This is a genomic window from Streptomyces sp. NPDC048297, assembly GCF_043201585.1.
Taxonomy (GTDB): domain Bacteria; phylum Actinomycetota; class Actinomycetes; order Streptomycetales; family Streptomycetaceae; genus Streptomyces.
In genome coordinates, this window is the sequence record NZ_JBICZA010000005.1 from 166,377 (window position 1) to 277,225 (window position 110,849).

The window sequence follows — 110,849 nt, forward strand, 5'->3', positions numbered from 1 at the left end:
GTGATTTCTCCCGTGCCGCCCGTATGCCGTCGGCAGTGGCGGCCCGCTTGCGCACGGTGCCTTCGAGCGCCCAGCTGCACGCAGCCACCGGTGCCTCGGCGGCAGTCGGCCCGCACAGGTGACAGCCCGTACGGATGACGGGACCGCGCGGATGGTGGGACGTGCGAATGGCGGGACGCCGCTTCTGGGACGAGGCTGTGACGTCGTGGTGACGCGTGGGGTGAGCCGAGGGGACAGACTGGCAGGCAGGACGCTCAGGAGCGATCCGTGCCGCCCGGGGAGTGAGGGAAATCCGATGTCTCGACTCAGCTTCGAGAAGAAGCGGCCGCAGCAGCCCGTGGCGGCGCACCCGGCGGCCGTATCCGTCCGGGTGCTCGGCGCGGACCGCGCGTCGGTGGGCGGGACGGCGGTAGCGGCGGCACCGGGCGAGGAGATCCAGCAGGCGGTCCTGAACCATCTCCAGCGCCTGGCCATCAGCCTCGGCGCCCCGATACGCGCCACGATCCACGACGACCGCGCCGGATGCGTCGTCCCTCTTGAGGTCTCACCGGACGGCTCCAGCCGGGTGGCGGGGAAACCGGAGCGGCTGGCTCCGCAGGAGGGGGAGAGGCGGGCGAGCGTGCCCCACCAGGCATTCACCGCCGACATCGACGTTCCCCCCGCCTCCCTCACCCCCACTCCCGCCCGGGGTTTCGACGCCGTGGCGGAGGAAGTGCTCGCGGAGGGGCCGCCCACCGGGACCGCGCAGGGGGCCGAGTTCCTGGCCGAGCCGACGACGCGGATCAACGAGGCGGTCAGGGCGGGCCGTATCGAGGTGGCGGCGCAACTCGTCGGCCGTACCGTCGCCGAGGCCACCGCCGTGCTCGGCGCCGAGCACGCCGGGGTGCTGCGCCTGCGCGAACTGGACGCCTACATCGCCTACTTGGCGGGCGACCCGGTCCGCGCCTGCCGCCTCTCCCTGAACCTCGCCCGCATGCGCCGGCACGCACGGGACGCGGAGGCGGCCTACGGCAACGTGCAGAGCGCGGCGACCGCCTGGCGTGCCGTGCGCGATCCGGAGGAGGGGCTGCGGCTGGGCCGGGACCTGATCGCCCTGTGGACCGACCTCAGCGCCGAGCCCGGCCCGGCCGCCGACGACCCGCACCCCCTGGAGTCCGCCCGCGCCCGCATGATCCGCCTGACGGACCGGGCGGCCAAGGCGGCGACAGCGGCCCAGCCGTAACGAGCCGAACGACCACCCGGCGGCTACCCGGCGCGGCTGCTCGGCCGAACGGCTACTGCACGCAGAACTCATTGCCCTCGGGGTCTCCCAACACTCCGTTCTAGCGGTTCTGGAGTGTGGCCATGGTGGCATCGGTGCTGGTCAAGGGCGAGACGAGCGGGAACGCGCTGGTCCCTACAGCGGACATGACGACTACCCGCAACCCCCTAGCCGGGACGGTGTTCCAGACCGAGACCCTTCGGGGTGTGCGGTGCGTCCGGCTCTCCGTACTCACTGATGAGACCACCAGCCCCGAGCGGCAGCGCGACGCAGACGACGCGATAGCCGCAGAACTCAACATCAACTTTGGCGAGGGTGACGGGCTCCGCGAAGCCGTGGACCTTGACGTGTCCGCGAGCAAGATTGCCCCGTTCGACCGTCCCGCGCTCGGCGGGTGGCTCTCCCGTCCGGACGAGTACGACGCGCTTGTCTGGTGGCGCTTTGACCGTGCCATCCGATCCATGAGCGACATGCACGACCTAGCCAAGTGGGCTAAGGCGCACCGGAAGATGTTGGTTTTCGCCGAGGGCATCGGCGGGGGCAAGCTCGTCTTTGACTTCCGCAACCCCATGGACCCCACGTCCGAACTCATGATGATGATGCTTGCCTTTGCCGCTCAGGTGGAGTCGCAGAGCATCACGGACCGGGTTACCGGAGCCATGGCAGCCATGCGCCGGATGCCGCTTCGGTGGCGTGGTGGTGGCCGTCCCTCGTACGGGTACATGCCCGCCCCCATGCCGAAAGAGCACGGCGGTATTGGCTGGACGCTCGTCCCGGACCCGGATGCCGTGACGGTCATTGAGCGCATCGTTCGTGAGCTGTTGGAAGGCAAGACCGTTTCGGCTATCGCAGCGGGACTCAATGCGGACGGGAAGCCGAGCCCGCGCGATCACTGGGCAGTGAAGATGCAGCGCGAAAAGGGCGGCAAGACCGGCGGGGCAAAGGGCTCACATGTGGTGCGTGCTGTCTTCAAGTGGACCCCCGCCGTTATTACGCGGATGCTCCGGAACGAAACGCTCATCGGCTGGAAGATGCACCGGGGCAAGCCCGTCCGTGACGCCGAGGGCAACCCGATCATGCAGACGGAACAGCCGATCATGACCCGTGAAGAGTTCGACCGGATCGGCGCGGTTCTCGACTCCCGCAGCATCGACAACCGGGAACGGTCGGACACGGACGCACTGCTGTTGCGTGTGATCCACTGCGACTCTTGCGGGGGCCGCATGTACCTGTCCAAGCCGACCCGCAAGGGTGCGAGCGTCAATGACTTCTACAAGTGCAACAGTCATGCGCGCGGGGACCTGTGCACGCTGCCCGCGAACGTCAAGGCTGAGTGGGTGGACGAGTACGTGACCGCCGAGTTCCTGCGGCTGGTCGGCTCCGGCTTCGGTCCGTGCTCGGCGTGCTCGCCGCGCGGTGCTCGCCCGGGTGTTCTCGGGGGCCGCTCGTCTCCGGGCTCTGGTCGGTGCCCGTGGTGGTGCCCGCTGTGCCCGGTGCGGCTCGCTCGTCCTCGCGGACGTGGTGGACGTGGACCACATGCAGCCGCTCGCACTCGGGGGCGAGGACACGGACGGCAACGTGCAACCGCTGTGTCACGTCTGCCACTTAGTCAAGACGGCTGAAGACTTTCCGTTCTATCCCACCCCCTACTGATGTGCACCAGCCCCGCACCAACAACCAAGAACGTCACCCCGAGCCACGCAACCGGGTTGTTCGGGACGTGGTGCACGCTCACGTCAACTCCATCGGGGTGGAGTTCAAAAGCGTTGTTTCGTGAGCGAGCGTTGCCGCTGCCACTCGTGTTCCTAGTCATGGGTGCAGGACACCGGGTCTCGGGCGGTAGGTCAAATTCCGCAGATACCAGGACACTCTTTCGGCTGGAACGGAGGGGATTGCCCGTTCCCTCGCCTACTGCCATGCCCTCGCTGGTGTTGACCGCTCGCGGTCTTGCCCCCGGTTGTCTCCGGGCAGTCACCGCGCTGTGAGCCACGCTGCGAGCCCGCTTCCCACGGCCGTGGTGAGTCCTGCCACCAGCCATCCGGGGATGCTTTGAATCGTCAAGTGGAGTCCGCCGCAACGAAGTTCGAACGCGGGCGCGGTGGTTGCTGTCTTGGTCATGTGTGCATTTCACCCGCGTCACCGAGGCTGCGGAAGTACCCGCCGCTGTGAAACCTGTGAAACCTCAGTCGAGTTCGTGATAACCCGTGAAACCACGTACGGAGGTACCCCCATGCCCCGTAAGCCCCGTCCCCCTTGCTCTGTTCCCGGCTGCCCCGAACTCACCACGGGCGGACGCTGCCCGACACATGCAAGGGAAGCCGAGCAACAGCGAGGGACGACCACGGCCAAGGGATACGGCGTCCGATGGGAGCGCATCCGTAAGCGCTACCTGTACGCGCATCCGTGGTGCGTGCTCTGCTCTGTCGTTGCGACGGTCGCCGACCACTTTCCCGAGTCGCGCCGTTCGCTGGTCGCTCGGGGCGTGTCCGATCCGGACGCGTGGTCTCGTCTGCGTCCGCTGTGTTCGACATGCCACAGCCGCGAAACCGCGAAGCACCAGCCGGGCGGTTGGGCAGCCGAACGCGTCAAGCCTCGCCGCTCATGAGCTGGTGACCAGGGGGTGACCCCCTCCCTGAGCCGCAAAAGAACGGCAGGGAGGCAAAAAACTCGTATGGCTCATTAAGGCGTTTTCGCGGAGGTGACCGCGAGCTGACCTAACGGAAGCACCCGCCCCCGCGCGCGTCATTCGCTAATGAATGATGCGCGCGGGGTCTTTTTTGTCCCTCGGTTAGACCGTAACCGATGGCGGGGTGACGAGGCGTGCGCGCTCGTGGAGGCTCCGGGCAGCCTGATTCTTGAGATAGGGTCGAATCCGGGCCTGCATTGTGGACATGGCCTTATCGCACTGTCCCGATTGAACGTCGGGGTAAATTTCCACGACCTTGCCCCATGTGGCACACGCGCTTTCGAGGTGGCCAATTTCTAGCTGACGCTCGGCAAGCATGGACAGGTAACGAATTCGGTTCCTCTTGAACGAGCTATGCCGCAGCTTATCGGATTCCTCTAGGTCTTTGACTGATCCCTTAATGTCACCCAGTTCGTACCGCACCTGCCCGGCATGGTATGTCAGCGAAGACGGGTTGTACGAGCCGAACGTCTTGGTTTGAGATTCGGCCTTTTCCATTGCTACTTCGGCCTCTCGCAGATACATAAGCGCCTTTGTTCGCTCGCCAAGCTGCGCGGAGGCGTGCGCTTGCTGTCCGGCCAGAAAGGCGCGCATTCGCGGACCAGCCTGTGGAGAGGCAGACGCGGCTGCGTCAGCAAGGCGCATCGCAGTTCTCCCGTGACGTAGATCAACTGCCTGAACGCTCATTCCCCGCAGGGTTGTGCAATACGTAAGATGGTCTTCCGATGCGCCTGCTAGCTCTAGCGCTTTGAGGTAATACTGTTGCGCCAGGCCGTGAACCCCCTCGTCCACAGCCATATATCCAGTGAGATAGCAGAGATCCGAAGCCGCTGACATCATCGCCTTACGGACTTCCTCTGTCGCATCGGCTCGAAGGTACGGGGCGACCGTATTCACGAGGAAAGCCGCCGCCATCGGGCGAGCGTGCCGACCTCCGAATTGATCGTCCAAGTCAGACACACGCTCTGTCATGGCGATGACCATGTTTACATCGGCCATTCCTATGCGTTGCGTCTTTCCCGACTGAACCGCTTCCATGCGTCCCACAACATCCGGCCACCCAGGGACGGTAATTGCCGCGGAGTGCAGTCCCGCACTCAGGACGCTTCGGCGTGAGGGGTCCATGTCTTGCCTCCCGAGGTCTACCAGCCCTTCAACGGTAGTCGGGTGACTGTTGGACTCTTCCGGGGGTGCTGGAAATCCTGCGTCGGCGTGTGTGATGGGGCGGAGCAGTCTCCGGGCGAGCGCTTCCAGAATCAGAGGTCGCACAGCCTCTTTCGGCAGGTGGCCACTCAACCACTGGTGCACTGAGGGCTGTTGGTACTTGAGAGGGGTTCCGCGTTCGGTCCCGATGCGGTTGACCTCTTGAGCGAACTGCCGCAGGGTCCACCCGCTCTCGCGGTACAGCCGCTCAAGTCCGGCGTTCGGCTGTCGTGTCGTCACTGGTCCCCAACTCCCGTGCTCTGACTGCTTAACGCTCTTAACTCCTGCCCTCTTCCCAACGGTACCGCTGTGCGTGGTCGGACGGTTGCCTAGTGCGAGCACGGCCACCGCAAGGGACGACACCGCAAGGAGGGCCCGGACATGGAGAAGCACGCACGAACGGCCACGGGGAACCCCGAGCGGTCCAATGCGGGAATACCGGTTCGGGCCTACTGGTGCGAAGTAGTCGCGGAAGGAGAGGTGTACGGGACGCGCGAGACAGTCCCGTACATCCTTGGCACCTTCCAGACGATCTCGCCGAAACTCGCGCTGCGGTGGTTACAGGGCGAGGCCGCGCGCATCGCGGACCGGCTCGACCCGGACCCGGAACGCTCCGCGTGGGTGCAGCCGTGGATGGGCGTGGACACCGTGCCCGTGCCCGACTGCCCCACAGAGTTTCGGTTCTGGAGTCTCGACCCCGAGGAGCACCAGACCGCGCGGGACCAGCTCAAGGAAGGTGCCCCGTTCTCCACAGTCATCCCTGACAAGGGGTGCCGCTTCACCTTGACCGTGTGGCCCGTGGTCGTGCCCTCGCCCGAGTCGAGCCCGACACTGCCCGCCGATGACGGACAGTCCACATGCCCCCGCCCTGGTCACACGAGCCACAGGAAGCCCCGCCGCAAGGCGGGTGGGCTCATCCCCTTTCTGTGACCAGGGCGGGCCGCTCGGCACCGTATGACCAACACGGCGGAGCCGCGCACCCCGAACCTCAACCGCGCACCATGACCGAAGGAGAACAGTCGTGAACACCCTTCCCCATGCCGAGCCCACCGCAGAGCGCGCCCGGGAGATCCTGACGGCCATCGAGGCCGATCCGGAGTTCGCCGCGTTCAGGGCCGCGAGCCTGCGCTATGACGAGGACTGGACCTGCTTCACCGGTGGTCCGGTCATCAGCGAGTACGACCAGGCCGCCGACGCGGCCCCGCTGTTCATCGAGGGACTGCGCGCGCTCTGCCTCAAGGCCGCCGTGTTCGAGGCGACCGGCGACGAGCGCGCGGCGGAAATCCCCGTCGCCGTGCCCGTGGACGAGATGACCCACGCGAGGGAATGCCTGTTCAAACCAACGGAATGATCCTCACGAACGAGTACGGCCCTGCCGTGCGCGCAAAGCTGTCCTCTGGGCTCCTGGTCGTGGTGGACAACAACATTGCTACGAACCTGGGCGGGGGCACAAATGAAGATGAGATCTATGTAGTCCCGCAACGTGAATGCCACCTGTGGGAGGATCCTGCCGCCCCGATGTTCATCCGCGCGGAGCAGCCTGCCGCCGCTTCACTCGGTGTGCTCCTGGTCGCGTACGCCTATTTCGCGTACACCTTCCAGCGCTACGCGTCCGGCGCCATGGCGAAGGTGTCGGGCACGGGTCTGGTCACGCCAACGTTCTGATCACAGAGGACGAGTAGGGCGTACGGCGGGACGCTCACACGAGAGCGGCCTTGCCCCATACCCTGACAGTGTCGAGCTGTTCAGAGAGGGGCAAGGCCGTGCCGTCTGAAGAACCTACCCCGGACCCGTATGCCGATCCGCTGGTCTTCGGCCAGCGCCTACAGATGCTGCGAACCCGCAAGGGCATGACACGCGACCAGTTGGGCGGGTTGCTCGGCAAGTCCGGATCCTGGGTCAAGGGCGTCGAGACCGGACGTCTGAAGACGCCCAAGCTGGAGACGATCCTGCACATTGCCGAGTTGCTGCGTGTCCGTGACCTGTCGGATCTCACCGGCAACCAGTCCGTGCATGTCGACCTGTTCAGCGGCCCCGGTCACCCTCGCCTCGCTGCGGTCAAAGCCGCTGTGGATGCCTTCCCGCTTACGACGCAGCACGAGGCGCCCCCGGCTGCGCACCTTCAAGCGAGGCTTGCCCGAGCCTGGAAGGCCCGGCACGAGGCACCCAACCACCGCGAGGTGATCGGCGCGTTGCTGCCGGACCTGATCCGGGATGCTCAACTCGCCGTGCGGCAGGCCGAGTCCGCCCCGGATCGCAGGGCGGCTCAGGCTGTGCTCGCCGAGGTCTATTCGCTGTCTCAGTTCTTCGTGGCCTATCAGCCGGACGCCGCCCTGTTGTGGCGTGTCGCCGAGCGGGGTCTGATCGCTGCCCAGGAGTCCGAGGATCCGCACGCTATCGGGGTGGCCGCGTGGCTGGCCGCGCAGGCACACCGCGACGCGGGGCCCGCGCACTTCGACGCTGCCGACGCGATCAATCTGGAGACCCTGGCGTATCTCGAACCGCTCCTGCCCGATGCCTCAGACAATGTCCTCGCCATCACCGGTGCCCTCACCTTCGAGGCTGGATACACCGCTGCCCGGAGGGCAGAGACCGGCACGGCATGGCGGTACTGGGACCAGGCGCGCGCCATGGCTCAGCGGCTCCCTGACGACTACTACCACCCCGTGACGTCGTTCTCCCGCGCCATCATGGGCGCACACGCGGTCACCGTGGCCGTGGAACTACGGCAGGGCGGCGAGTCGGTCCGGCAGGCCGCCGCCGCAGACGCCGTCACGATCAAGTCAAGGCCTCGACGAGCCCGCCACCGCATCGAAGAGGCCCGTGGCTACCAACTCGATGGGCAACCTGACGTCGCCCTCGCCACGCTGGAGAAGGCACACGAGGCGGCACCGGAAACGATCAAGTACAACGGATACGCGAAGCGCATCGTCCTGGAAGAGGCCGAGTCCAAAGATCCGGCCCGTCGCCGCCGCGCATCCGAACTCGCGGTAAAGATCGGTCTGTTGGCTGCATGACGGCAGGGGCACAATCTGTGCCCCTGTCTCCTTCTCGCCGCTCCTACGGTCGAAGACCACGAAGACCCCGGCGACCGCTCACGACGGTCCCGGGGCGTGGCCGATCTGATAGGAGCAGACCGACATGCGATTCGTACCACACCCGCTCGTATGGGTGATGAGAGTTCTGTTAGGGCGACGTACCCCCGGCAAGCACAGCAGTGCCTACACACCTCCCGCCGCACCCCCGGCGCCCCGCAGGCGTCCTACGGCCGACGTCTGGGGTGCGCGGCTGGTCGTTGCCCGCAGGCGCCGCGCGGAGCGGCACGCAGGGACCCCGTATCCGCCTCAGCCGCAGGCACGCGCCGAGTGGTTCCCCCCGCCGCGCGACTGGGAGGCGGAGGAGGCATGGGAGCCCACGGGGCCTCTTGTCCGGCCCTACGTCGGCGCGCACGGCGGAGCGCCCCGGAGCAGCCGGGCAGGCGCCCATGCGGACCCCTGGGGGCGCGTCCAGTGATGACGATCGAGGTCTACCGGATCAATCCGGAAACCGGCGCCCGTACGCAGGTGCGCGGCAAACACACTGTGGAGCCGTCGGAGGCGCCGGACTTTTCCAGCCGGTACCCGATGTGCGAATGCCCGCGCTGCACCGCGCCCGGCAGCCGTAGCCGGATGCACGCCCTTGTGACCGAAGCAAACCGACGCAGTAGGGGGGAAGTGTGATGCGCGCGTTGATCAAAGCGGCTGAATGGACGCTGGGCGCCGAAACCGGCGAGGGCGCCCCGTCGGGCATCTACTCGGCCGAGTGCATCACCTGCGGGGCACAGGCACAGCCAACTGACAATGAGCGCTTGCCAGTTGAGGTCTGGGCGCTGAAGCACACGGGCCTGAATCCGACGCACCGTCAGTTCAAGGCGACGGCGGAAACCTTCTGGCGAGTCACCCCCGCCGACGGCAACCCGTACGCCGAGCAGGACAACGCCCAGGGCGCCATACAGGGCGCCTAGCACCACCACCCGAAGGCTGCCGCTCCGGGGCGCTGCGAGGCGCAAGGGCAGCACTGCCAGACCCCCGCCCCGCCTCCCCCGACGGGACGGGCAACGGCCCCCGGCTATGCGGCAAGGCGCACAGTCGGGGGCTGCGCCATGGTTACGTCTTCGCTACGAATCCCCTCCGGCACCCGCTGGAACAGCAGCCGCCGCCCGAGGCCGGTGCCGGTGTCCGGGTCGTACGGATCCTCGGGATGCCGTACGGCGATCAGGTCACGGAAGGCGGGACGGCCGTGGTGTTCGACGGTGGCCTCCGCCGACAGCGCCCCCACGGACAACAGCCGCTCGACGAGCGCACCGTTGTCCTCGGCCGTGTAGCGCAGCGCGGCGGCCCAGAAATCGGCCTGCGCATGCGGGTCGACGGCGTCGACGACGAGCTTCCAGTGCAGAGGGGCCGGCGCCTCGGCGGGCGTGTGTGTCGTCATGCGGTCAACGTACCGAGGCCGCCCGCATCCCGGGGCTGCGGGCGTGGCCTCGCGGGTTCAGGCGTCCACGGTGGCCGAATCCGTCGCCTCCGTGCGGGGAGCGGGCAGCGGGCCCCTCGTTCCGCGGGCCCGCCTCGCCGACTGCATCGCGCTCCAGGTCAGCAGGATCAGGGCCAGCCACACCAGGGCGAAGCCCGCCCAGCGCTCGGGGGGCATGGCCTCGTGGAAGTAGAGGATGCCGAGGACGAACTGGAAGACCGGGGCCAGGTACTGGAGCAGGCCCAGGGTGGACAGCGGGACCCGGATCGCGGCGGCGCCGAAGCAGACCAGGGGCAGGGCGGTGACGATGCCGGTCGAGGCGAGCAGGGCCGCGTGCCCCGGACCCTCGCTCGTGAAGGTGGCCCCGCCGTGCGCGGAGAGCCAGAGAAGGTAGCCGAGGGCGGGCAGGAACTGGATCGCGGTCTCGGCGGCCAGCGACTCGACGCCGCCGAGGGCGACCTTCTTCTTCACCAGGCCGTACGTGGCGAAGGAGAGGGCGAGGCACAAGGAGATCCACGGCGGGCGGCCGAAGCCGACGGTCAGGACGACGACGGAGGCGACACCGACGCCGACGGCGACCCACTGCAGGCGCCGCAGCCGTTCCTTGAGGATCAGCACGCCCATCGCGATGGTCACCAGCGGGTTGATGAAGTACCCGAGGGACGCCTCGACGACGTGGCCGGCGTTCACGGCCCAGATGTAGACGCCCCAGTTCACGGTGATGACACCGGCGGCGAGCGCGACGAGCCCGAGGCGCTTGGGCTGGCGCAGCAGCTCCCCGGCCCAGGCCCAGCGCCGTACGAAGAGCAGGGCGACGGCGACGAAGGCGAGGGACCAGACCATCCGGTGGGCCAGGACCTCGGCCGCGCCCGCGGGCTTCAGCAGCGGCCAGAACAGGGGGACCAGCCCCCACATGCCGTACGCGGCGAAGCCGTTCAGCAGGCCTATCCGGTGTTCTCCCTTGGACATCCCGGCCATGGGCCCCTCCTTTTCGCTACCAGGCACGCGGGTAAGAAGGTAGCGCCGAGCACCCCGGTCTGTCATGTCCGTACCGCTATACGGTCATGACAGTCCGGAAAGGCGTGCTGAGCAGGCGGTTCGGCCATTGAGTAACAGCCCGTGCGCTCAGCATGCTCAGCCCGTGCGCTCGGTCCGTGCGCTCAGTACGCCCAGTCCCTGCCCTCAGCCCTTGAGCGCTGCCGCCACGGCTTCGCGCAGCGGGGTGGTCGGGCGGCCCGCCAGGCGGGAGAGGTCGCCGGTGGAGACGACCAGCTCGCCCTTCTCGATCGAGGCGTCCACCCCGACGAGGATCTCGGCGAACGGCGCGGGCACCCCGGCGCCGGTGAGGATGCCCCGCATGACCTCGCCGGTGACGGCGTTCAGGGCGATCTCCCGGCCGGTCTGCCGGCTCAGCTCGGCCGCGTACTCGGCGAAGCTCCACGCCTCGTCGCCGCCCAGCTCGTACGTCGTGTTCTCGTGGCCCTCGCCGGTGAGCACGGCGACCGCGGCGGCGGCGTAGTCGCCGCGGGCGGCGGAGGAGATCCGGCCCTCGCCCGCGGCGGTGACGACCGCGTCGTGCTCCAGCACGGGAGCCAGGTTCTCGGTGTAGTTCTCGTGGTACCAGCCGTTGCGCAGCAGGCTGTAGGGCAGACCGGAGGCGAGCAGCGCCTCCTCGGTGCCCCGGTGGTCGTCCGCGAGCGCGGCCCTCAGGCTGCCCGGGGCGCTGGTGTACGCCAGCAGTGCCACGCCGGCCGCCTTCGCGGCGTCGATGACGACCCGGTGCTGGTGCGCGCGGCCCTTGTCGAACTCGTTGCCGGAGATCAGCAGGACCTTGTCGCCGGCGGAGAAGAGGCCGTCGAAGGTCCCGGGCGCGTTGTAGTCGGCGACGGCGAGCCTCACCCCGCGGGCGGCGAAGTCCGCGGCCTTCGCCTGGTCGCGCACGACGGCGGTGATCCGCTCCGCCGGAACCTTCTCCAGCAGCTGCTCCACGACGTGGCGGCCGAGATGTCCCGTGGCTCCGGTGACGACGATGCTCATGATGCGCGTTCTCCTTGTGAGGTCCGATGCCGCCAACCCTAGGAGGAGCGCTTACTGAGCGAAAGTACCCACTTTGAAGTAAGGTACTGGCGTGACGGTAAGCAAGTCGGTGGTGTCCTTCGAGGCCGAGGCCGAGGCCATGTGCCCGTACCGGCTCGTGCTGGAGCATGTGACCAGCCGCTGGGGTGTCCTCGTGCTGATCGAGCTGCTCGACCGCGGTCACCGCTTCAGCGAGTTGCGGCGCGCCGTCGGCGCGAGCGGCGGCCGGCCGGTCAGCGAGAAGATGCTCGCCCAGACCCTGCAGACCCTGGAACGCGACGGACTGGTCCACCGCGATGCCAAGCCGGTCATCCCGCCCCGCGTCGACTACTCCCTGACCGGTCTCGGCCGTGAGGCGGCGGAGCAGGTGCGGGCGCTGGCCAGGTGGACGCACGAGCGCATGGACGACGTGGAGCAGGCCCGCCGGGCATACGACGAGGCCCGGGAAATCCAGTCCCGGGCCTCGTGATCGTCGGACGCTACCGGCTCGCGGACCTCAGCCGATGACCGTCCAGGTGTCCCCGCCCGCCAGCAGCGTGGCCAGGTCGCCCTTGCCGTGCTGTTCGACGGCGGTGTCGAGCTGCTCGGTCATCGCCGTGTCGTAGACGGGCCGCTCGACCGAGCGGAAGACCCCGATCGGCGTCTGGTGCAGGGTGTCGGGGTCCGCCAGCCGCGACAGGGCGAACGCGGTGGTGGGGGAGGCGGCGTGCGCGTCGTGGACGAGGACGTCCGCCTCGTTCTCCGGCGTCACGGTCACCACCCTCAGATCACCGCTCTGCCGGTCGCGCACGACACCGCGCGCCCCGTCGGCGCCGAGGCGGATCTGCTGCCCGTGCTCCAGCCGGATCAGCGCGTCCTCGGCCCGCTGCTTGTCCTTGAGGGCGTCGAAGGCGCCGTCGTTGAAGATGTTGCAGTTCTGGTAGATCTCGATCAGCGCCGTGCCCGGGTGGTCGGCCGCCGCGCGCAGCACCTCGGTGAGGTGCTTGCGGTCGGAGTCGATGGTGCGGGCGACGAAGGAGGCCTCCGCGCCGAGCGCCAGCGACACCGGGTTGAACGGCGCGTCCAGCGAGCCCATCGGCGTCGACTTGGTGATCTTGCCGACCTCGGAGGTGGGGGAGTACTGCCCCTTCGTCAGGCCGTAGATCCGGTTGTTGAACAGCAGGATCTTGAGGTTGACGTTGCGGCGCAGGGCGTGGATGAGGTGGTTGCCGCCGATGGACAGCGCGTCGCCGTCACCGGTGACCACCCATACGCTCAGGTCCCGCCGGGAGGACGCCAGGCCGGTCGCGATGGCGGGCGCGCGGCCGTGGATGGAGTGCATCCCGTAGGTGTTCATGTAGTACGGGAAGCGGGAGGAGCAGCCGATGCCGGAGACGAAGACGATGTTCTCCTTCGCCAGGCCCAGCTCCGGCATGAACCCCTGGACGGCGGCCAGGATCGCGTAGTCACCGCAGCCGGGGCACCAGCGCACCTCCTGGTCGGACTTGAAGTCCTTCATCGACTGCTTGGCCTCGGCCTTGGGAACCAGCTGCAGCAGCCCGTTGGTGGCGTCAGTCATCGATGGCCTCCTTGAGCGCGGCGGCGAGCTGTTCCGCCTTGAACGGCATGCCGTTGACCTGGTTGTAGGAGCGGGCGTCGACCAGGTACTTCGCCCGGACCAGGGTGGCGAGCTGCCCGAGGTTCATCTCGGGCACGATCACCTTGTCGTAGCCCCCGAGGACCTCGCCGAGGTTGGCGGGGAAGGGGTTGAGGTGGCGCAGATGGGCCTGGGCGATGGACTCGCCGGCCTTGCGCAGCCGTCGTACCGCCGCCGTGATCGGGCCGTACGTCGAGCCCCAGCCCAGGACCAGGGTGTGCGCCGCGTCCGGGTCGTCGACCGTGAGGTCGGGGACGGCGATGCCGTCGATCTTGGCCTGGCGGGTGCGGACCATGAAGTCGTGGTTGGCCGGGTCGTACGAGATGTTGCCCGTGCCGTCCTGCTTCTCGATGCCGCCGATGCGGTGCTCCAGACCGGGCGTGCCCGGGACCGCCCACGGCCGGGCCAGCGTCTGCGGGTCCCGCTTGTACGGCCAGAAGACCTCGGTGCCGTCCTCCAGCGTGTGGTTGGGACCCTGGGCGAACTGGACGCGCAGGTCGGGCAGCTCGTCCAGGTCGGGGATCCGCCACGGCTCGGAGCCGTTGGCCAGATAGCCGTCGGAGAGCAGGAACACCGGCGTGCGGTACGTCAGCGCGATCCGGGCCGCCTCCAGAGCGGCGTCGAAGCAGTCCGCCGGGGTCTTCGGCGCGATCACCGGGACCGGCGCCTCGCCGTTGCGGCCGTACATCGCCTGCAGCAGGTCCGCCTGCTCGGTCTTGGTCGGCAGGCCCGTCGAGGGGCCGCCGCGCTGGATGTCGATCACCAGCAGGGGCAGCTCCAGGGAGACGGCGAGCCCGATGGTCTCCGACTTGAGCGCCACACCCGGACCGGACGTCGTCGTCACCGCGAGGGAGCCGCCGAACGCCGCGCCCAGCGCCGCGCCGATGCCCGCGATCTCGTCCTCGGCCTGGAACGTCCGCACACCGAAGTTCTTGTGCTTGCTCAGCTCGTGCAGGATGTCCGAGGCCGGGGTGATCGGGTACGAGCCGAGGAACAGCGGCAGGTCCGCCTGCCGGGACGCGCTGACCAGGCCGTAGGCCAGGGCCAGGTTGCCGGAGATGTTGCGGTAGAGCCCCGGCGGGAACGCCTTCGAGGCGGGGGCGACCTCGTAGGAGACCGCGAAGTCCTCGGTCGTCTCGCCGAAGTTCCAGCCCGCCCGGAACGCGGCGATGTTGGCCGCCGCGATGTCCGGCTTCTTGGCGAACTTGCCGGCCAGGAACTTCTCGGTGCCCTCGGTCGGCCGGTGGTACATCCAGCTCAGCAGACCCAGCGCGAACATGTTCTTGCTGCGCTCGGCCTCCTTGCGGGAGAGCGAGAACTCCTTCAGCGCCTCGACGGTGAGCGTGGTCAGCGGCACCGGATGGAGGTTGTAGCCGTCCAGCGAGCCGTCCTCCAGCGGGGACTGCCCGTATCCCACCTTCTGCAGGGCGCGCTTGCTGAACTCGTCCGTGTTGACGATGATCTCGGCGCCGCGCGGCAGATCACCGATGTTGGCCTTCAGAGCGGCCGGGTTCATCGCGACCAGCACGTTCGGCGCGTCGCCCGGGGTGAGGATGTCGTGGTCGGCGAAGTGGAGCTGGAACGAGGAGACACCCGGCAGGGTGCCGGCGGGAGCCCGGATCTCGGCAGGGAAGTTCGGCAGCGTGGAAAGGTCGTTGCCGAAGGTCGCGGTTTCCGAGGTGAACCGGTCACCGGTGAGCTGCATGCCGTCGCCCGAGTCCCCCGCGAACCGGATGATCACCCGGTCCAGGCGCCGCACGTCCTTCGCTCCGCCCGGTTTGCGCTGCTCTCCCACGACGGTTCCGTCGGTCTGCTCCGCTGGGCTGCTGACCTGGCTGGTCACTGAACTGGACCTCCTTCGAGGCGGCTGTTCCGGCATGGCCGTCCCACGGACCATCCCAACATCAACCCTACGTCGCCGGGGTCGGCTTCCCGGGGCCATCCGCGTGATGGACGGGATTGTGAGACGTTTCGCGTGACGGCCTTTCGCGCTGACTATTCATGCCGACTGCTCATGCTGACCACTCATGATTTCCCCGCCCCCCGGAGCATTGCTCGAAGACGCTCCCCGCGTGTCCCGATGACGGTGTTGCGGGTCCTTCCGGACACAGTGTCGGGCCGTCACGAGTTCAGGTAGGTCAGAACGGCCAGAACACGCCGGTGGTCCCCGTCGCTCTGGGCCAGGCCGAGCTTCAGGAAGATGTTGCTGACGTGCTTCTCCACAGCCCCGTCACTGACCACCAGCTGCCGCGCGACGGCCGAGTTCGTCCGCCCCTCCGCCATCAGCCCCAGCACCTCGCGCTCGCGCGGGGTGAGCCCCGCCAGCACGTCCTGCTTGCGGCTGCGGCCGAGCAGCTGGGCGACCACCTCCGGGTCCAGCGCCGTACCGCCCCGGGCCACCCGCACCACCGCGTCCACGAACTCGCGCACCTCGGCGACCCGGTCCTTGAGCAGATATCCCACACCCCGGCTGGAACCGGCCAGCAGTTCGGTGGCGTAGCGCTCCTCCACGTACTGTGACAGGACCAGCACCCCGAGCCCCGGGTGCGCCTTGCGCAGCCGTACGGCGGCCCGTACGCCCTCGTCGGTGTGCGTCGGCGGCATCCGCACGTCCGCCACCACCACGTCGGGCAGCTCCTCCTTGGCGTGCAGGTCGGCGATGGTCCTGACCAGCGCCTCCGCGTCCCCGACGCCGGCCACGACGTCGTGCCCGCGGTCGGTCAGCAGCCGGGTCAGGCCCTCCCTGAGCAGCACCGAGTCCTCGGCGATGACCACCCGCACCCTGTCCTCCACGTCCGCCACGATGTCCTGGCCCCCCGCTGCCCGATCCTCCGGCGGTGTCCGCCCGTACGGAGGTCCAGCATTCCAGCATTCCCGCCGGGGCGCCGCCGCGACGTGGGAACCGTGCTCGGCCGTGACGGGGGAACCGTGCTCAGCCGCGATGTGGGAACGCTGCTCGGCTGCGACGGGGGAACCGTGCTCAGCCGCGCCACGGCAGTTCCGCGCTGACGCGGGTGGGGCCGCCCGCCGGGGAGTCCACCAGCAGGACGCCGTCCACCGCGTCCAGTCGACCGGACAGGCCCGCGAGACCCGAGCCGAGGGAGGTGTCCGCGCCGCCCACGCCGTCGTCCGTGACCTGGAGCATCAGCCGGTCCTCGGCGCGCCACACGTCCACCGAGGCGGACCGGGCCCGGCTGTGCTTGCTGATGTTCTGCAGCAGCTCGGAGACGGTGAAGTAGGCGATGCCCTCGATCGCCGGGGCCGGCCGGGAGGCCAGGTCGACCTCCACCCTCACCGGGACCGTGCAGCGGGAGGCGACCGAGGACAGGGCCGCGTCCAGGCCGCGGTCGGTGAGGACGGCCGGGTGGATGCCGCGGGCCAGGTCGCGCAGCTCCTGCAGCGCGGTCTTCACCTCGCCGTGCGCCTCCTCCACCATCCGCGCGGCCACCCCCGGGTCCTCGCGCAGCTTCTCCTTGGCCAGCCCCAGGTCCATCGCCAGGCCGACCAGCCGGGCCTGCGCCCCGTCGTGCAGGTCGCGCTCGATGCGGCGCAGGTCGGCGGCAGCCGTGTCCACCACCACCCCGCGGTCCGACTCCAGCTCCACCACGCGCGCCGACAGCGGCGACGGCCCGAGCAGCCCGCGCACCAGCAACCCGTCCACGGTCGTCAGCGCCCGGACGATCCACGGCGTGGCCAGTGTGAAGAGGAGTCCGACCAGCGCGGTCACGGTGATCTCGAAGGGGTTGTCCAGGTAGACGCTGTGATGCCCGTCGCCGTACAGCTGGATACCGCCCTGCCCGGCGTACATCGGGAACACCCAGAACCACAGCGGGTACGTCAGCAGCGTCCAGCCGGTCGTCCAGAAGGTCACGGCCACGCAGAACGAGAACACCGCCCAGGGGAACTGCAGCAGCGCGTACAGCAGGTGCCGCCAGGACGAGCCGCTCTTGAGCACCGCGCCCATCCACGCGAACACCCCGGACCGGGTCGGCCGCAGCGGTTCCGGGTCGGCCACCTCCAGGTGCAGCAGGCCGCGCGCGCGGGCCCGCTCCAGCGCGCCGAAGCCCCGGCAGCCGGCCAGCCCCGCCGCGAGCACCGGGATGCCGACGAAGGTGACCAGCATGCCCGCGCCGAGCGACACCGTCGTCACCGTCCAGGTGAACAGCACGATCGAGATCGGCAGGCTCAGCAGGACGTAGCCGAGCTCGCGCCAGGCGCGTGCCTCCAGCGGCGCCCGCAGCGCGGCGGGCATCCGGTGACGCCGCTCGTACCGGCGCCCCGGCTCGTACCCGTACCCGCGTCCGTACCCGCGTTCGTACCCGTGTCCGTGCTCGTACTCCGTGGACTCCATGGCCATCGGTGTCGTCCCGTTCCCCTCGTCATGGCGGCGGTGGCGCCGTACCTCAAGAGTCGTGCGTCGCAGGTCCACGGGCCATGGAGGCCGTCGGCGTCTTCGCAGGGGGGTTATCCCCACCCCACCCCGATCCCGGCCATGGCGGGGCTATTCCGTACGGTCCGTGTCGTCCGTACGATCCCGCCACGGCAGTTCCGCCGTGACGACCGTCGGGCCGCCGGCCGGGGAGTCGACCACGAAGAGGCCGTCGACCGCGCCGAGGCGCTCGGCGAGCCCCCGCATCCCGCTTCCGCCCTCCAGGCTCGCGCCGCCGTGGCCGTCGTCGCGGACCTGGACGAGCAGCCGGTTCTCCGCGCGCCACACATCGACCGCGGCGGACCGGGCGCCGCTGTGCTTGCTGACGTTCTGCAGCAACTCGGAGACGGTGAAGTAGGCGATGCCCTCGATCGCCGCGGCCGGCCGGGACGGCAGGTCCGCGGTCACCTTCACCGGGACCGTGCAGCGGGAGGCGACCGAGGACAGGGCCGCGTCCAGGCCGCGGTCGGTGAGGACGGCCGGGTGGATGCCGCGGGCCAGGTCGCGCAGCTCCTGCAGCGCCAGCTTCACCTCGCCGTGCGCCTCCTCCACCATCGCGGCCACGTGCTCGTCGGCCTGCCCCTCCAGCAGCTTCTCCTTCGCCAGGCCCAGCCCCATCGCCAGATTGACCAGCCGGGCCTGCGCCCCGTCGTGCAGATCGCGCTCGATCCGGCGCAGATCGGCGGCAGCCGTGTCCACCACGACCCCGCGATCGGACTCCAGTTCGGCGATACGGCGCTCCAGCTCGTCCGACGGTGACAGCAGACCCCGCACCATCGCCCGGTCCACGTTCGACAGGCCCCGCGCGATGAACGGCAGCACCGGCCACAGCACGAACAGCGACGGCAGCACCAGACTGAAGGTGAGGACGCCCCAGGGCAGCCGGACGACGTCGTACAGCAGCGTCCGCCAGGCCACCGGGTCCTTCAGCGCCAGCCACATCCGCTGCAGCGGCCCGCCGCTCCTGGCGAGCGGCAGCCGTGTCGGCTCGTCCACGCGCACCCCGAGCAGCGCCCGCGCCCGGATCCGCTCCAGCTTGCCCAGCTGCCGGGCACCCAGCAGACACAGGGCGAGCAGCGGCAGCCCGATCACCGTGAGGGTGAGGACGCCGCTGACGAACACGACGGCGAACACGTAGGTGAAGCCGAGCACGGCCAGCGGCAGGTTCAGCAGGAGATGCGCGATCTCCTTCCAGGTGGACGCGTCGAAGGCGAACCGCGCCGGAGGCAGCTGCTCGAAGCCGTCGGCATGGCTGCCGGAGCCGTCGGCACGGCGGCCGGCGGGGTCGGTCCGGTGATCGAAGCCGTCGGTACGGTGACCGAAGCCGTCGGTCCGGTGATCGAAGCCGTCGGTACGGCCTCCGGTGGCATCGGTACGGCTGCCGGTGGCGTCGGTACGGCCTCCGGTGGTGTCGGGCCGGCTGTCGCCGGAGGTGGGAGCGGTCATACCGGTCAGCCTGCCGTGCCCGGCACCCGTCGCGCCATGCGGTCCGCCGCCTTCCGCACCTGGGGAAAACCCCACCCTGCCCACGCTCCCCGCGTCTCACCCCGTGACGGCCTGCTTACCGCCCCTTTAACAGGGCCTAGACTCCCGTGCGTACAGATCCTCGAATCACGTCCACCTCACGTGATTCACCATGGTGACGAGGTCGGAGCGAGGTCGGAGAGCGAGGAACGGACGGTGCGGGAGACGCCTGGGAACCCGACGGTCGCCGCGGCGGACGTCGCGGCCGGCTATTTCGGGTCCTACTCGGTCGTGGGGCTGCTCGCCGTCATCGGCGTGCTGTTCGTCGCGGTCGCCTTCGGCGCGGGGCGCCTGCTGCGGCCCGTCGTGCCCACCCCCGAGAAACTCCTGACCTACGAGTGCGGCGTCGACCCCGTCGGCGAGGGCTGGGCCCACACCCAGGTCCGCTACTACGTCTACGCCTTCCTGTACGTGATCTTCGCGGTCGACTCCGTCTTCCTCTTCCCCTGGGCGACGGTCTACGCCGCCCCCGGCTACGGCGCGACGACCCTGGTGGAGATGTTCCTCTTCCTGGGCTTCCTCGCCGTGGGCCTGCTGTACGCCTACAAGAAGGGCGTCCTGACATGGACGTGAACCCGTCTGTCTCGGAGCCCGTGAGCGCGGCACCTGTGGTCCCGGAGCCCGTGCCGCTTCCCGAGCCGAAGAGGCTCGGCACGCTCGCCCGGCTCGCCCCGGAGCCGATGAAGGTCGTCCTGAACTGGGGCCGCCGCTACTCGCTCTGGGTCTTCAACTTCGGCCTCGCCTGCTGCGCGATCGAGTTCATCGCCGCGTCGATGGCCCGGCACGACTTCATCCGCCTCGGTGTGATCCCCTTCGCGCCGGGCCCCCGGCAGGCCGACCTGATGATCGTCTCCGGCACGGTCACGGACAAGATGGCCCCCGCCGTGAAGCGCCTGTACGAGCAGATGCCCGAGCCCAAGTACGTCATCTCCTTCGGCGCCTGCTCCAACTGCGGCGGCCCCTACTGGGACTCGTACTCCGTCACCAAGGGCGTGGACCAGATCATCCCGGTCGACGTGTACGTCCCCGGCTGCCCGCCGCGCCCCGAGGCACTGCTCCAGGGCATCCTCAAGCTCCAGGAGAAGATCGCCGACGAGTCCCTGGGCGAGCGCTACGGCCACGGGACGGCCGCCCGGCCGTCGGCCGCCGCTCTGACGAGCGGCCTGGTGAAGCCCCCGGCCGCTCCCGGTTCCGACTCCGGTTCCACTCCCGGTTCCGCCTCCGCGGAGGGAGACGCGCGATGACCACGGTCGGCTGGCTGCCCGCCCCCGCCGAGGAACTCTTCGGCCCGGACGCCACGGCCGAGGAGTCGTACGACGTCCTGACCGTGGACGTCCCGCCGTCCTCCTGGCTCACCGCCCTGGAGACGGCCCGTACGACCCTGTCCTGCACCTACTTCGACTGGCTGAGCGCGGTCGACGAGCCGGGCACGGGCTTCCGCGTCTGCGCCCACGTCGTCGCCCTGCACCCGGTCCGCCGCCTGCTGCTGCGTACGACGGTCCCGCACGAGGCGCCGGTGCTGCCGTCCGCCGTCGGCGTCTACGCCGGCGCGGGCTGGCACGAGCGCGAGACCCACGAGATGTTCGGCGTCGGCTTCGAGGGCCACCCGGGCCTCGACCACCTCCTCCTCCCGGAGACCTTCGAGGGCCACCCCCTGCGCAAGGACTTCGTCCTCGCCGCGCGCGTGGCCAAGGCGTGGCCCGGCGCCAAGGAGCCCGGCGAATCCGACCACGGCGGCCCGAAGCGCCGCCAGATGCTGCCGCCCGGCGTCCCCGACCCGAACGAGTGGGGGCCCCTCAAGGGCCAGCTGCCCCCCGCCCCGGCCCGCCCGGCCAGAGGCGCGGGCCGCGCCGCCGGCGAACGCCCCGCGCGGGCGGCGGGAGCGGCGGGAGCGGCGGGGGAGCGTCCGGTACGCCGTGCGCGCACGGCGGCGGAGGGCTCGGCGAGCCAGGGTTCGGCGAGCCAGGGCTCGGCGAGTCAGGGTTCGGTCGGCCAGACGGGTACGCCCATGGAGCCGACGCCGACACCGACACCGGCGCCCGCCCCCACGCGCCGTGCCCGCGGCGCCTCGGGCGGCTCGGCCTCGCAGCGTGCCGAGGCCGCGGAACCGACGCCGGCCGAACCGGAGGGCGCCGCCCGCCCCGACACGCGACCGCGCGGCTCGGACGCCCCCTGGCACCACGCGCGCCCGGCGTTCGACCAACCGGAGGCACCTCCAGAGGCATCTCCGGAGGCATCTGACGCAGGGGGTCCGGAACCGGAATCTCCGCGTCCCACGGAGCCCGCGACCGATGCCGCGGCACCGGCCCCCGAGGCCCCCGACACCCCCGACGACCCCACAGGAGGCCGGCAGTGAACGGCGTGTTGGACGTCGCCCTGCGACTCCTGCTCGTGTTCGTCGTGTTCCTCACCTTCCCGCTGATCGTCGGTCAGACCGAGCACAAGGTGATGGCCCACATGCAGGGCCGCCTGGGGCCGATGTACGCGGGCGGGTTCCACGGCTGGGCCCAGCTCATCGCCGACGGCGTGAAGTTCGCGCAGAAGGAGGACGTGGTCCCGGCGGGCGCCGACCGCCGCATCTTCCAGCTCGCCCCCGCCGTGGCCCTGCTGCCCTACCTGCTCGTGCTGCTGGCGATCCCGATCGGTCCGAGCGAGGGGGCGGTCGGCCAGGTCCTGGACGCGGGCGTCTTCTTCGTCCTCGCCGTGATGGGCGTCGGCGTGCTCGGCTCGCTGATGGCCGGCTGGGCGAGCGCGAACAAGTTCTCCCTGCTCGGCGGCCTGCGCACGGCCGCCCAGCTGCTCGCCTACGAACTCCCGATGCTGCTCGCCGCGGCCTCCGTCGCCATGGCGGCCGGCACGGTCTCCCTGCCCGGCATCCTGCACGCCTTCCACTGGTGGTGGGTGCCCTGGCAGATCGCCGGCGCGCTCGTGTTCTTCGTGGCCGGCCTCGCCGAGCTGCAGCGCCCGCCCTTCGACATGCCGGTCGCCGACTCGGAGATCATCTTCGGCGCGTACACCGAGTACACGGGCCTGCGCTTCGCGCTGTTCCTGCTCGCCGAGTACGCCGGCATCGTCGTCCTGTGCGGCCTGACCACCGTCCTCTTCCTGGGCGGCTGGCACGGCCCCTGGGGCACGGACGGCCTGGGCTGGCTGTGGACCCTGCTGAAGACCGCGATCCTCGCCTTCGTCGTCATCTGGCTCCGCGTCACCTACCCCCGCCTGCGCGAGGACCAGCTCCAGAAGCTCTCCTGGACCCTCCTCGTCCCCCTTTCCCTCGCCCAGATCGCCCTCACCGGCATCGTGAAGGTGGTGATCTCCTGATGGCCGCGTCGCTCCCGCCCACCCGGCCCCGCATCCCCGGCAGCGGTCTCGCCAAGGGCCTCGCCGTCACCCTGCGCACGATGACGAGGAAGCACGGCACCGAGCAGTACCCCGACGTCCAGCCCGACCTGCCGCCCCGGACCCGGGGCGTCATCGGCCTGTTCGAGGAGAACTGCACGGTCTGCATGCTCTGCGCCCGCGAGTGCCCGGACTGGTGCATCTACATCGACTCCCACAAGGAGACCGTCCCGGCCGCCACCCCCGGTGGCCGCGAGCGCAGCCGCAACGTCCTCGACCGGTTCGCCATCGACTTCTCCCTGTGCATGTACTGCGGTATCTGCATCGAGGTCTGTCCCTTCGACGCGCTGTTCTGGTCCCCGGAGTTCGAGTACGCCGAGACCGACATCCACGACCTCACCCACGAGCGCGACAAGCTGCGCGAGTGGATGTGGACCGTCCCCGCCCCGCCCGCCCTGGACCCCGGCTCGGAGGAACCCAAGGAGATCGCGGCCGCCCGCAAATCCGCCGAGAAGCAGGCCGCCGCCCAGGCCGAGGCACGGGCACAGGAAACGCAGGCAGCACAGGAACAGAACGCACCGGACCAGGAGGGGGAGTCGTGAACCTTGCCCCGACCCTGACCCCCACCCTGACCCCAACCCTGACCTCGAACCCGACCCTGAGCCTCGCCGCCGCACAGCACGGCTTCCTCTCCCCGACCGGCGTCGAGATCGCCTTCCTGCTCGTCGGCCTGGTCACCTTCGGCGCCGCGCTCGTCACCGTCACCACCCGGCAGCTGGTGCACGCCGCCCTGTGGTTGGTGGTCACGCTCGGCGGCCTGGCTGTCGAGTACCTGCTGCTCACCGCCGAGTTCATCGCCTGGGTGCAGGTCCTCATCTACGTCGGCTCCGTCGTCGTCCTCCTCCTGTTCGGTCTGATGCTCACCCGGGCGCCGATCGGCCGCTCCCCGGACGCCGACTCCGGCAACCGCCCGGTCGCCCTCGTCGTCGCGCTCGCCGCCTCCGGCTGCCTGGTCTGGGTGGTCGTCGACGCGTTCCGCACCACCTGGATCGACCTGAGCGGTCCCCCCGCCGGCACGACGAAGGTCACCGGCGCGAGCCTCTTCCAGAACTGGGTGCTGCCCTTCGAGGCCCTCTCCGTCCTCCTCCTCGCGGCCCTGGTCGGCGCCATCGTCCTGTCCCGCAAGGCGAAGGCCGACACGGAACCCCCCGGCACCCCGGCCCCCGCGACCACCCCCGGCGAGAAGGAAGGCGCCCGCTGATGCACCTCGCCTACCCCGCCGTCCTCTCCGCCCTCCTCTTCTGCACCGGCCTGTACGGCGTCCTCGCCCGCCGCAACGCGATCCTGGTCCTGATGTCGGTCGAGCTGATGCTCAACGCCGTCAACCTCAACCTGGTCGCCTTCGACGTCTGGCTCAGCCGCGCCGCCCGGGACACCCTGCACTCCGGCCAGGCGCTGACCCTCTTCACGATCGCCATCGCCGCCGCCGAGATCGGCATCGGCCTCGCGATCGTCCTCGCCGTGTACCGCAACCGCGGCACCTCCGACATCGACAAGCTCCGCGACACCGCCGAGGGCCACGGCGACGACACCGGCGGCCCCGACACCGGCGGCCCCGGCACCCTCGCGGCCGAGAAGGCTGAGGCCACCGCGTGACCACGACCCACCTCGCCGTCCTCGTCCCCCTCCTGCCCTTCCTGGGCGCCGTGGCCGGCCTGCTCCTGGGCCGCACCGCCCCCGGACTCGTCCGCCCGCTCGCCGTGCTGCCCGCCCTGGCCGCGCTGGTGCTGGCCGCGCTCGTCGCCGTCCGCCAGGGCGGCGGCCCGGCCGTCGACGCCCACACCCTGCTGACACCCACCGGCTCGGTGCCCATCGAGCTGGCCCTGCACATCGACGGCTTCGCCGCGCTCGTCGCCGTCCTGGTCGCCCTCGTCGCGACCTGCGTGCAGATCTACTCCACGGGCTACCTCCGCGACGACCCGCGCTACCCCTCCTACGCGGCCCTCGTCTCCCTGTTCACCTCCGCGATGCTCCTGGTCGTCTACTCGGGCGACCTGATCGTGCTGCTGGTCGGCTGGGAAGTCATGGGCATCTGCTCCTACTTCCTCGTCGGCCACTACTGGGAGACCCCGGAGGCGCGCGCCGCCTCCCTCAAGGCCTTCCTGGTCACCAAGCTCGGTGACGTGCCGTTCCTCATCGGCCTGTTCGCCCTGGGCACCGACGCCGGATCGTTCCGCGTCACCCGCGTCCTGGACGCCGTCGCGAGCGGCGGACTCCACCACCCGACCCTGGTCGCCCTGTTGCTGCTCGCGGGCGTGGCCGGCAAGTCGGCGCAGTTCCCGCTGCACACGTGGCTCCCCGACGCGATGGCGGGCCCGACGCCCGTCTCCGCGCTGATCCACGCCGCGACGATGGTCGCCGCCGGTGTCTACTTCGTCGCCCGTCTCCTCCCGGTCTTCGAGGCCTCCCGGGCCGCGATGGTGGTCCTCGCCGTCATGGCCGCCGTCACGATGGCCGGCTCCGCCCTCGCCGCGCTCGCCCAGGACGACATCAAGCGCGTCCTCGCCTACTCGACGATCGGCCAGCTCGGCTACATGACCGGCGCCCTCGCCGTCGGCGACCGCGGTGCCGCCGTCTTCCACCTCCTGTCCCACGGCGCCTTCAAGGCGCTGCTGTTCCTCGCGGCCGGCGTGATCATCCACGCCGCCGGCACCAACTCGCTGGCCGCCATGTCCCGCATGAGCCACCTGCGCGACCGTGTCCCGGACGCCTTCTGGACGATGACCGTGGCGCTGCTCGCGCTCGCCGCGATCCCGCCGTTCAGCGGGTTCTTCTCCAAGGAGTCCGTCCTCGGCGCCGCCGAGCACGTCGCCACCGGCCACACCGACCACGCACCCGGCGCAGCCGGCTGGATCGTCCTCGTCGCCGGCCTGGTCACCGCCCTGCTCACCGCCGCGTACGCCACCCGGCTGTGGCTGCTGGCCTTCCACGGCCGGGGCGCCGAAGCCCCGGACCACGGCCGGCAGCCGGCGCAGATGACCGTGGTGCTGTGGGTGCTCGCCGTGCCGTCCCTGGCGTTCGGTGGGCTGGCCTTCCGCCTGCTGCCCGGCTGGTTCGACGGCCGCGACCTGGCGCCGACGCCGCTCACCTCCATCCTCGGTACGGGCCTCGCCGTGGTCGGCGGGCTCCTTCTGTACGGCGCCTGGCAGCGCACCCGCGCCCTCGCCGCCCGTGTCCCGGCAGGGCCCGCGCCCTCCTTCGCGTGGGAGCACCTGAAGGGCGAGGCCGCCGCGCACCCGGAGGGCGACGCGAGCCTGGTCGAGGCGCACGCCCTCGCCGACCACGAGCCGGCCTACCGCGACCTCGCCCACGCGCCCGACCCCGGCCGGCTGCTGCTCGGCCCGCTGTACCGGCACGCGGCCGACGGCTTCCACCTGGACGCCGTGTACGGGGCGCTGTTCGTCCGCCCGGTCCAGGCCGCGGCGAGCCTCGTCCGGTTCCTCGACAGCGCCGTCGTCGACACCTACGTCGGCGTGGCGGCAGCACTGCCCCGGCTGCTGGGGTCCGCCGTACGACGCGCCCAGACCGGCAACGTCCAGACCTATGTGAGCGCGCTGCTCGCCGGCACCGTCGTCCTGACGGTCGCCGTCCTCCTCGTCGCCACGGGAGCGTGAGCAGGCGTGATCGATATCAACGAGTCCGTGATGCGGGTTCTTCTGGCATTCATCGTCGTCGGCCCGCTCCTCGGGGCCGCCGCCGCTCTCCTCCCGGCCCCGCCCGGACTGAAGGGGAAGTCGCCCGAGCAGGCCGTGCTGCGGCACGGCGTGACCGTGACCGGCGTGATCCTGCTCGCCGCGATCGTCCTCGCGCTCGGCTTCGACCACGGCCATCCGTCGAAGATGCAGGCCCAGACCGACATCAGCTGGATCCCCGCACTCGACGTGCGGATCCACCTCGGCATCGACGGCATCTCGCTCCCCCTTCTGGTCCTGACCGCGCTGCTGACCTTCCTGTGCGCGCTCTACTCGTACTTCAAGACACCCCCGGGCGGCTCCCCGAAGGCCTTCGTCGCCCTGCTGCTCCTGCTCGAGTGCGGCACCCTCGCGACCTTCGCCGTCCTCGACCTGCTGCTCTTCTTCCTCGCCTTCGAGACCGTGCTCATCCCGATGTACTTCCTCATCGCCCGCTGGGGCGGCGAGGGCCGGACCCGCGCCGCGTGGAAGTTCATCCTGTTCACGCTGCTCGGCTCCGTCGTCATGCTGCTCGGCCTGCTCCTGATCGGGATCAAGTCGGGCACATTCGACATGGTGGCACTCGCCACTGACAACGGCCGGTCGCTGACCACAACCGTGCAGGTCATCGCCGTTCTGGCGATCGGGCTCGGGCTCGCGGTCAAGACGCCGATGTGGCCGCTGCACAGCTGGCTGCCCGACGCCCACACCGCCGCGCCGACCGTCGGCTCGGTCCTGCTGGCCGGTGTCCTGCTCAAGATGGGCACGTACGGGTTCGTGCGCATCCTGCTGCCGGTGGCGCCGGACGGGTTCCGGGTCTTCGCGCCGTACCTCGCCGCGCTCGCCGTCGTCGGGATCATCTACGGGTCCCTGGCCTGCCTGGCCCTCGCCAAGCAGGGTGCCAAGGGCGACCTCAAGCGGCTGATCGCCTACTCCTCCGTCGGCCACATGGGCTTCGTCCTGCTCGGCATCGCCACCATGACCCCGACCGGCGTGAACGGCGCCCTGTTCGCCAACATCGCCCACGGCCTCATCACCGGCCTGCTGTTCTTCCTGGTCGGCGCGCTCAAGGACCGCACGGGCACCACCGACCTCGACGCCCTGGCCGAGGGGAGCGGCGCGGCGCTGTACGGCAAGGCCCCGCGCTTCGGCGGCCTGCTCGCCTTCGGCGCCGTCGCCTCGCTCGGACTGCCGGGCCTGGCCGGGTTCTGGGGCGAGATGCTCGCGCTGTTCGGCGCGTTCAAGCCCGCCGACGGCCTCAGCCGCCCGGCGTTCCTCACGTTCATGGCGATCGGCGCGTTCGGCACCCTGCTGACCGCCGCGTACATGCTGATCGTGGTCCGCCGCGTCTGCATGGGCGCCGTACCGCAGGACACGCCGGAACTCGCCGACGTCCACGGGTACGAGTTCGCGGCCTGGACCCCGCTCGTCGTCCTCACCGTCGTCGCCGGACTGTGGCCGCGGGCCCTGCTCGGCCTGACCGACCCGGCCGTGCACCAGCTCCTCGCAGGAGGCACCCGATGAGCGCCCTGGCCCAGCCCATGGCCGAGTCCCTGGCTCATTCCGTGGCCCAGTCCGTGGCGCGGCCCATGGCCGAGTCCCTGGCCCCGTCCCTGGCGGAGCCGCTGGCCCAGCCCGTGGCCCAGACCCTGGTCCAGTCCGTCGACTGGCTCGCGATCGCGCCGCCCACCATCGCCGCCCTCGCCGCCCTCGTGGTGCTCGTCGCCGACCTGTTCCTGCCCGAGGCGCGCAAGTCCGTCCTCGGCTGGATCTCCGTCACGGGCCTGGTCCTCGCCACGCTGATGCTGCTGCCGCTGCGGAACGGCGACCGCAGCACCTTCTGCGTGAGCGGTGACGCGCGCGCGTGCAGCTACACCGCCGACCACTTCACCCTCGTCATCCAGTTCCTCCTCCTCGGCGGCGCCCTGCTGGCGGGCCTGCTGTCGGTGACGAACCTCAAGGACGACGAGCCGCGCGTCCCGCCGGGCGAGTTCTGGTTCCTGCTGCTGTCCTCTGCGGCCGGCGCCGCCCTGCTGCCCGCCTCCCGCGACCTGGCCACCCTGATCGTCGCCCTGGAGGTCGCCTCCCTGCCCGCCTTCGCCCTCGTCGGCATCCGGCACGGCGACAAGCGCTCCTCCGAGGCGGCCCTGAAGTTCTTCCTGTCCTCGGTCACCGCCACCGCGGTCAGCCTGATGGGCGTCAGCTTCGTCTACGCCTCCACCGGCACGCTCTACCTCACCCAGGTCGCCCAGCGCATCCAGCACGTCGACGGCCAGCTGCACACCCTCGCCCAGACCGGCGTCGTCCTCACCCTCGTCGGCTTCGCCTTCAAGACGGCCGCCGTCCCGTTCCACTTCTGGGTCCCCGACACCTACGTGGGCGCGCCGCTGCCCGTCGCCGCCTTCCTGTCGGTGGGCGGCAAGGCGGTCGGCTTCTCCGGCCTGATCCTCGTCACCGTCGTCGCCTTCCCGTCGTACGCCGACGTCTGGGGGCCCGCGCTCGCCGTCCTGGCCGCCCTCACCATGACCGTCGGCAACGTCGGCGCCCTGCGCCAGCAGGCCACGCGCGCGTACAGCGCGGTACGGCTGCTCGCCTGGTCCTCCGTCGGCCAGGCCGGCTACCTCCTGGTGCCGATCGCCGCCGCCGGCTACACCAAGGACGCCCACAAGGCGATCGGCTCCACCGTCGCGTACGCCCTCATGTACGCCGTCGTGAACCTCGGCGCCTTCGCGGTCGCCGCCGTCGTGGGCCGTACGAAGTCCCTGAACCGCGTGAGCGACTACCGGGGCCTGTACGCCACCAACCCGGCCACCGCCCTCCTCATGGCCTTCTTCCTGCTGTGCCTGGCCGGGCTCCCGCCGGGCGTCATCGGCCTGTTCGCCAAGGTCACGGTGTTCTCGGCGGCCGTCGAAGCGGGCCTGGGCTGGCTCGCCGTCGTCATGGCCGTCAACGTCGTCATCGCCCTCTTCTACTACCTGAAGTGGACGGCCCTGCTGTTCCGCGCCCCCGAGGGCGAGCCCGCCCGGCACCTGGTCCCGGCCCCCCTCACCGCCGCGCTCGCCCTCACCGGCATCCTCGGCGTGGCCCTCTCCGGGGCACCCCAGCTGGTCCTGCGCTTCGCGGCCACCAGCCTGTTCTGAGCACCCCGCGCGCGGAAGGCCGCACGACCACGTCACCGCACGTCACCGCACGTCACCCGTACGGCCGACCCGTGCCGCCGTACGCGCCGGGGAACTCGTGGCCGTCGTCTGGCGTTGACGAGAGCGGGAAGGTCCACTGGACCAAAGGGCCAAAAGGGTTCCCCTGCCGCACGACTTGGAGGGCGTACCGTGCACCGCCGGCACAACGGGCTCAGGACCGCCGTACTCCTCGGGGGACTGTCCGCACTCATCATCGTCATCGGCAGCTTCTTCGGCCGTACCGGACTGATCGTCGCCGTCCTGGTGGCGCTCGGCACGAACGCGTACGCGTACTGGAACAGCGACAAGCTGGCACTGCGCGCGATGCGCGCCCGCCCGGTGAGCGAGTTCGAGGCGCCGGCGCTGTACCGGATGGTCCGCGAGCTGTCCACGCAGGCCCGCCAGCCGATGCCCCGCCTGTACATCTCCCCGACGGAGGCCCCCAACGCCTTCGCCACGGGCCGCAACCCGCGCAACGCCGCCGTGTGCTGCACGGAGGGCATCCTGCGCCTGCTGGACGAGCGCGAACTGCGCGGTGTCATCGGCCACGAGCTGAGCCACGTCTACAACCGCGACATCCTCATCTCGTCGGTCGCCGGCGCCCTCGCCTCGGTGATCATGTTCCTGGTGAACTTCGCCTGGCTGATCCCGGTCGGCCGCTCGGACGACGACGACGGCCCCGGCCTGCTCGGCGCGCTGCTGATCATGATCCTCGGCCCGATCGCCGCCTCGCTCATCCAGCTGGCCATCAGCCGCTCCAGAGAGTACGAGGCCGACGCCTCGGGCGCCCAGCTCACCGGCGACCCGCTCGCCCTCGCGAGCGCCCTGCGCAAGCTGGAGCTGGGCACCCAGCAGCTGCCGCTGCCCCCCGAGCCCCGGATCGAGACCGCGAGCCACATGATGATCGCGAACCCGTTTCGCCCCGGCCAGGGCTTCACGAAGCTGTTCTCCACGCACCCGCCGATGGCCGAGCGCATCGCCCGCCTGGAGCAGATGGCGGGCCGCGGCCGTGGCCGCTGAGGGCCCGCGGCCCTGACGGGGCCGGTGTCGTGTCCGGTGCGGGCTCAGCGCCCGCCGAACGCCTGGTCCGTCGGTACGATCTCACGCCCCAGCGGCATGAGCGAGATCGGGATGAGCTTGAGGTTCGCCCAGCCGAACGGGATGCCGATGATCGACAGGAACAGCGGGATGCTCGTGAGCAGGTGCCCCAGGGCGAGCCACCAGCCCGCGAAGACCACCCAGATCACATTGCCCACGAAGGACGGCGCCCCGGCGTCGGGACGCTCCACCGTGGTGCGCCCGAACGGCCACAGCACGAAGCCCGCGATCCGCAGCGACGCGATGCCGAAGGGGATCGTGATGATCAGGACGAAGCAGATCAGCGCGGCGATCAGATAGCCGATCGCCATCCAGAAGCCGCAGAGGACCAGCCAGAGGATGTTCAGCAGCAGGTGGAACAGCTTCATGATCGGTACCTCTCCCCGTGTCTGCCCTGTCGTCCGCCCGGCGCCTCAGGTGTCAGCCGGTCACACGTTTCAAGTGTCAGCCGCTCACGCGCCTCAAGTGTCAGCCGCTCACGCGTTTCAAGTATCAGCCGGTCACGCGTTCACGCGGAACCGCGCGGAGCCGGTGGTGCGAACCGCCGCCGTACACCGTAGGCGACCACCCCCACGGCCAGCACCGCCGCCCCCGTGACGACCGAGGCCGTCGGCAGGGCGAACGCCAGCGTGGCGCAGCCCAGCATGCCCAGCGCGGGCAGCACCCGGGCCGAGGGCGCCGGGCCGAGCGTCCAGGCGCAGGCGTTGGCCACGGCGTAGTAGGCCAGTACGCCGAAGGAGGAGAAGCCGATCGCGCCGCGCACGTCCACCGTCGCGGCCAGCACAGCGACCACCGCGCCCACGGCGATCTCAGCCCGGTGCGGTACCTGGAACCGCGGGTGCACGGCCGCCAGCGCCCCCGGCAGATGGCGGTCGCGGGCCATGGCGAGCGTCGTCCGGGACACCCCGAGGATCAGCGCGAGCAGCGAGCCCAGCGCGGCCACCGCCGCCCCCACCCGCACCACGGGCACAAGACCCGGCACCCCGGCCGCCCGCACCGCGTCGGCCAGCGGCGCCGCCGCGTGCCCCAGCCGGTCCGCGCCGAGGACGGCGAGCACCGCGACGGCCACGCACGCGTACACCACCAGCGCGATCCCCAGGGCCAGCGGGACCGCACGCGGAATCGTCCGCGCCGGATTCCGTACCTCCTCGCCGAGCGTCGCGATCCGCGCGTACCCGGCGAACGCGAAGAACAGCAGGCCGGCCGCCTGGAGCACTCCGCCCGCACCCGCACCCGCACCGGCCCCCTGCCCGAGGCCGAGCCGCCCGGTGTCGGCCCGCCCGGAGGCGAGGCACACGACCACCACGCACGCGAGGACGGCCAGCACCACGGCCACGATGACCCGCGTCAGCCACGCCGACTTCTGGATCCCGCCGTAGTTCACGGCGGTCAGGGCCACCACCGCCGTGACCGCCACGGCGTGCGCCTGCCCCGGCCACACGTACGCCCCCACGGTGAGCGCCATGGCCGCGCAGGAGGCCGTCTTGCCGACCACGAACGCCCAGCCGGCGAGATACCCCCAGAACGGGCCGAGCCGCTCCCGCCCGTACACGTACGTCCCGCCCGACGCGGGATACAGGGCCGCCAGACGGGCCGAGGACATGGCGTTGCAGTAGGCCACCACCGCCGCGACCGCGAGCCCGAGCAGCAGCCCCGTCCCGGCCGCCCGCGCGGCCGGGCCCAGCGCGGCGAAGACACCCGCTCCGACCATCGATCCGAGACCGACGACCACGGCGTCCCGGACGCCGAGGGAGCGCCGCAGCGCGGTTCCGGAAGGTGTCATGCGCCGCACCCTACTGAGCCCCCGCAACCGCGGGTGAACCCCCGGCGTCTCCACCCCCGACAAGGAACGACCACACGCGCGACGGACCGCCGGCTCTCACCGAATCTTCAAGAGCCGGACAGTGCGAACTCAGCGCGGGAGGGCAGGTACACGGCATGAGCATCATCGGTTGGATCATCCTGGGCCTGCTGGCCGGAGCCATCGCCAAGGTCCTGCTGCCCGGCCGCGACCCGGGCGGCTTCATCGGTACGACCCTGATCGGCGTCGCGGGCGCGTTCATCGGCGGCTGGATCTCGGCCCGCTGGTTGGACCACCCGATCTCCAAGCAGTTCTTCGACGGCGCGACGTGGGCGGCGGCCATCGGAGGCTCGCTGGTCCTGCTGATCATCTACCGCGTCCTGTTCGGCAACTCGCGCAACTGAGCCGCGGGTTCGCACCCTGAACCGGGGGTTCGCGCCACCGAACCGTACTCACCGAAGCCGAAAGGGCGGGCACCGCCGGGTGCCCGCCCTTCGTGCCGCCATGCGCCGGCGGTACGTGCGCGTCCGTGTGAGGCCGTGCGCGTCCGCGTGTGGGCCGTGCGCGTCCTACCGGTAGTTCACGAACTGCAGCGCGAAGTCGAAGTCCTGGCCCTTCAGCAGCGCGATCACTTCCTGGAGGTCGTCGCGGCTCTTCGAGGTGACCCGCAGCTCCTCGCCCTGGACCTGCGCCTTCACGCCCTTCGGGCCCTCGTCGCGGATGATCTTCGCCACCTTCTTCGCGTTCTCCTGGGAGATGCCCTCCTGGATCGACGCGAACAGCTTGTACTCCTTGCCGGACAGCTGGGGCTCACCGGCGTCCAGGGCCTTCAGCGAGATGCCTCGCTTGATCAGCTTGGACTGGAAGACGTCGAGGACCGCGGTCACCCGGTCCTCGGAGTTCGCCTCCATGAGGATCTTGTCACCGGACCACGAGATCGAGGCACCCACGCCCTTGAAGTCGTAGCGCTGCGAGATCTCCTTGGCGGCCTGGTTGAGGGCGTTGTCGACCTCCTGCCGCTCGACCTTCGAGACGATGTCGAAACTGGAGTCGGCCATGTCCTGTGGCTCCTTGCATCCGGGTGCGTATCCGCCCCAGCCTAGCCACACCACGACCCGGCGGGTGGAGATCAATCGGGTGGCGGAGCACCCTCTGGCATCGGGTATTGTTTACGTCGTTGCCAGAGAGCACCGCCGAAAAGCGGCCTCGAACAGCAGCAACCCCGGCGGTGTGCCCGAGCGGCCAAAGGGAGCAGACTGTAAATCTGCCGGCTTCGCCTTCCCAGGTTCGAATCCTGGCGCCGCCACACGGGAACGAAGGGCCCGTGACCTGCTGACTCAGCGGGTCACGGGCCCTTCGTCATGCTCGCCGGTGATCTGCCGGCTGTCTCACTCCGTCTCGCGTTCGAACGCCTCGTCTCGGACTGTGTGGACGGCGCGTGGACGGCACACTCGGCACCTCGCCCGCGCCGACCCGGCCGAGGTGTCCTGGACCGGGCCACGGCGGTTGCCGCGCATACCGGGCTCGGTCGGGCAGGGCGCCGTCCGATGGGTGACGTGGTCCCGGCGGCGGATGTGCCGAGAGCGCCAGAAGTCCTCCTCAGCCCCCACCCCCTGCGCTATGAAGGACAAGACGACGTCAGTCCAGTACTGAGCGGGGGATTATGTCGACTCCTTCAACCGGCACATCGGGGAGCAGTGCCGGGGGTGCTTCTCCGCCTACGCCTGCTCCCTCGGCTACGGGCGCGACCGCCCACCCCCAGTGGAAAGTCACGACCGTGAAAATGGTCAGCTGGTTCGCGTTCGGTGTCTTGTTCTCTGTTATGCCAATAGCGTCCAGCTTCTTCATCGGTGAAACTCGGGGAAGCCATCGAGGCTTGACCCAGCTCATCGGTCATGGCGAGTTGCTGATCATTGCGACAGGGCTCTCCGCTGCGGCGGCAGGTCAGGCGTTCACGATGAAGAACACCCGGTTCGGTGTGCTTCCTCGCCTGCTGGGGTGCGGCAACGTCCTGATCGCCCTCTTCACGACGGGAGTCTTCGCTGATATCTCTGCGGCCTTAGCCGATAAAGACAAGATCAACGAATCCTTCGTGACCACGTATTCGCTCTGGTTCTTCACGGCCACCCTTGTCACAAGCTTTAGTAGCGCCCTACTGGCAGAGTTGGAGCAGTGATGGGGGTAATCGTCGCAGAAGTCGGAAGCATTCTTGCCAGCGCTATTGCCGGTTCTTCGTTGGTTGCTGCGATCGCGGCATGGCTGAAAACGCGCAAAAAGGCTTCCGATGTACAGATCACGGTGAAAAGGGGCGGAAAGACCGTGGTGGTGAAGGGCGACATGAGTGGCGAAGAACTGCAGCGGATCCTCGACAAGCTCGCCGAGGACCCGGACACGCCGTCACATGACCATCGGTGACGGTTCCGAGGAATTGTCCGGGTCGGGCGCCGGGCCTTCGGCCCCCAGTCCCCCCACCTGCTTCATACGGCCTTCACGCCCGGCATGATGGCCCCCAACCACGACTCTCATGGGGGGACCATGAAGGCCCGCACCGTCGCGACCGCACTGCTCGCGGTCGCCGCCCTCTCGCTCACGGCGTGCTCCGGCTCCGGCGCGGCCGACGACTCGGCCAAGCCGAAGACGGTGCCCAGCAAGACGTCGGCCGCGCTCACCGCTCTCACCGCCAAGCAGGCCGCCGCCCTGCTCGCCGAAGCCATCGACGTCACCACCCTGGGAAACCCGACCGACAACACCACCTCTTGCTCCGAAAAGGCCGCCGGCAGAGAGCCCAGCCCGAGCGACTGCCTGCAGCTCATCACCACCGACACGGTGTCGATTTACGAGTACGCGTCACCCCGGATCGCCGCCCACCGAGTGGAGTTCATGGCCACCGATGACTGGCGACAGGTCGGCCGGTTCGCCCTCGCCTGGAATGCCCGGGACCAGAAGCTCACCGACGACAGCCGCCGCACCGACCTGGTGGATGCCCTCCAGCTGGTGACCACTATTGAGCCGTGAAGTGACCTGTATGCGTCCCGGGCCGCGTGATCCGGCCTGGGTTTCCGCCGGGCGCCGGAAATAGAGACTCACCGCATTGTCCCGTTTCCGTGGACGGGCCTCGGGACGGGCCTCGATCAGGGGTGGAATTACAGGTCGGTGCCGCTGTACGACCGAGAGGGCCCGCGACCGGTGAAGTGGCCGGTGAAGTGGCTGGCGAAGATGGAGACGCCGGCTGCGGACCCTCTCGTCAGGGGGCTTCGCTCACGTGCTCAGGAGCAGAGGTTCACGTGGCGGACGGCCAGGACGTGGCCCGCCGCGTCGATGAGGCGGCTGCGGGCGAGTTTGCCGCTGGACACCGCGTTGGTGACGGCCGTGGCGATCGCGGAGGTCTGGGAGCTGACGTTGCTGCCCAGGTCGAACATGACCATGTCGGCACCGGAGCGCAGGGCCTGCACGGCGGCGGAGGGGACGCTGAAACCGGCGGCGGAGATGGCCTTGGCGCTGAGCGAGTCGGTGAGCACCAGCCCCTTGAAACCGAGCTTGCCGCGCAGCTCGGTGGTGATGGCCGTGGGGGACAGGCTCGCCGGGTTGGTGCCCAGGCCGGGCACGATGTTGTTGGAGACCATGATGGCCGGGGCACCGGCCTTGATGGCCGCGGTGAACGGCGGGATGCCCACCTTCTGCACGGTGGACCAGGGCAGCGTCTTGGCGGGCCCGAAGTCGGAGTTGTAGGTGGAGCCGCCGATGCCCGGGAAGTGCTTGACGACGGGTATCACGCCACCGGCGCGCAGCCCGTTCATGTACGCCACACCTGCCTTGGAGACCACCGCGGTGTCGCCGCTGAAGGACCGCCATCCGTCGGGGTTGGTCTTGCTGGGCGCAACGTTCCTGCCGTCGACGTCGACCACCGGCGCGAGGTCCATGTTCACCTGGGCGGCCGACATCTTCTTGGCGACCTTCGTGACGTTCTGCTGGATCTGCGCCGTCGTCCAGTGCTTGCCCATGTAGGCGGGCCAGGGCAGGTCGCCGACGAGGTTCGCCATCCGCTGGATGCCGCCGCCCTCCTCGTCCGTCATCACCAGCAGGCCCCGGTTGCCGGGCACATGGGACTTCAGGGTCTTGAGCCGGGCGCCCAGGTCGGACGGCGCCTTGCTGCCGAACAGCAGCACGCCGCCCGCACCGGCGGTCACCTCGGACGTGGCGTCCGCCACCGAGGTCTCCGACACCGGGACGGCGATGGTCAGCATGGCCAGCCGGCGGTTCGACCACCCGGCCAGCTTCGAGCTGTTCGTGCACGCGGCCACCGCGGTGCCCGTGTTCGCCGTCGTGGGCGTGCTCGCCGTGTTCGCCGCACTGGCTGTGCTCGCCGGACTGGCCGTGGTCGCCGCACTGGCCGTGGTGGTGAGGTCCGGTGCGAGGGACGAGGCGGAGGCGGAGCGGGACGGTGCTGCGGACGGGGTGAGGGACACGCCGGTGTCATCGGAGTGCGGGGCCGCGTCCGGGGCGCCCGTGCCGCAGCCCGCGAGGAACATCGCCGCCATGGCGGCGGCGCTCACTCTGCGTACGGTCGCGGTCCGGCCGGGGAGCCGGGGTACTGCTGTCGCGGTTCTGTGGTCACGGTACGACGGAAGACTCATCGCCCGGCCTCCTTCCGGAAGACGCGACGGCTGCCGTCGCGCTGAGGGCCGTAGGAACATGGTGGCTTTACGACGCGTGAGATGCGCACCGGCCCGCTTTTGTTCGCGGACCCACGGCCGGAGTACCCAGGGTCTCGTGGGCGACCGCCCGGGAGTTGCCGACGAGTGCACTTCCACCTGCCTCACAGCGCCCGTGCACGCGGGGACGGGCCCGGGACGGGCGTGGGAGGGGACCGGGGTGGGCGTGGCGCGGGCCTGGGACGGTGGGGTGGGGCGGCGACGTGGGGCGGCGACGCGTTGTCAGTGGGCCGGGGCACACTGACGGCATGGGCTCCCGTCGTAGAACCTGTCCGGTCTGCCGCCGCGAAATCGCCGTCGTCGCGGGGCGCTTCGCACGGCACGACCCGCCGGGGGCGCGGGACGCCGGAGATCTCGTGTCGTGCTCCGGCTCGCGACGGCACGCGCAACTGGGCGCGGTCCAGCCCTCGTTGGACGGGTACACCGTGCCCGGCTTCCCCGGCCAGCTGCCGCTCTTCTGAACCGCCGGCTCCCGGCGGCGCCGTCCCGTCAATTTCCGGCCACCGACTTCACCGCCACCGACACCGGCGTCGAACCGCCGATCAGTTCCAGCGTCAGTCCGGCCGTCGACGCACTCTCCACCAGCTCCGCCAGTACGGCCGCCACGTCGTCCCGCGGGATCGAGCCGCGCCCGGTGTGCGCCTCCAGGCGGACCGCGCCGGTGCCGGCGGAGTCCGTCAGCGCACCGGGGCGCAGGATCGTCCAGTCGAGTCCGTCCTGCCGGGCCACGTACGCGTCGGCGTGGCCCTTGGCGCGCAGGTAGACGTCGAAGACGTCGTCGCCCGGGTGCGCGGGATCCGCGCCCATCGAGGAGACGACGACGAAACGGCGTACGCCCGCGCGTACGGCCGCCTCCGCGAACAGCACCGCCGCGGCCTTGTCCACCGTGTCCTTGCGGGCCGTTCCACTGCCGGGACCCGCGCCCGCCGCGAACACCGCCGCGTCCGCGCCCCGCAGATGCGCCGCGACCTCTTCCACGGACGCGGACTCCAGGTCCAGCAGGACCGGTTCGGCGCCGGCCTCACGCAGTTCGTCGCCCTGCTCGCCGTTGCGGATGATCCCCGCCACCTCGTCCCCGCGCGCGGCGAGCAGCCGCTCCAGCCGCAGCGCGATCTGACCATGCCCCCCAGCTATGACAATGCGCATGTCTTTGACCGTACGCCCGACGAGGCCGGCCTGCCGTGCGGTCCGGAGGGGGGTGCTCCGCTGGGCGGCTGGTGTGCCGTCTGCGGGTGCGTCGTGGCTGGTCACGCAGTTCCCCGCGCCCCTTTGGGGTGCTGTCCTGCCCTGCCTGTCTGTATGGCCCGGAGTGGAGTGTTCCGGTGGAGGGCTGGTGTGTCGTCTGCGGGTGCGTCGTGGCTGGTCGCGCAGTTCCCCGCGCCCCTATGGGGCGCTGCCCCGCCCGACGCCCGAGCTCGAACGCGTTACGACAGTTCCCCCCGCCCCTGCCGCGGCAGCCCCAGCTCTGCTGCCGCTGCCGAGTTGCAGTACTCGCGGACCGCGCTCGTACGGGCGACCACGCGGCCACGGTGCACCACCAGGCGGCTGTAGGCGAGGGAGAGGGCGCCCGGGAGATGGTCGCCGCGCACGGCGAGGAGTTCGGCCGGGAAACCGGCCTCCACGCGTACCTCGGGCAGTCCCAGGGCGGCGCGGGCCGAGGTGCTCACCGCGTCGTAGGCGTCCTGCGGGCGCAGACCGTGGACGGAGGCGAGGAGATAGGCCGCCTCAAGGGGGTCGCCGCGCCCGACGGGGTTGGCGATGTCCCGGAGGGCACCACTGCCCGCGGCCACCCGCACCCCCGCCGCGCGCAGCAGCCGTACCGGGGCCGTGCCCCGGCGGTCGACGGCGCCGCAGCCGCCCTGGGGCAGGCACACCACCGTCACGCCGGCCGCCGCGAGCTGGTCGGCGAGCCGGGCGGCGGCCTCGGCGGGCAGGCGTGCGAGCCCGGCGCACGGGCCGATCGTCACGCCGGGGCGCAGGCCCCCGGCCATGGCCGCGAGCCGGGACAACCGGGCCGGATCCGCGGCGTCCGTGTGCAGGTCCACCGGGCAGCCGTGCTCGGAGGCCACCTCCAGGACCGCCTCCACATAGCCCGTGGGATCGGGGTCCAGGTCGGGGCAGCCGCCCACCACGGAGGCGCCCATCTTCAGCGCGTCCCGCAGCATCGCGAGCCCGTCCGCGCCGGCCGCCCCGGTCAGCAGCCGGGGCATCGCCACCGTGGTCAGCTCCGCCAGCCCCCGCAGCGAGCGCCGTGCCTGGAGGACCGCGCCCAGCGCGCCGAGCCCCTGGACGTCGCCCACGCGTACGTGCGCGCGTACCGCCGTCGCCCCGTGCCCGAGCTGGAGCAGGGCCGCCTCCGTCGCCCGGCGCTGGACGTCCTCGGGGGTGTACGAGACCGGTCCGGGCTGTTCGGCGGAGAGCGCGGTGTCGCCGTGGGCGTGCGGCTCGGCCGGGGCGGGCAGGAGCAGATAGCCGCTGAGGTCCACGCGCGCGGCGCCCGCGCCGGTGCATGCGCCTGCGCCTGTGACCGTGCCTGGGCCTGGGCCTGGGCCTGTGCTTGCGCCTGTGCGGGCCGGGCCCGGCGCCAGGCTGCCGGCCGTGCCCACCGCCTCGATGCGCCCACCGCCGAGCCGTACGTCCACCGTCCGGCCGTCGGTGAGCCGCGCCCCGCACAACAGCAGTCCGGCCGGGTCGGGCTGGCCCGAGGACCCGCAGGACCCCGACGAGTTCGACGACCCCGACGAGTTCGACGGCGGGTGCGGCTGCGGCTGCGGCTGGCTGTCGGGCATCGGACTCCAGGGGTAGGGGCCGGGGCCGGGGGCTCGGGTGGGCCGCGTGAGGGCCTTGAGGCCGCGGCGGCTCGGGAACGCGGCGGACTCAAGATCACGCAGAGTGAGTCGAGCCTATGGTCGCGGGACGCCCGTGACGCGGAGGAGCGCAATAGTCGTACCGGCGTGGTCCGCCCAGGCCGTTACGGGTGTACGGGTGTCTCCTCCTCGCCCGGCGCGCGCCGCACGCGCGTGTGGCAGGGGGCCGTGCGGCCGTGCGCGCACGCGCTCGTGCCGAGGTGTCCCAGGGGGCCCAGGAGGCTCCGGGGAGGCCCGTGATGAGGGCCGGGATGGGCGGCCGGATACGGATTTGGGTGAACGGCGGCGGACCGTGTAATGTCTTCATCGCTCGCCCCAATAGCTCAGTCGGCAGAGCGTCTCCATGGTAAGGAGAAGGTCAACGGTTCGATTCCGTTTTGGGGCTCTGGTGTGAGAGACCCTCGTCGCAAGGCGGGGTTCGATCTCATCAAAGCGGTGTAGCTCAGTCGGTAGAGCAAGCGGCTCATAATCGCTGTGTCACCGGTTCAAGTCCGGTCACCGCTACTGACAGTAGCCGATTGTGGGGTCGGTCCTTCGATCGGCTACTCTTTCTTGCGTTGAAACCATCCGTTCGTCCTAGGAGCACTCACGTGGCTGCCACCGACGTCCGCCCGAAGATCACGCTGGCCTGCGTGGAGTGCAAGGAGCGGAACTACATCACCAAGAAGAACCGGCGTAACAACCCGGACCGTCTTGAGATGAAGAAGCACTGCCCGCGTTGCAACGCGCACACCGCGCACCGCGAAACGCGATAAATCAGGCTCGTACATGAGGCCGCCCCCGTAACTTGGGGGGCGGCCTCATGTCGTTTCACGAGCGGTTGAGACCACGAGCGGCTGAGACAGCAGGGACGCCGCCGAGACCAGTGAGACCAGGAGGTGCCGGGCCATGGCGCTCGACCAGTCCTTCGTGGGGCGGACCTACCCGCCCACCGCGCCCTACGAGGTGGGCCGGGAGAAGATCCGCGAATTCGCCGAGGCGGTCGGGGACACCAACCCCGCGTACACGGACCCGGAGGCCGCCAAGGCGTTCGGTCACCCCGATGTGATCGCTCCGCCGACCTTCGTGTTCTCCATCACCTTCCGCGCCGCCGGACAGGTCGTCGAGGACCCCCAGCTCGGCCTGGACTACAGCCGCGTCGTGCACGGCGACCAGAAGTTCGCCTACCGCCGCCCCGTGCGCGCCGGCGACCGGCTGACCGTCACCTCCACCATCGAGGCGATCAAGTCCATGGCGGGCAACGACATCCTGGACATCCGGGGTGAGGTGCACGACGAGGCGGGCGAGCACGTGGTGACCGCCTGGACCAAGCTGGTGGCCCGTGCGGCCGAGAGGGCGTGAGGTACCGATGACGGCGAAGATCGCGTACGACGACATCGAGGTCGGCACCGAACTGCCGGCCCAGACCTTCTCCGTGGACCGCGCCACCCTGGTGCAGTACGCGGGCGCCTCCGGGGACTTCAACCCCATCCACTGGAACGAGAGGTTCGCCAAGGAGGTGGGCCTGCCGGACGTCATCGCGCACGGCATGTTCACCATGGCCGAGGCGATCCGCGTGGTCACCGACTGGACCGGCGACCCGGGCGCGGTCGTGGAGTACGGCGTCCGCTTCACCAAGCCGGTCGTCGTGCCGAACGACGACAAGGGCGCCGAGATCGAGGTCAGCGCCAAGGTCGCGGCCAAGCTCGACGACAACACGGTGCGTGTTGACCTGACGGCGACGAGCGGGGGCCAGAAGGTGCTGGGCATGTCCAGGGCGGTCGTGCGGCTGGCCTGACGGCTCCGGTCCGGTGCGCGGATGCGCGGATGCGCGGATGCGCTGATGCGCTGATGTGGTCCGATGCGCTGATGTAAGGGGCGGCTCCCATTGCGGGGCGTCCCTTACTCGTATCGGTGCGCACGATCTCGGTGCACAACCGCAGTGCACGACCTCCTGACCCACTTAGTGATTGAGCACTAACTTCTGGGCATGGTCAGGATGAGCGCCGAGGAACGGCGCGAGAGCGTCATTCGCGCCGCGATCGCCGAGTTCGCGCAGAGGGGCTGCTACGGCACCTCCACCGAGGCGATCGCCAAGCGGGTGGGGGTCTCGCAGCCGTACCTCTTCCGGCTCTTCCCGGGCAAGAAGGCGATCTTCGCCGCCGCCTCGCTGCGCTGCATCGAGGACACCTGCCGCGTGTTCGCGGAGGCGTCCGAGGGGCTCACGGGGGAGGAGGCGCTGCACGCCATGGGCCGGGCGTACGTGCGGCTGATCCAGGAGCACCCGGAAGGGCTCCAGATGCAGATGCAGACGTACATCGCGGTCGCGGCTGCCGAGGCGGAGGGCGACCGCGCGTTCGGCGAGGCGGTGCGGGCCGGCTGGATGCGGCTGTGGGAGACCGTGCATCTGCCCCTGGGGGCGGACGTGAACGAGACCACCGTCTTCATGGCCTACGGAATGCTCATCAACACCCTGACCGCCATGGGGTTTCCGCCCGGACATCGGGTCTGGCAGGGGCTGTACCCGTCCGCGCAGCCCGACGGGTCACAGGAAAAGGCGCAGGAAATCGCGCAGGAGAAGTCGCAGGGATAGCCGCGGAAGAAGTAGCGCGGCGGTCAGGGGGCTCCGGCTCGGCTCTTTTCTGGCCGTGAAAGTTAGTCATCGATAACTAATCGTCGATCGTGTACAACGCACCGGGGGAGCGATGTCAGCCATGCCACAGAGGATCGCGGCACCGAGCACCACGCCGACACGCGCGGGCGCCGTCTGGGCGCTCGTCATCAGCAGCGTCGCCGGATTCATGGCGGCCCTCGACAACCTCGTCGTCACCACCGCGCTGCCCTCCATCCGTAAGGACCTCGGTGGCGCGCTGGACGACCTGGAGTGGACCGTGAGCGCCTACACGCTCACCTTCGCCGTCCTGCTGATGACCGGCGCCGCGCTCGGTGACCGGTTCGGACGGCGTCGGCTCTTCCTCGCCGGGCTCACCGTCTTCACCGGTGCCTCCGCGGCGGCGGCCATGGCGCCCGGCATCGACTCCCTCATCGCCGCCCGCGCGGTCCAGGGCGCCGGGGCGGCCGTCATGATGCCGCTGACACTCACCCTGCTGACAGCGGCCGTACCCGCCGCCAGGCGTGGGCTGGCGTACGGCATCTGGGGCGCCGTCAACGGTCTCGCGGTCGCCTCCGGGCCGCTCATCGGCGGCAGCCTCACGGAGCACGTCTCCTGGCACTGGATCTTCTGGCTGAACGTTCCGCTCGGCGTCGCCCTGCTGCCCCTGGCCCGCCTCCGCCTCGCGGAGTCCCACGGAACCGGTGCCCCGCTCGACGCCCCCGGCACCCTGCTCGCCAGCGGCGGACTGTTCGGGATCGTGTACGGCCTGGTCCGCGGGCCCGCCGACGGCTGGACCAGCCTCCTCGTCCTGACGGGGCTGTTCGTGGGCGGTGCGCTGCTGAGCGGCTTCGTCCTCTACAGCTCCCGGGCCGAGAACCCCATGCTCCCCATGCGGCTGTTCCGCGCCCGCGCCTTCGCCGGGATCAATGTCGCGAGCCTGCTGATGTTCCTCGGGATGTTCGGCTCGATCTTCCTGCTCAGCCAGTACCTGCAGGGGGTGCTCGGCTACTCGCCCACCGAGGCGGGCCTGCGGATGCTGCCGTGGACCGGGATGCCGATCCTCGTCGCCCCGGTCGCCGGGATCCTCTCCGACCGCATCGGCGGCCGGCCGGTCGTCGCCGCCGGCCTGTTCCTCCAGGCCGCCGGGCTCGGCTACCTGGCCTCCGCGGTCAGCACCGACGTCTCCTACAGCACCCAGCTGCCCGGCCTGATCATCAGCGGCGTCGGGATGGCGCTGTACTTCGCCCCCGCCGCCTACCTGGTGATGTCCAGCGTCCGCCCGCAGGAACAGGGCATCGCCTCCGGCGCCAACAACGCGCTGCGGGAGGTGGGCGGCGCGCTCGGCATCGCCGTCATGTCGTCGATCTTCTCCGCGCAGGGCGGCTACGAGAGCGCGCAGACCTTCGTGGACGGCCTGCGGCCCGCCCTGGTCACCGGCTCCGTGGCGATCGCCCTGGCGGCAGCCGCGGCCCTGGCGATCCCGGCCCGGCGGAGGGAGCGGAAGGACGGGGCCGCGGCCGAGCAGGCGCCTGCATTGGCCGTCGAGACCCTCTCCCGCTGACGCGGATGGGGCCCAGCCCGCACGGCGCGCTGGGCCGCACGGCGCGGCATCGCTCGCACGGCTCAGCCCAGTCCGCGCGGCGAGGCCCGGGCCGCCTGGCGCGGCATCGCTCGCACGGCTCAGCCCAGTCCGCGCGGCGAGGCCCGGGCCGCGTGGCGCGGCATCGCTCGCACGGCTCAGCCCAGTCCGCGCGGCGAGGCCCGGGCCGCGTGGCGCGGCAGCGGGCGGCACGGACAGCCGAGTCCGCATGGCGAAGCCCGGCCCGCCCGGAACAGCACGACTCCGCACTGCACCGCGGAGTCCGCATGGCGAAGCCCAGCCCACATGGCTAAGCCCAAGTCCGTACAACGCGGCAGTGGGCCGCAGCGCACAGCGACAGTCCGCGCGGCGAAGCCCAGCCCACACGGCGAAGCCGAGTCCGCATGGCGTCGCGGCAGCAGGCCGCACGGCACAGCCCGCACGGCTAAACCCAGCCAGCGCAGCACAGCGCCACTCCGCACCGCACGGCGCAGCACCACTCCGCACCGCACAGCCCCACTCCTCCACGGCAACGTACGCACGCAGCAGAAGGAGAGACGCTCATGCCCACTCTGCCCTGGAGCGCACCGGCCACTCCGCCGGCCGGTGCCGAGGTCCATGTCTTCGCCTCGCGGTTCGAGACCCGCACCCTCGCGGGAGCCTTCCGGTTCTTCCTGCGCACGCCGGCCGTGTGGCGGCAGGTCGGCCGGGCGCCCGGCGCCTACGGGGCGACGCTGAAGGCGCAGCCCCTGCGGCGGACGTTCTGGACCCTGTCCGCCTGGGAGTCACCGGACGCGCTGCGCGCCTTCGCCCGCTCCGGCGCCCACAGGCCGGGCGCCCGCGGCCTCGCTCCCGAGATGCGGGACGCCAAGTTCGTGAGCTGGCAGGTGTCGGGCGACGACCTGCCGGTGAGCTGGCCGGAGGCCTTCCGGCGGCTGAGCTGAGCCGGCGGGCCGCGATCACGGGCACGCACGCGTAGGGCGTGGGGCCCCGGTTCCGGCCGATCGGGCCCCACGCGCGCGTGGCGCGGGACGGGGCCCGGTGCCACGGGGCTGTCGGTGCCGTCTCGTAGTCTTGGGCGCGTGCAGGTACTCCACGACGCCCCCCTCGCCCCGTTGACCACCTTCCGGCTGGGCGGTCCCGCGGCCCGGCTGGTCACCGCGACCACCGATGCCGAGGTGATCGACGCCGTCCGCGCGGCGGACGACAGCGGGACCCCGCTGCTGGTCATCGGCGGCGGTTCCAACCTGGTCATCGGCGACAAGGGCTTCGACGGCACCGCCCTGCGCATCGCCACCCGTGGCGTCGAGCTGCGCGGCACCACGCTGGAGCTGGCGGCCGGCGAGGTGTGGACGGACGCCGTCGCCCGCACCGTCGAGGCCGGTCTGGCCGGCATCGAGTGCCTGGCCGGAATCCCGGGCTCCGCGGGCGCCACCCCGATCCAGAACGTGGGCGCCTACGGCCAGGAGGTCTCCTCGACGATCACCGAGGTGATCGCGTACGACCGCCGGGCCGGCGAGACCGTCACGCTGACGAACGAGGAGTGTGCCTTCTCGTACCGGCACAGCCGCTTCAAGGCCGACCCGGAGCGGTACGTCGTCCTGCGCGTCCGCTTCGAGCTGGAGGACGCGGACGGGCTGTCGGCGCCGATCCGGTACGCCGAGACGGCCCGCGTGCTCGGCGTGCAGACCGGTGAGCGGGTGCCGCTGGCCGAGGCCCGCGAGACCGTGCTGAAGCTGAGGGCCGGGAAGGGCATGGTCCTCGACCCGGAGGACCACGACAGCTGGTCCGCCGGCTCCTTCTTCACCAACCCGATCCTCACCGACGAGCAGTTCGCCGCGTTCCACGCGCGCGTGGGCGAGCGTCTCGGTGAGGGCGTCGAGCCGCCCGCCTACCCGGCGGGGGAGGGGCGCACCAAGACCTCCGCGGCCTGGCTGATCGACAAGGCGGGCTTCACCAAGGGGTACGGCACCGGCCCCGCCCGCATCTCCACCAAGCACACCCTCGCCCTCACCAACCGGGGCGACGCCACCACCGAGGACCTGCTGACCCTGGCCCGCGAGGTCGTCACCGGAGTCCACGAGGCCTTCGGCATCACCCTGATCAACGAGCCGGTGACAATCGGCGTCAGCCTGTAGCCACGGGCCTACCGGCCCCGGGTCACCGGATCCCGATCCCGGTCTCCCGGCCCCAGGCCGCGGCGCGACCCGTCGCCCCCGGCCCACCGGATCCTGGCCGCAACCGCAACCGCAACCGCAACCGCAACCGCAACCGCAACCGCAACCGCAACCGCAACCGCAGCCTCTGGCCTCGGGGCCACTGGCTCGGCCGCAGCCCACCGGATCCGGTCCCGGACCCAGGTCGCGGCCCGTCGCTCGCGGTTCCCGGCCCCCGCCTGTCGGCCTACCGGCCCCGGCCTCGGGCCACCGGATCCGATCCTGGCCTCCCGGCACCGGGCCGCGCCCCGCCGACCTCGGCCCCCCGTCGTGCCGTCCGCTGGCCCCAGCCCACCGGATCCCAGCCCCAGCCCCAGCCCCTGGCCTCGGGGCCACTGGCTCGGCCCCCGCCCACCGGATCCGGTCCCGGACCCAGGTCGCGGCCCCATCAGCCCCCGATCCCCGCCCCCACTCAATACGCCCTCAATACGCCCTCAATACGCCCTCAATACGCCACCCCCACCCCCCTCCTCACCGCCCCCTCGTCCGTGATCAGCGACAGCATCGCGTGGGCGACGTCCGCGCGGGCGATGAAGCGGCCGGAGGGCGGGAAGCCGTCGATCACCGTGCGGTAGTGGCCGGTGAGTGGCTTGTTCTGGAGTCGCGGGGGGCGTACGGACGTCCAGTCCGTGCCGCTGCCTGCCAGCTCGGCCTCCATCTCGCGCAGGTCGGCGTAGACGTCCTTGAGCAGTGCAGAGACCAGGCCGCGCATGCCGCGGTCCAGGAGGCCGTCGTGCTCGGGGGCGGGGCCGACCGGTCCGGCGCTGACCACCAGCAGCCGTCGTATCCCCTCCGCCTCCATCGCGCCCAGCACCGTACGGGTGAGCCGGGTGGCCACCCCGGCGTCCTTGCGGCTGCGCGCGCCCAGGGCGGACAGGACCGCGTCACGGCCGGTGACGGCGGCGCGCAGCTCCTGCGGGTCGGTGAGGCCGGAGCGGACGACGTCCAGGCGGTCACCGGTGGCGGTGACGGTGAACCTCGCGGGATCGCGCACGACGGCCGTGACCTCGTGGCCGGCGGCCAGGCCCTGGCGGACCAGCTCCTGGCCGATCCCTCCGGTGGCGCCGAAAACGGTGAGCTTCATGGTGTGGGTCTCCCGGTGTGGACAGGCTCGCGTGACAGGTGACAGGTGACAGGTGACAGGTGACAGGTGACAAGCCACCTGTGACAGGTGGGTGAGCGTTCACTCACCCGCACGTCTTCTAGAGTGGGTAAGCACTCACCCACTCGTCAAGCCCATAAGGACCCGCATGGAGACGAAGCCGGCCCGCGTCCGCATCCTCGACGCCGCGCACGAGCTGATGCTCACCGTCGGCCTCGCCCGCACCACCACCAAGGAGATCGCCCGCGCGGCCGGCTGCTCCGAGGCGGCCCTCTACAAGAACTTCGACAGCAAGGAGGACCTGTTCGTCCGCGTCCTCGCCGAGCGCCTGCCCCGCCTCACCCCCCTGCTGAGCAGCCTCGCCGCGGAGCCCGGCAAGGGCACCCTGGAGGCGAACCTCACCGAGATCGCCCGCCAGGCCGCCCTCTTCTACGAGCAGAGCTTCCCGATCGCCGCGTCCCTCTACGCCGAACAGCAGCTCAAACGGCGCCACGACGACGCCCTGCGCAAGATCGGCTCCGGACCGCACAAGCCGATCGAGGGCCTGGACGCCTACCTGCGCGCCGAACAGGCCGTCGGCCGGGTCCGCGCCGACGCCGACACCTACGCGGCCGCCTCGCTCCTCCTCGGCGCCTGCTCCCAGCGCGCGTTCGCCTACGACGCGACCGCCGACGGCGAGCGGCCACCCGTGGACGCCTTCGCCGCCCGCCTCGCCCGCGCCCTGCTGGCCGGGATCACCTCGCACAATTGCGTTGCGCGGGAGGACGGCCGGCCTCGATCCTGAACGGATGAGGCATCGCCGATGCGGCTGAGGCTGCGCGAGTTCAGGCCCTGTACCGGGCCGTACGCATACCGGGTCGTCCAGCCCCGGCCCCCGCTGCGCCACACCTCACTGAGCGCCCCCGACCCCATCGGCCTGCTCCTCGGCAACCACGACGGGCTGAACCGGCTCGCGGGCCTGTTCTCCTTCGCGGCCTGCTCGCGGCACACGGTCGTCCACGTCCCGCTGCGCGACGGCGTCCCGTCCGACGAGTGCTGGGGCGAGCCCGTCGACCTCGTCATCGTCCATCACAGCCTCGGCCTGCGCCCCGCCCAGTGGCCCGCGCTGCGCCGCCGGCTCGGTCCTGGCACCCCGCTGACCGTGCGCACCGACGAGGCACGCACCGCGCGGGACGCCGCGTCCTGGCGCGCACGGCGGGAACGGGCGGACTTCCGGGACGAGCTGCGGCACGCCACGCAACGCCCGCACGTTCTTCCTGTTCGGCAGCCGGGACGTGTTCGCCGAGACCGCCACCTGGTTCGCCCACGCGGCCGGCTGGGGCCCGCGCCACAAGCGCGTCGCCCAGGGCGCCTCCGCGCTGATGGCGGAGCTGCCCGCGCTGGTCCAGCCGCCCGGCGGCGGGCACCCCCTGGACGTCCTGGTCTGCTTCAAGCCCTATCCGCCCTACGCCCACTTCAGGCCGCCGGGCGCACCAGCCAGTCGTCGACGCCGGCCAGCAGCCGCCCCTTGACCTCCTCCGGCGCCGCCGAGGCCCGCACCGACTGGCGGGCCAGTTCCGCGAGTTCGGCGTCCGTGAAGGCGTGGTGGTGGCGCGCGATGTCGTACTGGGCGGCCAGGCGGGAGCCGAAGAGCAGCGGGTCGTCGGCGCCGAGGGCCATCGGGACGCCCGTCTCGAAGAAGGTGCGCAGGGGGACGTCCTCCGGTTTCTCGTAGACGCCCAGCGCCACGTTCGAGGCCGGGCAGACCTCGCAGGTCACACCCCGGTCGGCCAGCCGCTTCAGCAGCCGCGGGTCCTCCGCCGCCCGCACCCCGTGGCCGATCCGCGAGGCGTGCAGGTCGTCCAGGCAGTCGCGGACCGACGCCGGGCCGGTCAGCTCGCCGCCGTGCGGGGCCGACAGCAGGCCGCCCTCCCGGGCGATGTGGAAGGCCCGGTCGAAGTCGCGGGCCATGCCCCGCCGCTCGTCGTTGGACAGCCCGAAACCCACCACGCCCCGGTCCGCGAACCGCACCGCCAGCCGGGCCAGCGTGCGCGCGTCCAGGGGGTGCTTCATCCGGTTCGCGGCCACCAGCACCCGCATCCCGAGCCCGGTCTCCCGGGACGCCGTCTCCACCGCGTCCAGGATGATCTCCAGCGCAGGGATCAGACCGCCCAGCCGGGGCGCGTACGACGTCGGGTCCACCTGGATCTCCAGCCAGCCCGAGCCGTCCTTCAGATCCTCCTCGGCGGCCTCCCGGACAAGACGCTGGATGTCCTCCGGCTGCCGCAGGCACGAGCGCGCCGCGTCGTACAGCCGCTGGAAGCGGAACCAACCCCGTTCGTCGGTGGCCCGGAGCTTCGGCGGTTCCCCGCTGGTCAGCGCCTCCGTCAGCGCGTCGGGCAGGTGCACGCCGTATTTGTCGGCCAGCTCCAGGACGGTCGCCGGCCGCATCGAACCGGTGAAGTGCAGGTGCAGATGGGCCTTCGGCAGTTCAGAGACATCACGTACACGCTCCATTGGAGGATCCTGCCGCACGTATGTGTCGTCCCGGTAGCCGATTCCCCGTTCGTGGTCTTGTTCGCGGTCTTGTTCGCACCCAGAGGCACAGTCCTGCCTGTTCGTACGTAGAGGCACACAGAGACGGGCCGCCTCCCCGAAGGGAGACGGCCCGCACGCGCGCGTACCGCGAAGGACGTCAGTCCCGGGCCTCCGCCAGCAGCTTCTGGATCCGGCTCACGCCCTCGACGAGGTCCTCGTCACCGAGCGCGTACGACAGCCGCAGGTAGCCCGGCGTGCCGAAGGCCTCGCCCGGGACGACCGCGACCTCGGACTCCTCAAGGATCAGCGCGGCCAGCTCCACGGAGTCCTTCGGACGCCTCCCGCGGATCTCCTTGCCGAGCAGACCCTTGACCGACGGGTAGACGTAGAAGGCGCCCTCGGGCTCCGGGCAGACCACACCGTCGATCTCGTTGAGCATCCGCACGATCGTGCGCCGGCGCCGGTCGAAGGCCTCGCGCATCTTCGCGACCGCTTCCAGGTCGCCGGAGACGGCGGCCAGCGCGGCCACCTGGGCCACGTTGGAGACGTTCGAGGTGGCGTGCGACTGCAGGTTCGTCGCGGCCTTGACCACGTCCTTGGGGCCGATGACCCAGCCCACGCGCCAGCCGGTCATGGCGTACGTCTTCGCCACACCGTTGACCACGATGCACTTGTCGCGCAGCTCGGGCACGACGGCGGGCAGTGAGGTGAAGGTCGCGTCGCCGTAGACGAGGTGCTCGTAGATCTCGTCGGTGAGCACCCACAGGCCGTGCTCGACGGCCCAGCGGCCGATCGCCTCGGTCTCCTCGGGGCCGTAGACCGCGCCGGTGGGGTTGGACGGAGAGACGAAGAGCACGACCTTCGTCCGCTCCGTGCGCGCCGCCTCCAGCTGCTCGACGGAGACGCGGTAGCCGGTCGTCTCGTCGGCGACGACCTCCACCGGGACACCGCCGGCCAGGCGGATCGACTCCGGGTAGGTCGTCCAGTACGGCGCCGGGACGATGACCTCGTCGCCCGGGTCGAGGATCGCGGCGAACGCCTCGTAGATGGCCTGCTTGCCGCCGTTGGTGACCAGGACCTGGGAGGCGTCGACCTCGTAGCCGGAGTCGCGCAGCGTCTTCGCGGCGATCGCGGCCTTCAGTTCGGGCAGGCCGCCGGCCGGCGTGTAGCGGTGGTACTTCGGGTTCTTGCACGCCTCGATGGCGGCGGCGACGATGTAGTCCGGGGTCGGGAAGTCGGGCTCACCGGCGCCGAAGCCGATTACCGGACGCCCGGCGGCCTTGAGGGCCTTGGCCTTGGCGTCCACGGCGAGGGTGGCGGACTCGGAGATCGCGCCGACTCGGGCGGAGACCCGGCGCTCGGTGGGAGGGGTTGCAGCGCTCATGGCCCCATCGTTCCAGACCGGAAATGTCCCCGGCACACGGGTTTCACGGACTGAACATCAACGGGGCGAGGCGTGAACAGGGATACGAATCCGGCCCCCGGCCAGGACGATCTTCGGCTTCGCCGCTTTGGCCGGGCACTTTCTGTTCGACGCCGGGCCGTGGACCACGTACACTCTCACCTCGTTGGCCTCCAGCAGCCGCGGTACGGACGGTGTACACCGAGCACCCACCCGGATGCGGTACGTTGGGGGACGGACAAAGGGTCGTAGCTCAATTGGTAGAGCACCGGTCTCCAAAACCGGCGGTTGGGGGTTCAAGTCCCTCCGGCCCTGCTACACACACCGCCAGGATGTGTGCGCATGTACGTACTGCAATGCACCGCCGTGCGGCTCAGGAACCGGGCGCGGCACGGCCATGAACCCGGGATCAGGTGAGGACGCATGACGGACGCCGTGGGCTCCATCGACACGCCTGACGCCCAGGACGAGGTGCCCGAGTTCAAGAAGAAGGCCCGCAAGGGCGGTAAGCGCGCCAAGAAGGGCCCGCTGAAGCGCCTCGCGATCTTCTATCGCCAGATCGTCGCGGAACTCCGCAAGGTCGTCTGGCCGACGCGTAACCAGCTGACGTCGTACACCACCGTGGTGATCTTCTTCGTCGCCATCATGATCGCGCTGGTGACCGTGATTGACTATGGGCTCAACCACGCCGCCAAGTACGTCTTCGGCTGAGCCAAGAGCGAAGGGCGCCGTGGTACCGGCGCCCGTTTTCGCATGTTCCACCCCTATGTATCCAGGAAGAAGCAGCCATCGTGTCTGACCCGAACCTGAACGACGACGCCACCGAGCCTCGCGCCGCTGCCGCCGAGACGGTGGACGACGAGCTCGACATCGTCGAGGGCGCGGACGAGCAGGACGAGTTCGAGGCTGCCGAGGCCGAGGCGGAGGAGCCGGCCGAGGAGGCCGCGCCGCACGCCGACGGCGAGGACGTCGAGGACGAGGACGAGGACGTCGAGACCGACGAGGTCGAGTCCGAGGACGCCGAGTCCGAGGACAGCGACGACGAGGACGAGGACGGCGAGGAAGCCGCCGCCGAGGTCGTCGAGGTCGTCGAGGAAGAGCCTGCCGAGCCCGTCGACCCGGTCCAGGCCCTGCGCGAGGAACTGCGCACGCTGCCCGGCGAGTGGTACGTCATCCACACCTACGCCGGCTACGAGAACCGCGTGAAGACCAACCTGGAGCAGCGCGCCGTCTCGCTGAACGTCGAGGACTACATCTTCCAGGCCGAGGTGCCGCAGGAAGAGGTCGTCCAGATCAAGAACGGCGACCGCAAGACGATCAAGCAGAACAAGCTGCCGGGTTACGTCCTGGTCCGCATGGACCTGACGAACGAGTCCTGGGGCGTCGTCCGCAACACCCCGGGCGTCACCGGCTTCGTCGGCAACGCCTACGACCCGTACCCGCTGACCCTGGACGAGATCGTCAAGATGCTCGCCCCGGAGGCCGAGGAGAAGGCCGCCCGCGAGGCCGCCGAGGCCGAGGGCAGGCCCGCCCCGCAGCGCAAGGTCGAGGTCCAGGTGCTGGACTTCGAGGTCGGCGACTCGGTCACCGTCACGGACGGTCCGTTCGCCACGCTCCAGGCGACCATCAACGAGATCAACCCCGACTCGAAGAAGGTCAAGGGCCTGGTCGAGATCTTCGGCCGCGAGACGCCGGTCGAGCTCTCCTTCGACCAGATCCAGAAGAACTAGTTCTTTCTGGACGCACTGCCTCCGACGCAGGTCAGGCCGGCTGTCACAGCCCGCCTGACCTGCTCGGTTTTTGGCCGCGCATCTATACCCGTTATCGTTGTGCGGTATGCCTGCGTCCGGGTGGTCCCCGGAAGCGGGCATGGACCCGAATGGAAAGGACCCGGAGAGCTATGCCTCCCAAGAAGAAGAAGGTCACGGGGCTTATCAAGCTCCAGATCAACGCCGGTGCGGCGAACCCGGCCCCGCCGGTCGGTCCCGCGCTCGGTCAGCACGGCGTCAACATCATGGAGTTCTGCAAGGCCTACAACGCCGCGACCGAGTCGCAGCGTGGCTGGGTCATCCCGGTGGAGATCACGGTCTACGAGGACCGTTCCTTCACCTTCGTGACCAAGACTCCGCCGGCCGCCAAGATGATCCTCAAGGCCGCTGGTGTCGAGAAGGGCTCGGGCGAGCCGCACAAGACCAAGGTCGCCAAGATCACCGACGCTCAGGTCCGTGAGATCGCCACGACCAAGATGCCCGACCTCAACGCCAACGACCTGGACGCCGCCGCGAAGATCATCGCCGGCACCGCCCGTTCCATGGGCATCACGGTCGAGGGCTGATCCCCACCTTCGTCAGAACCATGCAGCTGCCGGACAGGCAGCCGCTCGTGGCAGGGCCTGCTCGGCCCGTACACCACGACTCCTCACCGAACACACAGGAGCAGTTGTGAGCAAGCGCAGCAAGGCTCTCCGCGCTGCGGACGCCAAGGTCGACCGGGAGAAGCTGTACGCCCCGCTCGAGGCCGTCCGTCTCGCCAAGGAGACCTCCACGTCCAAGTTCGACGGCACCGTCGAGGTCGCCTTCCGTCTGGGTGTCGACCCGCGCAAGGCCGACCAGATGGTCCGTGGCACCGTGAACCTCCCGCACGGCACCGGTAAGACCGCCCGGGTCCTGGTCTTCGCGACCGGTGACCGTGCCGAGGCCGCGCGTGCCGCGGGCGCCGACATCGTCGGCGCCGACGAACTGATCGACGAGGTGGCGAAGGGCCGTCTGGACTTCGACGCCGTCGTCGCCACCCCGGACCTCATGGGCAAGGTCGGCCGCCTCGGCCGCGTCCTCGGCCCGCGTGGTCTGATGCCGAACCCGAAGACCGGCACCGTGACCCCGGACACCGCCAAGGCCGTGACCGAGATCAAGGGCGGCAAGATCGAGTTCCGCGTCGACAAGCACTCGAACCTGCACTTCATCATCGGCAAGACGTCGTTCGACGACACGCAGCTGGTGGAGAACTACGGCGCGGCCCTGGAGGAGATCCTCCGTCTGAAGCCGTCCGCCGCCAAGGGGCGCTACATCAAGAAGGCCGCCATCAGCACCACGATGGGCCCCGGCATTCCGCTCGACTCCAACCGCACCCGCAACCTCCTCGTCGAGGAGGACCCGGCCGCCGTCTGAGCCCCGCTCACCCGGTAGCCGCGTCAGGGACGCGAAGCGAAAAGGGCGGCCCCCGCAACCTTCGAGGTGCGGGGGCCGCCCTTTCTTCGTGGGGCCTCGCGGGCACATTCATGGGGCCTCGCAGACACAGGAGACGCACAGGGGCGGGGACGACACGAACGGCACGACCGTTCGCCGGCTGGCCCTCTCGGTGGCCGTGGCGACCGCGCCGCCGGCCGGCGTGGCAGCGTGCGGCACGGCCTCCAGCACGGGCTCCGGCAACCTCACCGCCTCCCAGCACTTTCGGCTCGGCATATTCGGCTCAGCACTTTCGGCTCAGCACCTTCGGATCCCAGGGGCCGGGGCCGTCGGGAGCCCGATTTGCTCGACGGTGCCCCGGTCCCGTACGCTTCCCCAGAAGCCAAAGACCGCTGGTCGTTGCCACACGTTCCCACGAGGGTGTGGTGGCCGAAGGATCCGCTGAAAAGTGGGCGACCCGCGCAGGTGTCAGTGGAAGAACTCCCGGAGTGGGCGCGCGAGCGTCTACGGCCGGTCGAGTCCGCCCCGAGCGCCTGCGCCGGGGCGTTTGTTTTGCCCAGTCCTCCTTCGGGTCCGCGCGGTCCGAATCACCCGGAAGGAGGCCGAGGCTCTATGGCGAGGCCCGACAAGGCTGCCGCGGTTGCGGAGCTGACGGACAAGTTCCGCAGCTCCAACGCCGCTGTGCTGACCGAGTACCGCGGTCTCACCGTGGCGCAGCTCAAGACGCTGCGCCGGTCGCTCGGTGAGAACGCGCACTACGCCGTGGTGAAGAACACGCTGACCAAGATCGCGGCCAAGGAGGCCGGGATCACGCTGGAGGACCAGCTCTTCGCTGGCCCGACGGCCGTTGCCTTCGTCACCGGTGACCCGGTGGAGTCGGCGAAGGGTCTTCGTGACTTCGCCAAGGACAACCCGAATCTCATCATCAAGGGCGGTGTCCTTGACGGCAAGGCGCTGTCCGCCGATGAGATCAAGAAGCTTGCGGACCTCGAGTCCCGCGAGGTTCTGCTCTCCAAGCTGGCGGGTGCCTTCAAGGGCAAGCAGTCCCAGGCTGCTCAGCTCTTCCAGGCGCTTCCCTCGAAGCTCGTCCGCACCGTGGACGCTCTTCGTGCCAAGCGGGACGAGCAGGGCGGTGCCGAGTAATTCGGCTCGCTTTCTGACCTTGGCCGCCTAGGCGGCACGGGTCGCAGCGGGCCGACGTACGCCCGCCTCACCCAGTACATCCGGCACCTGCCGAATTAGTGGAAGGATCGCCCATCATGGCGAAGCTCAGCCAGGAAGACCTGCTCGCGCAGTTCGAGGAGATGACCCTCATCGAGCTCTCCGAGTTCGTGAAGGCGTTCGAGGAGAAGTTCGACGTCACCGCCGCCGCCGCGGTCGCCGTCGCCGCCCCCGGCGCCCCGGGTGCCCCGGTCGAGGCCGCTGAGGAGAAGGACGAGTTCGACGTCATCCTCACCGGCGCCGGCGACAAGAAGATCCAGGTCATCAAGGTCGTGCGTGAGCTGACCTCCCTGGGTCTGAAGGAGGCCAAGGACCTCGTCGACGGCGCTCCGAAGCCCGTCCTCGAGAAGGTCGCCAAGGACGCCGCGGAGAAGGCCGCCGAGTCCCTCAAGGGCGCCGGCGCCTCCGTCGAGGTCAAGTAAGACCTTCCGGGGTTCCTCGAACCTCACTGCGCGCTGAACGCGGCCCTGTAGGGCTGTAACGCGAACGCACCGAAGAGCGATCATCCATCCGGGTGGTCGCTCTTCGGCGTGTTCGGAGGGCCGTCCACGGTTGCCTTGCACTCGTGATGGCGAGGGGTATGGTGATCTTCGTAGTGTCTCAGGACGGCCCTGTTCCGGCAGGGAGGCCTTGACGAACCGCACGCAGCGCGCAATTCTCAGGACGCGTCGCTACAAGGATCCGAATCCGAGGCATGGATCGGCGACGAAGAGGGCAGTATCAACGTGCGTTGAGGGCAGCGTGCCGAGGACGTGACGAGGGCGTTGGGCAAAACGAGGGTCTCGCAAAACCCGCACTGGACATCAGTGTGCCAAGTGGCTACACTGTCCCTTTGCGCTGCCTGTTAGCTGTCCCCTGCCCGTCACCAGGGGTCTGCCCTCACTCGAGCACCGATGGTCGAAGCCCCTCTGGCCTGGGGTTTCTGTCTCCGTGTATGGGAGAGGGACCGGCACGCGCGTAGTGAGTCCGAGCCCTCGGAAGGACCCCCTCTTGGCCGCCTCGCGCAACGCCTCGACCGCGAATACGAACAACGGCGCCAGCACCGCCCCGCTGCGCATCTCCTTTGCAAAGATCAAGGAGCCTCTCGAGGTTCCGAACCTGCTCGCGCTGCAGACCGAGAGCTTCGACTGGCTGCTCGGCAACATCGCCTGGCAGAGTCGGGTCGAGGAGGCTCTTGAGAACGGTCAGGACGTCCCCACCAAGTCCGGTCTGGAGGAGATCTTCGAGGAGATCTCCCCGATCGAGGACTTCTCCGGGTCGATGTCCCTGACGTTCCGGGACCACCGCTTCGAGCCGCCGAAGAACTCCATCGACGAGTGCAAGGAGCGCGACTTCACGTACGCCGCCCCGCTCTTCGTCACCGCCGAGTTCACCAACAACGAGACCGGTGAGATCAAGTCCCAGACGGTCTTCATGGGCGACTTCCCGCTCATGACGAACAAGGGCACCTTCGTCATCAACGGCACCGAGCGTGTCGTTGTGTCTCAGCTGGTCCGTTCCCCCGGTGTCTACTTCGACTCCTCCATCGACAAGACGTCCGACAAGGACATCTTCTCCGCCAAGATCATCCCGTCCCGGGGTGCCTGGCTGGAGATGGAGATCGACAAGCGCGACATGGTCGGTGTCCGCATCGACCGCAAGCGCAAGCAGTCGGTCACCGTGCTGCTCAAGGCGCTCGGCTGGACCACCGAGCAGATCCTCGAGGAGTTCGGCGAGTACGAGTCGATGCGCGCCACCCTGGAGAAGGACCACACCCAGGGCCAGGACGACGCGCTGCTCGACATCTACCGCAAGCTGCGTCCGGGCGAGCCCCCCACGCGTGAGGCCGCGCAGACGCTGCTCGAGAACCTCTACTTCAACCCGAAGCGCTACGACCTGGCCAAGGTCGGCCGCTACAAGGTCAACAAGAAGCTGGGTGCGGACGCTCCGCTCGACGCGGGCATCCTGACCGTCGAGGACGTCATCTCGACGATCAAGTACCTGGTCAAGCTGCACGCCGGCGAGACCGAGACCACCGGTGACAGCGGTGGCACGATCGTCGTCGAGACCGACGACATCGACCACTTCGGCAACCGCCGTCTGCGCAGCGTCGGCGAGCTCATCCAGAACCAGGTCCGTACGGGTCTCGCCCGTATGGAGCGTGTCGTGCGCGAGCGCATGACCACCCAGGACGTCGAGGCGATCACGCCGCAGACCCTGATCAACATCCGGCCGGTCGTCGCCTCCATCAAGGAGTTCTTCGGCACCAGCCAGCTGTCCCAGTTCATGGACCAGAACAACCCGCTGTCGGGTCTCACCCACAAGCGCCGTCTGTCGGCTCTTGGCCCGGGTGGTCTCTCCCGTGAGCGGGCCGGCTTCGAGGTCCGTGACGTGCACCCCTCGCACTACGGCCGCATGTGCCCGATCGAGACGCCGGAAGGCCCGAACATCGGTCTGATCGGCTCGCTCGCCTCCTACGGCCGGGTCAACGCGTTCGGTTTCGTCGAGACCCCGTACCGCAAGGTCGTCGACGGCCAGGTCACCGACGAGGTGGACTACCTGACCGCCGACGAGGAGGACCGCTTCGTCATCGCGCAGGCCAACGCCGGCCTCACCGACGACCTGCGCTTCGCCGAGAACCGCGTCCTGGTCCGCCGCCGTGGCGGCGAGGTCGACTACGTCGCCGGTGACGACGTGGACTACATGGACGTCTCGCCGCGCCAGATGGTGTCGGTCGCGACCGCCATGATCCCGTTCCTCGAGCACGACGACGCCAACCGTGCCCTCATGGGCGCGAACATGATGCGCCAGGCCGTGCCGCTCATCAAGTCCGAGGCCCCGCTCGTCGGCACCGGCATGGAGTACCGCTCCGCCGTCGACGCCGGCGACGTCGTCAAGGCCGAGAAGGCGGGTGTGGTCCAGGAGGTCTCCGCGGACTACGTCACCACCGCCAACGACGACGGCACGTACATCACGTACCGCCTGCACAAGTTCTCGCGCTCCAACCAGGGCACCTCGGTCAACCAGAAGGTCATCGTCAACGAGGGCGACCGGATCATCGAGGGCCAGGTCCTCGCCGACGGTCCGGCCACCGAGAACGGTGAGATGGCCCTCGGCAAGAACCTGCTCGTGGCGTTCATGCCGTGGGAGGGTCACAACTACGAGGACGCGATCATCCTGTCGCAGCGCCTCGTGCAGGACGACGTCCTCTCCTCGATCCACATCGAGGAGCACGAGGTCGACGCCCGTGACACCAAGCTCGGCCCCGAGGAGATCACCCGGGACATCCCGAACGTCTCCGAGGAGGTCCTCGCGGACCTCGACGAGCGCGGCATCATCCGTATCGGTGCCGAGGTCATCGCCGGTGACATCCTCGTCGGCAAGGTCACCCCGAAGGGTGAGACCGAGCTGACCCCCGAGGAGCGCCTGCTGCGCGCGATCTTCGGTGAGAAGGCCCGTGAGGTCCGTGACACCTCGCTGAAGGTGCCGCACGGCGAGACCGGCAAGGTCATCGGCGTGCGCGTCTTCGACCGTGAGGAGGGCGACGAGCTGCCGCCGGGCGTGAACCAGCTGGTTCGTGTCTACGTGGCGCAGAAGCGCAAGATCACCGACGGTGACAAGCTCGCCGGCCGCCACGGCAACAAGGGCGTCATCTCCAAGATCAACCCGATCGAGGACATGCCGTTCCTGGAGGACGGCACCCCGGTCGACATCATCCTCAACCCCCTGGGTGTCCCGTCCCGAATGAACCCGGGACAGGTCCTGGAGATCCACCTCGGCTGGCTCGCCAGCCGCGGCTGGGACGTCTCCGGCCTCGCGGACGAGTGGGCCCAGCGTCTGCAGGCCATCGGCGCCGACCAGGTCGCCCCCGGCACCAACGTCGCCACCCCGGTGTTCGACGGTGCGCGCGAGGACGAGCTGGCGGGTCTGCTCCAGCACACCATCCCGAACCGCGACGGCGAGCGCATGGTGCTCCCGACCGGTAAGGCGAGGCTGTTCGACGGCCGCTCCGGCGAGCCGTTCCCGGACCCGATCTCCGTCGGGTACATGTACATCCTCAAGCTCCACCACCTGGTCGACGACAAGCTGCACGCCCGGTCGACCGGTCCGTACTCGATGATCACCCAGCAGCCGCTGGGTGGTAAGGCCCAGTTCGGTGGCCAGCGGTTCGGTGAGATGGAGGTGTGGGCCCTTGAGGCCTACGGCGCCGCGTACGCCCTCCAGGAACTGCTGACCATCAAGTCCGACGACGTCACCGGCCGCGTGAAGGTCTACGAGGCCATCGTCAAGGGCGAGAACATCCCCGAGCCCGGCATTCCCGAGTCCTTCAAGGTGCTCATCAAGGAAATGCAGTCCCTGTGCCTCAACGTGGAGGTGCTGTCCTCGGACGGCATGTCCATCGAGATGCGCGACACCGACGAGGACGTCTTCCGCGCGGCGGAGGAGCTCGGCATCGACCTGTCCCGGCGCGAGCCGAGCAGCGTCGAAGAGGTCTGACGGGAGTCCGGTAGGGGCCCAGCGATGGGCCCCTGCCGACCCCTCGACCCCCGTTTCAGACCACAGACTTACAACCCTGAGAGGGATTGACGCATAGTGCTCGACGTCAACTTCTTCGATGAGCTCCGGATCGGTCTGGCCACCGCTGACGACATCCGTCAGTGGAGCCACGGCGAGGTCAAGAAGCCCGAGACCATCAACTACCGCACCCTCAAGCCCGAAAAGGACGGACTCTTCTGCGAGAAGATCTTCGGTCCGACCCGGGACTGGGAGTGCTACTGCGGCAAGTACAAGCGTGTCCGCTTCAAGGGCATCATCTGCGAGCGCTGTGGCGTCGAGGTCACGCGCGCCAAGGTGCGCCGTGAGCGGATGGGCCACATCGAGCTGGCCGCGCCCGTCACACACATCTGGTACTTCAAGGGTGTCCCGAGCCGGCTGGGCTACCTGCTCGACCTGGCTCCCAAGGACCTCGAGAAGGTCATCTACTTCGCGGCGTACATGATCACGTACGTCGACGAGGAGCGCCGTACCCGCGACCTGCCCTCGCTGGAGGCCCATGTCTCCGTCGAGCGCCAGCAGATCGAGAACCGCCGCGACGCGGACCTCGAAGGCCGGGCCAAGAAGCTGGAGACGGACCTCGCCGAGCTGGAGGCCGAGGGCGCCAAGGCCGACGTGCGCCGCAAGGTGCGCGAGGGTGCCGAGCGTGAGATGAAGCAGCTGCGCGACCGCGCGCAGCGCGAGATCGACCGCCTGGACGAGGTGTGGAACCGGTTCAAGAACCTCAAGGTCCAGGACCTCGAGGGCGACGAGCTGCTCTACCGCGAGCTGCGTGACCGCTTCGGCACGTACTTCGACGGCTCGATGGGTGCCGCGGCGCTGCAGAAGCGCCTGGAGTCCTTCGACCTGGAGGAGGAGGCCGAGCGTCTCCGCGAGATCATCCGCACCGGCAAGGGCCAGAAGAAGACCCGTGCCCTCAAGCGGCTGAAGGTCGTCTCCGCGTTCCTGCAGACCTCCAACAGCCCCAAGGGCATGGTCCTGGACTGCGTCCCGGTCATCCCGCCGGACCTGCGTCCGATGGTGCAGCTGGACGGTGGCCGCTTCGCGACCTCCGACCTGAACGACCTGTACCGCCGTGTCATCAACCGCAACAACCGCCTGAAGCGGCTTCTCGACCTCGGCGCGCCCGAGATCATCGTGAACAACGAGAAGCGCATGCTCCAGGAGGCGGTCGACGCCCTCTTCGACAACGGCCGTCGCGGCCGCCCGGTCACGGGCCCCGGCAACCGTCCGCTGAAGTCCCTCAGCGACATGCTGAAGGGCAAGCAGGGTCGATTCCGTCAGAACCTGCTCGGCAAGCGTGTCGACTACTCGGCGCGTTCCGTCATCGTCGTCGGCCCGCAGCTCAAGCTGCACCAGTGCGGTCTGCCCAAGGCGATGGCGCTGGAGCTGTTCAAGCCGTTCGTGATGAAGCGTCTGGTCGACCTGAACCACGCGCAGAACATCAAGAGCGCCAAGCGCATGGTGGAGCGCGGCCGCACGGTCGTGTACGACGTCCTCGAAGAGGTCATCGCCGAGCACCCGGTGCTGCTGAACCGTGCTCCCACCCTGCACCGCCTCGGCATCCAGGCCTTCGAGCCGCAGCTGGTCGAGGGCAAGGCCATCCAGATCCACCCGCTCGTCTGCACCGCGTTCAACGCGGACTTCGACGGTGACCAGATGGCCGTGCACCTGCCGCTGTCCGCGGAGGCGCAGGCCGAGGCCCGCATCCTGATGCTGTCCTCGAACAACATCCTCAAGCCCGCCGACGGCCGTCCGGTGACGATGCCGACCCAGGACATGGTCCTCGGTCTGTTCTTCCTCACCACCGACGGTGAGCTGCGTGACACCAAGGGCGAGGGCCGCGCGTTCGGCTCCACGGCCGAGGCGATCATGGCGTTCGACGCCGGTGAGCTGGCGCTGCAGTCGCCGATCGACATCCGCTTCCCGGTGGGCACCATCCCGCCGCGTGGCTGGACGCCGCCGGCGCGCGAGGAGGGCGAGCCGGAGTGGCAGCAGGGGGACTCGTTCCGCCTGCGCACCACCCTGGGCCGCGCGCTCTTCAACGAGCTGCTGCCCGAGGACTACCCGTTCGTCGACTACTCGGTGGGCAAGAAGCAGCTCGGCGAGATCGTCAACGACCTGGCCGAGCGCTACCCCAAGGTCATCGTGGCGGCGACGCTCGACAACCTGAAGGCGGCCGGCTTCTACTGGGGCACCCGTTCCGGTGTCACCGTGGCCATCTCCGACGTCGTCGTCCCCGAGGCGAAGAAGGCGATCGTCGCGGGCTACGAGGCTCAGGACGAGAAGGTCCAGAAGCAGTACGAGCGCGGTCTGATCACCAAGGAAGAGCGCACGCAGGAGCTCATCGCGATCTGGACCAAGGCGACCAACGAGGTCGCCGAGGCGATGAACGAGAACTTCCCCAAGACGAACCCCATCTTCATGATGGTTGACTCGGGTGCCCGAGGAAACATGATGCAGATGCGGCAGATCGCCGGTATGCGTGGTCTGGTGTCGAACGCGAAGAACGAGACCATCCCGCGTCCGATCAAGGCCTCGTTCCGTGAGGGTCTGTCCGTGCTGGAGTACTTCATCTCCACGCACGGTGCCCGTAAGGGTCTGGCGGACACCGCCCTGCGTACCGCCGACTCGGGTTACCTGACCCGTCGTCTGGTCGACGTCTCCCAGGACGTCATCATCCGCGAGGAGGACTGCGGCACCGAGCGCGGTCTCAAGCTCCACATCGCGGAGGTCGGCGCGGACGGCGTGCTGCGCAAGGCGGAGAACGTCGAGACGTCCGTGTACGCGCGCTGCCTCGCCGAGGACATCGTGGTCGACGGCAAGGTGCTGGCCCCGGCCGGTACCGACCTCGGCGACGTGCTCATCGACGAGTTGGTCAAGCACGGCGTCTCCGAGGTCAAGACCCGCTCGGTCCTGACCTGTGAGTCCGCCGTCGGCACCTGCGCGATGTGCTACGGCCGTTCGCTGGCCACCGGCAAGCTGGTCGACATCGGTGAGGCGGTCGGCATCATCGCCGCCCAGTCCATCGGTGAGCCCGGTACCCAGCTGACGATGCGTACCTTCCACACCGGTGGTGTGGCCGGTGACGACATCACCCAGGGTCTGCCCCGTGTCGTCGAGCTCTTCGAGGCCCGTACCCCGAAGGGCGTCGCCCCGATCTCCGAGGCCTCCGGCCGCGTGCGGATCGAGGAGACCGAGAAGACCAAGAAGCTCGTCGTCACCCCGGACGACGGCAGCGACGAGACGGCGTTCCCGATCTCGAAGCGTGCCAAGGTCCTGGTCCGCGAGGGCGACCACGTCGAGGTGGGCCAGCAGCTCACCGTGGGTGCCACCAACCCGCACGACGTGCTGCGCATCCTGGGTCAGCGTGCCGTCCAGGTCCACCTGGTCGGCGAGGTCCAGAAGGTCTACAACTCGCAGGGTGTGTCGATCCACGACAAGCACATCGAGATCATCATCCGGCAGATGCTGCGCCGTGTGACGATCATCGAGTCGGGCGACGCGGAGCTGCTGCCCGGCGAGCTGGTCGAGCGCTCGAAGTTCGAGACCGAGAACCGTCGTGTGGTCCAGGAGGGCGGTCACCCGGCCTCCGGTCGTCCGCAGCTGATGGGTATCACCAAGGCCTCGCTGGCGACGGAGTCCTGGCTGTCGGCCGCCTCCTTCCAGGAGACGACCCGAGTGCTGACGGACGCGGCGATCAACGCCAAGTCCGACAGCCTCATCGGCCTCAAGGAGAACGTCATCATCGGTAAGCTCATCCCGGCCGGTACGGGTCTGTCCCGCTACCGCAACATCCGGGTCGAGCCGACCGAGGAGGCCAAGGCCGCGATGTACTCGGCCGTCGGCTACGACGACATCGACTACTCGCCGTTCGGCACCGGCTCCGGCCAGGCCGTCCCGCTGGAGGACTACGACTACGGTCCGTACAACCAGTAAGCGAGCCGCTTGAACCGAAGGGCGGTCACCCCGTACAGGGTGACCGCCCTTCGGCGTGCTCGGACCGGCCGGACATCGGACCGGCCGGACCTTGGACCAGCCAGATCTCGGACCGGCCGGACTAGGGGATGCCCAGCTCGAAGATCACGTAGTGCGCGTACCACCCCGACGCCACCGCCGCCGTCGTGAAGAACACCGCGAGGCTCGGCCACTTCAGCCGGCTCAGGGCGGCCGCCGGCGCGAGCAGCAGGGGGAAGGCGGGCAGCAGATAGCGGGAGGTGTTGCCGAACATCTGCTGCGTGCCGAGGACGGTCACGATGCCGGCCAGGGTGTACGCGACCAGCACCAGCGGCGGCTTGCGGCGCAGCATCAGCGCGATCAGGAAGGGCAGCGCGATCACGATCTGGACGCCGAGCAGATCGGGCGTCGCGTAGGCGAAGAGGTAGTCGCCACGCCCGACGGCCACGTTGGCGAGGACGTCGCCCGTGTACGCGCCCCAGTCGAAGTAGTGCGCCCAGCCCTCGCGTTGGAGCGTGAAGTAGCCGGTCGGGTCGCCCATGCCCAGCCCGACCCAGCCTATGTAGGTGAGGAGCCCGAGCGGTGCCGCGATCATCGCGTAGAGCGGCCCGGCGACGCGGTGCTCGCGGCGGCCCGCCGGCCGTAGGAGCGTGACCAGGGCGGCCAGGCCCACCGCGCCGATGAGGGCGGCCGAGGTGGGCCTGTTCAGGCCCGCCAGGAAGCACAGGAGGCCCGCCGCCACCCAGCGGCCCCGCATCACGCTGTAGCAGGCCCAGGCCGCGATGGCGACGAACAGGGACTCCGTGTAGACCGCCCATTCGACGCCCGCCCCGGGCACGACCGCCCACAGCCCGGCGGCGATGACGCCCGCCCGCGCTCCGGCGAGGGCCGCGACCACCGCGTAGATGCCGGCCGCTGCCACGAGCGAGGCGAGGACCGACACCAGGATCCCGGAGCCGAACAGGCCGATCCCGGTCACCTCGGAGACGCCCCTGATCAGCCCGGGGTACAGCGGGAAGAAGGCGACGGAGTTCTGCGCGACGGTGAACAGGCCGCCCGGGGCCAGCGGTTCCAGCGGCTTCGGGTCGTACCCGTGCCCGGCGACCTGCAGATACCACCAGCCGTCCCAGGTCCCGAGGACGTCCCACCAGTGCGCGCCGCCGCCGAACCGCGGGTCCTTCGTGCGGTAGTCACCGGCGTGCTCCAGCAGCCAGGCGAATAGGGTGAGCCCCACGAGCTTCGTGACGCAGTACAGGGCGAGCGCGGGCACGTAGGGCCGTGCTCCCGCCGGCAGTGCGGGCCGCCGGCTCGGGCGCGGACCGTCGGCCTGCCCGTCCGGCAGGACGGAGTCCGCCTCGGTGTCCCTGGAAGCCGTGCTCATGCCCGCGATCCCCCCTCGGCCGACCTGCCGGGGCGGAGGTCGTCCCGCGCTGTCCGACGGTCGTGAATGTCAGTGTCAAGATCGCACAAGAGTGACATCTGTGCGGCTGAAGCCTCGCACGCGCGGGGACGAGGGGGGAGCAGGGGTGGCCGCAGGAGAGGGGCCGACGAGCGGACTGTCGGTCGTCATACCCATGTACAACGAGGTGGAGGCCCTGCCCGCGCTCGTCAGCCGGCTGCGCCCGGTCCTGGACGGCCTCGGGGAGCCCTACGAGCTGGTCGCCGTCGACGACGGCAGCACCGACGGCACCGCCGAACTGCTCGGGGCCTTCCGGCTCGGCTGGCCCGAACTGCGGGTGATCCGCCTGCGCCGCAACTCCGGCCACCAGGCCGCCCTCACCGCGGGCCTGGACCGCGCGGTCGGCGCCTACGTGGTCAGCCTCGACGCCGACCTCCAGGACCCGCCCGAGAAGATCCCCGAGATGCTGGCCCTGGCCCGCGCCGGGGAACTCGACATCGTCTACGGGGTGCGCGCCGACCGGGCCAGCGACAGCGGGTTCAAGCGGTGGACCGCGGGGCTGTACTACAAGGTCGTACGCCGTCTCGCCGGCCACACCGTGCCCGACCAGGCCGGTGACTTCCGGCTGCTGAGCCGGGGCGCGGTCGACGCGCTGAAGGCGCTGCCGGAGCAGCAGCGCGTCTACCGGCTGCTGGTGCCCTGGCTCGGCTTCCCCAGCGGACAGGTCGGCTACGAGCGCGCTCCGCGCACGGCCGGCCGCAGCAAGTACCCGCTCGGCCGGATGATCCGGCTCGCCGTCGACAGCGTCACCGGCTTCTCGGCGGCCCCGCTGCGCCTGGCCACCTGGCTCGGCGGCTTCGCCTTCCTGGTCTGCCTCGGGCTCATGGCGTACGTGCTCGGCGCGCAGTTCTTCGACCACACGGTGCCGGGCTGGACCTCCCTGTTCACCGGGGTGCTGTTCATCGGCGCGGTGCAGCTGATCTGTGTGGGGCTGCTGGGGGAGTACGTGGCCCGCATCTACACGGCGATACAGAACCGGCCGACCTATTTCGTGGGGGACGACACGGCCTTGGGCGGTCACGACAAGGCCTTCGGCGGCCAGGACACGGCGCAGCTCTCCGAGGAGCCTGCCCGGCGGCCCTGAGTCGCGCTGCGCCGCCTTCTGTGGTATAGCACGGCCCGTCCGGTGAAATCCCAGGTCAAACCCGTACGGGGCCTGCGCGCTCAGCGCGGCGAGCTTTTGTTTTGACCGGAGTCTGTGCGGTAGGTACGCTCAGACCTTGTGCCTGGGGTGTGCCCTGGCTCGCGTGCGTGCCTTCAAACCGTATGGCGAGTCGTCACCGGCCACCGTAATCTGCGCCCTTTTCGCCTCACGGCGAGAGTCAGCGGGTACGACACACCCGACCGCGTGGGTCGGCGAAGTTCCAGGTTAGCTTTACATTCGGCACACAGAAACCGGAGAAGTAGTGCCTACGATCCAGCAGCTGGTCCGTAAGGGCCGGCAGGACAAGGTCGAGAAGAACAAGACGCCCGCACTCGAGGGTTCCCCTCAGCGTCGTGGCGTCTGCACGCGTGTGTTCACGACCACCCCGAAGAAGCCGAACTCGGCCCTGCGTAAGGTCGCGCGTGTGCGTCTGACCAGTGGCATCGAGGTCACGGCCTACATTCCGGGTGAGGGACACAACCTGCAGGAGCACTCCATCGTGCTCGTGCGCGGCGGCCGTGTGAAGGACCTGCCGGGTGTTCGCTACAAGATCATCCGCGGCTCCCTCGACACCCAGGGTGTCAAGAACCGCAAGCAGGCCCGCAGCCGCTACGGCGCCAAGAAGGAGAAGTAAGAATGCCTCGTAAGGGCCCCGCCCCGAAGCGCCCGGTCATCATCGACCCGGTCTACGGTTCTCCTCTGGTGACCTCCCTCATCAACAAGGTGCTGCTGAACGGCAAGCGCTCCACCGCCGAGCGCATCGTGTACGGCGCCATGGAGGGCCTGCGCGAGAAGACCAGCAATGACCCGGTCATCACGCTGAAGCGCGCGCTGGAGAACATCAAGCCGACCCTTGAGGTCAAGTCCCGCCGTGTCGGTGGCGCCACGTACCAGGTTCCGATCGAGGTCAAGCCCGGTCGTGCCAACACCCTGGCGCTGCGCTGGCTCGTCGGTTACTCCCGCGCCCGTCGCGAGAAGACGATGACCGAGCGTCTGCTCAACGAACTCCTCGACGCCTCCAACGGCCTCGGTGCCGCTGTGAAGAAGCGCGAGGACACCCACAAGATGGCCGAGTCCAACAAGGCCTTCGCGCACTACCGCTGGTAGTCGCAGTCCACATCGAGACCGAGAGAAGACTGAAGCCTTATGGCTACCACTTCACTTGACCTGGCCAAGGTCCGCAACATCGGGATCATGGCCCACATCGACGCGGGCAAGACGACCACCACCGAGCGGATCCTGTTCTACACCGGTGTGTCGTACAAGATCGGTGAGGTCCACGACGGCGCCGCCACGATGGACTGGATGGAGCAGGAGCAGGAGCGTGGCATCACGATCACGTCTGCTGCGACCACCTGCCACTGGCCCCTTGAGGGCAGTGACTACACCATCAACATCATCGACACCCCGGGTCACGTCGACTTCACCGTCGAGGTGGAGCGCTCCCTGCGCGTGCTCGACGGTGCCGTGACGGTGTTCGACGGTGTCGCCGGTGTCGAGCCGCAGTCCGAGACGGTGTGGCGTCAGGCCGACCGCTACGGCGTACCGCGCATCTGCTTCGTCAACAAGCTGGACCGTACCGGCGCCGAGTTCCACCGCTGCGTGGACATGATCTCGGACCGCCTGGGCGCCCAGCCGCTCGTCATGCAGCTCCCCATCGGTGCTGAGGCCGACTTCAAGGGCGTCGTGGACCTGGTCCGCATGAAGGCGCTCGTGTGGTCCGCCGAGGCCGCCAAGGGCGAGATGTACGACACCGTCGACATCCCCGACACGCACGTCGAGGCTGCCGAGGAGTGGCGCGGCAAGCTGGTCGAGGCCGTCGCGGAGAACGACGAAGAGATCATGGAGCTCTTCCTCGAGGGCCAGGAGCCCACCGAGGAGCAGCTGTACGCCGCGATCCGTCGCGTCACCATCGCGTCCGGCAAGTCGAACGACACCACGGTCACCCCGGTGTTCTGTGGCACCGCGTTCAAGAACAAGGGTGTCCAGCCCCTGCTCGACGCGGTCGTCCGCTACCTGCCGACGCCGCTCGACGTCGAGGCCATCGAGGGCCACGACGTCAAGGACGCCGAGCTGGTCGTCAAGCGCAAGCCGTCGGACGAGGAGCCCCTCTCCGCGCTGGCGTTCAAGATCATGAGCGACCCGCACCTCGGCAAGCTCACCTTCGTCCGGGTGTACTCGGGCCGCCTGGAGTCCGGCTCTTCGGTGCTGAACTCCGTCAAGGGCAAGAAGGAGCGCATCGGCAAGATCTACCGCATGCACGCGAACAAGCGTGAGGAGATCGAGTCGGTGGGCGCCGGTGACATCGTCGCCGTCATGGGCCTGAAGCAGACCACCACCGGTGAGACGCTGTCCGACGACAAGAACCCGGTCATCCTGGAGTCCATGGACTTCCCGGCGCCGGTCATCCAGGTCGCCATCGAGCCCAAGTCGAAGGGTGACCAGGAGAAGCTGGGCGTCGCGATCCAGCGCCTGGCCGAGGAGGACCCGTCCTTCCAGGTCCACTCGGACGAGGAGACGGGCCAGACCATCATCGGTGGTATGGGCGAGCTGCACCTTGAGGTGCTGGTCGACCGTATGCGCCGTGAGTTCAAGGTCGAGGCCAACGTCGGCAAGCCGCAGGTCGCCTACCGCGAGACGATCCGCAAGGCCGTCGAGCGCGTCGACTACACGCACAAGAAGCAGACTGGTGGTACCGGCCAGTTCGCCAAGGTGCAGATCGCGATCGAGCCGATCGAGGGCGGCGACGCCTCGTACGAGTTCGTGAACAAGGTCACCGGTGGCCGCATCCCGAAGGAGTACATCCCTTCGGTCGACGCCGGTGCCCAGGAAGCCATGCAGTTCGGCATCCTCGCCGGCTACGAGATGACCGGTGTCCGCGTCATCCTCATCGACGGTGGCTACCACGAGGTCGACTCCTCCGAGCTCGCCTTCAAGATTGCCGGTTCGCAGGCCTTCAAGGAGGCCGCGCGCAAGGCCAGCCCCGTGCTGCTCGAGCCGATGATGGCCGTCGAGGTCACCACGCCCGAGGACTACATGGGTGAGGTCATCGGCGACATCAACTCCCGCCGTGGCCAGATCCAGGCCATGGAGGAGCGGGCCGGTGCCCGTGTCGTGAAGGGTCTCGTGCCCCTCTCGGAGATGTTCGGTTACGTCGGCGACCTGCGCAGCAAGACGTCCGGCCGTGCGAGCTACTCCATGCAGTTCGACTCCTACGCCGAGGTTCCGCGGAACGTCGCCGAGGAGATCATCGCGAAGGCCAAGGGCGAGTAACGCTCCGCGTTACCACGCTTTAGGCTTGACTCCGGAGCCTCAAGGGGCAAACACCCGCAAACGCGGATGCTTGCCCCGGGTTCCGGGACTTAACAGCAAAGATCACCTGGCGCCGATGAAGTAAGGCGTACAGAACCACTCCACAGGAGGACCCCAGTGGCGAAGGCGAAGTTCGAGCGGACTAAGCCGCACGTCAACATCGGCACCATCGGTCACATCGACCACGGTAAGACGACCCTCACGGCCGCCATTACCAAGGTGCTGCACGACGCGTACCCGGACCTGAACGAGGCCACCCCGTTCGACAACATCGACAAGGCGCCCGAAGAGCGTCAGCGTGGTATCACCATCTCCATCGCGCACGTCGAGTACCAGACCGAGGCGCGTCACTACGCCCACGTCGACTGCCCGGGTCACGCGGACTACATCAAGAACATGATCACCGGTGCCGCGCAGATGGACGGCGCGATCCTCGTGGTCGCCGCCACCGACGGCCCGATGCCGCAGACCAAGGAGCATGTGCTCCTGGCCCGCCAGGTCGGCGTTCCGTACATCGTCGTCGCCCTGAACAAGGCCGACATGGTGGACGACGAGGAGATCCTGGAGCTCGTCGAGCTCGAGGTCCGTGAGCTCCTCTCCGAGTACGAGTTCCCGGGCGACGACGTTCCGGTCGTCAAGGTCTCCGCCCTCAAGGCCCTCGAGGGCGAGAAGGAGTGGGTGGACTCCGTCCTCAACCTGATGAAGGCTGTCGACGAGGCCATCCCGCAGCCGGAGCGCGAGGTCGACAAGCCGTTCCTGATGCCGATCGAGGACGTCTTCACGATCACCGGTCGTGGCACCGTCGTCACCGGTCGTATCGAGCGTGGTGTCCTCAAGGTCAACGAGACCGTCGACATCATCGGCATCAAGACCGAGAAGACCACCACCACGGTCACCGGCATCGAGATGTTCCGCAAGCTGCTCGACGAGGGCCAGGCTGGCGAGAACGTCGGCCTCCTCCTCCGCGGCATCAAGCGCGAGGACGTCGAGCGCGGCCAGGTCATCATCAAGCCGGGCTCGGTCACCCCGCACACCGAGTTCGAGGCGCAGGCCTACATCCTGTCCAAGGACGAGGGTGGCCGCCACACGCCGTTCTTCAACAACTACCGTCCGCAGTTCTACTTCCGTACGACGGACGTGACGGGCGTTGTGACCCTCCCCGAGGGCACCGAGATGGTCATGCCGGGTGACAACACCGAGATGTCGGTCGCGCTCATCCAGCCCATCGCGATGGAAGAGGGCCTGAAGTTCGCCATCCGTGAGGGTGGCCGCACCGTGGGCGCCGGCCAGGTCACCAAGATCGTCAAGTAGGTTCCCCCTGCTTGAGGGTCATCCGACCTGAAGGTCACCTGACCTGAAGGTCTCCGGCCTGAGGAGAGGCCCGTACGACTTCGGTCGTACGGGCCTCTCCGCGTTGTCCACGGCCCCGGCCTTCTGACGAGAGTGAGCCCGTGAGCGACGTGCTGCGCGACTGAATGACCGCCACGGCCCCCTGGCCGGCCGCGGCGGCAGTGGCGCTGCTGGGGGCCTACCGGCCGAACATCTTCTCGTGGTTCACCCCGACCGCGTCCGGCCGGGCAGAGTTCGGCCGAGCCGAGTCCGGCCCGGCCAGGGTGGTGGCGCTGCCGGGAGGCGGCTTCTCCGACGGCGACGAATGCGGCTCCAGGGGCTACCACTACTTCCCGCTGCCCGCGACGGCCTCCTCACCCGAGCCCGATGACTCCCCCGACCACCGAGGCCCGGCCCGCAGCTCACGCTCGGCTCCTACGGCTACGAGCAACTGTTCCGCGCCCCCGGCCACTTCGGCGTAGGGCTGCTCTTCGCACCGGGCCCCAAGGCTTCGCTGACGCTGTCCCGGACCCTGGGCGGCGAGGGCGTCGCGGTGGAGATCGAGGGCCCGCACGGGCTGGTCGCCGGCGCGCACGGGCTGCCGGTCACCTGGTCCTCGCCCCGGCCGGCGGGCCGCACCGACGCCGCGCACATCGACGTGACCGGTGGCGGCAGCGGAGAGGTCTCTCTGCCCCTGCGCGCCCTGTGCCCCGGCTACGACGCCGCCACCCTCATGAAGGGCCTCGACGCGCCCATCGACCCCCACAACACCATCACGGGCCAACCGGCCTTCACGCTGACCGTGTCGGTCCGCGATCCCGCTGTCGGGAAGTCCCGCACCGTGCGCGGCCTGCCACTGGGCGGCAACCTCCTCAGCACGAACAACCTCGTTCCCGAGGGGCCCTGAGCGCGCCCGCCCCGGGAAGGCCAATCGGGCGGCGTTGTTCGAAGTGCGGCCCCCGGTTTGACCTACGTCACCTTCGGGGTATTCTCTCCGGCTCGATTGGCGGAGCACCCGCCCCATATGGCAGACTGTCCGAGTTGCTCGGTCGAGTGTTGATGCTGCACGCCTCCCGCCGGGAGGACCGGAAGCGAGTCCCACAGTACTCGTCGTCCTAACTGCCACCACGGCAGCACTGGGACGGACGTACGGGAATCTTCCGGGAAGTGTGGGTGCGGCACCGATCAGGCGCCCGGTGGGACCGCGTCAGTGGATTGACGCAGCCGCCCCCGGCTTGCGGTTCCGGAAGGGCCGTGTGCATTCCCCGCAGGGATGTTCGAACAAGGGACATCTGTGTCAGCGGGAGCGCGACACGCCCGACCGCGTGGGTCGGAGGTAAGGGAATCACCGGGTTCCAGAGCGTGACAGAGAACAGGACTACTGAGTAGCCATGGCGGGACAGAAGATCCGCATCCGGCTCAAGGCCTACGACCACGAGGTCATCGACTCCTCGGCGAAGAAGATCGTCGAGACGGTGACCCGCACTGGTGCGTCGGTCGCGGGCCCGGTGCCGCTGCCCACTGAGAAGAACGTGTACTGCGTCATCAAGTCGCCGCACAAGTACAAGGACTCGCGCGAGCACTTCGAGATGCGCACGCACAAGCGCCTGATCGACATCCTCGACCCGACCCCCAAGACCGTTGACTCTCTGATGCGACTCGACCTCCCGGCCGGTGTCGACATCGAGATCAAGCTCTGAGGCCGGTGATCTGAGAGATGGCTAAGCAGATCAAGGGCATCCTGGGCGAGAAGCTCGGCATGACGCAGGTGTGGGACGAGAACAACCGTGTTGTTCCGGTCACCGTCGTCAAGGCCGGCCCCAACGTCGTGACCCAGGTTCGTACCAACGACGTCGACGGCTACGAGTCGGTCCAGATCGCCTTCGGCGAGATCGACCCGCGCAAGGTGAACAAGCCCCTCAAGGGCCACTTCGCCAAGGCCGACGTGACCCCGCGCCGCCACCTGGTGGAGCTCCGTACCTCCGACGCCAGCGAGTACACGCTGGGCCAGGAGATCACTGCCGAGGTCTTCGAGTCGGGCGTCAAGGTCGACGTCACCGCGAAGAGCAAGGGCAAGGGCTTCGCCGGTGTCATGAAGCGCCACAACTTCAAGGGTGGCAAGGCGTCCCACGGTGCCCACCGTGTGCACCGCATGCCCGGTTCCATCGGTGGCTGTGCCACCCCCGGCCGTGTCTTCAAGGGCATGCGCATGGCGGGTCGCATGGGCAACGAGCGGGTCACCACCCAGAACCTGACCGTCCACGCCGTTGACGCGGAGAAGGGTCTGCTGCTCATCAAGGGCGCGGTTCCTGGTCCGAACGGCGGCCTCGTCCTGGTCCGCACCGCGGCCAAGGGGGCCTGAGGTAACCGATGAGCACTGTTGACATCCTTTCGCCGGCGGGCGAGAAGGCCGGTTCCGTCGAGCTCCCCGCGGAGATCTTCGACGTCGAGAAGATCAGCATCCCGCTGATCCACCAGGTCGTCGTCGCGCAGCTGGCCGCTGCCCGCCAGGGCACGCACAAGACCAAGTCCCGTGGCGAGGTCCGTGGTGGTGGCCGCAAGCCGTACCGCCAGAAGGGCACCGGTCGCGCCCGTCAGGGTTCGACCCGCGCGCCGCAGTTCGCCGGTGGTGGCGTCGTGCACGGTCCCGTGCCGCGTGACTACTCGCAGCGCACCCCCAAGAAGATGAAGGCTGCCGCTCTGCGTCACGCCCTCACCGACCGGGCGCGTCACAACCGCATCCACGTCGTCTCCGGCGTGGTCGAGGGTGCGAACCCGTCCACCAAGGCCGCGAAGAGCCTGTTCGGCAAGATCTCGGAGCGCAAGAACCTGCTCCTGGTCGTCGAGCGCGCCGACGAGGCCGCGTGGCTGTCCGCCCGCAACCTGCCCCAGGTCCACATCCTGGAGCCGGGCCAGCTGAACACGTACGACGTTCTCGTCTCGGACGACGTGGTCTTCACCCAGTCCGCGTTCGAGTCCTTCGTGTCCGGCCCGAAGGCCAATGACACCGAAGGGAGCGAGGTCTGATGGCTATCCGTCACCCCGCTATCGCCTCGAAGGCCGCCAAGGCCGCCAAGGCCGCGCGCGTCGCCAAGGCGCGTCGCCACGCCACCGAGGGCAAGAACACCGTCGAGACCCCGCTGAGCAAGTCGTACACGGACCCCCGTGACGTCCTGCTGAAGCCGGTCGTCTCGGAGAAGAGCTACGCGCTCCTGGACGAGAACAAGTACACGTTCGTCGTCGCCCCGGACGCCAACAAGACCCAGATCAAGCAGGCCGTCCAGGCGGTCTTCTCGGTCAAGGTCACCGGGGTCAACACCCTCAACCGCCAGGGCAAGCGCAAGCGCACCAAGACCGGTTTCGGTCAGCGCGCGGGCTCCAAGCGCGCGATCGTGACCCTCGCCGAGGGCGACCGTATCGACATCTTCGGCGGTCCGACCGCGTAAGCGGGTCGGATCGTCCGATATCGGACGAGGACTGAGAAATGGGAATCCGCAAGTACAAGCCGACTACGCCGGGCCGTCGTGGCGCCAGCGTCGCCGACTTCGTCGAGGTCACGCGGTCCACGCCGGAGAAGTCGCTGGTCCGCCCGCTGCACAGCAAGGGCGGCCGTAACAACGCCGGTCGTGTGACCGTTCGCCACCAGGGTGGCGGACACAAGCGCGCCTACCGCGTGATCGACTTCCGTCGTCACGACAAGGACGGCGTGCCGGCGAAGGTCGCGCACATCGAGTACGACCCCAACCGCACCGCGCGCATCGCGCTGCTGCACTACGCCGACGGCGAGAAGCGCTACATCCTCGCCCCGCGCAACCTGCAGCAGGGTGACCGCGTCGAGAACGGTCCCGGGGCCGACATCAAGCCGGGCAACAACCTGGCCCTCCGCAACATCCCGGTCGGTACCACGATCCACGCGATCGAGCTCCGTCCCGGTGGCGGTGCCAAGTTCGCCCGCTCCGCCGGTGCCTCCGTGCAGCTGCTCGCGAAGGAGGGCTCGATGGCCCACCTGCGCATGCCGTCCGGCGAGATCCGCCTGGTCGACGTCCGCTGCCGCGCCACCATCGGCGAGGTCGGCAACGCCGAGCAGAGCAACATCAACTGGGGTAAGGCCGGCCGTAAGCGGTGGCTGGGCGTTCGCCCGACCGTCCGTGGTGTCGTCATGAACCCGGTCGACCACCCGCACGGTGGTGGTGAGGGCCGGACCTCCGGTGGTCGCCACCCTGTGTCCCCGTGGGGCAAGAAGGAAGGCCGTACTCGTTCGCCCAAGAAGGCGTCGAACAAGTACATCGTCCGCCGCCGCAAGACGAACAAGAAGCGCTAAGGACGGGTTGAGATGCCTCGTAGCTTGAAGAAGGGACCCTTCGTCGACGACCACCTGATCAAGAAGGTGGATGTCCAGAACGAAGCCGGTACCAAGAACGTCATCAAGACCTGGTCCCGTCGCTCGATGATCGTCCCGGCCATGCTCGGCCACACGATCGCGGTGCACAACGGCAAGATCCACATCCCGGTGTTCGTCACCGAGTCGATGGTCGGCCACAAGCTCGGCGAGTTCTCGCCGACGCGCACCTTCCGGGGTCACGTCAAGGACGACCGGAAGTCGAAGCGCCGCTAATCGCGGATCGCATTCAGACACGTAAGTAACTGAGAGGGACAACCATGGAAGCCAGGGCCCAGGCGCGGTACATCCGCGTTACGCCCATGAAGGCCCGCCGCGTGGTGGACCTTATCCGTGGCATGGACGCCACGGAGGCTCAGGCGGTCCTGCGATTCGCTCCGCAGGCCGCCTCAGTGCCCGTCGGCAAGGTGCTCGACAGCGCCATCGCCAACGCCGCGCACAACTACGACCACACCGACGCCGACAGCCTCTTCATCTCCGAGGCCTACGTCGACGAGGGCCCGACCCTGAAGCGGTTCCGCCCGCGTGCCCAGGGCCGTGCCTACCGGATCCGCAAGCGGACCAGCCACATCACCGTGGTCGTCAGCAGCAAGGAAGGAACCCGGTAATGGGCCAGAAGGTAAACCCGCATGGGTTCCGGCTCGGTATCACGACCGACTTCAAGTCGCGTTGGTACGCCGACAAGCTGTACAAGGACTACGTCAAGGAAGACGTCGCCATCCGTCGGATGATGACGTCCGGCATGGAGCGCGCCGGCATCTCGAAGGTGGAGATCGAGCGCACCCGTGACCGTGTCCGTGTGGACATCCACACCGCGCGTCCGGGCATCGTCATCGGCCGCCGTGGCGCCGAGGCCGACCGCATCCGCGGCGACCTCGAGAAGCTCACGGGCAAGCAGGTCCAGCTGAACATCCTCGAGGTCAAGAACCCCGAGACCGACGCTCAGCTGGTTGCCCAGGCCGTTGCCGAGCAGCTCTCCTCCCGCGTCTCCTTCCGCCGCGCCATGCGTAAGAGCATGCAGTCGGCGATGAAGGCCGGTGCCAAGGGCATCAAGATCCAGTGCGGTGGCCGCCTCGGTGGCGCCGAGATGTCCCGCTCGGAGTTCTACCGCGAGGGCCGCGTGCCCCTGCACACGCTCCGCGCGAACGTGGACTACGGCTTCTTCGAGGCCAAGACGACCTTCGGCCGCATCGGCGTGAAGGTCTGGATCTACAAGGGCGACGTGAAGAACATCGCCGAGGTCCGCGCCGAGAACGCTGCGGCCCGTGCGGGTAACCGCCCGGCCCGCGGTGGTGCCGACCGCCCGGCCCGTGGTGGCCGTGGTGGCGAGCGGCGCGGTCGCAAGCCGCAGCAGGCTGCCGGCGCCGAGGCCCCCAAGGCCGAGGCTCCCGCGTCCGCTCCGGCTGAGAGCACCGGAACGGAGGCCTGACCGACATGCTGATCCCCCGTAGGGTCAAGCACCGCAAGCAGCACCACCCGAAGCGCCGTGGTCAGGCCAAGGGCGGTACGACTGTCGCGTTCGGCGAGTACGGCATTCAGGCCCTCACGCCGGCGTACGTGACGAACCGCCAGATCGAGGCGGCTCGTATCGCGATGACCCGCCACATCAAGCGTGGCGGCAAGGTCTGGATCAACATCTACCCTGACCGCCCGCTGACCAAGAAGCCCGCCGAGACCCGCATGGGTTCCGGTAAGGGTTCGCCGGAGTGGTGGATCGCGAACGTTCACCCGGGGCGGGTGATGTTCGAGCTGTCCTACCCGAACGAGAAGATTGCGCGTGAAGCTCTGACTCGTGCGGCCCACAAGCTGCCGATGAAGTGCCGGATCGTCAAGCGCGAGGCAGGTGAAGCGTGATGTCGGCCGGTACCAAGGCGTCCGAGCTGCGCGAGCTGGGCAACGAGGAGCTTCTCGCGAAGCTCCGCGAGGCCAAGGAAGAGCTGTTCAACCTCCGCTTCCAGGCGGCGACGGGTCAGCTCGAGAACCACGGCCGTCTCAAGGCGGTCCGCAAGGACATCGCGCGGATCTACACCCTGATGCGCGAGCGTGAGCTGGGCATCGAAACGGTGGAGAACGCCTGATGAGCGAGAAGAACGTGACTGAGAACGCAGAAGCCCGCGGCTTCCGCAAGACCCGTGAGGGTCTCGTCGTCAGCGACAAGATGGACAAGACCGTCGTCGTCGCCGTCGAGGACCGCGTCAAGCACGCGCTGTACGGCAAGGTCATCCGCCGTACGAACAAGCTCAAGGCGCACGACGAGCAGAACGCTGCGGGCGTCGGCGACCGCGTCCTCCTCATGGAGACCCGGCCGCTGTCCGCGACGAAGCGCTGGCGCGTCGTCGAGATCCTCGAGAAGGCCAAGTAGGTAGTTCCCGCAAGGGAATTCCAAAAAAGTACGTTCCTGCGGGGCATTCCTCGCAGGACAGTTCCGCCAGGCTCGGCAGGGGCTTCCACCACTGAAGCCCCTGCCGGGAACCGGCAGACAAACAGGAGATAGACGTGATCCAGCAGGAGTCGCGACTGCGCGTCGCCGACAACACTGGTGCGAAGGAAATCCTTTGCATCCGTGTGCTCGGTGGCTCCGGTCGCCGCTACGCGGGCATCGGTGACGTCATCGTCGCCACCGTCAAGGACGCGATCCCCGGTGGCAACGTGAAGAAGGGTGACGTCGTCAAGGCGGTCATCGTTCGCACCGTCAAGGAGCGCCGCCGTCCGGACGGCTCGTACATCCGCTTCGACGAGAACGCCGCTGTCATTCTGAAGAACGACGGCGACCCTCGCGGCACCCGCATCTTCGGCCCGGTCGGCCGTGAGCTGCGCGAGAAGAAGTTCATGAAGATCATCTCGCTCGCGCCGGAGGTGCTGTAAGCATGAAGATCAAGAAGGGCGACCTGGTCCAGGTCATCACCGGTAAGGACAAGGGCAAGCAGGGCAAGGTCATTGCCGCTTACCCGCGCGAGGAGCGCGTCCTGGTCGAGGGTGTCAACCGGGTCAAGAAGCACACCAAGGCCGGCCCGACCGCCAGCGGTTCCCAGGCCGGCGGCATCGTGACCACCGAGGCCCCGATCCACGTGTCCAACGTTCAGCTGGTCGTGGAGAAGGACGGCAACAAGGTCGTCACGCGCGTCGGTTACCGCTTCGACGACGAAGGCAACAAGATCCGCGTTGCCAAGCGGACGGGTGAGGACATCTGATGGCTACCACCACCACTCCGCGTCTGAAGACGAAGTACCGCGAGGAGATCGCGGGCAAGCTGCGTGACGAGTTCAAGTACGAGAACGTCATGCAGATCCCCGGCCTCGTCAAGATCGTGGTCAACATGGGTGTGGGCGACGCCGCCCGCGACTCCAAGCTGATCGAGGGCGCCATCCGCGACCTCACCACGATCACCGGCCAGAAGCCGCAGGTCACCAAGGCCCGTAAGTCCATCGCGCAGTTCAAGCTGCGTGAGGGCCAGCCGATCGGTGCCCACGTCACGCTCCGTGGCGACCGCATGTGGGAGTTCCTGGACCGCACCCTGTCGCTCGCGCTCCCGCGCATCCGCGACTTCCGCGGCCTGTCCCCCAAGCAGTTCGACGGCCGTGGCAACTACACCTTCGGTCTCACGGAGCAGGTCATGTTCCACGAGATCGACCAGGACAAGATCGACCGCGTCCGGGGTATGGACATCACCGTGGTCACCACGGCGACCAACGACGCTGAGGGCCGCGCGCTCCTTCGTCACCTCGGCTTCCCGTTCAAGGAGGCGTGAGCGAGATGGCGAAGAAGGCTCTGATCGCTAAGGCTGCTCGCAAGCCCAAGTTCGGTGTGCGTGGCTACACGCGCTGCCAGCGCTGCGGCCGTCCCCACTCCGTGTACCGCAAGTTCGGCCTGTGCCGCGTGTGCCTTCGTGAGATGGCTCACCGTGGCGAGCTGCCGGGCGTGACCAAGAGCTCCTGGTAATCCCCCATTTAGGGGATTCCTGAAGCTCTCGGTAAGCAACTGGGTCGGCAGGGGCCCTTCTCCACATGCCGTAGGCTTGTGGGGTTGGGCGTCTGCCGCGCCCGTACGACTTACTACGCCGTAGGTCCACCGCGCCGCACCCGTCCCGTCTCGGATCGGGGAGAGGGATGGCGCACCAGGAAACCCCGGCGAGAGAGGCCGAAGGCCAATTCATGACCATGACTGATCCGATCGCAGACATGCTTACGCGTCTGCGGAACGCGAACTCGGCATACCACGACTCCGTGACGATGCCGGCATCGAAGATCAAGTCTCACATCGCGGAGATCCTCCAGCAGGAGGGCTTCATCACGGGCTGGAAGGTCGAGGACGCCGAGGTCGGTAAGAACCTCGTTCTCGAGCTGAAGTTCGGCCCGAACCGTGAGCGCTCCATCGCGGGCATCAAGCGGATCTCCAAGCCCGGTCTCCGGGTTTACGCGAAGTCCACCAACCTGCCGAAGGTGCTGGGCGGCCTCGGCGTGGCGATCATCTCCACGTCGCACGGGCTCCTCACCGACAAGCAGGCCGGCAAGAAGGGCGTGGGTGGGGAAGTCCTCGCCTACGTCTGGTAACGGAAGGGAACGGAGGAAACAGCTATGTCGCGTATTGGCAAGCTCCCCATCACGGTTCCCGCCGGCGTGGACGTCACCATCGACGGCCGTACGGTCTCGGTCAAGGGCCCCAAGGGCTCGCTGATCCACACCGTCGTGGCGCCGATCGACATCGCCAAGGGTGAGGACGGCGTTCTCAGCGTCACCCGCCCCAACGACGAGCGTCAGAACAAGGCCCTGCACGGCCTGTCCCGCACGCTGGTGGCGAACATGATCACCGGCGTGACCCAGGGTTACGTGAAGAAGCTCGAGATCAGCGGTGTCGGTTACCGCGTGACGGCCAAGGGCTCGAACCTCGAGTTCGCGCTCGGCTACAGCCACCCGATCACCGTCGAGGCGCCCGAGGGCATCACCTTCAAGGTGGAGAGCCCGACCCGCTTCCAGGTCGAGGGCATCGACAAGCAGAAGGTCGGCGAGGTTGCGGCCAACATCCGCAAGCTGCGCAAGCCCGACCCGTACAAGGCCAAGGGCGTCAAGTACGAGGGCGAAGTCATCCGCCGCAAGGTCGGAAAGGCGGGTAAGTAAGCCATGGCATACGGGCAGAAGATCCTCAAGGGCGACGCCTACAAGCGCGCCGCGATCAAGCGCCGTCACATCCGGATCCGCAAGAACCTTTCCGGTACGGCGGAGCGTCCCCGTCTGGTCGTGACCCGCTCCAACCGCCACATCGTGGCGCAGGTGATCGACGACCTCAAGGGCCACACCCTGGCGTCCGCGTCCACTCTGGACGCGTCCGTCCGCGGTGGCGAGGGCGACAAGTCCTCGCAGGCCAAGCAGGTCGGCGCCCTGGTCGCCGAGCGCGCCAAGGCCGCCGGTGTCGAGGCTGTCGTGTTCGACCGTGGTGGCAACCAGTACGCCGGGCGCATCGCCGCCCTGGCGGACGCCGCCCGCGAAGCCGGGCTCAAGTTCTGAGCCTGCCGTAGCTAGCGGAAACAGAGAGAGGTAATTCCAATGGCTGGACCCCAGCGCCGCGGTGGCGGTGCCGGTGGCGGCGAGCGGCGGGACCGGAAGGGCCGTGACGGCGGCGCTGCTGCCGCCGAGAAGACCGCGTACGTTGAGCGCGTCGTCGCGATCAACCGTGTCGCCAAGGTTGTGAAGGGTGGTCGTCGCTTCAGCTTCACCGCGCTGGTCGTGGTGGGCGACGGTGACGGCACCGTGGGTGTCGGTTACGGCAAGGCCAAGGAGGTGCCGGCCGCCATCGCCAAGGGTGTGGAGGAGGCCAAGAAGCACTTCTTCAAGGTCCCCCGTATCCAGGGCACCATCCCGCACCCGATCCAGGGTGAGAAGGCTGCCGGCGTCGTGCTGCTCAAGCCCGCGTCCCCGGGTACCGGTGTTATCGCCGGTGGTCCGGTGCGTGCCGTGCTCGAGTGCGCCGGTATCCACGACATCCTGTCGAAGTCGCTCGGCTCCGACAACGCGATCAACATCGTGCACGCCACGGTGGCGGCCCTCAAGGGTCTGCAGCGTCCGGAGGAGGTCGCGGCCCGCCGTGGTCTGCCTCTCGAGGACGTCGCTCCCGCCGCCCTGCTGCGTGCGCGTGCCGGGGCGGGTGCGTGATGGCACAGCTCAAGATCACGCAGGTCAAGTCCTACATCGGCAGCAAGCAGAACCACCGTGACACCCTGCGTTCCCTTGGTCTCAAGGGCATCAACACGCAGGTCGTCAAGGAGGACCGCCCCGAGTTCCGCGGCATGGTGCACACCGTCCGCCACCTCGTGACGGTCGAGGAGGTCGACTGATCATGGCGGAGCAGAACCCGCTCAAGATCCACAACCTCCGTCCCGCCCCGGGCGCCAAGACCGCCAAGACCCGTGTCGGTCGTGGTGAGGCGTCGAAGGGTAAGACGGCCGGTCGTGGTACCAAGGGTACGAAGGCTCGTTACCAGGTTCCGGAGCGCTTCGAGGGTGGCCAGATGCCGCTCCACATGCGCCTCCCGAAGCTGAAGGGCTTCCGGAACCCGTTCAAGACCGAGTTCCAGGTCGTGAACCTCGACAAGCTGGCCGCGCTCTACCCCGAGGGTGGCGAGGTCACGGTCGAGGGTCTGGTGGCCAAGGGTGCCGTTCGCAAGAACAGCCTCGTCAAGGTCCTCGGCCAGGGCGAGATCTCCGTGGCGCTGCAGGTGACGGTCGACGCCGTCTCCGGCTCCGCCAAGGAGAAGATCACCGCTGCGGGCGGTACGGTCACCGAGCTGGTCTGAGCATTTCAGGTCACTCGATGACATAGACGATCCCGACCGGGGATACCTCACAATGGGGTATCCCCGGTTGGTCGTTCCGGGGGAGGCAGTGTCGCCGGTAAGGTGGCCTGCACTGTTCCTTTTCTGTATCCGTCGAACCTCAAGACCGTCACCCTTGACGCAGTTGCGCGGGGGTCGCAGGAGGCACCGTGCTCACCGCGTTCGCCCGGGCGTTCAGGACGCCCGACCTGCGCAAGAAGCTGCTCTTCACGCTGGGCATCATCGTGGTCTACCGGGTCGGTACCCACATCCCGATCCCCGGCGTCAACTACAAGGCCGTCCAGACCTGCGTGAGCGAGGCGTCCGGCAATCAGGGGCTCTTCGGTCTCGTCAACATGTTCAGCGGCGGCGCGCTGCTCCAGATCACGATCTTCGCGCTCGGGATCATGCCGTACATCACGGCGAGCATCATTCTCCAGCTGCTGACCGTGGTTATCCCGCGCCTGGAGGCCCTCAAGAAGGAGGGCCAGGCCGGTACGGCGAAGATCACGCAGTACACGCGTTATCTGACGGTGGCGCTCGCCATCCTGCAGGGCACCGGCCTGGTGGCCACCGCCCGCAGCGGCGCGCTCTTCAACGGCTGCTCGGTCGCCCAGAGCATCGTCCCGGACCAGGCCATCTTCACCACGATCACGATGGTGATCTGCATGACCGCCGGTACGGCCGTCGTCATGTGGCTCGGCGAGCTGATCACCGACCGCGGCATCGGCAACGGCATGTCGATCCTGATGTTCATCTCGATCGCCGCCACGTTCCCGTCCGCGCTGTGGGCCATCAAGAAGCAGGGCTCGCTGGCCGGCGGCTGGATCGAGTTCGGCACCGTCATCCTGGTCGGCCTGGTGATGGTCGCGCTGGTCGTCTTCGTCGAGCAGGCCCAGCGGCGCATTCCGGTGCAGTACGCGAAGCGCATGATCGGCCGCCGTTCCTACGGTGGGACGTCCACGTACATTCCGCTCAAGGTCAACCAGGCGGGTGTGATTCCTGTCATCTTCGCCTCGTCGCTGCTGTACATTCCGGCGCTCGTCGCGCAGTTCTCGGGCGGCAATTCGGGCTGGAAGCAGTGGATCACGGCGAACCTGACCAAGGGTGACCACCCGATTTACATCACTCTGTACTTCTTGCTCATCGTGTTCTTCGCGTTCTTCTACGTGGCCATCTCGTTCAACCCCGAGGAAGTCGCGGACAACATGAAGAAGTATGGTGGCTTCATCCCGGGCATCCGGGCTGGCCGACCGACCGCTGAGTACCTCAGCTACGTGCTCAACCGGATCACCTGGCCGGGTTCGCTGTATCTGGGTCTTATCGCTCTCGTACCAACAATGGCGTTGGTCGGCTTCGGGGCAAGCCAGAACTTCCCGTTCGGTGGCACCAGCATCCTGATCATCGTGGGTGTCGGTCTTGAGACGGTGAAGCAGATCGAGAGCCAGCTCCAGCAGCGCAATTACGAAGGGTTCCTCCGCTGATGCGTATCGTCCTCGTCGGGCCGCCTGGTGCCGGTAAGGGAACGCAAGCCGTCCGTCTCGCCGAAAAGCTGAAGATCCCGCACATCTCCACGGGAGACCTGTTCCGGGCCAACATCAGCCACCAGACGGAGCTGGGCAAGCTCGCGAAGTCCTACATGGACGCCGGCAACCTCGTGCCCGACGAGGTGACCATCGCGATGGCCAAGGACCGCATGGAGCAGCCGGACGCCGAGAACGGCTTCCTGCTCGACGGCTTCCCGCGCAACGTCTCGCAGGCCGAGGCGCTCGACGAGCTGCTCACGACCGAGGGCATCACGCTGGACGCGGTCCTGGACCTGGAGGTCCCGGAGGACGAGGTGGTCAAGCGGATCGCCGGCCGGCGCATCTGCCGCAACGACTCGTCGCACGTGTTCCACGTGACGTACAGCCCGGCGAAGCGGGAAGGCGTCTGCGACGTCTGCGGCGGTGAGCTGTACCAGCGCGACGACGACCGCGAGGAGACCGTCCGCACGCGGCTGGAGGTCTACCACACGCAGACCGAGCCGATCATCGACTACTACAAGGCGCAGGGCCTGGTCGTCACGATCTCCTCCCTTGGCCCGGTCGACGAGATCACGCAGCGGGCCCTGGAGGCCCTCAAGCACGAGAAGGCCGAGAACAAGTAGATCGCGGTCCTTCCGGCCGCGGTGCCCCCCGGGGCGCCGCGGCCGTAGTGTTGTTCAGGTAACCCAGTCGACGTGACGAGTGACGGAGAGCGCAGGCCCCCCATGGTGCAGATCAAGAGCCCCGAGCAGATCGCCAAGATGCGTGCGGCGGGGCTGGTCGTCGCCGCCATCCACGCGGCCACCCGCGAGGCCGCGGTGCCGGGCGCCAGCACCAGGGATCTGGACGAGGTCGCCCGCAAGGTGCTGGCCGAGCACGGCGCCAAGTCGAACTTCCTCGGCTACGGCGGCTTCCCGGCGACCATCTGCACCTCCGTGAACGACGTCGTCGTCCACGGCATCCCCTCCGACGACGTCGTGCTCGAGAACGGCGACATCATCTCCATCGACTGCGGCGCGATCGTCGACGGCTGGCACGGCGACGCCGCCTTCACGGCCTTCGTCGGTTCCGGTCACGCCCCGGAGCTGATCGAGCTGTCCCGGGTGACCGAGGAGTCGATGTGGGCCGGCATCGCGGCCATGAAGCAGGGCAACCGCCTGATCGACATCTCCAAGGCGATCGAGACGTACATCCGCCGCCAGCCGAAGCCCGGCGGCGGCAAGTACGGGATCATCGAGGACTACGGCGGCCACGGCATCGGCACCGAGATGCACATGGACCCGCACCTGCTGAACTACGTGGACCGCCGCCGCGGCAAGGGCCCCAAGCTGGTTCCCGGTTTCTGCCTCGCCATCGAGCCGATGGTCTCCCTCGGCACCCCGCGCACCGAGGTCCTTCAGGACGACTGGACCGTCATCACGACGGACGGCACCTGGTCCTCCCACTGGGAGCACTCCATCGCCCTCACCGAACAGGGCCCCCTCGTCCTGACCGCCCCGGACGGCGGCAAGGCGAAGCTGGCGGAGTACGGCATCACGACGGCTCCCGACCCGCTTGCATAGGGATCACCGGCGTGGGGCAGACTTCCTCGATTCGTGTTTCCGGGTGCGCTGACGTAGACTGACTCGTCGGCTCTCGTGCACCCGCATGTCCGCATGCTCGCGAGAGAGTCGATCAAGGTAGTCGATTCGAAGGGCGAAGCGTGGCCAAGAAGCAAGGTGCCATCGAGATCGAGGGCACTGTCGTCGAGTCTCTGCCGAACGCCATGTTCAAGGTCGAGCTCCAGAACGGCCACCAGGTCCTGGCACACATCAGCGGCAAGATGCGTATGCACTACATCCGCATCCTCCCTGACGACCGGGTCGTGGTGGAGCTGTCTCCGTACGACCTGACGCGTGGCCGGATCGTCTACCGGTACAAGTAGATCTTGCCCGCATCCCGCTGCGGCGGGGTGGTGGCACTGACCCGGAGAACCTCAATCCCATGAAGGTCAAGCCGAGCGTCAAGAAGATCTGCGACAAGTGCAGGGTGATCCGCCGTCACGGTCGGGTCATGGTCATCTGCGAGAACCCGCGCCACAAGCAGCGCCAGGGCTGACGCACGACCGATCCCTCTGCACCCGCAGAGATTCGCGCGACGCAATCTGAATATGTTCATACGCAGAGCCCGAGCCATCCAGCTCGACACCCCCGGTTCGGAGGCCGGGGACCCGGTTCGTACCTCGTACGGCGGCCGGGAGTCGGCTCTGCGGAAGACCTCCGAAGATCACCAGGAGCCATTGAATGGCACGCGTTTCCGGTGTCGACATCCCGCGCGAAAAGCGCGTGGAGATCGCCCTCACCTACGTGTTCGGCATCGGCCGGACCCTCTCGCAGGAGACGCTGGCTGCGACCGGCGTCGACCCGAACACCCGCGTCCGTGACCTGACCGAAGAGCAGCTGGTCGCGATCCGCGAGTACGTCGACAACAACATCAAGACCGAGGGTGACCTCCGTCGCGAGATCCAGGCCGACATCCGCCGCAAGGTGGAGATCGGTACCTACCAGGGTCTGCGTCACCGTCGCGGTCTGCCCGTCCGCGGTCAGCGCACCAGCACCAACGCTCGTACCCGCAAGGGCCCGCGTCGCGCCATCGCCGGCAAGAAGAAGCCGGGCAAGAAGTAGTCCGCAGCGGACACCTGTCCACGGTCTTCGCTGTAGGACCGACCACCTCCCGTAGGAGTTAGTAGATGCCCCCCAAGGGTCGTCAGGGCGCTGCCAAGAAGGTGCGCCGCAAGGAAAAGAAGAACGTCGCTCACGGCCACGCGCACATCAAGAGCACGTTCAACAACACGATCGTCTCCATCACGGACCCGTCCGGCAACGTGATCTCCTGGGCCTCCGCCGGTCACGTCGGCTTCAAGGGCTCCCGGAAGTCCACGCCGTTCGCCGCGCAGATGGCCGCCGAGTCGGCTGCCCGCCGCGCCCAGGAGCACGGCATGCGCAAGGTCGACGTGTTCGTGAAGGGCCCGGGTTCCGGTCGTGAGACCGCGATCCGCTCCCTGCAGGCCACGGGCCTCGAGGTCGGCTCCATCCAGGACGTCACCCCGACCCCGCACAACGGCTGCCGCCCGCCGAAGCGTCGTCGCGTCTGACGCGTCGCGCTGCGCGCACCAGCGGTTCCGGGCGGTACGGCTCCTTCGGGCCGTGCCGCCCGTACCCTTGCAGGACCCGCACTTCTCGTGGGTGCGGTTTTCCGTCGGACGTCAAATAGTGGGCGTCCACGAAAGAAGGATCTGATCCACACATGCTGATCGCTCAGCGTCCCTCGTTGACCGAAGAGGTCGTCGACGAGTTCCGCTCCCGGTTCGTGATCGAGCCGCTGGAGCCGGGCTTCGGCTACACCCTCGGCAACTCCCTGCGCCGCACCCTCCTCTCGTCGATCCCCGGCGCTGCTGTCACCAGCATCCGTATCGACGGTGTCCTGCACGAGTTCACCACCGTGCCGGGCGTCAAGGAGGACGTCACCGACCTGATCCTCAACATCAAGCAGCTGGTCGTCTCCTCGGAGCACGACGAGCCGGTCGTGATGTACCTGCGCAAGCAGGGCCCGGGTCTGGTCACCGCCGCCGACATCGCGCCCCCGGCCGGTGTCGAGGTGCACAACCCCGACCTGGTCCTCGCCACGCTCAACGGCAAGGGCAAGCTGGAGATGGAGCTGACCGTCGAGCGCGGTCGCGGCTACGTCTCCGCCGTGCAGAACAAGCAGGTGGGCCAGGAGATCGGCCGTATCCCGGTCGACTCCATCTACTCGCCGGTGCTGAAGGTCACGTACAAGGTCGAGGCCACGCGTGTCGAGCAGCGGACCGACTTCGACAAGCTGATCGTCGACGTCGAGACGAAGCAGGCCATGCGGCCGCGCGACGCCATGGCGTCCGCCGGCAAGACCCTGGTCGAGCTGTTCGGTCTCGCCCGCGAGCTGAACATCGACGCCGAGGGCATCGACATGGGCCCGTCCCCCACGGACGCCGCCCTGGCCGCCGACCTGGCGCTGCCGATCGAGGAGCTTGAGCTCACCGTTCGGTCGTACAACTGCCTCAAGCGTGAGGGCATCCACTCCGTGGGTGAGCTCGTCGCCCGCTCCGAGGCCGACCTCCTGGACATCCGCAACTTCGGTGCGAAGTCCATCGACGAGGTCAAGGCGAAGCTGTCCGGCATGGGCCTGGCCCTCAAGGACAGCCCGCCCGGATTCGACCCGACGGCCGCGGCTGACGCTTTCGGCGCCGATGACGATGCTGACGCCGGTTTCGTGGAGACCGAGCAGTACTGAGAACTCGGGCCGCACGGTCCGTGTTCGGGTGCGGGTGCGCTGTGCTTGATCGCGCAGTTCCCCGCGCCCCTTCCGGGAGCGCCCCTTCGGGGCTGCTCCCGGATCTCCGACGAGCAACCGCTCGCTCGGATACTGACTCCGGTACCTGATACGGCCGGAGCAGACACACAGGAGAAGAACAATGCCGAAGCCCGCCAAGGGTGCCCGTCTGGGCGGCAGCGCCGCGCACGAGAAGCTGCTCCTCGCGAACCTGGCGAAGAGCCTCTTCGAGCACGGCCGCATCACCACCACCGAGGCGAAGGCCCGCCGCCTGCGCCCGTACGCCGAGCGTCTGGTCACCAAGGCGAAGAAGGGCGACCTTCACAACCGCCGTCAGGTGCTCCAGGTGATCACGGACAAGAGCATCGTCCACACGCTCTTCACCGAGATCGGCCCGCGCTACGAGAACCGTCCGGGTGGCTACACCCGCATCACCAAGATCGGTAACCGCCGTGGCGACAACGCGCCCATGGCTGTCATCGAGCTGGTCGAGGCGCTGACGGTGCAGCAGAAGGCCGTCGGTGAGGCCGAGGCCGCCACCAAGCGTGCGGTCAAGGAGGCCGAGGAGGCCCCGGTCGAGACGACCGAGGCTGCCGAGGCTGCCGAGGCTCCCGCCGAGGAGTCGAAGGACGCGTAAGCGTTCGCGCCCCTGAGGCGTCTGCGGGCCCGTTCCCTTAGGGGAGCGGGCCCGCTTTTTTCGTACCTGAGAGGATTCCCGTGTGAGCGACGAAGTACAGCCCGGCCATGTCCGTGTCCGCCTCGACATCTCCTACGACGGCGGCGACTTCCACGGCTGGGCCAAGCAGGCCGGCGGCCGGCGGACCGTGCAGGGCGAGATCGAGGACGCCCTGCGCACGGTGACGCGGTCGCGTGAGACGTACGAGCTGACCGTGGCCGGGCGGACCGACGCCGGGGTCCACGCGCGCGGGCAGGTGGCGCACGTGGACCTGCCCGAGGACGTGTGGCGGGAGCACAACCAGAAGCTGCTGAAGCGGCTCGCCGGGCGGCTGGCGAAGGACGTGCGGGTGTGGGCCCTCAGGCCGGCGCCGAGCGGCTTCAACGCCCGGTTCTCCGCGCTCTGGCGCCGGTACGCCTATCGCGTCACGGACAACCCCGGCGGCGTCGACCCGCTGCTGCGGGGCCATGTGCTGTGGCACGACTGGCCGCTCGACGTCGAGGCCATGAACGAGGCGGCGCGGGCGCTGCTGGGGGAGCACGACTTCGCGGCGTACTGCAAGCGGCGCGAGGGCGCGACCACGATCCGCACCCTTCAGGAGCTGAGCCTTCAGCGGGGCGCGGACGGGATCATCACGGCCACCGTCCGGGCCGACGCGTTCTGCCACAACATGGTGCGCTCGCTGATCGGCGCGCTGCTGTTCGTCGGCGACGGCCACCGGGATCCGCAGTGGCCCGGGAAGGTGCTGGCCGCGGGCGTGCGGGACTCCGCCGTGCATGTCGTACGGCCGCACGGGCTGACGCTGGAGGAGGTCGGTTACCCCGCCGACGAGCTGCTGGCCGCCCGCAGCCGGGAGGCCCGGAACAAGCGCTCGCTCCCGACGGCGGGGTGCTGCTGAGCCGCGGGTGTCGTTGACCTGCGGGCGTCGCTGAGCCGGCGGTGCCGCCGGCTACTGGTTCGCCGCCGCGGAGGCCTGGGCCTGGCCGCGGCGGTAGATCTGGTTGAAGGTGAACTCGGCCAGGTCGTCGCCGGTGCGGAAGACCTGGGTGTCCTTCTTGGTCACGTCCTTGGCGTTCGTGAAGCCGCTGATCGTGAAGTAGGCGTAGCGGCCGACGGCGTTGCGCGTCGAGCGGCAGGTCGCCCCGTCGCAGAAGGGCTTGACGCCCTTGCCGGCCAAGGAGCGCACGATGCTGCTGTCGTCGCTCTGGGACTTGGCCTTCGCGGCCTGGGCCTGGGTGTCGAAGACGGCGACGCCGACGGTGACCGCGATGCCGCCGTCGGTGTAGGTGGCGCGGATCAGCCGGGTGCAGCCGTTCGAGGTGAGGATCTTCGGCAGGGTGCCGCCGGCGGCCGTGGCGCAGCTGCTGGTGTCGGCCGTGGCGCCCTTCTGGTACACCGTGTTGTTCATGGTCAGCCGGGTGCCGGGGAACAGGGTGTCCGCGCTGAGCGGGGCCTTGTCCTTCGCGGCGCCGGCTATGAAGTCCCTCGGGTCCAGCGGGGGCGGTGCGCTGGTCGGGGCGAAGGACGGCGCCGTGGCCGTGCCGCTCGGCAGGGAGGTGCTGGCGGGCAGGTCACCGGGGTTGCCGGAGGCCTTGTCGCCGCCGTCGCCGCTCGCGGAGACGACGGCCAGCGTGACGGCTGTGCCGACCGCGATCGTGGCCAGCGCGCCGCCGCCGACGAACAGCAGCCTGCGCCGTTTGTTGCGGGTCTCCGAGGCCTCGGCGAGCGCGGCCCAGTCCGGGGTGCCGTCGTCACCGCCGCCGCCACTCCAGGGCTGCTGCTGCTGGGAATGCGGTTTCCAGGGATCCCACTGAGACTGGGGTCCCCCCTGCCCGTAACTCATGGGGCGCATCTTAGACGGGGGCCGCGGGATGCCGGGACCGGTCCGCCTCCATGCCGTGTTTGTCCGCCGGCGGGGTCCGGCCCGCCCGTCGGCCCGCCCTGTCGGCCCGTCTGCCGGCATGCCTCGTTTTGACCCTTCAGGGGGCACCCAGGTATTCTGCTTCTTCGTTGTGTATTGGCTTGCTCATTCTCACGGGACGGGCCCTTACACCGGTCCACCGGGCCGATGACCAGCGATCAGCACACGGTTTGCGTCACCGTGGTGCGGTCGAGGCTGTCGTGATCGTTTCGGTGACCTGTTCAGGACCATTCACTCGAAGCGAAGGCTACGAACCGTGCGTACGTACAGCCCCAAGCCCGGCGATGTGACGCGCCAGTGGCACGTCATCGACGCTCAGGACGTTGTCCTGGGTCGTCTCGCCACCACCGCCGCGTCCCTTCTGCGGGGCAAGCACAAGCCGATCTACGCGCCCCACGTCGACACCGGTGACTTCGTCATCATCGTCAACGCCGACAAGGTGCACCTGTCCGGCAACAAGCGGACCCAGAAGATGGCGTACCGCCACTCCGGCTACCCGGGTGGTCTGCGCTCCGTCCGCTACGACGAGCTGCTGGACAAGAACCCCGAGAAGGCCATCGAGAAGGCCGTCAAGGGCATGCTCCCCAAGAACACGCTGGGCCGTCAGATGCTCTCGAAGCTGAAGGTCTACAAGGGTGACGTGCACCCGCACGCTGCGCAGCAGCCGGTGCCGTTCGAGATCACCCAGGTCGCGCAGTAAGTCCGGCCACCCCCTAAGACTGAAGAGAATCTGAGGAGAATCGTGGCCGAGACCACCGTTGAGCAGCCGGTCGAAGAGACCGAGCTTGTCGACATCGACAGCTACACCACCGAGTCCGAGGTTCCGGTGGAGGGTGAGTACACCTCCGAGTCCCTCGCCTCGCGCTTCGGCGAGCCCCAGCCGGCCGCCGGCCTGGGCCGTCGCAAGAACGCCATCGCCCGCGTCCGGATCGTTCCGGGCACCGGCAAGTGGAAGATCAACGGTCGCACCCTCGAGGACTACTTCCCGAACAAGGTGCACCAGCAGGAAGTCAACGAGCCCTTCAAGGTGCTCGAGCTCGAGGGCCGTTACGACGTCATCGCCCGCATCGCCGGTGGCGGTGTCTCCGGTCAGGCCGGTGCGCTCCGTCTCGGTGTCGCCCGTGCGCTGAACGAGGCCGACGTCGACAACAACCGCGGCCCGCTGAAGAAGGCCGGCTTCCTCAAGCGCGACGACCGTGCGGTCGAGCGCAAGAAGGCCGGTCTGAAGAAGGCCCGCAAGGCCCCGCAGTACAGCAAGCGCTAAACAGCAGCTGCCTGCTCGTACTCCGAACGCCCCGGCGGCACGCCACAGTGCCGTCGGGGCGTTCGTTTATCCCGGGCAAGGGCGTATAACGACACAAGACGCTCAACGGTTTGTGTGACCGGATGCCACGGCGCCTGTCACCGATCCCGGCGGCGTGGACGCTTCCTCAGGAGGACAAGTGGGACGACTCTTCGGCACGGACGGCGTGCGTGGCGTCGCCAACGCGGACCTGACGGCCGAGATGGCGCTCGGCCTGTCCGTCGCGGCGGCGCACGTGCTCGCCGAGGCGGGCACCTTCGAGGGCCACAAGCCGACGGCGGTGGTCGGACGGGACCCGCGCGCGTCCGGGGAGTTCCTGCAGGCGGCCGTGGTCGCGGGCCTGGCCAGCGCGGGCGTGGACGTGCTGATCGTCGGCGTGCTGCCCACCCCGGCGGTCGCGCATCTGACCGGCGCGCTCGGCGCCGACCTCGGCGTGATGCTCTCCGCCAGCCACAACGCCATGCCGGACAACGGCATCAAGTTCTTCGCCCGCGGCGGGCACAAGCTCGCCGACGAGCTGGAGGACAGGATCGAGGCGGTGTACGAGTCCCACCGTCACGGCGAGCCCTGGGAGCGGCCCACCGGTGCCGGGGTCGGGCGCGTGCGGTCGTACGACGAGGGCTTCGAGCAGTACGTCGCCCATCTGCTGTCAGTCCTGCCGAACCGGCTCGACGGCCTGAAGATCGTCCTGGACGAGGCGCACGGCGCGGCGGCGGGGGTCTCGCCGGCGGCGTTCTCCCGGGCCGGTGCCGAGATCGTCACGATCGGCACGGAGCCGGACGGCCTCAACATCAACGACGGCTGCGGCTCCACCCACCTCGACAAGCTGAAGGCCGCGGTCCTCGACCACGGAGCGGACCTGGGCATCGCGCACGACGGGGACGCCGACCGCTGCCTGGCCGTGGACCACACCGGCGCCGAGGTGGACGGCGACCAGATCCTGTCCGTTCTCGCGCTGTCCCTGCGCGAGCGCTCCGAGCTGCGGGCCGACACCGTCGTCGCCACCGTCATGTCCAACCTCGGCTTCAAGCTGGCGATGGAGCGGGAGGGCATCCGGCTGGTGCAGACCGCGGTGGGCGACCGGTATGTGCTGGAGGAGATGAAGCAGCACGGTTACGCCCTCGGCGGCGAGCAGTCCGGGCACGTGATCATCCTCGACCACGCGACCACCGGTGACGGCACGCTGACGGGCCTGCTGCTGGCGGCGCGGGTCGCGCAGACCGGCCGGTCGCTGCGGGAGCTGACCTCGGTCATGGAGCGGCTGCCGCAGGTGCTCGTCAACGTCCCGGACGTGGACAAGGCACGGGTGAAGACCTCGGCCGACCTGGCCGCCGCCGTCGCCGAGGCGGAGCGGGAGCTGGGGTCGACCGGGCGGGTGCTGCTGCGTCCCTCCGGCACCGAGCCGCTGGTCCGCGTGATGGTCGAGGCCGCGGACATCGACCAGGCCCGGACGGTGGCCGGCCGCCTGGCCGACGCGGTGAAGTCGGCGCTGGGCTAGATCAGCGTGAATTCGGCGCTCGGCTAGATCACCGTGAAGTCGGCGCTCGGCTAGAGCGCCGCCCGCTGTTTCCTGTGTCTGGCCCAGAGCCACTTCTGGGCCAGCAGGGTCAGGGTGCCCGCCAGGACGATGCCGAGCAGGTTCAGCAGGAGCTGGTAGGTCGAGCCGGCCGTCTGGTTCGTGTCGCCGTAGGCGAGGGCCACGGCGGCGTTGGCGGCGGCCGGGACGGTGGTCACGGAAATGGCCACGCCCACCAGGGCGCCCGACTTGGCGGAGGTCAGGGAGAGGGTGCCGGCGATGCCGGCGAGGACCGCCACGATGAACGAGAAGGCGTCGGGGGCGTAGACGAACGCCGTGTTGGGGCGCTTGCCCTCCAGGTCGGAGTCGTGGAAGAGGCCGACGGCGTCCATGAACACGGTGAAGCCGACCGTCACCGCCATCGCCAGGGCGAAGCCCACGAGCAGCGCGGTCAGCGAGCGCAGCGCGAGACGTGGGTGACGCTGTACCAGGGCCGTGCAGAAGCCGGCGAGTGGACCGAACTCCGGTCCCACCGCCATGGCGCCGACGATCAGGATGGCGTTGTCCAGGACCACACCGCAGGCCGCGATCATCGTGGCCAGGGTGATGAAGGCGATGTAGGTGACCGACAGGGTCGACTCCTCGTGGGTCGCCTCGGTCAGGCCCTCCCAGAGCACCGCGTCCGCGCCCTCACCCGGTGCCTCGGCCTCGGCCTTGTCGGCGTGCCGGGACAGTGAGAGGCCGATGTCCTCCACGGCGATCGAGCCGGTGTCGTCCAGCCCCAACCGGCGCAGCCCGCCGATGAGTTCGTCGCCCGCCTCGCGTGCCACGTCGCACAGCACGAGGTCTCCGGCGGGGTTGCGGGCGGCGGCCGGCAGCACGACGAGGTGGGCGGTACCGACCGTGTTCTCGATCAGCCGCACCACCTCGTCCGTCGTCTCGGCGGGGGTGATCAGGCGCAGATGCAGCATGACGCCTTTTTAACAGGCGTCCATGGACACGTCACAGCTTGCGCAGGCGCAGGCGCTGGACCTTGTGGTCCGGGCCCTTGCGGACGACGAGGGTGGCGCGGCCCCGGGTGGGGGCGATGTTCTCGACCAGGTTGGGCTTGTTGATGGTCCGCCACAGGGCGCGGGCGTAGTCGAGGGCCTCGTCCTCGGAGACCTGGGTGTACTTGCGGAAGTACGAGTCCGGGTCCTGGAAGGCGGTCTGGCGCAGCTTCTTGAAGCGGCTGAGGTACCAGTGCTCGATGTCCTCGACGCCCGCGTCGACGTACACGCTGAAGTCGAAGTAGTCGGCGAGGCCGACCCGGGTGCGGCCGTCCGTGCCGGGCAGGGCGGGCTGCAGGACGTTCAGGCCCTCGACGATGAGGATGTCGGGCCGGCGCACCGTGAGCTTCTCGCCGGGCACGATGTCGTAGATGAGGTGCGAGTAGACGGGCGCGGACACCTCGTCCTTGCCGGCCTTGATGTCGGCGACGAACCGAGTCAGTGCCCGGCGGTCGTACGACTCCGGGAAGCCCTTGCGCGACATCATGCCGCGGGCCTCCAGTTCCCTGGTGGGCAGCAGGAAGCCGTCGGTGGTCACGAGTTCCACCCGGGGGTGCTCGGGCCAGCGTGAGAGCAGGGCCTGCAGCAGGCGGGCGACGGTCGACTTGCCCACCGCCACCGAGCCGGCGACCCCTATGACGAACGGGGTGCCGGACTGGGAACCCTGTTCCCCGAGAAAGGTGTTCAGCGCGGTTCTGAGCCCGTCGGTGGCGCCGACGTAGAGGTTCAGCAGCCGGGACAGCGGGAGGTAGATGTCCCGCACCTCGTCGAGGTCGATGACGTCGCCGAGGCCGCGCAGCTTCTCCACCTCCTCCGCGCTCAGGGGCAACGGCGTCTTGTCCCGCAGCGCGCTCCATTCGGCGCGTGTGAGGTCGACGTAGGGAGTCGCCTCCGGCCTGTGCCGGTGGGCGCTCCGGGGCATCGAGGAGACCGGTGAGATCACAGTCCATTGTTAACGGAGTTTGAACAGGGTCGTGGCGTGGGCTGCGTCACGTGCGGCGGAGCGGGTGTTCCCCGTCCGGACCTTCGTACCCCGGTGGGAATTTCTGATTTCGGGCACGCGGTGAACGTTTTGGTGGCCCTGTTGATCGTAGGGTGCCGTTCATGTGCGGAATTGTGGGATACGTGGGATCTCAGTCGGCGCTGGATGTCGTGATGGCCGGGCTGAGACGGCTGGAGTACCGGGGCTACGACTCGGCCGGCGTGGCCGTACAGGCGGACGGGGGGCTCGCCGCGGCGAAGAGGGCCGGGAAACTGGTCAACCTGGAGAAGGAACTGGTCGACCGCCCGCTGCCCGCGGGCTCGACGGGCATCGGACACACGCGGTGGGCCACACACGGCGGACCCACGGACGCGAACGCGCATCCGCATCTGGACAACGCGGGCCGGGTGGCCGTCGTCCACAACGGGATCATCGAGAACTTCGCGGTGCTGCGGGCCGAACTCGCCGAGCGGGGCCACGAACTGCTCTCCGAGACGGACACCGAGGTCGTCGCGCACCTGCTCACCGAGGAGTACTCCCGGACCACCGACCTCGCGGAGGCGATGCGGCTCGTGTGCCGGCGCCTGGAGGGCGCGTTCACCCTGGTCGCCGTCCACGCGGACGCGCCGGACGTGGTCGTGGGCGCGCGCCGCAACTCCCCGCTGGTCGTGGGGGTCGGCGAGGGCGAGGCGTTCCTCGCCTCCGACGTCGCCGCGTTCATCGAGCACACCCGCTCCGCCGTCGAACTCGGCCAGGACCAGGTGGTCGAACTGCGCCCGGACGGCGTCACGGTGACCGGCTTCGACGGCCGCCCCGCGGACGTGCACTCCTACCGCGTGGACTGGGACGCCTCCGCCGCCGAGAAGGGCGGTTACGACTACTTCATGCTCAAGGAGATCGCCGAGCAGCCCAAGGCGGTCGCCGACACCCTCCTCGGACGCATCGACGCGGCCGGCTCGCTCACCCTGGACGAGGTCCGCATCACCCCGCCCGAACTGCGCGAGCTGGACAAGGTCGTCATCGTCGCCTGCGGTACGGCCTTCCACGCCGGCCTGATCGCCAAGTACGCCATCGAGCACTGGACGCGGATCCCGTGCGAGGTGGAGCTGGCGAGCGAGTTCCGCTACCGGGACCCGATCCTGGACGGCCGGTCCCTGGTCGTCGCCATCTCCCAGTCCGGCGAGACCATGGACACCCTGATGGCGCTGCGGCACGCGCGCGAGCAGGGCTCGAAGGTCCTCGCCATCTGCAACACCAACGGCTCGACCATCCCCCGCGAGTCGGACGCGGTGCTCTACACGCACGCCGGGCCCGAGGTCGCGGTCGCCTCCACCAAGGCGTTCCTGACCCAGCTGGTCGCGTGCTACCTGGTCGCCCTGTACCTGGGCCAGGTGCGCGGCACCACGTGGGGCGACGAGATCCGCGCCGTCATCCGGGACCTCTCGCAGATCTCGGGCGCGGTCGAGCGGGTCCTCGAGACCATGGAGCCCGTACGCGCCCTCGCGCGCTCCCTCGCGGACAAGGACACCGTGCTGTTCCTCGGCCGGCACGTCGGATACCCGGTCGCCCTCGAAGGCGCGCTCAAGCTGAAGGAACTGGCGTACATGCACGCCGAGGGCTTCGCGGCGGGCGAGCTGAAGCACGGTCCGATCGCCCTGATCGAGAAGGACCTGCCGGTCGTCGTGATCGCGCCCTCACCGCGCGGGCGGTCCGTCCTCCACGACAAGATCGTGTCCAACATCCAGGAGATCCGGGCCCGGGGAGCGCGCACCATCGTGATCGCGGAGGAGGGCGACGAGGCGGTCGTGCCGTACGCGGACCACCTGATCCGGATCCCTGCCACCCCGACCCTGCTGCAGCCGCTCGTCGCCACGGTGCCGCTCCAGGTGTTCGCGTGCGAGCTGGCGACGGCGCGCGGCAACGAGGTGGACCAGCCCCGGAACCTGGCGAAGTCGGTGACGGTGGAGTGACCGGTGCCGGTGCCGGTGCCGGCGTTGGCGTCGGCGTCGGCGTCGCGGTCGTAGGCTGCCCGGTATGAGCATCATCGGGGTCGGGATCGACGTGGCCGAGATCGACCGGTTCGACGCGGCGCTGGAGCGCACGCCGGGGCTGGCCCAGCGGCTGTTCCTGGAGAGCGAGTTGCTGCTGGACAGCGGCGAGCGGCGCGGTATCGCCTCGCTGGCGGCGCGGTTCGCGGCCAAGGAGGCGCTGGCCAAGGCGCTCGGGGCACCGCCCGGGATGCTCTGGACCGACGCCGAGGTGTACGTCGAGGACAGCGGGCAGCCCCGGTTGCGGGTGAAGGGCACCGTGGCCGCGCGGGCGGCGGAGCTGGGCGTGCGGTCCTGGCACATCTCGCTCAGCCACGACGCGGGCATCGCGTCGGCGGTGGTGATCGCCGAGGGGTAGGCCGGGGGCGGCCCGAAGGGTAGGCCCGGGTGGCCCGACGGGTGGCCGTTCGCCGAGGGGCGGCCATCCGCGTGCGGCCCGGCCGGCATCCGGGGGAGACTCGGACCTATGCGTACTGCGTACAGCGTGGAGATGGTGAGGGCGGCCGAGCGGGCGTTGATGGCGCGGCTGGCGGAGGGCGCGCTCATGCAGCGGGCCGCCGCCGGACTGGCCGCGGCCTGCGCGGAGTTCCTCGGGCGGGTGTACGGCAGCCGGGTGGTGCTGCTCGTCGGCAGCGGCGACAACGGCGGGGACGCGCTGTACGCCGGGGCCCGGCTGGCGCGCCGCGGGGCGGGGGTCACCGCCGTGCTGCTCACGCCCGAGCGCGCCCATGCCGGGGGACTGGACGCCCTGCGGCGGGCCGGGGGAACCGTCGTCGCGGCCCAGGGCACGGGAGACGGCGCGGCTGCCGAGCGGGTGATCGCGTCCGCCGACCTGGTCGTGGACGGGATCGTCGGAATCGGGGGGCAGGGCGGACTGCGGCCCGACGCCGAGCGGTTGGCCGCGGCCGTCGAGCGGTCCCGGGCCGGTGTCGTCGCCGTGGACCTGCCCAGCGGGATCGAGGCCGACACGGGGCAGGTCCGCGGGGCGGCACTCGCGGCCGACCTCACCGTCACCTTCGGGGCGTACAAGCCGGGGCTGCTGATCGACCCCGGGCGGGAGTACGCCGGGGTCGTGCGGCTGGTCGACATCGGGCTCGAACCGCCCGCCGACGCCGAACTGGAGTCCCTGCAGCACGCCGACGTGGCGCGGCTGCTGCCCGTGCCCGTGGCGGAGAGCGACAAGTACCGGCGAGGGGTCGTCGGGATCGCCGCCGGGTCCGCACGGTACCCGGGGGCCGCCGTGCTCGCCGTCTCCGGCGCGCTGCGGGGCGGGGCCGGGGCCGTACGGTACGTCGGACCCGCCGGGGACGCCGTCATCGCGCGGTTCCCGGAGACCCTCGTCTCCGACCGGGGAGCGGCGAAGGCCGGGCGCGTGCAGGCGTGGGTCGTCGGGCCCGGCGCCGGGGACGACGCGGAGAGCGTCGCCGAGGTGCTCGGCACGGACGTGCCGGTGCTGCTGGACGCCGACGGGCTGCGGCTGGCGGAGCGGGACGTGGTGCGCGGGCGTACGGCGCCGACCCTGATGACGCCGCACGCCGGGGAGGCGGCGGCCCTGCTGGGGGTGCGCCGGGAGGAGGTCGAGGGGGCGCGGCTGGCCGCAGTACGGGAACTCGCGGCCCTGTACCGCTCGACCGTGCTGCTGAAGGGATCGACCACCCTGGTGGCCGGCTTCGAGGGCGGTCCGGTACGGGTCAACGCCACGGGGACCGCGTGGCTCGCCACGGCGGGCAGCGGGGACGTGCTGTCGGGACTCGCCGGATCCCTGCTGGCCTCCGGACTGTCCGCGCGGGACGCCGGAAGCGTGGCCGCCCATCTGCACGGCCTCGCCGGACGGTTCGCCGCGGAGGGGGCACCGGCGGGGGCGCACGACATCGCGGACCGGATCCCCGAGGCGTGGCGGGACGTCGTACGAGGGTGAGGAGCCGCGCGTCCGGCCGACCGCGTGACCGGCGTCGGTGACCGGGTCCGCCACGCCGTGTACGGCAGTATGGACACGGCCGACGGTTCCTTAGGCCGCGCGCAGAGAGAGCAGAGAGCGCAGAGAAGGCGGAACCGGGCGTACGTGTGGGGGCGGCGGCCGGGCAGCGGGGAAGACACCGTCGAGGAGTGCGACCGGGGGGCTGCCGTAGCCCTCTGAGAGACTGGGGGCGCCATGAGTGAGACTTCAGCTGTGCCGACCGCGCATCTGCGTGCCCGCGCCGAGATCGATCTGGGTGCGCTGCGCGCCAATGTACGCGTGCTGCGTGAGCGGGCGAAGGGCGCGGCCCTGATGGCCGTCGTCAAGTCCGACGCGTACGGCCACGGAGCGGTCCAGTGCGCCAGCGCGGCCCTCGACGCCGGGGCGACCTGGCTCGGCACGGCCACGCCCGAGGAGGCGCTGGCGCTGCGCGCGGCCGGCCTGCCGGGGCGCGTCATGTGCTGGCTCTGGGTCCCCGGCGGCCCCTGGCGGCAGGCCGTGGAGGCGGACATCGACGTGTCCGTCAGCGGGATGTGGGCGCTGCGCGAGGTGACGGAGGCCGCGCGGGCCGCCGGCCCGACCGCACGCGTCCAGCTGAAGGCCGACACCGGGCTCGGCCGCAGCGGCTGCCAGCCCGCCGACTGGTTCGAACTGGTGGCCGGGGCCCTGCGCGCCGAGTCGGAGGGCCTGATCCGGGTCACCGGACTGTGGTCCCACTTCGCCTGCGCCGACGAACCCGGCCACCCCTCCATCGCCGCGCAGCTCGCCCGGTTCCGGGAGATGGTGGCGTACGCGGAGGAGCGGGGCGTGCGCCCCGAGGTGCGGCACATCGCCAACTCCCCGGCCACGCTGACCCTTCCGGAGACCCACTTCGACCTGGTCCGTACCGGTATCGCCCTGTACGGCATCTCGCCCAGCCCGGAGCTGGGCACCCCCGCCGACTTCGGGCTGCGTCCGGTGATGACGCTCAGCGCGTCGCTGGCCCTGGTCAAGCGCGCCCCGGGCGGACACGGCGTCAGCTACGGCCACCACTACGTCACGGCCGGCGACACCACCCTCGGCCTCGTTCCGGTGGGCTACGCGGACGGCATCCCGCGGCACGCCTCCGGCACCGGTCCGGTGCTCGTCGACGGCAAGTGGCGGACGGTCGCCGGGCGGGTCGCGATGGACCAGTTCGTGGTCGACCTGGGCGGCGACGAGCCCCCGGTGGGCAGCGAGGCCGTGCTGTTCGGTCCCGGCGACCGGGGCGAGCCCACCGCCGAGGACTGGGCCCAGGCGTGCGGCACCATCGCGTACGAGATCGTCACCCGGATCGGAACGCGTGTCCCGCGCGTCTACGTGGACGGGGAGCGACCAGAACAGGGCTGACCCCGGCGGGCCTTCGGGCCGCGGGACCGGGTGAGTTCCTCTCGGCCCGCTCCCGCTCCGGCGGGAATCCGGCGGGAACCGGTACGACCCCAGCAGTAACCGGTACGACCCCAGCGATAATCCGACAGGCGACACCACCCGTTCGACCCATGTGGCGAACTGCAGTACGGCGAAGAGGAGCGGTACGTGAGCGAGAGCAGTGCGGAGGCCGTGGCGGACGCCGTCGCCTCGGTGGCCGCGGCCTCCGCCGCCGGCGCGGCCGGGGGGAGCTGGCGCAGGGCGACCGGCATCGCCGGTGCCGCGATAGGCGTCATCGCCGCGGGCGCGGCCGCGGGTGTCGCCATAGAGCGGATGACGGTGGGGCGCGGGATGCGCCGCAAGGCCCGGCTGGCGCTGGACTCGACGGGTCCGTACGGCACCCTGCGCGGCACCCCGGGCAAGGCGTACGCCGACGACGGCACCGAGCTGTACTACGAGGTCGACGACGTCGAGCCGGACCCGGGTCCGCAGGTCTCCCCGCGCCGCCGCCGGCTCTTCGGCCGCAAGGCGCCCGCGCCGGTCACCGTCGTCTTCAGCCACGGCTACTGCCTCAACCAGGACTCCTGGCACTTCCAGCGGGCGGCCCTGCGCGGGGTCGTGCGCAGCGTGTACTGGGACCAGCGCAGCCACGGGCGCTCCGGGCGGGGCGTGGCCGAGACCCGGGACAAGGAGCCCGTGACCATCGAGGAACTCGGCCGCGATCTGAAGGCCGTGCTCGACGCCGCCGTACCGGAGGGCCCGATCGTGCTGGTCGGCCACTCGATGGGCGGGATGACGGTGATGGCGCTGGCCGACCAGTACCCGGAGCTGATCCGGGACCGGGTGGTCGCCACCGCCTTCGTCGGCACCTCCTCCGGGCGGCTCGGCGAGGTCGACTTCGGCCTGCCGCTGGCCGGGGTCAACGCGGTGCGCCGGATCCTGCCCGGGGTGCTGAAGGCGCTCGGGCAGCAGGCGGAACTGGTGGAGCGGGGCCGGCGGGCGACCGCCGACCTGTTCGCCGGGGTCATCAAGCGGTACTCGTTCGCGGGGCGGGACGTCGACCCGGCGGTCGCCCGGTTCGCGGAGCGGATGATCGAGTCCACGCCGATCGACGTGGTCGCCGAGTTCTACCCGGCCTTCACCGACCACGACAAGACGCAGGCCCTGGCCTGTTTCCGGGACTTCCCGGTGCTCGTGCTGGCCGGGATCCAGGACCTGGTCACGCCCAGCGAGCACAGCGAGGTCATCGCCGACCTGCTCCCGGAGGCCGAGCTGGTGCTGGTGCCGGACGCCGGGCACCTGGTGATGCTGGAACACCCGGAAGTGGTCACCGACCGCCTCGCCGACCTGCTCACCCGCGCGGGTGCCGTGCCGGCAGGCGCTACCGTAATTGGCTATGGAACGACCAGCAGCACCGGCAGCATCGCACCGCCCCGCTGAGACCCGGCTGACCGTCACCTCTCCCGAGCGGATGCGGGAGCTGGGCAGGCAGCTGGCCAAGCTGCTGCGCGCGGGCGACCTGGTGATGCTCTCCGGTGAACTCGGCGCGGGCAAGACGACGCTGACCCGCGGGCTCGGCGAGGGGCTCGGGGTGCGGGGTGCGGTCACCTCGCCGACCTTCGTGATCGCCCGCGTGCACCCCTCGCTGGGCGACGGCCCGCCGCTCGTCCACGTCGACGCCTACCGGCTCGGCGGCGGACTCGACGAGATGGAGGACCTCGACCTCGACGTCTCGCTGCCCGACTCGGTGATCGTCGTGGAGTGGGGCGAGGGCAAGGTCGAGGAACTGACCGACGACCGGCTCCAGGTCGTCATCCACCGAGCGGTCGGCGACACCACGGACGAACTGCGTCACGTCACCCTGACCGGACTCGGACAGCGATGGGCGTCCGCAGAACTGGAAACCCTCACAGCCTGACGGGCCGGGCACCGGTCCATCGGCCCGCCAGCCCGCCGGTCCTCGATCCATCGGTCTGCCGGTCCGCCAGTTCATCGGCCCACCAGCCGACCGGCCCGCCGGGCGTCACCGGCAAATCGGTCCGCCGAGCCACCGGGCGCCACCGGGCCCATCGGTCCGCCTTGCCACCGGCCCACCGAGTGCCACCGGGCCAAGGGCCTGTTGGTCCGCTTAGCCATCGGGCGTTATCGGGCCCATCGGTCCGCCGGGCACACCGGCCCAGCGAGTGCCACCGGGCCAAGGGCCTGTTGGTCCGCCGGGCCATCGGCCCATCGGCCTGCCAGTCGACGGCCGACCGGCCCGCTGGGCGCCACCGGCAAATCGGTCCGCCGAGCCACCGGGCGCCACCGGGCCCATCGGTCCGCCTTGCCACCGGCCCACCGAGCGTCACCGATCCCATCGGTCCGCCTTGCCACCGGCCCACCGAGCGTCACCGGGCCGAGGGCCTATTGGTCCGTCGGGCCAGCCGCTCATGGTCACGTCCGGTGGAGTGGTGTATCGACGGCCACCCACCCACCGGGCCACCGGCCCACCAGCCGATCGGCCCACCGGCCCATCGGTCCGCCGGTCCATCGGGCCACCCGCCCACCGGGCCGCCGGCTTACCGGCCCACCAACCCACCGGCCCGCCAGCCCCTCTTTCCGACAAGCCGTCGGGAACATATTGCGCAGGACGTCCGGGCGTGGTCACATGGTACCCAGTCCGTAGTTAGGTGCACCTAAGTACGTCTGCCCCCGCAGCTCAGGAGGCGCCCATGCCCGCTTCTGGTCCCACGGAACAGCCCTCGCGGCCCCTGCCCGCCGGGGTGTCCATGCGCGCTCTGCTGGCGTCGTGCGCGGCTGCGGACGCCGTCTCCAGACCCCCGCGCGAGCCGGACCCCGAGACGACCGGGGCGACCGAGACGACTGAGGCGACCGAGACGACTGAGGTGACTGGGACGACTGAGGTGACTGGGGCGACTGAGGTGAACGAGACGACCGGGGCGGCCGGGGGGCGCCGTGCCGCGGCCTAGCGGATCACGATCACCGGTACCCCGATCGTCGCGAACTTCCACATCTCCTCGCCGTCAGGCCGCGTCTCCCGGATGCCGCCCGTCTTCACGGACTCGGTGTCCGCGGGCGCGCCGCCGGTCACGGCCGCGCTGAAGCCGATCACCACGTCGTTCACGCTGGTGAAGCGCACGACGTGCTCGACGGGGACGCCGTCGGTCCCGGTGACCGCGTTCGAGCGGGACGTGACCCAGTAGTGGCCCGGTGCCGGGTCGACGGCGCCGGGGTGCACGGGGAAGGTGCGCTGCACCCGGCCCCGGTCGTCGACCAGCCAGACCCGGTCGTCGTCCACCGAGTACACGACCCGTTCACCCTTGCCGGAACCGCCCGGCAGCGCGGTCGGGTGGCGCCGGTCGCGCGGGGCCTTGCTGGGGGCCGCCGAGGGCGACGTGGCGGCCCCGGACGGGCCGGTGAGGTTCGCCGGAACGTGCGCCTGCGCCTGGTAGGCGAGGAGTCCGACCGTGCCGACGGCCACCGCGGTGAGGCCGGCCACGATCCCGGAGCTGGTCCCTGCCACGTCCGCCCACCTCTGCCTCGCGTGGATATGTCGTACTTCGTACAGACCGTAGCAGCCAGTCACCGCCCCACCGGTACGGGCGTGCATCAGGCGCGGGCGCCGTAGGCTGTTCGCGTGCTCTTGCTCGCTCTGGATACCGCCACCCCCGCCGTCACCGTCGCCCTGCACGACGGCACGCACGTCATCGCCTCGTCGAGCCAGGTGGACGCCCGCCGGCACGGGGAGCTGCTGCTGCCGGCCGTCGACCGCGTGCTCACCGAGGCGGGGCTCACGCTGGACGCCGTCACCGGGATCGTCGTCGGCACCGGGCCCGGCCCCTACACCGGGCTGCGCGTCGGTCTGATGACCGCCGACACCTTCGGCCTCGCGCTCGGCGTCCCCGTCCACGGCCTGTGCACGCTGGACGGCCTCGCCTACGCCGCCGACATCGAGAAGGGCCCCTTCGTCGTGGCGACCGACGCCCGGCGCAAGGAGGTCTACTGGGCGACCTACGCCGACTCCCGCACCCGGCTCACCGGCCCCGCCGTCGACCGCCCGGCCGACATCGCGGAGCGGGTCGCCGGGCTCCCCGCGGTCGGCGCGGGCGCGCTGCTGTACCCCGACACGTTCCCGAGCGCCCACGAGCCCGAGCACGTGTCCGCCGCCGCGCTCGCCTCGCTGGCCGCCGGGAAACTGGCCGCGGGCGAGGAGCTGCCGGAGCCCCGGCCGCTGTACCTGCGCCGCCCCGACGCGCAGGTGCCCAGGAACTACAAGGTGGTCACGCCCAAGTGACCGTGCAGCTGCGCGAGATGCGCTGGTGGGACATCGACCGGGTCCTGGAGCTGGAGAAGAACCTCTTCCCCGAGGACACCTGGTCCCGGGGCATGTTCTGGTCCGAGCTGGCCCACGCCCGGGGCCCCGTGTCGACCCGGCGCTACCTCGTCGCCGAGCAGGGCGAGCGGATCGTCGGCTACGCGGGCCTGGCGGCCTCCGGTGACCAGGGCGACGTCCAGACCATCGCCGTCGCCCGCGAGCTCCAGGGCACCGGCCTCGGCGCCCGGCTGCTGACCGAGCTGCTGAAGGCCGCGACGGCCTTCGAGTGCGCCGAGGTCATGCTCGAGTGCCGGGTCGACAACGTCCGCGCCCAGAAGCTCTACGAGCGCTTCGGCTTCGCCCCCATCGGTTTCAGACGCGGCTACTACCAGCCGGGCAATGTGGACGCCCTGGTGATGCGCCTGACCGACCCTTCCTCATCAGTACAAGGAACCGACACCCATGGCTGACGAACCTCTCGTCCTCGGCATCGAGACCTCTTGCGACGAGACCGGCGTCGGCATCGTCCGCGGCACCACCCTGCTGGCCGACGCCGTCGCCTCCAGCGTCGACGAGCACGCCCGCTTCGGCGGTGTCGTCCCCGAGGTGGCGTCCCGCGCGCACCTGGAGGCGATGGTCCCCACCATCGCCCGTGCGCTGAAGGAGGCCGGCGTCTCGGCGAAGGACCTCGACGGCATCGCCGTGACCGCCGGGCCCGGCCTCGCCGGTGCGCTGCTGGTCGGCGTCTCGGCGGCCAAGGCGTACGCCTACGCCCTCGGCAAGCCCCTCTACGGCGTCAACCACCTCGCCTCCCACATCTGCGTGGACCAGCTGGAGCACGGCCCGCTGCCCGAGCCGACCATGGCCCTGCTGGTCTCCGGCGGCCACTCCTCGCTGCTGCTGTCCGAGGACATCACCTCCGACGTCCGCCCCCTGGGCGCGACGATCGACGACGCGGCAGGCGAGGCCTTCGACAAGATCGCCCGCGTGCTGAACCTCGGCTTCCCGGGCGGCCCGGTCATCGACCGCTACGCCCGCGAGGGCGACCCGGCGGCGATCGCCTTCCCGCGTGGTCTGACCGGCCCGCGCGACCCCGCCTACGACTTCTCCTTCTCCGGTCTCAAGACGGCCGTGGCCCGCTGGATCGAGGCCCGGCGGGCGGCCGGCGAGGAGGTCCCGGTCCGTGACGTGTCCGCCTCCTTCCAGGAGGCCGTGGTGGACGTCCTCACCCGCAAGGCCGTGCGCGCCTGCAAGGACGAGGGGGTCGACCACCTGATGATCGGCGGCGGTGTGGCCGCCAACTCCCGGCTGCGCGCCCTCGCCCAGGAGCGCTGCGAGGCCGCCGGGATCCGGCTGCGCGTCCCGCGCCCCAAGCTGTGCACGGACAACGGCGCGATGGTCGCCGCGCTCGGCGCCGAGATGGTCGCCCGCAACCGGGCCGCCTCGGACTGGGACCTGTCCGCCGACTCCTCCCTGCCGGTCACCGAGACCCATGTCCCCGGCGGCCACGACCATGTGCACGAGGTCAGCAAGGAGAACCTGTACTCGTGACCGTCGCGCTGATGTGGGAGGCCCGTGCGGTCGACGGGCGGGGCGCGGAGCTGCTCGCCTGGGTTCGTGAACAGCCCCTGGCCGACGAGCCGTTGCGGCGGGAGACCTTCCGCGCGCCGCGGGACCGGGTGCTGGTCGTCACGTGGTGGGACGCGTCGTACGACGCCGAGCTGCCCGAACTGCCCGAGCCGGCCCCGGAGTTGGTGACCCGGGCCGTGCACCGCTGGCGTTTCGAGTCGGTGGCCGACGACCGAGGTTGAGGTGTCCGCCCCGGCTGGGCTATGATCATCACACAGCGAACGGCCGCAACAACGGCCCGGACGCAGTGCGTTGGTGGTCCAAGGAAAGACGTCCCGCTTCCTGCGGGGAGATGCAGGTGCAAGGCCTGCCCGGCGCTCCACACGAAACCCGCTCCCGGTTCTCCGGGAGTGGGTTTCGCCGTTCGCGGCCTCAGGCCGGGTCCGTCACGACCGGCCGCCTGGCCGAAACTTTCGGTGCCGCGCCCGGTGATGCCGCGCTCAGTGATGCTCCGCCCGTTGATGCCGGGGCGGGGGCACGTGTTCAGCGGCGTCCTGCCCCCTGCGACCGGACCGCGGACGCACCCGCTCCCGGAGCCTGCGGTGCCTTCGCCGCCCGCCGCTCCTTCACCTGTGCGTACGCCATCAGGCCGAACAGCACCGCGAGCAGCACCGCCGAGGAACCGGCCGTCCCCAGGTCCAGGCCGCCCTTGGCGACCGGCTTGGTGAGGAAGTCGCCGGCCGTGGCGCCCAGCGGACGGGTCAGCACGAACGCCACCCAGAACAGCAGCACGTTCGGGACGGCCGGCACCTTCATCAGCGCGAGCAGGACCAGCAGCAGGCCGGTGATCAGGGCCGCGCCGCCCAGGTAGCCGAGGCCGGAGCTGTCGGAGAGGAAGTCGCCCATCGAGGTGCCGAGGGTGTTGGACACCAGGATCGCCGACCAGAACAGCGCCTCGCCCCTGAAGGTGACGATCTCGGTGATCTGGAAGGTCATCCCGCTCAGCTTCCAGGCGAGGAAGATCGCCAGCAGGACCGAGACGAGAATGGCCGCGCCGACCGGGTAGCCGAGGCCGAGCCCCTGCGGGCCCCACCCGAGCTTCGTGGCGCCGCCCGAGAGGTACTCGGCGCTGGCGTCGCGGTTCATGAAGTCGGACATCGTGGTGCCGGCCATGGAGGTCGACAGGATCACGGTCCAGTAGAAGAACGGGTTGTAGTGGGACGAGCGCAGCTGGATCACCAGCGTCACCACGAAGATCAGGAAGAGGGCGATCGTGGTGAGGAAGTAGCCGAGCTTCAGCGTCTGCGAGAACAGGTCGCCGGCCGTCTCGCCCAGCGTCGTCGCGGCGATCTTCATGATCCAGAAGGCCAGGGTCACCTCTGGCAGCTTCTTCATCACGGACTTCGGGGTCGGTACGGACTTCGGGGTCGTCAAGGGTGCTCCTGGCGAGGCGTGGGGGGGTTGACACGGGGGCTGATACGGGGGCGAATCCTGGCGTATCGGTGCAAAGTTCTCGACGTGCCCCGCGCGTCACCGGAAAAAAAATCTCGAAGAATCCTGTCGAGGGTGTCGATCCGGGGTTCTCCCGTTCGACGCGTGGGTGAGTGGCGGGGACCGGCCCTGCCGCCTCGGCCGAACCCGACGGAAACCTGTGTAACCCTGTGTAACCCTATGGAATCCGACGGAACCCGACCGAAACCGACTGAAGGAGTCACCATGCCCCGCTACCTGTCGATCGTGCACATCGACGAGTCCACCGCTCCCGCCGGCGGCCCCAGCGAGGAGCTGATGCAGCGGATGGGCGAGCTGATCGAGGAGATCACCAAGGCCGGCGTCATGCTCGACACGGCCGGCCTCACCCCGTCCGCGCAGGCCTCCACGGTGCGCTGGCAGGACGGCAAGCTGTCTGTCACCGACGGGCCGTTCACCGAGTCCAAGGAGGTCATCGGCGGCTACGCGCTCATGCAGTGCAAGGACAAGGCCGAGGCGCTGGAGTGGGCCTCGCGGTTCCTGAAGGTCCACGAGGACTACTGGACCGTCTCGTGCGAGGTCCGCGAGATCGCCGAGGGCTGAGCCGATCCCGCCGCCCGCCCCGCGGACCGATCGGGGTGTTACATGGTGGGTTGTGGAACCCGAACAGGAACCCCGGCCCACCGCGGCGAACGCGATCGAGACCGTCTTCCGCCTGGAGTCGCCCCGGGTGATCGCCGGCGTCGCCCGGATCGTCCGGGACGTCGGCATCGCCGAGGAACTGGCGCAGGACGCGCTCGTCGCCGCGCTGGAGCGGTGGCCCCGGGAGGGTGTGCCCGACAATCCCGGGGCCTGGCTCATGGCCACCGCCCGGCACCGCGCCGTCGACCTGATCCGGCGCCGCGAGACCTACGCCCGCAAGCTCGCCGAGATCGGCCGGGACCTGGAGACCGCGGCCCCGTTCGAGGAGCCGGCCGACCCCGAGGACATCGACGACGACCTGCTCCGGCTGGTCTTCACCACCTGCCACCCGGTGCTGTCCACCGAGGCCCGCACCGCCCTCACGCTGCGCCTGCTGGGCGGCCTGACCACGGCCGAGATCGCCCGCGCCTACCTCGTCCCCGAGGCGACGGTCGCCCAGCGCATCGTCCGCGCGAAGCGCACCCTGGCGACGCGCAACGTCGCCTTCGAGGTGCCGTACGGACCCGACCGCGAGGCCCGCCTCGGCTCGGTCCTCGACGTCATCTACCTGATCTTCAACGAGGGGTACGCGGCCACCACCGGCGACGACCTGCTGCGCCCCGGCCTGTGCGAGGACGCCCTGCGGCTGGCCCGCGTGCTCTCCTCCCTGATGCCGAAGGAACCCGAGGTGCACGCGCTGACCGCGCTGCTGGAGTTCCAGGCGTCCCGCACGGCCGCCCGCACGGGCCCGGACGGCACACCGGTGCTGCTCAGGGACCAGAACCGGCGCCGCTGGAACCGCCTGCTCATCACCCGCGGCGTCCGGGCCCTCGACCGCGCCGAGGCCACCTCCTCGGGCGCGCCCGGCCCCTACGTCCTCCAGGCGGCCATCGCCGCCAGTCACGCGCGCGCCTACACCTACGAGGAGACCGACTGGCGCGCGATCGCCACCCTGTACGCCCTGCTCGCGGCCCGGTCCCCGTCCCCGGTCGTCGAGCTGAACCGCGCCGTCGCCGTGTCGATGGCCGACGGGCCCGCCGAGGCCCTGCGCCTGGTCGACGCCCTCGCCGCCGAACCCGCCCTGCGCGACTACCACTTGCTGCCCAGCGTCCGCGGCGACCTGCTCGCCCGTCTCGGCCGCACGGCCGAGGCACGCGCGGAGTTCGAACGGGCCGCCTCCCTCGCCCGCAACGAACGCGAGCGGCAGCTGCTGCTGCGCCGGGCGGCGGCGCAGGACATGTGAGCGAACCGGGGTCGACCGGGGTTGTCTGCTGCCACAATTGACGACCGGTCACGTGGC

The 110,849-nt window shown here is 69.6% G+C and carries 119 protein-coding genes, 4 tRNA genes and 3 pseudogenes; 101 read left to right on the forward strand and 25 right to left on the reverse strand.

The window, feature by feature from the left end; genetic code table 11:
* Nucleotides 1-295: 295 nt before the first annotated feature.
* The 3 genes and pseudogenes from ACGFYV_RS07525 to ACGFYV_RS07535 all read left to right on the forward strand — a co-directional run bounded on the left by ACGFYV_RS07525 (nt 296) and on the right by ACGFYV_RS07535 (nt 2,914).
* Entirely contained in the window at nt 296-1,222 is a 927-nt protein-coding gene (locus ACGFYV_RS07525) for a hypothetical protein (protein ID WP_393877432.1), read from the forward strand.
* Nucleotides 1,223-1,407: 185 nt separating this feature from the next.
* A pseudogene (locus ACGFYV_RS07530) lies at nt 1,408-2,643 on the forward strand (recombinase family protein); the annotation flags it as partial.
* 154 nt (nt 2,644-2,797) lie between these two features.
* A complete protein-coding gene (locus ACGFYV_RS07535; RefSeq protein WP_393877433.1) occupies nt 2,798-2,914 on the forward strand; it encodes an HNH endonuclease in 117 nt (38 codons plus the stop codon).
* Between the two features lie 1,135 nt (nt 2,915-4,049).
* Here ACGFYV_RS07535 and ACGFYV_RS07540 read toward each other — a convergent pair.
* Nucleotides 4,050-5,390, reverse strand: coding sequence for a tol-pal system YbgF family protein (locus ACGFYV_RS07540; RefSeq protein WP_393877434.1), 1,341 nt, complete (start codon nt 5,388-5,390; stop codon nt 4,050-4,052).
* A 141-nt stretch (nt 5,391-5,531) separates the two neighbouring features.
* Here ACGFYV_RS07540 and ACGFYV_RS07545 point away from each other — a divergent pair, with 141 nt between their 5' ends.
* From ACGFYV_RS07545 to ACGFYV_RS07570, 6 genes are all read left to right on the forward strand, one after another.
* Nucleotides 5,532-6,080: a hypothetical protein gene (locus ACGFYV_RS07545; protein ID WP_393877435.1), complete on the forward strand. Its 549-nt coding sequence runs from the start codon at nt 5,532-5,534 to the stop codon at nt 6,078-6,080.
* Nucleotides 6,081-6,171: 91 nt separating this feature from the next.
* Entirely contained in the window at nt 6,172-6,501 is a 330-nt protein-coding gene (locus tag ACGFYV_RS07550; protein ID WP_393877436.1) for a hypothetical protein, read from the forward strand.
* Nucleotides 6,498-6,815 carry a hypothetical protein gene (locus ACGFYV_RS07555; protein WP_393877437.1) on the forward strand — a complete coding sequence of 106 codons (318 nt, stop codon included), beginning with the start codon at nt 6,498-6,500 and terminating at the stop codon, nt 6,813-6,815. Before ACGFYV_RS07550 ends, ACGFYV_RS07555 begins: the two co-directional genes overlap by 4 nt.
* A 98-nt stretch (nt 6,816-6,913) precedes the next feature.
* Nucleotides 6,914-8,167 carry a helix-turn-helix domain-containing protein gene (locus ACGFYV_RS07560; RefSeq protein ID WP_393877438.1) on the forward strand — a complete coding sequence of 418 codons (1,254 nt, stop codon included), beginning with the start codon at nt 6,914-6,916 and terminating at the stop codon, nt 8,165-8,167.
* Nucleotides 8,168-8,662: 495 nt separating this feature from the next.
* Nucleotides 8,663-8,869 (forward strand): hypothetical protein, encoded by a 207-nt coding sequence (locus ACGFYV_RS07565; protein ID WP_393877439.1) that lies wholly within the window; start codon nt 8,663-8,665, stop codon nt 8,867-8,869.
* Nucleotides 8,869-9,153, forward strand: coding sequence for a hypothetical protein (locus ACGFYV_RS07570; RefSeq protein WP_393877440.1), 285 nt, complete (start codon nt 8,869-8,871; stop codon nt 9,151-9,153). Before ACGFYV_RS07565 ends, ACGFYV_RS07570 begins: the two co-directional genes overlap by 1 nt.
* Nucleotides 9,154-9,317: 164 nt before the next feature.
* On the opposite strand, the pseudogene ACGFYV_RS07575 reads toward ACGFYV_RS07570, so the two are convergent.
* The 3 genes and pseudogenes from ACGFYV_RS07575 to ACGFYV_RS07585 form a co-directional block, all read right to left on the reverse strand.
* A pseudogene (locus ACGFYV_RS07575) lies at nt 9,318-9,620 on the reverse strand (hypothetical protein); the annotation flags it as partial.
* A gap of 57 nt (nt 9,621-9,677) precedes the next feature.
* Nucleotides 9,678-10,637, reverse strand: a complete 960-nt coding sequence (rarD, locus tag ACGFYV_RS07580; RefSeq protein ID WP_393877441.1) for an EamA family transporter RarD — start codon at nt 10,635-10,637, stop codon at nt 9,678-9,680.
* A gap of 204 nt (nt 10,638-10,841) precedes the next feature.
* The gene (locus ACGFYV_RS07585) at nt 10,842-11,696 is read right to left on the reverse strand and encodes an SDR family oxidoreductase (protein ID WP_393877442.1); all 855 of its coding nucleotides are present in this window, start codon (nt 11,694-11,696) and stop codon (nt 10,842-10,844) included.
* A 139-nt stretch (nt 11,697-11,835) separates the two neighbouring features.
* Between ACGFYV_RS07585 and ACGFYV_RS07590 the strand changes: the two genes are divergently transcribed.
* Nucleotides 11,836-12,204, forward strand: a complete 369-nt coding sequence (locus ACGFYV_RS07590; RefSeq protein WP_393877547.1) for a winged helix-turn-helix transcriptional regulator — start codon at nt 11,836-11,838, stop codon at nt 12,202-12,204.
* Between the two features lie 27 nt (nt 12,205-12,231).
* Here ACGFYV_RS07590 and ACGFYV_RS07595 read toward each other — a convergent pair whose 3' ends face one another.
* The 5 genes from ACGFYV_RS07595 to ACGFYV_RS07615 all read right to left on the reverse strand — a co-directional run bounded on the left by ACGFYV_RS07595 (nt 12,232) and on the right by ACGFYV_RS07615 (nt 19,246).
* Nucleotides 12,232-13,293 carry a 2-oxoacid:ferredoxin oxidoreductase subunit beta gene (locus ACGFYV_RS07595; protein WP_393877443.1) on the reverse strand — a complete coding sequence of 354 codons (1,062 nt, stop codon included), beginning with the start codon at nt 13,291-13,293 and terminating at the stop codon, nt 12,232-12,234.
* Nucleotides 13,286-15,214, reverse strand: coding sequence for a 2-oxoacid:acceptor oxidoreductase subunit alpha (locus ACGFYV_RS07600; protein ID WP_393877444.1), 1,929 nt, complete (start codon nt 15,212-15,214; stop codon nt 13,286-13,288). The genes ACGFYV_RS07595 and ACGFYV_RS07600 overlap by 8 nt, the downstream gene beginning before the upstream one ends.
* Before the next feature lie 278 nt (nt 15,215-15,492).
* Nucleotides 15,493-16,152: a LuxR C-terminal-related transcriptional regulator gene (locus tag ACGFYV_RS07605; RefSeq protein WP_393877548.1), complete on the reverse strand. Its 660-nt coding sequence runs from the start codon at nt 16,150-16,152 to the stop codon at nt 15,493-15,495.
* 199 nt (nt 16,153-16,351) lie between these two features.
* Nucleotides 16,352-17,722: a sensor histidine kinase gene (locus tag ACGFYV_RS07610; RefSeq protein WP_393877445.1), complete on the reverse strand. Its 1,371-nt coding sequence runs from the start codon at nt 17,720-17,722 to the stop codon at nt 16,352-16,354.
* Between the two features lie 150 nt (nt 17,723-17,872).
* Nucleotides 17,873-19,246, reverse strand: coding sequence for a sensor histidine kinase (locus ACGFYV_RS07615; RefSeq protein ID WP_393877446.1), 1,374 nt, complete (start codon nt 19,244-19,246; stop codon nt 17,873-17,875).
* A gap of 234 nt (nt 19,247-19,480) precedes the next feature.
* Between ACGFYV_RS07615 and ACGFYV_RS07620 the strand changes: the two genes are divergently transcribed.
* The 11 genes from ACGFYV_RS07620 (at nt 19,481) to htpX (ending at nt 30,593) form a co-directional block, all read left to right on the forward strand.
* Nucleotides 19,481-19,897 (forward strand): NADH-quinone oxidoreductase subunit A, encoded by a 417-nt coding sequence (locus tag ACGFYV_RS07620; RefSeq protein WP_393877447.1) that lies wholly within the window; start codon nt 19,481-19,483, stop codon nt 19,895-19,897.
* Nucleotides 19,888-20,568 carry an NADH-quinone oxidoreductase subunit B gene (locus ACGFYV_RS07625; RefSeq protein ID WP_393877448.1) on the forward strand — a complete coding sequence of 227 codons (681 nt, stop codon included), beginning with the start codon at nt 19,888-19,890 and terminating at the stop codon, nt 20,566-20,568. The genes ACGFYV_RS07620 and ACGFYV_RS07625 overlap by 10 nt, the downstream gene beginning before the upstream one ends.
* Nucleotides 20,565-21,680, forward strand: coding sequence for an NADH-quinone oxidoreductase subunit C (locus ACGFYV_RS07630; RefSeq protein ID WP_393877449.1), 1,116 nt, complete (start codon nt 20,565-20,567; stop codon nt 21,678-21,680). Before ACGFYV_RS07625 ends, ACGFYV_RS07630 begins: the two co-directional genes overlap by 4 nt.
* Nucleotides 21,677-22,645: an NADH-quinone oxidoreductase subunit H gene (locus tag ACGFYV_RS07635; protein WP_393877450.1), complete on the forward strand. Its 969-nt coding sequence runs from the start codon at nt 21,677-21,679 to the stop codon at nt 22,643-22,645. The genes ACGFYV_RS07630 and ACGFYV_RS07635 overlap by 4 nt, the downstream gene beginning before the upstream one ends.
* The gene (locus tag ACGFYV_RS07640) at nt 22,645-23,265 is read left to right on the forward strand and encodes a NuoI/complex I 23 kDa subunit family protein (protein ID WP_393877451.1); all 621 of its coding nucleotides are present in this window, start codon (nt 22,645-22,647) and stop codon (nt 23,263-23,265) included. The genes ACGFYV_RS07635 and ACGFYV_RS07640 overlap by 1 nt, the downstream gene beginning before the upstream one ends.
* A gap of 14 nt (nt 23,266-23,279) precedes the next feature.
* The gene (locus ACGFYV_RS07645; protein WP_393877549.1) at nt 23,280-23,924 is read left to right on the forward strand and encodes an NADH-quinone oxidoreductase subunit J; all 645 of its coding nucleotides are present in this window, start codon (nt 23,280-23,282) and stop codon (nt 23,922-23,924) included.
* A complete protein-coding gene (gene nuoK / locus ACGFYV_RS07650; RefSeq protein WP_393877452.1) occupies nt 23,924-24,319 on the forward strand; it encodes an NADH-quinone oxidoreductase subunit NuoK in 396 nt (131 codons plus the stop codon). The genes ACGFYV_RS07645 and nuoK overlap by 1 nt, the downstream gene beginning before the upstream one ends.
* A complete protein-coding gene (locus ACGFYV_RS07655) occupies nt 24,316-26,337 on the forward strand; it encodes an NADH-quinone oxidoreductase subunit L (protein ID WP_393877453.1) in 2,022 nt (673 codons plus the stop codon). Before nuoK ends, ACGFYV_RS07655 begins: the two co-directional genes overlap by 4 nt.
* 6 nt (nt 26,338-26,343) lie before the next feature.
* Nucleotides 26,344-27,918 carry an NADH-quinone oxidoreductase subunit M gene (locus ACGFYV_RS07660; protein ID WP_393877454.1) on the forward strand — a complete coding sequence of 525 codons (1,575 nt, stop codon included), beginning with the start codon at nt 26,344-26,346 and terminating at the stop codon, nt 27,916-27,918.
* 65 nt (nt 27,919-27,983) lie between these two features.
* A complete protein-coding gene (locus ACGFYV_RS07665; protein ID WP_393877550.1) occupies nt 27,984-29,534 on the forward strand; it encodes an NADH-quinone oxidoreductase subunit N in 1,551 nt (516 codons plus the stop codon).
* Between the two features lie 189 nt (nt 29,535-29,723).
* On the forward strand, nt 29,724-30,593 hold the full coding sequence (gene htpX / locus ACGFYV_RS07670) for a zinc metalloprotease HtpX (protein WP_393877455.1): 870 nt from the start codon (nt 29,724-29,726) through the stop codon (nt 30,591-30,593).
* 44 nt (nt 30,594-30,637) lie between these two features.
* Here htpX and ACGFYV_RS07675 read toward each other — a convergent pair whose 3' ends face one another.
* Complete coding sequence (locus ACGFYV_RS07675) at nt 30,638-31,039, reverse strand: YccF domain-containing protein (RefSeq protein ID WP_393877456.1); 402 nt, start codon at nt 31,037-31,039, stop codon at nt 30,638-30,640.
* Between the two features lie 140 nt (nt 31,040-31,179).
* Nucleotides 31,180-32,454: an APC family permease gene (locus tag ACGFYV_RS07680; protein WP_393877457.1), complete on the reverse strand. Its 1,275-nt coding sequence runs from the start codon at nt 32,452-32,454 to the stop codon at nt 31,180-31,182.
* Between the two features lie 155 nt (nt 32,455-32,609).
* On the opposite strand from ACGFYV_RS07680, the gene ACGFYV_RS07685 reads away from it, so the two are divergent.
* Complete coding sequence (locus ACGFYV_RS07685; protein ID WP_393877458.1) at nt 32,610-32,876, forward strand: GlsB/YeaQ/YmgE family stress response membrane protein; 267 nt, start codon at nt 32,610-32,612, stop codon at nt 32,874-32,876.
* A 165-nt stretch (nt 32,877-33,041) separates the two neighbouring features.
* On the opposite strand, the gene ACGFYV_RS07690 is transcribed toward ACGFYV_RS07685, so the two are convergent.
* Nucleotides 33,042-33,530, reverse strand: coding sequence for a YajQ family cyclic di-GMP-binding protein (locus ACGFYV_RS07690; RefSeq protein WP_393877459.1), 489 nt, complete (start codon nt 33,528-33,530; stop codon nt 33,042-33,044).
* A 166-nt stretch (nt 33,531-33,696) separates the two neighbouring features.
* Between ACGFYV_RS07690 and ACGFYV_RS07695 the strand changes: the two genes are divergently transcribed.
* Nucleotides 33,697-33,778 (forward strand) — tRNA-Tyr (locus tag ACGFYV_RS07695).
* 332 nt (nt 33,779-34,110) lie between these two features.
* On the opposite strand, the gene ACGFYV_RS07700 is transcribed toward ACGFYV_RS07695, so the two are convergent.
* Entirely contained in the window at nt 34,111-34,320 is a 210-nt protein-coding gene (locus tag ACGFYV_RS07700; RefSeq protein ID WP_393877460.1) for a hypothetical protein, read from the reverse strand.
* A 28-nt stretch (nt 34,321-34,348) separates the two neighbouring features.
* Between ACGFYV_RS07700 and ACGFYV_RS07705 the strand changes: the two genes are divergently transcribed.
* The 3 genes from ACGFYV_RS07705 (at nt 34,349) to ACGFYV_RS07715 (ending at nt 35,487) form a co-directional block, all read left to right on the forward strand.
* Nucleotides 34,349-34,648, forward strand: a complete 300-nt coding sequence (locus tag ACGFYV_RS07705; RefSeq protein ID WP_393877461.1) for a hypothetical protein — start codon at nt 34,349-34,351, stop codon at nt 34,646-34,648.
* Nucleotides 34,648-34,887 (forward strand): hypothetical protein, encoded by a 240-nt coding sequence (locus ACGFYV_RS07710; protein WP_393877462.1) that lies wholly within the window; start codon nt 34,648-34,650, stop codon nt 34,885-34,887. The genes ACGFYV_RS07705 and ACGFYV_RS07710 overlap by 1 nt, the downstream gene beginning before the upstream one ends.
* A gap of 120 nt (nt 34,888-35,007) precedes the next feature.
* Entirely contained in the window at nt 35,008-35,487 is a 480-nt protein-coding gene (locus ACGFYV_RS07715) for a hypothetical protein (protein WP_393877463.1), read from the forward strand.
* A 251-nt stretch (nt 35,488-35,738) separates the two neighbouring features.
* On the opposite strand, the gene ACGFYV_RS07720 is transcribed toward ACGFYV_RS07715, so the two are convergent.
* On the reverse strand, nt 35,739-37,025 hold the full coding sequence (locus ACGFYV_RS07720) for a glycoside hydrolase family 3 N-terminal domain-containing protein (protein WP_393877464.1): 1,287 nt from the start codon (nt 37,023-37,025) through the stop codon (nt 35,739-35,741).
* A gap of 407 nt (nt 37,026-37,432) precedes the next feature.
* On the opposite strand from ACGFYV_RS07720, the gene ACGFYV_RS07725 reads away from it, so the two are divergent.
* Complete coding sequence (locus tag ACGFYV_RS07725) at nt 37,433-37,645, forward strand: hypothetical protein (protein WP_393877465.1); 213 nt, start codon at nt 37,433-37,435, stop codon at nt 37,643-37,645.
* A gap of 28 nt (nt 37,646-37,673) precedes the next feature.
* Here ACGFYV_RS07725 and ACGFYV_RS07730 read toward each other — a convergent pair whose 3' ends face one another.
* Together ACGFYV_RS07730 and ACGFYV_RS07735 are read right to left on the reverse strand one after the other, a co-directional pair.
* Complete coding sequence (locus ACGFYV_RS07730) at nt 37,674-38,330, reverse strand: NAD(P)H-binding protein (RefSeq protein WP_393877466.1); 657 nt, start codon at nt 38,328-38,330, stop codon at nt 37,674-37,676.
* A gap of 278 nt (nt 38,331-38,608) precedes the next feature.
* Entirely contained in the window at nt 38,609-39,826 is a 1,218-nt protein-coding gene (locus ACGFYV_RS07735; protein WP_393877551.1) for an amidohydrolase family protein, read from the reverse strand.
* Between ACGFYV_RS07735 and ACGFYV_RS07740 the strand changes: the two genes are divergently transcribed.
* The 10 genes from ACGFYV_RS07740 (at nt 39,783) to ACGFYV_RS07785 (ending at nt 46,361) form a co-directional block, all read left to right on the forward strand.
* On the forward strand, nt 39,783-39,989 hold the full coding sequence (locus tag ACGFYV_RS07740) for a hypothetical protein (RefSeq protein WP_393877555.1): 207 nt from the start codon (nt 39,783-39,785) through the stop codon (nt 39,987-39,989). The genes ACGFYV_RS07735 and ACGFYV_RS07740 overlap by 44 nt on opposite strands.
* Before the next feature lie 374 nt (nt 39,990-40,363).
* Nucleotides 40,364-40,436 (forward strand) — tRNA-Thr (locus ACGFYV_RS07745).
* Between the two features lie 46 nt (nt 40,437-40,482).
* Nucleotides 40,483-40,555: transfer RNA gene (locus ACGFYV_RS07750), tRNA-Met, on the forward strand.
* A gap of 86 nt (nt 40,556-40,641) precedes the next feature.
* Nucleotides 40,642-40,806, forward strand: a complete 165-nt coding sequence (rpmG, locus tag ACGFYV_RS07755) for a 50S ribosomal protein L33 (RefSeq protein ID WP_003948671.1) — start codon at nt 40,642-40,644, stop codon at nt 40,804-40,806.
* A 133-nt stretch (nt 40,807-40,939) separates the two neighbouring features.
* A complete protein-coding gene (locus ACGFYV_RS07760) occupies nt 40,940-41,392 on the forward strand; it encodes a MaoC family dehydratase N-terminal domain-containing protein (protein WP_393877467.1) in 453 nt (150 codons plus the stop codon).
* 7 nt (nt 41,393-41,399) lie between these two features.
* Entirely contained in the window at nt 41,400-41,828 is a 429-nt protein-coding gene (locus tag ACGFYV_RS07765; RefSeq protein WP_393877468.1) for a MaoC family dehydratase, read from the forward strand.
* Nucleotides 41,829-42,020: 192 nt separating this feature from the next.
* Nucleotides 42,021-42,623 (forward strand): TetR/AcrR family transcriptional regulator, encoded by a 603-nt coding sequence (locus ACGFYV_RS07770; RefSeq protein WP_393877469.1) that lies wholly within the window; start codon nt 42,021-42,023, stop codon nt 42,621-42,623.
* Between the two features lie 121 nt (nt 42,624-42,744).
* A complete protein-coding gene (locus ACGFYV_RS07775) occupies nt 42,745-44,205 on the forward strand; it encodes a DHA2 family efflux MFS transporter permease subunit (protein WP_393877470.1) in 1,461 nt (486 codons plus the stop codon).
* 581 nt (nt 44,206-44,786) lie between these two features.
* Entirely contained in the window at nt 44,787-45,167 is a 381-nt protein-coding gene (locus tag ACGFYV_RS07780; RefSeq protein WP_393877471.1) for a DUF3291 domain-containing protein, read from the forward strand.
* Nucleotides 45,168-45,305: 138 nt separating this feature from the next.
* Entirely contained in the window at nt 45,306-46,361 is a 1,056-nt protein-coding gene (locus ACGFYV_RS07785; RefSeq protein WP_393877472.1) for a UDP-N-acetylmuramate dehydrogenase, read from the forward strand.
* A gap of 523 nt (nt 46,362-46,884) precedes the next feature.
* Here the strand turns inward: ACGFYV_RS07785 and ACGFYV_RS07790 are convergent.
* On the reverse strand, nt 46,885-47,523 hold the full coding sequence (locus ACGFYV_RS07790; RefSeq protein ID WP_393877473.1) for an NAD(P)-dependent oxidoreductase: 639 nt from the start codon (nt 47,521-47,523) through the stop codon (nt 46,885-46,887).
* 166 nt (nt 47,524-47,689) lie between these two features.
* Between ACGFYV_RS07790 and ACGFYV_RS07795 the strand changes: the two genes are divergently transcribed.
* Entirely contained in the window at nt 47,690-48,325 is a 636-nt protein-coding gene (locus ACGFYV_RS07795) for a TetR/AcrR family transcriptional regulator (protein ID WP_393877474.1), read from the forward strand.
* Between the two features lie 18 nt (nt 48,326-48,343).
* Nucleotides 48,344-49,052: pseudogene (locus ACGFYV_RS07800) on the forward strand (hypothetical protein).
* Here ACGFYV_RS07800 and ACGFYV_RS07805 read toward each other — a convergent pair.
* Nucleotides 48,997-50,037: an adenosine deaminase gene (locus ACGFYV_RS07805; protein ID WP_393877475.1), complete on the reverse strand. Its 1,041-nt coding sequence runs from the start codon at nt 50,035-50,037 to the stop codon at nt 48,997-48,999. The pseudogene ACGFYV_RS07800 and the gene ACGFYV_RS07805 overlap by 56 nt on opposite strands.
* Nucleotides 50,038-50,215: 178 nt before the next feature.
* Nucleotides 50,216-51,442 (reverse strand): pyridoxal phosphate-dependent aminotransferase, encoded by a 1,227-nt coding sequence (locus ACGFYV_RS07810; RefSeq protein ID WP_393877476.1) that lies wholly within the window; start codon nt 51,440-51,442, stop codon nt 50,216-50,218.
* A 260-nt stretch (nt 51,443-51,702) separates the two neighbouring features.
* Here ACGFYV_RS07810 and ACGFYV_RS07815 point away from each other — a divergent pair.
* The 9 genes from ACGFYV_RS07815 (at nt 51,703) to ACGFYV_RS07855 (ending at nt 64,338) form a co-directional block, all read left to right on the forward strand.
* Nucleotides 51,703-51,775 (forward strand) — tRNA-Trp (locus ACGFYV_RS07815).
* 108 nt (nt 51,776-51,883) lie between these two features.
* Nucleotides 51,884-52,171, forward strand: coding sequence for a preprotein translocase subunit SecE (gene secE, locus ACGFYV_RS07820; protein WP_393877477.1), 288 nt, complete (start codon nt 51,884-51,886; stop codon nt 52,169-52,171).
* 80 nt (nt 52,172-52,251) lie between these two features.
* Nucleotides 52,252-53,190, forward strand: a complete 939-nt coding sequence (gene nusG, locus ACGFYV_RS07825; RefSeq protein WP_393877478.1) for a transcription termination/antitermination protein NusG — start codon at nt 52,252-52,254, stop codon at nt 53,188-53,190.
* Between the two features lie 170 nt (nt 53,191-53,360).
* Entirely contained in the window at nt 53,361-53,795 is a 435-nt protein-coding gene (rplK, locus tag ACGFYV_RS07830; RefSeq protein WP_030811629.1) for a 50S ribosomal protein L11, read from the forward strand.
* Nucleotides 53,796-53,901: 106 nt separating this feature from the next.
* On the forward strand, nt 53,902-54,627 hold the full coding sequence (gene rplA / locus ACGFYV_RS07835) for a 50S ribosomal protein L1 (protein WP_393877479.1): 726 nt from the start codon (nt 53,902-53,904) through the stop codon (nt 54,625-54,627).
* Between the two features lie 630 nt (nt 54,628-55,257).
* Nucleotides 55,258-55,788, forward strand: coding sequence for a 50S ribosomal protein L10 (rplJ, locus tag ACGFYV_RS07840; RefSeq protein WP_393877480.1), 531 nt, complete (start codon nt 55,258-55,260; stop codon nt 55,786-55,788).
* A gap of 116 nt (nt 55,789-55,904) precedes the next feature.
* Complete coding sequence (gene rplL, locus ACGFYV_RS07845; RefSeq protein WP_393877481.1) at nt 55,905-56,288, forward strand: 50S ribosomal protein L7/L12; 384 nt, start codon at nt 55,905-55,907, stop codon at nt 56,286-56,288.
* A gap of 568 nt (nt 56,289-56,856) precedes the next feature.
* Nucleotides 56,857-60,342: a DNA-directed RNA polymerase subunit beta gene (gene rpoB / locus ACGFYV_RS07850; protein WP_393877482.1), complete on the forward strand. Its 3,486-nt coding sequence runs from the start codon at nt 56,857-56,859 to the stop codon at nt 60,340-60,342.
* A gap of 96 nt (nt 60,343-60,438) precedes the next feature.
* On the forward strand, nt 60,439-64,338 hold the full coding sequence (locus ACGFYV_RS07855; RefSeq protein WP_393877483.1) for a DNA-directed RNA polymerase subunit beta': 3,900 nt from the start codon (nt 60,439-60,441) through the stop codon (nt 64,336-64,338).
* Between the two features lie 121 nt (nt 64,339-64,459).
* Here ACGFYV_RS07855 and ACGFYV_RS07860 read toward each other — a convergent pair whose 3' ends face one another.
* The gene (locus tag ACGFYV_RS07860; protein ID WP_393877484.1) at nt 64,460-65,737 is read right to left on the reverse strand and encodes a glycosyltransferase family 39 protein; all 1,278 of its coding nucleotides are present in this window, start codon (nt 65,735-65,737) and stop codon (nt 64,460-64,462) included.
* Between the two features lie 193 nt (nt 65,738-65,930).
* Here ACGFYV_RS07860 and ACGFYV_RS07865 point away from each other — a divergent pair, with 193 nt between their 5' ends.
* The 38 genes from ACGFYV_RS07865 (at nt 65,931) to truA (ending at nt 90,250) form a co-directional block, all read left to right on the forward strand.
* The gene (locus ACGFYV_RS07865; RefSeq protein ID WP_393877552.1) at nt 65,931-66,899 is read left to right on the forward strand and encodes a glycosyltransferase family 2 protein; all 969 of its coding nucleotides are present in this window, start codon (nt 65,931-65,933) and stop codon (nt 66,897-66,899) included.
* Between the two features lie 322 nt (nt 66,900-67,221).
* On the forward strand, nt 67,222-67,593 hold the full coding sequence (gene rpsL / locus ACGFYV_RS07870; RefSeq protein WP_003948652.1) for a 30S ribosomal protein S12: 372 nt from the start codon (nt 67,222-67,224) through the stop codon (nt 67,591-67,593).
* A 2-nt stretch (nt 67,594-67,595) separates the two neighbouring features.
* Nucleotides 67,596-68,066: a 30S ribosomal protein S7 gene (gene rpsG / locus ACGFYV_RS07875; RefSeq protein WP_005481264.1), complete on the forward strand. Its 471-nt coding sequence runs from the start codon at nt 67,596-67,598 to the stop codon at nt 68,064-68,066.
* A 39-nt stretch (nt 68,067-68,105) separates the two neighbouring features.
* Nucleotides 68,106-70,232, forward strand: a complete 2,127-nt coding sequence (gene fusA / locus ACGFYV_RS07880) for an elongation factor G (RefSeq protein WP_393877485.1) — start codon at nt 68,106-68,108, stop codon at nt 70,230-70,232.
* A 156-nt stretch (nt 70,233-70,388) separates the two neighbouring features.
* On the forward strand, nt 70,389-71,582 hold the full coding sequence (gene tuf, locus ACGFYV_RS07885; RefSeq protein WP_393877486.1) for an elongation factor Tu: 1,194 nt from the start codon (nt 70,389-70,391) through the stop codon (nt 71,580-71,582).
* Nucleotides 71,583-71,746: 164 nt separating this feature from the next.
* The gene (locus tag ACGFYV_RS07890; RefSeq protein ID WP_393877487.1) at nt 71,747-72,082 is read left to right on the forward strand and encodes a hypothetical protein; all 336 of its coding nucleotides are present in this window, start codon (nt 71,747-71,749) and stop codon (nt 72,080-72,082) included.
* Nucleotides 72,083-72,153: 71 nt separating this feature from the next.
* Entirely contained in the window at nt 72,154-72,507 is a 354-nt protein-coding gene (locus ACGFYV_RS07895; protein ID WP_393877488.1) for a hypothetical protein, read from the forward strand.
* Nucleotides 72,508-72,991: 484 nt separating this feature from the next.
* On the forward strand, nt 72,992-73,300 hold the full coding sequence (gene rpsJ, locus ACGFYV_RS07900) for a 30S ribosomal protein S10 (protein ID WP_003948644.1): 309 nt from the start codon (nt 72,992-72,994) through the stop codon (nt 73,298-73,300).
* Between the two features lie 17 nt (nt 73,301-73,317).
* Nucleotides 73,318-73,962: a 50S ribosomal protein L3 gene (gene rplC, locus ACGFYV_RS07905; RefSeq protein WP_018543906.1), complete on the forward strand. Its 645-nt coding sequence runs from the start codon at nt 73,318-73,320 to the stop codon at nt 73,960-73,962.
* A gap of 8 nt (nt 73,963-73,970) precedes the next feature.
* Complete coding sequence (gene rplD, locus ACGFYV_RS07910) at nt 73,971-74,627, forward strand: 50S ribosomal protein L4 (RefSeq protein WP_393877489.1); 657 nt, start codon at nt 73,971-73,973, stop codon at nt 74,625-74,627.
* Nucleotides 74,627-75,046 (forward strand): 50S ribosomal protein L23, encoded by a 420-nt coding sequence (rplW, locus tag ACGFYV_RS07915; protein WP_393877490.1) that lies wholly within the window; start codon nt 74,627-74,629, stop codon nt 75,044-75,046. Before rplD ends, rplW begins: the two co-directional genes overlap by 1 nt.
* Before the next feature lie 38 nt (nt 75,047-75,084).
* Nucleotides 75,085-75,921, forward strand: a complete 837-nt coding sequence (gene rplB, locus ACGFYV_RS07920; protein ID WP_031167077.1) for a 50S ribosomal protein L2 — start codon at nt 75,085-75,087, stop codon at nt 75,919-75,921.
* A 12-nt stretch (nt 75,922-75,933) separates the two neighbouring features.
* Nucleotides 75,934-76,215 (forward strand): 30S ribosomal protein S19, encoded by a 282-nt coding sequence (rpsS, locus tag ACGFYV_RS07925; protein WP_030220994.1) that lies wholly within the window; start codon nt 75,934-75,936, stop codon nt 76,213-76,215.
* Nucleotides 76,216-76,259: 44 nt separating this feature from the next.
* Nucleotides 76,260-76,607, forward strand: coding sequence for a 50S ribosomal protein L22 (rplV, locus tag ACGFYV_RS07930; protein ID WP_003974262.1), 348 nt, complete (start codon nt 76,260-76,262; stop codon nt 76,605-76,607).
* A complete protein-coding gene (gene rpsC, locus ACGFYV_RS07935; protein ID WP_066995710.1) occupies nt 76,607-77,428 on the forward strand; it encodes a 30S ribosomal protein S3 in 822 nt (273 codons plus the stop codon). The genes rplV and rpsC overlap by 1 nt, the downstream gene beginning before the upstream one ends.
* Nucleotides 77,429-77,433: 5 nt before the next feature.
* A complete protein-coding gene (rplP, locus tag ACGFYV_RS07940; RefSeq protein WP_004927269.1) occupies nt 77,434-77,853 on the forward strand; it encodes a 50S ribosomal protein L16 in 420 nt (139 codons plus the stop codon).
* A complete protein-coding gene (rpmC, locus tag ACGFYV_RS07945) occupies nt 77,853-78,077 on the forward strand; it encodes a 50S ribosomal protein L29 (RefSeq protein WP_007494763.1) in 225 nt (74 codons plus the stop codon). The genes rplP and rpmC overlap by 1 nt, the downstream gene beginning before the upstream one ends.
* Nucleotides 78,077-78,361, forward strand: coding sequence for a 30S ribosomal protein S17 (rpsQ, locus tag ACGFYV_RS07950; protein ID WP_018543912.1), 285 nt, complete (start codon nt 78,077-78,079; stop codon nt 78,359-78,361). Before rpmC ends, rpsQ begins: the two co-directional genes overlap by 1 nt.
* 134 nt (nt 78,362-78,495) lie before the next feature.
* Complete coding sequence (rplN, locus tag ACGFYV_RS07955) at nt 78,496-78,864, forward strand: 50S ribosomal protein L14 (protein ID WP_003998823.1); 369 nt, start codon at nt 78,496-78,498, stop codon at nt 78,862-78,864.
* Between the two features lie 2 nt (nt 78,865-78,866).
* Nucleotides 78,867-79,190 (forward strand): 50S ribosomal protein L24, encoded by a 324-nt coding sequence (rplX, locus tag ACGFYV_RS07960; protein WP_030930498.1) that lies wholly within the window; start codon nt 78,867-78,869, stop codon nt 79,188-79,190.
* On the forward strand, nt 79,190-79,747 hold the full coding sequence (gene rplE / locus ACGFYV_RS07965) for a 50S ribosomal protein L5 (protein ID WP_158923772.1): 558 nt from the start codon (nt 79,190-79,192) through the stop codon (nt 79,745-79,747). The genes rplX and rplE overlap by 1 nt, the downstream gene beginning before the upstream one ends.
* A 5-nt stretch (nt 79,748-79,752) precedes the next feature.
* Nucleotides 79,753-79,938, forward strand: a complete 186-nt coding sequence (locus ACGFYV_RS07970; protein ID WP_003948630.1) for a type Z 30S ribosomal protein S14 — start codon at nt 79,753-79,755, stop codon at nt 79,936-79,938.
* Nucleotides 79,939-80,150: 212 nt separating this feature from the next.
* Entirely contained in the window at nt 80,151-80,549 is a 399-nt protein-coding gene (gene rpsH, locus ACGFYV_RS07975) for a 30S ribosomal protein S8 (RefSeq protein WP_007384075.1), read from the forward strand.
* Between the two features lie 24 nt (nt 80,550-80,573).
* Nucleotides 80,574-81,113 carry a 50S ribosomal protein L6 gene (gene rplF / locus ACGFYV_RS07980; RefSeq protein WP_393877491.1) on the forward strand — a complete coding sequence of 180 codons (540 nt, stop codon included), beginning with the start codon at nt 80,574-80,576 and terminating at the stop codon, nt 81,111-81,113.
* Nucleotides 81,114-81,116: 3 nt separating this feature from the next.
* A complete protein-coding gene (gene rplR / locus ACGFYV_RS07985) occupies nt 81,117-81,500 on the forward strand; it encodes a 50S ribosomal protein L18 (RefSeq protein WP_073901437.1) in 384 nt (127 codons plus the stop codon).
* Between the two features lie 39 nt (nt 81,501-81,539).
* A complete protein-coding gene (gene rpsE, locus ACGFYV_RS07990; protein ID WP_007494753.1) occupies nt 81,540-82,145 on the forward strand; it encodes a 30S ribosomal protein S5 in 606 nt (201 codons plus the stop codon).
* On the forward strand, nt 82,145-82,327 hold the full coding sequence (gene rpmD, locus ACGFYV_RS07995) for a 50S ribosomal protein L30 (protein WP_003974250.1): 183 nt from the start codon (nt 82,145-82,147) through the stop codon (nt 82,325-82,327). The genes rpsE and rpmD overlap by 1 nt, the downstream gene beginning before the upstream one ends.
* Before the next feature lie 2 nt (nt 82,328-82,329).
* On the forward strand, nt 82,330-82,785 hold the full coding sequence (gene rplO / locus ACGFYV_RS08000; RefSeq protein WP_393877492.1) for a 50S ribosomal protein L15: 456 nt from the start codon (nt 82,330-82,332) through the stop codon (nt 82,783-82,785).
* Nucleotides 82,786-82,973: 188 nt separating this feature from the next.
* Nucleotides 82,974-84,287, forward strand: a complete 1,314-nt coding sequence (secY, locus tag ACGFYV_RS08005) for a preprotein translocase subunit SecY (protein ID WP_393877493.1) — start codon at nt 82,974-82,976, stop codon at nt 84,285-84,287.
* Nucleotides 84,287-84,952 (forward strand): adenylate kinase, encoded by a 666-nt coding sequence (locus ACGFYV_RS08010; protein ID WP_393877494.1) that lies wholly within the window; start codon nt 84,287-84,289, stop codon nt 84,950-84,952. The genes secY and ACGFYV_RS08010 overlap by 1 nt, the downstream gene beginning before the upstream one ends.
* Nucleotides 84,953-85,054: 102 nt before the next feature.
* The gene (map, locus tag ACGFYV_RS08015; protein WP_393877495.1) at nt 85,055-85,891 is read left to right on the forward strand and encodes a type I methionyl aminopeptidase; all 837 of its coding nucleotides are present in this window, start codon (nt 85,055-85,057) and stop codon (nt 85,889-85,891) included.
* Nucleotides 85,892-86,031: 140 nt separating this feature from the next.
* Nucleotides 86,032-86,253: a translation initiation factor IF-1 gene (gene infA, locus ACGFYV_RS08020; protein WP_003948620.1), complete on the forward strand. Its 222-nt coding sequence runs from the start codon at nt 86,032-86,034 to the stop codon at nt 86,251-86,253.
* Nucleotides 86,254-86,312: 59 nt separating this feature from the next.
* On the forward strand, nt 86,313-86,426 hold the full coding sequence (rpmJ, locus tag ACGFYV_RS08025) for a 50S ribosomal protein L36 (RefSeq protein ID WP_003998809.1): 114 nt from the start codon (nt 86,313-86,315) through the stop codon (nt 86,424-86,426).
* A gap of 185 nt (nt 86,427-86,611) precedes the next feature.
* Entirely contained in the window at nt 86,612-86,992 is a 381-nt protein-coding gene (gene rpsM, locus ACGFYV_RS08030; protein WP_393877496.1) for a 30S ribosomal protein S13, read from the forward strand.
* 65 nt (nt 86,993-87,057) lie between these two features.
* The gene (rpsK, locus tag ACGFYV_RS08035) at nt 87,058-87,462 is read left to right on the forward strand and encodes a 30S ribosomal protein S11 (protein WP_003956432.1); all 405 of its coding nucleotides are present in this window, start codon (nt 87,058-87,060) and stop codon (nt 87,460-87,462) included.
* Between the two features lie 152 nt (nt 87,463-87,614).
* A complete protein-coding gene (locus ACGFYV_RS08040) occupies nt 87,615-88,637 on the forward strand; it encodes a DNA-directed RNA polymerase subunit alpha (RefSeq protein WP_393877497.1) in 1,023 nt (340 codons plus the stop codon).
* 181 nt (nt 88,638-88,818) lie between these two features.
* Nucleotides 88,819-89,313, forward strand: coding sequence for a 50S ribosomal protein L17 (rplQ, locus tag ACGFYV_RS08045; protein WP_393877498.1), 495 nt, complete (start codon nt 88,819-88,821; stop codon nt 89,311-89,313).
* Nucleotides 89,314-89,395: 82 nt separating this feature from the next.
* Complete coding sequence (gene truA / locus ACGFYV_RS08050; protein WP_393877499.1) at nt 89,396-90,250, forward strand: tRNA pseudouridine(38-40) synthase TruA; 855 nt, start codon at nt 89,396-89,398, stop codon at nt 90,248-90,250.
* A gap of 51 nt (nt 90,251-90,301) precedes the next feature.
* Here truA and ACGFYV_RS08055 read toward each other — a convergent pair whose 3' ends face one another.
* Nucleotides 90,302-91,195: a hypothetical protein gene (locus ACGFYV_RS08055; RefSeq protein ID WP_393877500.1), complete on the reverse strand. Its 894-nt coding sequence runs from the start codon at nt 91,193-91,195 to the stop codon at nt 90,302-90,304.
* Nucleotides 91,196-91,529: 334 nt separating this feature from the next.
* On the opposite strand from ACGFYV_RS08055, the gene rplM reads away from it, so the two are divergent.
* The 3 genes from rplM to glmM all read left to right on the forward strand — a co-directional run bounded on the left by rplM (nt 91,530) and on the right by glmM (nt 94,074).
* Nucleotides 91,530-91,973, forward strand: a complete 444-nt coding sequence (rplM, locus tag ACGFYV_RS08060; RefSeq protein ID WP_053661874.1) for a 50S ribosomal protein L13 — start codon at nt 91,530-91,532, stop codon at nt 91,971-91,973.
* A 42-nt stretch (nt 91,974-92,015) separates the two neighbouring features.
* Nucleotides 92,016-92,537 (forward strand): 30S ribosomal protein S9, encoded by a 522-nt coding sequence (gene rpsI, locus ACGFYV_RS08065; protein WP_030950653.1) that lies wholly within the window; start codon nt 92,016-92,018, stop codon nt 92,535-92,537.
* Between the two features lie 178 nt (nt 92,538-92,715).
* Nucleotides 92,716-94,074 (forward strand): phosphoglucosamine mutase, encoded by a 1,359-nt coding sequence (gene glmM / locus ACGFYV_RS08070; protein ID WP_393877501.1) that lies wholly within the window; start codon nt 92,716-92,718, stop codon nt 94,072-94,074.
* Between the two features lie 50 nt (nt 94,075-94,124).
* Here glmM and ACGFYV_RS08075 read toward each other — a convergent pair whose 3' ends face one another.
* Together ACGFYV_RS08075 and coaA are read right to left on the reverse strand one after the other, a co-directional pair.
* Nucleotides 94,125-95,063 carry a DUF389 domain-containing protein gene (locus tag ACGFYV_RS08075; RefSeq protein ID WP_393877502.1) on the reverse strand — a complete coding sequence of 313 codons (939 nt, stop codon included), beginning with the start codon at nt 95,061-95,063 and terminating at the stop codon, nt 94,125-94,127.
* A gap of 31 nt (nt 95,064-95,094) precedes the next feature.
* A complete protein-coding gene (coaA, locus tag ACGFYV_RS08080; RefSeq protein ID WP_393877553.1) occupies nt 95,095-96,063 on the reverse strand; it encodes a type I pantothenate kinase in 969 nt (322 codons plus the stop codon).
* Between the two features lie 182 nt (nt 96,064-96,245).
* Here coaA and glmS point away from each other — a divergent pair, with 182 nt between their 5' ends.
* The 6 genes from glmS (at nt 96,246) to tsaE (ending at nt 103,432) form a co-directional block, all read left to right on the forward strand.
* On the forward strand, nt 96,246-98,093 hold the full coding sequence (glmS, locus tag ACGFYV_RS08085) for a glutamine--fructose-6-phosphate transaminase (isomerizing) (protein WP_393877503.1): 1,848 nt from the start codon (nt 96,246-96,248) through the stop codon (nt 98,091-98,093).
* Nucleotides 98,094-98,157: 64 nt separating this feature from the next.
* Nucleotides 98,158-98,529 (forward strand): holo-ACP synthase, encoded by a 372-nt coding sequence (locus ACGFYV_RS08090; RefSeq protein WP_393877504.1) that lies wholly within the window; start codon nt 98,158-98,160, stop codon nt 98,527-98,529.
* A gap of 108 nt (nt 98,530-98,637) precedes the next feature.
* Nucleotides 98,638-100,089 carry an NAD(P)H-hydrate dehydratase gene (locus tag ACGFYV_RS08095; RefSeq protein WP_393877505.1) on the forward strand — a complete coding sequence of 484 codons (1,452 nt, stop codon included), beginning with the start codon at nt 98,638-98,640 and terminating at the stop codon, nt 100,087-100,089.
* A gap of 234 nt (nt 100,090-100,323) precedes the next feature.
* The gene (gene alr, locus ACGFYV_RS08100) at nt 100,324-101,496 is read left to right on the forward strand and encodes an alanine racemase (protein ID WP_393877506.1); all 1,173 of its coding nucleotides are present in this window, start codon (nt 100,324-100,326) and stop codon (nt 101,494-101,496) included.
* Between the two features lie 186 nt (nt 101,497-101,682).
* Nucleotides 101,683-102,954, forward strand: coding sequence for an alpha/beta fold hydrolase (locus tag ACGFYV_RS08105; protein WP_393877507.1), 1,272 nt, complete (start codon nt 101,683-101,685; stop codon nt 102,952-102,954).
* On the forward strand, nt 102,911-103,432 hold the full coding sequence (gene tsaE, locus ACGFYV_RS08110; protein ID WP_393877508.1) for a tRNA (adenosine(37)-N6)-threonylcarbamoyltransferase complex ATPase subunit type 1 TsaE: 522 nt from the start codon (nt 102,911-102,913) through the stop codon (nt 103,430-103,432). Before ACGFYV_RS08105 ends, tsaE begins: the two co-directional genes overlap by 44 nt.
* A 1,047-nt stretch (nt 103,433-104,479) precedes the next feature.
* Here the strand turns inward: tsaE and ACGFYV_RS08115 are convergent.
* Nucleotides 104,480-105,037, reverse strand: a complete 558-nt coding sequence (locus tag ACGFYV_RS08115; RefSeq protein ID WP_393877509.1) for a hypothetical protein — start codon at nt 105,035-105,037, stop codon at nt 104,480-104,482.
* A 114-nt stretch (nt 105,038-105,151) separates the two neighbouring features.
* Here ACGFYV_RS08115 and tsaB point away from each other — a divergent pair, with 114 nt between their 5' ends.
* Genes tsaB through ACGFYV_RS08135 form a run of 4 tightly spaced genes read left to right on the forward strand, consistent with a single transcriptional unit; the run spans nt 105,152 to nt 107,640 of the window.
* Nucleotides 105,152-105,808 carry a tRNA (adenosine(37)-N6)-threonylcarbamoyltransferase complex dimerization subunit type 1 TsaB gene (gene tsaB, locus ACGFYV_RS08120; protein ID WP_393877510.1) on the forward strand — a complete coding sequence of 219 codons (657 nt, stop codon included), beginning with the start codon at nt 105,152-105,154 and terminating at the stop codon, nt 105,806-105,808.
* 17 nt (nt 105,809-105,825) lie between these two features.
* Nucleotides 105,826-106,299: a ribosomal protein S18-alanine N-acetyltransferase gene (rimI, locus tag ACGFYV_RS08125; RefSeq protein ID WP_393877554.1), complete on the forward strand. Its 474-nt coding sequence runs from the start codon at nt 105,826-105,828 to the stop codon at nt 106,297-106,299.
* Nucleotides 106,292-107,380, forward strand: coding sequence for a tRNA (adenosine(37)-N6)-threonylcarbamoyltransferase complex transferase subunit TsaD (gene tsaD, locus ACGFYV_RS08130; protein ID WP_393877511.1), 1,089 nt, complete (start codon nt 106,292-106,294; stop codon nt 107,378-107,380). Before rimI ends, tsaD begins: the two co-directional genes overlap by 8 nt.
* The gene (locus tag ACGFYV_RS08135; RefSeq protein ID WP_393877512.1) at nt 107,377-107,640 is read left to right on the forward strand and encodes a hypothetical protein; all 264 of its coding nucleotides are present in this window, start codon (nt 107,377-107,379) and stop codon (nt 107,638-107,640) included. Before tsaD ends, ACGFYV_RS08135 begins: the two co-directional genes overlap by 4 nt.
* Before the next feature lie 301 nt (nt 107,641-107,941).
* Here ACGFYV_RS08135 and ACGFYV_RS08140 read toward each other — a convergent pair whose 3' ends face one another.
* Nucleotides 107,942-108,832 carry a hypothetical protein gene (locus ACGFYV_RS08140; protein WP_393877513.1) on the reverse strand — a complete coding sequence of 297 codons (891 nt, stop codon included), beginning with the start codon at nt 108,830-108,832 and terminating at the stop codon, nt 107,942-107,944.
* Between the two features lie 282 nt (nt 108,833-109,114).
* Here ACGFYV_RS08140 and ACGFYV_RS08145 point away from each other — a divergent pair, with 282 nt between their 5' ends.
* Entirely contained in the window at nt 109,115-109,471 is a 357-nt protein-coding gene (locus ACGFYV_RS08145) for a YciI family protein (RefSeq protein ID WP_393877514.1), read from the forward strand.
* 52 nt (nt 109,472-109,523) lie between these two features.
* Nucleotides 109,524-110,792, forward strand: a complete 1,269-nt coding sequence (locus ACGFYV_RS08150) for an RNA polymerase sigma factor (protein WP_393877515.1) — start codon at nt 109,524-109,526, stop codon at nt 110,790-110,792.
* The last annotated feature ends 57 nt before the right edge of the window (nt 110,793-110,849 follow it).

Coding starts and splice junctions, on each gene's coding strand:
- rpsM (WP_393877496.1), top strand. CDS start 86,612: ATGGCACGCGTTTCCGGTGTCGACATCCCGCGCGAAAAGCGCGTGGAG.
- rplB (WP_031167077.1), top strand. CDS start 75,085: ATGGGAATCCGCAAGTACAAGCCGACTACGCCGGGCCGTCGTGGCGCC.
- rpsK (WP_003956432.1), top strand. CDS start 87,058: ATGCCCCCCAAGGGTCGTCAGGGCGCTGCCAAGAAGGTGCGCCGCAAG.
- rplR (WP_073901437.1), top strand. CDS start 81,117: ATGGCATACGGGCAGAAGATCCTCAAGGGCGACGCCTACAAGCGCGCC.
- rpsE (WP_007494753.1), top strand. CDS start 81,540: ATGGCTGGACCCCAGCGCCGCGGTGGCGGTGCCGGTGGCGGCGAGCGG.
- ACGFYV_RS07790 (WP_393877473.1), bottom strand. CDS start 47,523: ATGAAGCTCACCGTTTTCGGCGCCACCGGAGGGATCGGCCAGGAGCTG.
- ACGFYV_RS07570 (WP_393877440.1), top strand. CDS start 8,869: ATGCGCGCGTTGATCAAAGCGGCTGAATGGACGCTGGGCGCCGAAACC.
- ACGFYV_RS07775 (WP_393877470.1), top strand. CDS start 42,745: ATGCCACAGAGGATCGCGGCACCGAGCACCACGCCGACACGCGCGGGC.
- ACGFYV_RS07715 (WP_393877463.1), top strand. CDS start 35,008: ATGAAGGCCCGCACCGTCGCGACCGCACTGCTCGCGGTCGCCGCCCTC.
- ACGFYV_RS07805 (WP_393877475.1), bottom strand. CDS start 50,037: ATGGAGCGTGTACGTGATGTCTCTGAACTGCCGAAGGCCCATCTGCAC.
- ACGFYV_RS07565 (WP_393877439.1), top strand. CDS start 8,663: ATGACGATCGAGGTCTACCGGATCAATCCGGAAACCGGCGCCCGTACG.
- ACGFYV_RS07545 (WP_393877435.1), top strand. CDS start 5,532: ATGGAGAAGCACGCACGAACGGCCACGGGGAACCCCGAGCGGTCCAAT.
- rplV (WP_003974262.1), top strand. CDS start 76,260: ATGGAAGCCAGGGCCCAGGCGCGGTACATCCGCGTTACGCCCATGAAG.
- ACGFYV_RS07585 (WP_393877442.1), bottom strand. CDS start 11,696: ATGAGCATCGTCGTCACCGGAGCCACGGGACATCTCGGCCGCCACGTC.
- ACGFYV_RS08090 (WP_393877504.1), top strand. CDS start 98,158: ATGAGCATCATCGGGGTCGGGATCGACGTGGCCGAGATCGACCGGTTC.
- rpmJ (WP_003998809.1), top strand. CDS start 86,313: ATGAAGGTCAAGCCGAGCGTCAAGAAGATCTGCGACAAGTGCAGGGTG.
- ACGFYV_RS07700 (WP_393877460.1), bottom strand. CDS start 34,320: ATGAAGAAGCTGGACGCTATTGGCATAACAGAGAACAAGACACCGAAC.
- ACGFYV_RS07595 (WP_393877443.1), bottom strand. CDS start 13,293: ATGACTGACGCCACCAACGGGCTGCTGCAGCTGGTTCCCAAGGCCGAG.
- ACGFYV_RS07860 (WP_393877484.1), bottom strand. CDS start 65,737: ATGAGCACGGCTTCCAGGGACACCGAGGCGGACTCCGTCCTGCCGGAC.
- rarD (WP_393877441.1), bottom strand. CDS start 10,637: ATGGCCGGGATGTCCAAGGGAGAACACCGGATAGGCCTGCTGAACGGC.
- rpsJ (WP_003948644.1), top strand. CDS start 72,992: ATGGCGGGACAGAAGATCCGCATCCGGCTCAAGGCCTACGACCACGAG.
- ACGFYV_RS07525 (WP_393877432.1), top strand. CDS start 296: ATGTCTCGACTCAGCTTCGAGAAGAAGCGGCCGCAGCAGCCCGTGGCG.
- ACGFYV_RS07760 (WP_393877467.1), top strand. CDS start 40,940: ATGGCGCTCGACCAGTCCTTCGTGGGGCGGACCTACCCGCCCACCGCG.
- secE (WP_393877477.1), top strand. CDS start 51,884: ATGACGGACGCCGTGGGCTCCATCGACACGCCTGACGCCCAGGACGAG.
- tsaD (WP_393877511.1), top strand. CDS start 106,292: ATGGCTGACGAACCTCTCGTCCTCGGCATCGAGACCTCTTGCGACGAG.
- ACGFYV_RS07675 (WP_393877456.1), bottom strand. CDS start 31,039: ATGAAGCTGTTCCACCTGCTGCTGAACATCCTCTGGCTGGTCCTCTGC.
- ACGFYV_RS07780 (WP_393877471.1), top strand. CDS start 44,787: ATGCCCACTCTGCCCTGGAGCGCACCGGCCACTCCGCCGGCCGGTGCC.
- rplO (WP_393877492.1), top strand. CDS start 82,330: ATGGCGGAGCAGAACCCGCTCAAGATCCACAACCTCCGTCCCGCCCCG.
- rpsH (WP_007384075.1), top strand. CDS start 80,151: ATGACCATGACTGATCCGATCGCAGACATGCTTACGCGTCTGCGGAAC.
- ACGFYV_RS08095 (WP_393877505.1), top strand. CDS start 98,638: ATGCGTACTGCGTACAGCGTGGAGATGGTGAGGGCGGCCGAGCGGGCG.
- rplD (WP_393877489.1), top strand. CDS start 73,971: ATGAGCACTGTTGACATCCTTTCGCCGGCGGGCGAGAAGGCCGGTTCC.
- ACGFYV_RS08010 (WP_393877494.1), top strand. CDS start 84,287: ATGCGTATCGTCCTCGTCGGGCCGCCTGGTGCCGGTAAGGGAACGCAA.
- rplW (WP_393877490.1), top strand. CDS start 74,627: ATGGCTATCCGTCACCCCGCTATCGCCTCGAAGGCCGCCAAGGCCGCC.
- rpmC (WP_007494763.1), top strand. CDS start 77,853: ATGTCGGCCGGTACCAAGGCGTCCGAGCTGCGCGAGCTGGGCAACGAG.
- rplC (WP_018543906.1), top strand. CDS start 73,318: ATGGCTAAGCAGATCAAGGGCATCCTGGGCGAGAAGCTCGGCATGACG.
- fusA (WP_393877485.1), top strand. CDS start 68,106: ATGGCTACCACTTCACTTGACCTGGCCAAGGTCCGCAACATCGGGATC.
- map (WP_393877495.1), top strand. CDS start 85,055: ATGGTGCAGATCAAGAGCCCCGAGCAGATCGCCAAGATGCGTGCGGCG.
- ACGFYV_RS07730 (WP_393877466.1), bottom strand. CDS start 38,330: ATGCGCATTGTCATAGCTGGGGGGCATGGTCAGATCGCGCTGCGGCTG.
- glmS (WP_393877503.1), top strand. CDS start 96,246: ATGTGCGGAATTGTGGGATACGTGGGATCTCAGTCGGCGCTGGATGTC.
- ACGFYV_RS07710 (WP_393877462.1), top strand. CDS start 34,648: ATGGGGGTAATCGTCGCAGAAGTCGGAAGCATTCTTGCCAGCGCTATT.
- rpsC (WP_066995710.1), top strand. CDS start 76,607: ATGGGCCAGAAGGTAAACCCGCATGGGTTCCGGCTCGGTATCACGACC.
- ACGFYV_RS07810 (WP_393877476.1), bottom strand. CDS start 51,442: ATGAGCGCTGCAACCCCTCCCACCGAGCGCCGGGTCTCCGCCCGAGTC.
- ACGFYV_RS07615 (WP_393877446.1), bottom strand. CDS start 19,246: ATGACCGCTCCCACCTCCGGCGACAGCCGGCCCGACACCACCGGAGGC.
- ACGFYV_RS07590 (WP_393877547.1), top strand. CDS start 11,836: ATGTGCCCGTACCGGCTCGTGCTGGAGCATGTGACCAGCCGCTGGGGT.
- ACGFYV_RS07685 (WP_393877458.1), top strand. CDS start 32,610: ATGAGCATCATCGGTTGGATCATCCTGGGCCTGCTGGCCGGAGCCATC.
- rpsS (WP_030220994.1), top strand. CDS start 75,934: ATGCCTCGTAGCTTGAAGAAGGGACCCTTCGTCGACGACCACCTGATC.
- rplX (WP_030930498.1), top strand. CDS start 78,867: ATGAAGATCAAGAAGGGCGACCTGGTCCAGGTCATCACCGGTAAGGAC.
- rpsG (WP_005481264.1), top strand. CDS start 67,596: ATGCCTCGTAAGGGCCCCGCCCCGAAGCGCCCGGTCATCATCGACCCG.
- coaA (WP_393877553.1), bottom strand. CDS start 96,063: ATGCCCCGGAGCGCCCACCGGCACAGGCCGGAGGCGACTCCCTACGTC.
- rplJ (WP_393877480.1), top strand. CDS start 55,258: ATGGCGAGGCCCGACAAGGCTGCCGCGGTTGCGGAGCTGACGGACAAG.
- rpsQ (WP_018543912.1), top strand. CDS start 78,077: ATGAGCGAGAAGAACGTGACTGAGAACGCAGAAGCCCGCGGCTTCCGC.
- ACGFYV_RS07725 (WP_393877465.1), top strand. CDS start 37,433: ATGGGCTCCCGTCGTAGAACCTGTCCGGTCTGCCGCCGCGAAATCGCC.
- rplP (WP_004927269.1), top strand. CDS start 77,434: ATGCTGATCCCCCGTAGGGTCAAGCACCGCAAGCAGCACCACCCGAAG.
- ACGFYV_RS08145 (WP_393877514.1), top strand. CDS start 109,115: ATGCCCCGCTACCTGTCGATCGTGCACATCGACGAGTCCACCGCTCCC.
- ACGFYV_RS07890 (WP_393877487.1), top strand. CDS start 71,747: ATGACCGCCACGGCCCCCTGGCCGGCCGCGGCGGCAGTGGCGCTGCTG.
- ACGFYV_RS07690 (WP_393877459.1), bottom strand. CDS start 33,530: ATGGCCGACTCCAGTTTCGACATCGTCTCGAAGGTCGAGCGGCAGGAG.
- rimI (WP_393877554.1), top strand. CDS start 105,826: ATGCGCTGGTGGGACATCGACCGGGTCCTGGAGCTGGAGAAGAACCTC.
- ACGFYV_RS07535 (WP_393877433.1), top strand. CDS start 2,798: ATGCAGCCGCTCGCACTCGGGGGCGAGGACACGGACGGCAACGTGCAA.
- ACGFYV_RS07765 (WP_393877468.1), top strand. CDS start 41,400: ATGACGGCGAAGATCGCGTACGACGACATCGAGGTCGGCACCGAACTG.
- ACGFYV_RS08075 (WP_393877502.1), bottom strand. CDS start 95,063: ATGCTGCATCTGCGCCTGATCACCCCCGCCGAGACGACGGACGAGGTG.
- ACGFYV_RS08040 (WP_393877497.1), top strand. CDS start 87,615: ATGCTGATCGCTCAGCGTCCCTCGTTGACCGAAGAGGTCGTCGACGAG.
- ACGFYV_RS07865 (WP_393877552.1), top strand. CDS start 65,931: ATGTACAACGAGGTGGAGGCCCTGCCCGCGCTCGTCAGCCGGCTGCGC.
- ACGFYV_RS07970 (WP_003948630.1), top strand. CDS start 79,753: ATGGCGAAGAAGGCTCTGATCGCTAAGGCTGCTCGCAAGCCCAAGTTC.
- ACGFYV_RS07770 (WP_393877469.1), top strand. CDS start 42,021: ATGGTCAGGATGAGCGCCGAGGAACGGCGCGAGAGCGTCATTCGCGCC.
- nuoK (WP_393877452.1), top strand. CDS start 23,924: ATGCACCTCGCCTACCCCGCCGTCCTCTCCGCCCTCCTCTTCTGCACC.
- ACGFYV_RS07665 (WP_393877550.1), top strand. CDS start 27,984: ATGGCCGAGTCCCTGGCCCCGTCCCTGGCGGAGCCGCTGGCCCAGCCC.
- ACGFYV_RS07625 (WP_393877448.1), top strand. CDS start 19,888: ATGGACGTGAACCCGTCTGTCTCGGAGCCCGTGAGCGCGGCACCTGTG.
- rplQ (WP_393877498.1), top strand. CDS start 88,819: ATGCCGAAGCCCGCCAAGGGTGCCCGTCTGGGCGGCAGCGCCGCGCAC.
- rplF (WP_393877491.1), top strand. CDS start 80,574: ATGTCGCGTATTGGCAAGCTCCCCATCACGGTTCCCGCCGGCGTGGAC.
- ACGFYV_RS07555 (WP_393877437.1), top strand. CDS start 6,498: ATGATCCTCACGAACGAGTACGGCCCTGCCGTGCGCGCAAAGCTGTCC.
- alr (WP_393877506.1), top strand. CDS start 100,324: ATGAGTGAGACTTCAGCTGTGCCGACCGCGCATCTGCGTGCCCGCGCC.
- ACGFYV_RS07640 (WP_393877451.1), top strand. CDS start 22,645: ATGGCCGCGTCGCTCCCGCCCACCCGGCCCCGCATCCCCGGCAGCGGT.
- ACGFYV_RS07630 (WP_393877449.1), top strand. CDS start 20,565: ATGACCACGGTCGGCTGGCTGCCCGCCCCCGCCGAGGAACTCTTCGGC.
- ACGFYV_RS08055 (WP_393877500.1), bottom strand. CDS start 91,195: ATGAGTTACGGGCAGGGGGGACCCCAGTCTCAGTGGGATCCCTGGAAA.
- rplL (WP_393877481.1), top strand. CDS start 55,905: ATGGCGAAGCTCAGCCAGGAAGACCTGCTCGCGCAGTTCGAGGAGATG.
- rpmD (WP_003974250.1), top strand. CDS start 82,145: ATGGCACAGCTCAAGATCACGCAGGTCAAGTCCTACATCGGCAGCAAG.
- rplK (WP_030811629.1), top strand. CDS start 53,361: ATGCCTCCCAAGAAGAAGAAGGTCACGGGGCTTATCAAGCTCCAGATC.
- rplE (WP_158923772.1), top strand. CDS start 79,190: ATGGCTACCACCACCACTCCGCGTCTGAAGACGAAGTACCGCGAGGAG.
- tsaE (WP_393877508.1), top strand. CDS start 102,911: ATGGAACGACCAGCAGCACCGGCAGCATCGCACCGCCCCGCTGAGACC.
- ACGFYV_RS07680 (WP_393877457.1), bottom strand. CDS start 32,454: ATGACACCTTCCGGAACCGCGCTGCGGCGCTCCCTCGGCGTCCGGGAC.
- ACGFYV_RS07610 (WP_393877445.1), bottom strand. CDS start 17,722: ATGGAGTCCACGGAGTACGAGCACGGACACGGGTACGAACGCGGGTAC.
- ACGFYV_RS07795 (WP_393877474.1), top strand. CDS start 47,690: ATGGAGACGAAGCCGGCCCGCGTCCGCATCCTCGACGCCGCGCACGAG.